The sequence below is a fragment of the Pediococcus parvulus genome (assembly GCF_964063155.1).
GTDB lineage: Bacteria > Bacillota > Bacilli > Lactobacillales > Lactobacillaceae > Pediococcus > Pediococcus parvulus.
In genome coordinates, this window is record NZ_OZ061292.1 from 807,402 (window position 1) to 922,744 (window position 115,343).

General features: G+C 38.4%; 109 protein-coding genes, 13 tRNA genes, 3 rRNA genes, 1 other RNA gene and 2 other annotated features (2 of these 128 cut by a window edge). Of the genes, 108 read left to right on the forward strand and 18 right to left on the reverse strand.

The genetic code is table 11. The features are described from left to right. The 10 genes from AB3217_RS03900 to AB3217_RS03945 all read left to right on the forward strand — a co-directional run. On the forward strand, positions 1-888 hold the 3' portion of the coding sequence (locus tag AB3217_RS03900) for an FtsW/RodA/SpoVE family cell cycle protein (protein ID WP_367365701.1). The gene continues 315 nt to the left of window position 1, outside the view; 888 of the gene's 1,203 nt are visible here — the last part of the coding sequence; the start codon falls outside the window, past its left edge; it ends in the stop codon at positions 886-888. Between the two features lie 363 nt (positions 889-1,251). Beyond that, entirely contained in the window at positions 1,252-2,289 is a 1,038-nt protein-coding gene (locus tag AB3217_RS03905) for a methionine ABC transporter ATP-binding protein (RefSeq protein ID WP_068808097.1), read from the forward strand. Then, positions 2,279-2,965 (forward strand): methionine ABC transporter permease, encoded by a 687-nt coding sequence (locus tag AB3217_RS03910; protein WP_057783842.1) that lies wholly within the window; start codon positions 2,279-2,281, stop codon positions 2,963-2,965. Before AB3217_RS03905 ends, AB3217_RS03910 begins: the two co-directional genes overlap by 11 nt. A 19-nt stretch (positions 2,966-2,984) precedes the next feature. Beyond that, a complete protein-coding gene (locus AB3217_RS03915; protein WP_068808094.1) occupies positions 2,985-3,818 on the forward strand; it encodes a MetQ/NlpA family ABC transporter substrate-binding protein in 834 nt (277 codons plus the stop codon). A gap of 116 nt (positions 3,819-3,934) precedes the next feature. Further along, a complete protein-coding gene (locus tag AB3217_RS03920; RefSeq protein WP_057783846.1) occupies positions 3,935-4,849 on the forward strand; it encodes an L-lactate dehydrogenase in 915 nt (304 codons plus the stop codon). Between the two features lie 146 nt (positions 4,850-4,995). Further along, entirely contained in the window at positions 4,996-5,778 is a 783-nt protein-coding gene (locus tag AB3217_RS03925; protein WP_057783848.1) for an ABC transporter ATP-binding protein, read from the forward strand. Further along, the gene (locus AB3217_RS03930; RefSeq protein WP_367365702.1) at positions 5,768-7,567 is read left to right on the forward strand and encodes an FtsX-like permease family protein; all 1,800 of its coding nucleotides are present in this window, start codon (positions 5,768-5,770) and stop codon (positions 7,565-7,567) included. The genes AB3217_RS03925 and AB3217_RS03930 overlap by 11 nt, the downstream gene beginning before the upstream one ends. A gap of 12 nt (positions 7,568-7,579) precedes the next feature. Then, positions 7,580-7,957, forward strand: a complete 378-nt coding sequence (locus tag AB3217_RS03935; RefSeq protein WP_057783852.1) for a GntR family transcriptional regulator — start codon at positions 7,580-7,582, stop codon at positions 7,955-7,957. Next, complete coding sequence (locus AB3217_RS03940; RefSeq protein WP_068808089.1) at positions 7,947-8,813, forward strand: ABC transporter ATP-binding protein; 867 nt, start codon at positions 7,947-7,949, stop codon at positions 8,811-8,813. Before AB3217_RS03935 ends, AB3217_RS03940 begins: the two co-directional genes overlap by 11 nt. Beyond that, the gene (locus tag AB3217_RS03945; RefSeq protein ID WP_057783856.1) at positions 8,810-9,589 is read left to right on the forward strand and encodes a hypothetical protein; all 780 of its coding nucleotides are present in this window, start codon (positions 8,810-8,812) and stop codon (positions 9,587-9,589) included. Before AB3217_RS03940 ends, AB3217_RS03945 begins: the two co-directional genes overlap by 4 nt. 50 nt (positions 9,590-9,639) lie before the next feature. Here AB3217_RS03945 and AB3217_RS03950 read toward each other — a convergent pair whose 3' ends face one another. Next, a complete protein-coding gene (locus AB3217_RS03950; protein WP_068808087.1) occupies positions 9,640-10,368 on the reverse strand; it encodes a DUF975 family protein in 729 nt (242 codons plus the stop codon). A gap of 148 nt (positions 10,369-10,516) precedes the next feature. Here AB3217_RS03950 and AB3217_RS03955 point away from each other — a divergent pair, with 148 nt between their 5' ends. The 3 genes from AB3217_RS03955 to AB3217_RS03965 all read left to right on the forward strand — a co-directional run bounded on the left by AB3217_RS03955 (position 10,517) and on the right by AB3217_RS03965 (position 13,736). Next, positions 10,517-11,488 (forward strand): DUF2785 domain-containing protein, encoded by a 972-nt coding sequence (locus AB3217_RS03955; protein WP_057783861.1) that lies wholly within the window; start codon positions 10,517-10,519, stop codon positions 11,486-11,488. 12 nt (positions 11,489-11,500) lie between these two features. Next, positions 11,501-12,538, forward strand: coding sequence for a zinc-binding alcohol dehydrogenase family protein (locus tag AB3217_RS03960; protein ID WP_198145847.1), 1,038 nt, complete (start codon positions 11,501-11,503; stop codon positions 12,536-12,538). A gap of 85 nt (positions 12,539-12,623) precedes the next feature. Further along, positions 12,624-13,736 carry a D-alanine--D-alanine ligase family protein gene (locus AB3217_RS03965; RefSeq protein WP_057783863.1) on the forward strand — a complete coding sequence of 371 codons (1,113 nt, stop codon included), beginning with the start codon at positions 12,624-12,626 and terminating at the stop codon, positions 13,734-13,736. Between the two features lie 155 nt (positions 13,737-13,891). Here AB3217_RS03965 and AB3217_RS03970 read toward each other — a convergent pair whose 3' ends face one another. Beyond that, complete coding sequence (locus AB3217_RS03970) at positions 13,892-15,133, reverse strand: ISL3 family transposase (protein WP_063697918.1); 1,242 nt, start codon at positions 15,131-15,133, stop codon at positions 13,892-13,894. A gap of 265 nt (positions 15,134-15,398) precedes the next feature. On the opposite strand from AB3217_RS03970, the gene AB3217_RS03975 reads away from it, so the two are divergent. Together AB3217_RS03975 and AB3217_RS03980 are read left to right on the forward strand one after the other, a co-directional pair. After that, positions 15,399-17,165, forward strand: a complete 1,767-nt coding sequence (locus tag AB3217_RS03975) for a glycerophosphodiester phosphodiesterase family protein (protein WP_367365703.1) — start codon at positions 15,399-15,401, stop codon at positions 17,163-17,165. Between the two features lie 40 nt (positions 17,166-17,205). Then, entirely contained in the window at positions 17,206-17,763 is a 558-nt protein-coding gene (locus AB3217_RS03980; protein WP_367364969.1) for a DNA-3-methyladenine glycosylase I, read from the forward strand. Between the two features lie 80 nt (positions 17,764-17,843). Here AB3217_RS03980 and AB3217_RS03985 read toward each other — a convergent pair whose 3' ends face one another. The 5 genes from AB3217_RS03985 to AB3217_RS04005 form a co-directional block, all read right to left on the reverse strand. Further along, positions 17,844-18,314, reverse strand: a complete 471-nt coding sequence (locus AB3217_RS03985; RefSeq protein WP_057784705.1) for a universal stress protein — start codon at positions 18,312-18,314, stop codon at positions 17,844-17,846. Positions 18,315-18,437: 123 nt separating this feature from the next. Beyond that, on the reverse strand, positions 18,438-18,722 hold the full coding sequence (locus tag AB3217_RS03990; RefSeq protein ID WP_057784706.1) for a hypothetical protein: 285 nt from the start codon (positions 18,720-18,722) through the stop codon (positions 18,438-18,440). A 105-nt stretch (positions 18,723-18,827) separates the two neighbouring features. After that, positions 18,828-19,015: non-coding RNA, 6S RNA (gene ssrS, locus AB3217_RS03995), on the reverse strand. A gap of 54 nt (positions 19,016-19,069) precedes the next feature. After that, entirely contained in the window at positions 19,070-20,344 is a 1,275-nt protein-coding gene (locus AB3217_RS04000) for a replication-associated recombination protein A (protein ID WP_057784707.1), read from the reverse strand. A gap of 10 nt (positions 20,345-20,354) precedes the next feature. Next, positions 20,355-20,816: a YueI family protein gene (locus tag AB3217_RS04005; RefSeq protein WP_367365704.1), complete on the reverse strand. Its 462-nt coding sequence runs from the start codon at positions 20,814-20,816 to the stop codon at positions 20,355-20,357. 87 nt (positions 20,817-20,903) lie between these two features. Here AB3217_RS04005 and AB3217_RS04010 point away from each other — a divergent pair, with 87 nt between their 5' ends. After that, positions 20,904-21,494 (forward strand): DUF1054 family protein, encoded by a 591-nt coding sequence (locus AB3217_RS04010; protein WP_057784709.1) that lies wholly within the window; start codon positions 20,904-20,906, stop codon positions 21,492-21,494. 52 nt (positions 21,495-21,546) lie between these two features. On the opposite strand, the gene rpsD is transcribed toward AB3217_RS04010, so the two are convergent. Both rpsD and AB3217_RS04020 read right to left on the reverse strand, forming a co-directional pair. Continuing rightward, on the reverse strand, positions 21,547-22,155 hold the full coding sequence (gene rpsD, locus AB3217_RS04015; RefSeq protein WP_367365705.1) for a 30S ribosomal protein S4: 609 nt from the start codon (positions 22,153-22,155) through the stop codon (positions 21,547-21,549). Positions 22,156-22,348: 193 nt separating this feature from the next. Beyond that, positions 22,349-22,819, reverse strand: a complete 471-nt coding sequence (locus AB3217_RS04020; RefSeq protein ID WP_057784711.1) for a GAF domain-containing protein — start codon at positions 22,817-22,819, stop codon at positions 22,349-22,351. A gap of 159 nt (positions 22,820-22,978) precedes the next feature. On the opposite strand from AB3217_RS04020, the gene ezrA reads away from it, so the two are divergent. The 44 genes from ezrA to AB3217_RS04240 all read left to right on the forward strand — a co-directional run bounded on the left by ezrA (position 22,979) and on the right by AB3217_RS04240 (position 74,332). After that, the gene (ezrA, locus tag AB3217_RS04025; protein ID WP_260266837.1) at positions 22,979-24,688 is read left to right on the forward strand and encodes a septation ring formation regulator EzrA; all 1,710 of its coding nucleotides are present in this window, start codon (positions 22,979-22,981) and stop codon (positions 24,686-24,688) included. 248 nt (positions 24,689-24,936) lie between these two features. Continuing rightward, the gene (locus AB3217_RS04030; RefSeq protein ID WP_068808076.1) at positions 24,937-26,082 is read left to right on the forward strand and encodes a cysteine desulfurase family protein; all 1,146 of its coding nucleotides are present in this window, start codon (positions 24,937-24,939) and stop codon (positions 26,080-26,082) included. A 17-nt stretch (positions 26,083-26,099) separates the two neighbouring features. Next, positions 26,100-27,317, forward strand: a complete 1,218-nt coding sequence (gene thiI, locus AB3217_RS04035) for a tRNA uracil 4-sulfurtransferase ThiI (protein ID WP_367365706.1) — start codon at positions 26,100-26,102, stop codon at positions 27,315-27,317. 94 nt (positions 27,318-27,411) lie between these two features. Beyond that, on the forward strand, positions 27,412-27,918 hold the full coding sequence (locus AB3217_RS04040; RefSeq protein WP_057784715.1) for a peroxiredoxin: 507 nt from the start codon (positions 27,412-27,414) through the stop codon (positions 27,916-27,918). A gap of 274 nt (positions 27,919-28,192) precedes the next feature. Continuing rightward, complete coding sequence (locus AB3217_RS04045; RefSeq protein ID WP_068808070.1) at positions 28,193-30,856, forward strand: valine--tRNA ligase; 2,664 nt, start codon at positions 28,193-28,195, stop codon at positions 30,854-30,856. An 80-nt stretch (positions 30,857-30,936) separates the two neighbouring features. After that, positions 30,937-32,259, forward strand: coding sequence for a folylpolyglutamate synthase/dihydrofolate synthase family protein (locus AB3217_RS04050; protein ID WP_057784717.1), 1,323 nt, complete (start codon positions 30,937-30,939; stop codon positions 32,257-32,259). A 40-nt stretch (positions 32,260-32,299) separates the two neighbouring features. Beyond that, positions 32,300-32,971 (forward strand): JAB domain-containing protein, encoded by a 672-nt coding sequence (locus AB3217_RS04055; RefSeq protein WP_057784718.1) that lies wholly within the window; start codon positions 32,300-32,302, stop codon positions 32,969-32,971. A 272-nt stretch (positions 32,972-33,243) separates the two neighbouring features. Beyond that, positions 33,244-34,089, forward strand: a complete 846-nt coding sequence (mreC, locus tag AB3217_RS04060) for a rod shape-determining protein MreC (protein ID WP_057784719.1) — start codon at positions 33,244-33,246, stop codon at positions 34,087-34,089. Between the two features lie 22 nt (positions 34,090-34,111). Next, positions 34,112-34,657 (forward strand): rod shape-determining protein MreD, encoded by a 546-nt coding sequence (gene mreD / locus AB3217_RS04065; RefSeq protein ID WP_057784720.1) that lies wholly within the window; start codon positions 34,112-34,114, stop codon positions 34,655-34,657. Between the two features lie 47 nt (positions 34,658-34,704). Beyond that, positions 34,705-34,933, forward strand: a binding site (T-box leader). Between the two features lie 162 nt (positions 34,934-35,095). Beyond that, a complete protein-coding gene (locus tag AB3217_RS04070; protein WP_057784721.1) occupies positions 35,096-35,746 on the forward strand; it encodes an amino acid ABC transporter permease in 651 nt (216 codons plus the stop codon). A gap of 11 nt (positions 35,747-35,757) precedes the next feature. Continuing rightward, positions 35,758-36,393 carry an amino acid ABC transporter ATP-binding protein gene (locus AB3217_RS04075; RefSeq protein WP_367365707.1) on the forward strand — a complete coding sequence of 212 codons (636 nt, stop codon included), beginning with the start codon at positions 35,758-35,760 and terminating at the stop codon, positions 36,391-36,393. Positions 36,394-36,411: 18 nt separating this feature from the next. Then, a complete protein-coding gene (locus tag AB3217_RS04080) occupies positions 36,412-37,263 on the forward strand; it encodes an amino acid ABC transporter substrate-binding protein (RefSeq protein ID WP_367365708.1) in 852 nt (283 codons plus the stop codon). Between the two features lie 108 nt (positions 37,264-37,371). Next, on the forward strand, positions 37,372-38,643 hold the full coding sequence (locus AB3217_RS04085; RefSeq protein WP_260266832.1) for an EF-P 5-aminopentanol modification-associated protein YfmF: 1,272 nt from the start codon (positions 37,372-37,374) through the stop codon (positions 38,641-38,643). Then, positions 38,636-39,940 (forward strand): EF-P 5-aminopentanol modification-associated protein YfmH, encoded by a 1,305-nt coding sequence (locus tag AB3217_RS04090; protein ID WP_367365709.1) that lies wholly within the window; start codon positions 38,636-38,638, stop codon positions 39,938-39,940. Before AB3217_RS04085 ends, AB3217_RS04090 begins: the two co-directional genes overlap by 8 nt. After that, positions 39,937-40,662, forward strand: coding sequence for an elongation factor P 5-aminopentanone reductase (locus AB3217_RS04095; protein ID WP_057783743.1), 726 nt, complete (start codon positions 39,937-39,939; stop codon positions 40,660-40,662). Before AB3217_RS04090 ends, AB3217_RS04095 begins: the two co-directional genes overlap by 4 nt. A 72-nt stretch (positions 40,663-40,734) precedes the next feature. After that, on the forward strand, positions 40,735-41,616 hold the full coding sequence (locus AB3217_RS04100; RefSeq protein WP_057783740.1) for a helix-turn-helix domain-containing protein: 882 nt from the start codon (positions 40,735-40,737) through the stop codon (positions 41,614-41,616). A 15-nt stretch (positions 41,617-41,631) separates the two neighbouring features. Further along, a complete protein-coding gene (gene pgsA, locus AB3217_RS04105) occupies positions 41,632-42,216 on the forward strand; it encodes a CDP-diacylglycerol--glycerol-3-phosphate 3-phosphatidyltransferase (RefSeq protein WP_057783738.1) in 585 nt (194 codons plus the stop codon). Positions 42,217-42,314: 98 nt separating this feature from the next. Continuing rightward, positions 42,315-43,541, forward strand: a complete 1,227-nt coding sequence (locus tag AB3217_RS04110; RefSeq protein ID WP_068808050.1) for a competence/damage-inducible protein A — start codon at positions 42,315-42,317, stop codon at positions 43,539-43,541. Between the two features lie 89 nt (positions 43,542-43,630). Further along, a complete protein-coding gene (gene recA / locus AB3217_RS04115) occupies positions 43,631-44,704 on the forward strand; it encodes a recombinase RecA (protein ID WP_057783733.1) in 1,074 nt (357 codons plus the stop codon). A gap of 349 nt (positions 44,705-45,053) precedes the next feature. Continuing rightward, positions 45,054-46,613 carry a ribonuclease Y gene (gene rny / locus AB3217_RS04120; RefSeq protein WP_057783731.1) on the forward strand — a complete coding sequence of 520 codons (1,560 nt, stop codon included), beginning with the start codon at positions 45,054-45,056 and terminating at the stop codon, positions 46,611-46,613. A 199-nt stretch (positions 46,614-46,812) separates the two neighbouring features. After that, complete coding sequence (mutS, locus tag AB3217_RS04125) at positions 46,813-49,452, forward strand: DNA mismatch repair protein MutS (protein ID WP_367365710.1); 2,640 nt, start codon at positions 46,813-46,815, stop codon at positions 49,450-49,452. Between the two features lie 14 nt (positions 49,453-49,466). Further along, entirely contained in the window at positions 49,467-51,422 is a 1,956-nt protein-coding gene (gene mutL, locus AB3217_RS04130; protein ID WP_367365711.1) for a DNA mismatch repair endonuclease MutL, read from the forward strand. A gap of 67 nt (positions 51,423-51,489) precedes the next feature. Beyond that, positions 51,490-52,083: a Holliday junction branch migration protein RuvA gene (ruvA, locus tag AB3217_RS04135; protein ID WP_057783725.1), complete on the forward strand. Its 594-nt coding sequence runs from the start codon at positions 51,490-51,492 to the stop codon at positions 52,081-52,083. 18 nt (positions 52,084-52,101) lie between these two features. Then, entirely contained in the window at positions 52,102-53,121 is a 1,020-nt protein-coding gene (gene ruvB, locus AB3217_RS04140) for a Holliday junction branch migration DNA helicase RuvB (protein WP_057783723.1), read from the forward strand. A gap of 11 nt (positions 53,122-53,132) precedes the next feature. Continuing rightward, positions 53,133-54,167, forward strand: a complete 1,035-nt coding sequence (queA, locus tag AB3217_RS04145; protein ID WP_057783721.1) for a tRNA preQ1(34) S-adenosylmethionine ribosyltransferase-isomerase QueA — start codon at positions 53,133-53,135, stop codon at positions 54,165-54,167. 21 nt (positions 54,168-54,188) lie between these two features. Next, positions 54,189-55,331: a tRNA guanosine(34) transglycosylase Tgt gene (tgt, locus tag AB3217_RS04150; RefSeq protein ID WP_057783719.1), complete on the forward strand. Its 1,143-nt coding sequence runs from the start codon at positions 54,189-54,191 to the stop codon at positions 55,329-55,331. A gap of 59 nt (positions 55,332-55,390) precedes the next feature. Then, positions 55,391-55,804 carry a preprotein translocase subunit YajC gene (yajC, locus tag AB3217_RS04155; RefSeq protein ID WP_068808250.1) on the forward strand — a complete coding sequence of 138 codons (414 nt, stop codon included), beginning with the start codon at positions 55,391-55,393 and terminating at the stop codon, positions 55,802-55,804. A 128-nt stretch (positions 55,805-55,932) separates the two neighbouring features. Next, complete coding sequence (zwf, locus tag AB3217_RS04160) at positions 55,933-57,423, forward strand: glucose-6-phosphate dehydrogenase (protein ID WP_367365712.1); 1,491 nt, start codon at positions 55,933-55,935, stop codon at positions 57,421-57,423. 203 nt (positions 57,424-57,626) lie between these two features. After that, entirely contained in the window at positions 57,627-58,751 is a 1,125-nt protein-coding gene (gene dinB, locus AB3217_RS04165) for a DNA polymerase IV (RefSeq protein WP_367365713.1), read from the forward strand. A 97-nt stretch (positions 58,752-58,848) separates the two neighbouring features. Further along, on the forward strand, positions 58,849-59,811 hold the full coding sequence (locus tag AB3217_RS04170) for a bifunctional oligoribonuclease/PAP phosphatase NrnA (protein ID WP_317762589.1): 963 nt from the start codon (positions 58,849-58,851) through the stop codon (positions 59,809-59,811). 3 nt (positions 59,812-59,814) lie between these two features. Then, complete coding sequence (locus tag AB3217_RS04175) at positions 59,815-61,191, forward strand: DEAD/DEAH box helicase (RefSeq protein WP_057783713.1); 1,377 nt, start codon at positions 59,815-59,817, stop codon at positions 61,189-61,191. 255 nt (positions 61,192-61,446) lie between these two features. Further along, complete coding sequence (gene alaS / locus AB3217_RS04180; protein WP_057783711.1) at positions 61,447-64,086, forward strand: alanine--tRNA ligase; 2,640 nt, start codon at positions 61,447-61,449, stop codon at positions 64,084-64,086. 118 nt (positions 64,087-64,204) lie between these two features. Next, positions 64,205-64,504 (forward strand): IreB family regulatory phosphoprotein, encoded by a 300-nt coding sequence (locus tag AB3217_RS04185; RefSeq protein ID WP_057783710.1) that lies wholly within the window; start codon positions 64,205-64,207, stop codon positions 64,502-64,504. Beyond that, a complete protein-coding gene (gene ruvX / locus AB3217_RS04190; protein WP_057783708.1) occupies positions 64,501-64,941 on the forward strand; it encodes a Holliday junction resolvase RuvX in 441 nt (146 codons plus the stop codon). The genes AB3217_RS04185 and ruvX overlap by 4 nt, the downstream gene beginning before the upstream one ends. A gap of 9 nt (positions 64,942-64,950) precedes the next feature. After that, positions 64,951-65,238 carry a DUF1292 domain-containing protein gene (locus AB3217_RS04195; protein ID WP_057783706.1) on the forward strand — a complete coding sequence of 96 codons (288 nt, stop codon included), beginning with the start codon at positions 64,951-64,953 and terminating at the stop codon, positions 65,236-65,238. A 154-nt stretch (positions 65,239-65,392) separates the two neighbouring features. Continuing rightward, on the forward strand, positions 65,393-67,750 hold the full coding sequence (locus tag AB3217_RS04200; RefSeq protein WP_367365714.1) for an endonuclease MutS2: 2,358 nt from the start codon (positions 65,393-65,395) through the stop codon (positions 67,748-67,750). 85 nt (positions 67,751-67,835) lie between these two features. Next, positions 67,836-68,147 carry a thioredoxin gene (gene trxA, locus AB3217_RS04205; protein ID WP_057783702.1) on the forward strand — a complete coding sequence of 104 codons (312 nt, stop codon included), beginning with the start codon at positions 67,836-67,838 and terminating at the stop codon, positions 68,145-68,147. Positions 68,148-68,361: 214 nt separating this feature from the next. Beyond that, positions 68,362-68,511, forward strand: a complete 150-nt coding sequence (locus AB3217_RS04210) for a teichoic acid D-Ala incorporation-associated protein DltX (RefSeq protein WP_260266827.1) — start codon at positions 68,362-68,364, stop codon at positions 68,509-68,511. A 17-nt stretch (positions 68,512-68,528) separates the two neighbouring features. Beyond that, positions 68,529-70,055, forward strand: coding sequence for a D-alanine--poly(phosphoribitol) ligase subunit DltA (gene dltA / locus AB3217_RS04215; RefSeq protein ID WP_367365715.1), 1,527 nt, complete (start codon positions 68,529-68,531; stop codon positions 70,053-70,055). Continuing rightward, positions 70,055-71,254: a D-alanyl-lipoteichoic acid biosynthesis protein DltB gene (gene dltB / locus AB3217_RS04220; protein ID WP_068808029.1), complete on the forward strand. Its 1,200-nt coding sequence runs from the start codon at positions 70,055-70,057 to the stop codon at positions 71,252-71,254. Before dltA ends, dltB begins: the two co-directional genes overlap by 1 nt. A gap of 26 nt (positions 71,255-71,280) precedes the next feature. Continuing rightward, on the forward strand, positions 71,281-71,517 hold the full coding sequence (dltC, locus tag AB3217_RS04225) for a D-alanine--poly(phosphoribitol) ligase subunit DltC (RefSeq protein WP_068808026.1): 237 nt from the start codon (positions 71,281-71,283) through the stop codon (positions 71,515-71,517). Further along, the gene (gene dltD / locus AB3217_RS04230) at positions 71,517-72,773 is read left to right on the forward strand and encodes a D-alanyl-lipoteichoic acid biosynthesis protein DltD (protein WP_367365716.1); all 1,257 of its coding nucleotides are present in this window, start codon (positions 71,517-71,519) and stop codon (positions 72,771-72,773) included. Before dltC ends, dltD begins: the two co-directional genes overlap by 1 nt. A gap of 138 nt (positions 72,774-72,911) precedes the next feature. Next, complete coding sequence (racE, locus tag AB3217_RS04235) at positions 72,912-73,733, forward strand: glutamate racemase (protein ID WP_367365717.1); 822 nt, start codon at positions 72,912-72,914, stop codon at positions 73,731-73,733. Next, positions 73,733-74,332, forward strand: a complete 600-nt coding sequence (locus tag AB3217_RS04240) for an XTP/dITP diphosphatase (RefSeq protein WP_068808020.1) — start codon at positions 73,733-73,735, stop codon at positions 74,330-74,332. The genes racE and AB3217_RS04240 overlap by 1 nt, the downstream gene beginning before the upstream one ends. Positions 74,333-74,403: 71 nt before the next feature. Here AB3217_RS04240 and AB3217_RS04245 read toward each other — a convergent pair whose 3' ends face one another. Further along, a complete protein-coding gene (locus tag AB3217_RS04245; protein ID WP_057783684.1) occupies positions 74,404-75,294 on the reverse strand; it encodes a mechanosensitive ion channel family protein in 891 nt (296 codons plus the stop codon). Positions 75,295-75,431: 137 nt separating this feature from the next. Here AB3217_RS04245 and AB3217_RS04250 point away from each other — a divergent pair, with 137 nt between their 5' ends. Then, positions 75,432-75,845: a DUF948 domain-containing protein gene (locus AB3217_RS04250; RefSeq protein WP_057783683.1), complete on the forward strand. Its 414-nt coding sequence runs from the start codon at positions 75,432-75,434 to the stop codon at positions 75,843-75,845. Positions 75,846-75,857: 12 nt separating this feature from the next. Then, on the forward strand, positions 75,858-76,256 hold the full coding sequence (locus AB3217_RS04255) for a hypothetical protein (protein WP_057783681.1): 399 nt from the start codon (positions 75,858-75,860) through the stop codon (positions 76,254-76,256). Between the two features lie 56 nt (positions 76,257-76,312). Here the strand turns inward: AB3217_RS04255 and AB3217_RS04260 are convergent, their stop codons facing one another. After that, positions 76,313-77,410: a Xaa-Pro peptidase family protein gene (locus tag AB3217_RS04260; protein ID WP_057783680.1), complete on the reverse strand. Its 1,098-nt coding sequence runs from the start codon at positions 77,408-77,410 to the stop codon at positions 76,313-76,315. Positions 77,411-77,607: 197 nt separating this feature from the next. Between AB3217_RS04260 and ccpA the strand changes: the two genes are divergently transcribed. Then, complete coding sequence (gene ccpA, locus AB3217_RS04265) at positions 77,608-78,624, forward strand: catabolite control protein A (RefSeq protein ID WP_367365718.1); 1,017 nt, start codon at positions 77,608-77,610, stop codon at positions 78,622-78,624. Between the two features lie 72 nt (positions 78,625-78,696). Here the strand turns inward: ccpA and gap are convergent, their stop codons facing one another. After that, positions 78,697-79,725, reverse strand: a complete 1,029-nt coding sequence (gene gap / locus AB3217_RS04270; RefSeq protein ID WP_367365719.1) for a type I glyceraldehyde-3-phosphate dehydrogenase — start codon at positions 79,723-79,725, stop codon at positions 78,697-78,699. A 168-nt stretch (positions 79,726-79,893) separates the two neighbouring features. Here gap and AB3217_RS04275 point away from each other — a divergent pair, with 168 nt between their 5' ends. From AB3217_RS04275 to AB3217_RS04340, 14 genes are all read left to right on the forward strand, one after another. After that, entirely contained in the window at positions 79,894-80,706 is an 813-nt protein-coding gene (locus tag AB3217_RS04275) for a helix-turn-helix transcriptional regulator (protein WP_068808011.1), read from the forward strand. A 112-nt stretch (positions 80,707-80,818) separates the two neighbouring features. Then, positions 80,819-81,301: an N-acetyltransferase family protein gene (locus AB3217_RS04280; RefSeq protein ID WP_367366117.1), complete on the forward strand. Its 483-nt coding sequence runs from the start codon at positions 80,819-80,821 to the stop codon at positions 81,299-81,301. Positions 81,302-81,381: 80 nt separating this feature from the next. Then, positions 81,382-81,634, forward strand: a binding site (T-box leader). Positions 81,635-81,686: 52 nt separating this feature from the next. Next, positions 81,687-82,871: a PLP-dependent aspartate aminotransferase family protein gene (locus tag AB3217_RS04285; protein ID WP_057784784.1), complete on the forward strand. Its 1,185-nt coding sequence runs from the start codon at positions 81,687-81,689 to the stop codon at positions 82,869-82,871. Between the two features lie 15 nt (positions 82,872-82,886). After that, a complete protein-coding gene (locus AB3217_RS04290) occupies positions 82,887-84,182 on the forward strand; it encodes an O-acetylhomoserine aminocarboxypropyltransferase/cysteine synthase family protein (protein WP_367365720.1) in 1,296 nt (431 codons plus the stop codon). Between the two features lie 248 nt (positions 84,183-84,430). Continuing rightward, the gene (locus AB3217_RS04295) at positions 84,431-85,162 is read left to right on the forward strand and encodes a YebC/PmpR family DNA-binding transcriptional regulator (protein WP_068807983.1); all 732 of its coding nucleotides are present in this window, start codon (positions 84,431-84,433) and stop codon (positions 85,160-85,162) included. Between the two features lie 110 nt (positions 85,163-85,272). Further along, a complete protein-coding gene (gene comGA / locus AB3217_RS04300) occupies positions 85,273-86,262 on the forward strand; it encodes a competence type IV pilus ATPase ComGA (RefSeq protein WP_057784787.1) in 990 nt (329 codons plus the stop codon). Beyond that, a complete protein-coding gene (gene comGB, locus AB3217_RS04305; protein ID WP_084254343.1) occupies positions 86,198-87,250 on the forward strand; it encodes a competence type IV pilus assembly protein ComGB in 1,053 nt (350 codons plus the stop codon). Before comGA ends, comGB begins: the two co-directional genes overlap by 65 nt. After that, on the forward strand, positions 87,247-87,555 hold the full coding sequence (gene comGC / locus AB3217_RS04310; protein WP_057784789.1) for a competence type IV pilus major pilin ComGC: 309 nt from the start codon (positions 87,247-87,249) through the stop codon (positions 87,553-87,555). The genes comGB and comGC overlap by 4 nt, the downstream gene beginning before the upstream one ends. Positions 87,556-87,561: 6 nt before the next feature. Further along, positions 87,562-87,999 (forward strand): competence type IV pilus minor pilin ComGD, encoded by a 438-nt coding sequence (gene comGD / locus AB3217_RS04315; protein WP_057784790.1) that lies wholly within the window; start codon positions 87,562-87,564, stop codon positions 87,997-87,999. Next, entirely contained in the window at positions 87,983-88,276 is a 294-nt protein-coding gene (locus AB3217_RS04320; RefSeq protein ID WP_057784791.1) for a hypothetical protein, read from the forward strand. The genes comGD and AB3217_RS04320 overlap by 17 nt, the downstream gene beginning before the upstream one ends. Further along, on the forward strand, positions 88,269-88,679 hold the full coding sequence (locus tag AB3217_RS04325) for a ComGF family competence protein (protein ID WP_057784792.1): 411 nt from the start codon (positions 88,269-88,271) through the stop codon (positions 88,677-88,679). Before AB3217_RS04320 ends, AB3217_RS04325 begins: the two co-directional genes overlap by 8 nt. Next, entirely contained in the window at positions 88,651-88,968 is a 318-nt protein-coding gene (locus tag AB3217_RS04330; protein ID WP_232310833.1) for a hypothetical protein, read from the forward strand. The genes AB3217_RS04325 and AB3217_RS04330 overlap by 29 nt, the downstream gene beginning before the upstream one ends. Positions 88,969-89,028: 60 nt before the next feature. Next, complete coding sequence (locus AB3217_RS04335; protein WP_057784794.1) at positions 89,029-90,039, forward strand: class I SAM-dependent methyltransferase; 1,011 nt, start codon at positions 89,029-89,031, stop codon at positions 90,037-90,039. A gap of 77 nt (positions 90,040-90,116) precedes the next feature. Next, the gene (locus tag AB3217_RS04340) at positions 90,117-91,493 is read left to right on the forward strand and encodes an amino acid permease (protein ID WP_057784795.1); all 1,377 of its coding nucleotides are present in this window, start codon (positions 90,117-90,119) and stop codon (positions 91,491-91,493) included. Between the two features lie 67 nt (positions 91,494-91,560). Here AB3217_RS04340 and AB3217_RS04345 read toward each other — a convergent pair whose 3' ends face one another. The 3 genes from AB3217_RS04345 to AB3217_RS04355 all read right to left on the reverse strand — a co-directional run bounded on the left by AB3217_RS04345 (position 91,561) and on the right by AB3217_RS04355 (position 93,454). Beyond that, positions 91,561-92,454, reverse strand: coding sequence for an IS3 family transposase (locus AB3217_RS04345; RefSeq protein WP_087128590.1), 894 nt, complete (start codon positions 92,452-92,454; stop codon positions 91,561-91,563). Beyond that, positions 92,451-93,125 (reverse strand): helix-turn-helix domain-containing protein, encoded by a 675-nt coding sequence (locus AB3217_RS04350; RefSeq protein ID WP_100078201.1) that lies wholly within the window; start codon positions 93,123-93,125, stop codon positions 92,451-92,453. Before AB3217_RS04350 ends, AB3217_RS04345 begins: the two co-directional genes overlap by 4 nt. 251 nt (positions 93,126-93,376) lie before the next feature. Next, positions 93,377-93,454, reverse strand: coding sequence for a DUF3709 domain-containing protein (locus AB3217_RS04355; RefSeq protein ID WP_353744030.1), 78 nt, complete (start codon positions 93,452-93,454; stop codon positions 93,377-93,379). Here AB3217_RS04355 and AB3217_RS04360 point away from each other — a divergent pair. From AB3217_RS04360 to AB3217_RS04375, 4 genes are read left to right on the forward strand one after another with little or no spacing between them, the layout of a single operon-like run. Next, positions 93,419-94,027, forward strand: coding sequence for a metallophosphoesterase (locus AB3217_RS04360; RefSeq protein ID WP_068807994.1), 609 nt, complete (start codon positions 93,419-93,421; stop codon positions 94,025-94,027). The genes AB3217_RS04355 and AB3217_RS04360 overlap by 36 nt on opposite strands. 15 nt (positions 94,028-94,042) lie before the next feature. After that, positions 94,043-94,636, forward strand: a complete 594-nt coding sequence (locus AB3217_RS04365) for a YutD family protein (protein ID WP_367365721.1) — start codon at positions 94,043-94,045, stop codon at positions 94,634-94,636. A 10-nt stretch (positions 94,637-94,646) separates the two neighbouring features. Continuing rightward, a complete protein-coding gene (locus AB3217_RS04370) occupies positions 94,647-95,417 on the forward strand; it encodes a TIGR01457 family HAD-type hydrolase (RefSeq protein ID WP_057784798.1) in 771 nt (256 codons plus the stop codon). Between the two features lie 11 nt (positions 95,418-95,428). Further along, positions 95,429-96,046, forward strand: a complete 618-nt coding sequence (locus AB3217_RS04375; RefSeq protein ID WP_367366118.1) for a TIGR01906 family membrane protein — start codon at positions 95,429-95,431, stop codon at positions 96,044-96,046. Between the two features lie 38 nt (positions 96,047-96,084). Here AB3217_RS04375 and AB3217_RS04380 read toward each other — a convergent pair whose 3' ends face one another. Next, a complete protein-coding gene (locus AB3217_RS04380) occupies positions 96,085-96,726 on the reverse strand; it encodes a VTT domain-containing protein (protein ID WP_057784800.1) in 642 nt (213 codons plus the stop codon). Positions 96,727-96,843: 117 nt separating this feature from the next. Here AB3217_RS04380 and AB3217_RS04385 point away from each other — a divergent pair, with 117 nt between their 5' ends. The 19 genes from AB3217_RS04385 (at position 96,844) to AB3217_RS04475 (ending at position 106,716) form a co-directional block, all read left to right on the forward strand. Beyond that, positions 96,844-97,236 carry a S1 RNA-binding domain-containing protein gene (locus AB3217_RS04385; protein ID WP_057784801.1) on the forward strand — a complete coding sequence of 131 codons (393 nt, stop codon included), beginning with the start codon at positions 96,844-96,846 and terminating at the stop codon, positions 97,234-97,236. A 336-nt stretch (positions 97,237-97,572) separates the two neighbouring features. Continuing rightward, positions 97,573-99,150: ribosomal RNA gene (locus AB3217_RS04390) — 16S ribosomal RNA — on the forward strand. An 89-nt stretch (positions 99,151-99,239) separates the two neighbouring features. Further along, positions 99,240-99,314, forward strand: a tRNA-Ile gene (locus AB3217_RS04395). Positions 99,315-99,327: 13 nt separating this feature from the next. Beyond that, positions 99,328-99,400, forward strand: a tRNA-Ala gene (locus tag AB3217_RS04400). Positions 99,401-99,581: 181 nt separating this feature from the next. Then, positions 99,582-102,505 (forward strand): 23S ribosomal RNA (locus AB3217_RS04405). Positions 102,506-102,597: 92 nt separating this feature from the next. After that, positions 102,598-102,714, forward strand: a 5S ribosomal RNA gene (rrf, locus tag AB3217_RS04410). Together the 16S, 23S and 5S rRNA genes with 13 tRNA genes alongside form the textbook arrangement of a ribosomal RNA operon. 6 nt (positions 102,715-102,720) lie before the next feature. Then, a tRNA-Asn gene (locus AB3217_RS04415) sits at positions 102,721-102,793 on the forward strand. A 10-nt stretch (positions 102,794-102,803) separates the two neighbouring features. Then, positions 102,804-102,893: transfer RNA gene (locus AB3217_RS04420), tRNA-Ser, on the forward strand. 14 nt (positions 102,894-102,907) lie between these two features. Beyond that, a tRNA-Glu gene (locus AB3217_RS04425) sits at positions 102,908-102,980 on the forward strand. A gap of 5 nt (positions 102,981-102,985) precedes the next feature. After that, positions 102,986-103,058, forward strand: a tRNA-Val gene (locus AB3217_RS04430). Between the two features lie 10 nt (positions 103,059-103,068). Further along, a tRNA-Asp gene (locus tag AB3217_RS04435) sits at positions 103,069-103,143 on the forward strand. A gap of 38 nt (positions 103,144-103,181) precedes the next feature. Next, a tRNA-Phe gene (locus AB3217_RS04440) sits at positions 103,182-103,254 on the forward strand. 5 nt (positions 103,255-103,259) lie between these two features. Continuing rightward, positions 103,260-103,342, forward strand: a tRNA-Tyr gene (locus AB3217_RS04445). Between the two features lie 10 nt (positions 103,343-103,352). Continuing rightward, positions 103,353-103,426, forward strand: a tRNA-Trp gene (locus AB3217_RS04450). A 6-nt stretch (positions 103,427-103,432) separates the two neighbouring features. After that, positions 103,433-103,505, forward strand: a tRNA-His gene (locus tag AB3217_RS04455). 58 nt (positions 103,506-103,563) lie between these two features. Then, positions 103,564-103,649, forward strand: a tRNA-Leu gene (locus AB3217_RS04460). A gap of 119 nt (positions 103,650-103,768) precedes the next feature. Next, positions 103,769-103,839, forward strand: a tRNA-Cys gene (locus AB3217_RS04465). Positions 103,840-104,245: 406 nt separating this feature from the next. Beyond that, positions 104,246-104,674 (forward strand): CopY/TcrY family copper transport repressor, encoded by a 429-nt coding sequence (locus tag AB3217_RS04470; protein ID WP_057784609.1) that lies wholly within the window; start codon positions 104,246-104,248, stop codon positions 104,672-104,674. Continuing rightward, complete coding sequence (locus tag AB3217_RS04475; RefSeq protein ID WP_367365722.1) at positions 104,671-106,716, forward strand: heavy metal translocating P-type ATPase; 2,046 nt, start codon at positions 104,671-104,673, stop codon at positions 106,714-106,716. The genes AB3217_RS04470 and AB3217_RS04475 overlap by 4 nt, the downstream gene beginning before the upstream one ends. Positions 106,717-106,764: 48 nt before the next feature. Here the strand turns inward: AB3217_RS04475 and AB3217_RS04480 are convergent, their stop codons facing one another. Next, entirely contained in the window at positions 106,765-107,274 is a 510-nt protein-coding gene (locus AB3217_RS04480; protein WP_057784611.1) for a hypothetical protein, read from the reverse strand. Between the two features lie 148 nt (positions 107,275-107,422). Between AB3217_RS04480 and AB3217_RS04485 the strand changes: the two genes are divergently transcribed. The 5 genes from AB3217_RS04485 (at position 107,423) to pepF (ending at position 112,786) form a co-directional block, all read left to right on the forward strand. Continuing rightward, complete coding sequence (locus AB3217_RS04485; RefSeq protein WP_057784612.1) at positions 107,423-108,163, forward strand: MBL fold metallo-hydrolase; 741 nt, start codon at positions 107,423-107,425, stop codon at positions 108,161-108,163. A gap of 331 nt (positions 108,164-108,494) precedes the next feature. After that, a complete protein-coding gene (gene spxA / locus AB3217_RS04490; RefSeq protein ID WP_057784613.1) occupies positions 108,495-108,893 on the forward strand; it encodes a transcriptional regulator SpxA in 399 nt (132 codons plus the stop codon). Between the two features lie 124 nt (positions 108,894-109,017). After that, on the forward strand, positions 109,018-109,731 hold the full coding sequence (locus AB3217_RS04495; RefSeq protein WP_367365723.1) for an adaptor protein MecA: 714 nt from the start codon (positions 109,018-109,020) through the stop codon (positions 109,729-109,731). 101 nt (positions 109,732-109,832) lie between these two features. Beyond that, entirely contained in the window at positions 109,833-110,942 is a 1,110-nt protein-coding gene (locus tag AB3217_RS04500; RefSeq protein WP_260274558.1) for a competence protein CoiA, read from the forward strand. A 41-nt stretch (positions 110,943-110,983) separates the two neighbouring features. After that, positions 110,984-112,786: an oligoendopeptidase F gene (gene pepF, locus AB3217_RS04505; protein WP_367365724.1), complete on the forward strand. Its 1,803-nt coding sequence runs from the start codon at positions 110,984-110,986 to the stop codon at positions 112,784-112,786. Positions 112,787-112,867: 81 nt separating this feature from the next. Here the strand turns inward: pepF and AB3217_RS04510 are convergent, their stop codons facing one another. Then, positions 112,868-113,482 carry a DsbA family protein gene (locus AB3217_RS04510; protein WP_057784617.1) on the reverse strand — a complete coding sequence of 205 codons (615 nt, stop codon included), beginning with the start codon at positions 113,480-113,482 and terminating at the stop codon, positions 112,868-112,870. Positions 113,483-113,757: 275 nt separating this feature from the next. On the opposite strand from AB3217_RS04510, the gene AB3217_RS04515 reads away from it, so the two are divergent. The 3 genes in view from AB3217_RS04515 to AB3217_RS04525 are tightly spaced (at most 5 nt apart) and all read left to right on the forward strand, a layout consistent with a single transcriptional unit that may run on beyond the window. Beyond that, a complete protein-coding gene (locus AB3217_RS04515) occupies positions 113,758-114,408 on the forward strand; it encodes a GTP pyrophosphokinase family protein (protein WP_057784618.1) in 651 nt (216 codons plus the stop codon). A 5-nt stretch (positions 114,409-114,413) separates the two neighbouring features. Then, positions 114,414-115,220 carry an NAD kinase gene (locus AB3217_RS04520; RefSeq protein WP_057784619.1) on the forward strand — a complete coding sequence of 269 codons (807 nt, stop codon included), beginning with the start codon at positions 114,414-114,416 and terminating at the stop codon, positions 115,218-115,220. Next, a protein-coding gene (locus tag AB3217_RS04525) for an RluA family pseudouridine synthase (RefSeq protein ID WP_068805433.1) crosses the window boundary here: on the forward strand, positions 115,210-115,343 show its beginning. It continues 772 nt past the right edge of the window; 134 of the gene's 906 nt are visible here — the first part of the coding sequence; it begins with the start codon at positions 115,210-115,212; its stop codon lies off the right edge, out of view. The genes AB3217_RS04520 and AB3217_RS04525 overlap by 11 nt, the downstream gene beginning before the upstream one ends.

Here is a 115,343-nt window from a genome sequence, read left to right on the forward strand (position 1 = left end):
AGTACCGGGGCTAAGAGTTGGTTTGCCTTTCGTGGATTCACTTTTCAGCCTTCAGAAGTTATGAAGCCGGCCTATATTTTGATGATGGCTAAAGTTTTGACGGATTTTAATGCCCAGCATAAGCGCCATACCATGCGATCTGATTGGCGTTTAATTGGCGAAATGATTTTATGGACGTTGCCAATTCCTGTTTTACTACTTTTGCAGCACGACTTCGGAACCATGTTAGTATTTATCGCTATTTTTGCTGGATTAGTCATTGTTTCAGGCGTAACTTGGCGAATTTTAGTACCTGCATTTGTCACGGCAACGGTTTTGGCTAGCAGTACATTGATGTTGGTAGTGAGTGATTGGGGACGTAGTCTTTTGTCTCACGTCGGATTTGAAAGCTATCAGTTTAGCCGAATTGATACCTGGCTACACCCATCTTCTGATACGACAAATTCAGGTTATCAATTATGGCAGAGTATTAAAGCAATTGGGTCGGGACAACTATTCGGAAAAGGTTTCAATGTTTCGAATGTCTATGTGCCAGTCCGAGAGTCAGATATGATTTTCTCTGTGATCGGTGAAAACTTTGGTTTTATCGGCAGTGTGGTTTTAGTTCTGTTATACATGCTTTTGATGTATCAAATGATTCGTGTCACTTTTGATACGAAGAACGCTTTTTATGCTTATATTGCTACAGGGACAATCATGATGATTTTATTTCATGTTTTCGAAAATATCGGAATGAACATTGGTTTGTTGCCTTTAACTGGAATTCCGCTCCCATTTGTGAGTCAAGGGGGATCAGCCCTTATTGGAAATATGATAGGAATTGGGTTGATTATGTCTATGCGGTTTCACCACGATTCATACAGTACGCTTCAAAAAACAGATTTCTAATAAAAAACTCATATTTGTGGTTGACAGACACAATTTGAATGAGTATACTGCATTTAATAGCTAAACATTAAAACAAGATGAGTAAGTTGATTACTACTTTAAGAGAGTTCCTTTTGGTGAGATGGGACAGTAAGTGCAATCGAAGATGGTCTTGATAAAAGAGGTATTTGTGAGCGTTCTGCAAGCAAGTACTGGGTGCGCCCATTATAGCGTCCGAGTTGTTTGACTCGTTAAGGCTGACTTTGTGAAAAGTTAGTGAATTTGGGTGGTAACACGGAAGAGAAGTCTTTCGTCCTAGTTGATTTATTTCAACGGGATGAAAGACTTTTTTGTTTGGTTAAAAAGAAAGAGGAGGTTGATCGTTTGATAGAATTTAAGGATGTTTCGAAGACCTTCGCTACAGAAAAAGGTAACGTTACAGCAATTAAAGACGTGAACATGAAGATTGAAGACGGTGAAATATTTGGAATCGTTGGGTATTCTGGTGCTGGTAAGACGACTTTGATCAGAATGCTGAATGGTCTAGAAACTCCAACGACAGGTGTGGTTGAGGTGAATGGCACTAAGATCTCAGAGCTGGATCGCAATGCATTAAGAAAAAAGCGCCACAAAATTGGAATGATTTTTCAACATTTTAATCTATTGTGGTCTCGAACTGTTCGTAAGAATATTGAGTTTCCCCTTGAAATTGCCAAGATTTCAAAAGCCGATCGTCAAAAGAAGGCAGAAGAGTTAATCAAATTGGTTGGTTTGGAAGGTAAAGAAGATGCCTATCCCTCTGAATTATCCGGTGGTCAAAAACAACGAGTTGGTGTGGCGAGAGCCTTGGCAAACGATCCAGAAATTTTGCTTTCTGATGAGGCTACCAGTGCACTTGATCCACAAACTACCGATGAAGTATTGGACCTATTGATGGATATCAATAAGCGATTAGGAATTACGATTATTTTAATTACTCATGAAATGCATGTGATTCGAAAGATTTGCGAGCATGTTGCCGTTTTGGATGGTGGTAAGATCATTGAGTCTGGTCAAGTTTTGGACGTTTTTAAGCATCCACAACAACCAATTACAAAACGATTTGTTTACTCAGAGGCTGCTCCGTCGCCGGAAGATACCAATGTGGTTGTAGAACAGTTGCTAAAGGAATATCCAAATGGCAAAATTATTCAATTGACCTTTCATGGTAATCAAGCCAATTTACCAATTGTTTCGGAAATTATTCATAAATTTTCTAAGATCCGAATCAGCATTATTGAAGGAAATATCCATCAAACCCATGAGGGCGCAATTGGTTCACTTTTCTTACAGTTGATTGGTGATGAAGGGGATATTAACGGGGCTTTAGACTATCTGAAGACTATGCGTGTCGAAACGGAGGTGATCGAACATGGGAGGTAGTACAGGTTACTTTGAATTTAACACAGTTGACTGGAATCAAATGTGGAGCGCAACTTGGGAGACCATTTGGATGACCATCGTTTCGATTGTAGCCGTTGCGATCTTGGGATACTTTATTGGATTATTATTGTTTGAAACCAGTGGAAGTACTAATTTAGTTGTCCGCATTATTAACTGGATTGTTGCGCTTTTTGTCAATGTGTTTCGATCTATTCCATTTATCATTTTAATCGTTTTGTTGTTGCCATTTACTAAGAATGTCGTGGGAACGATCATTGGCCCAGTTGCGGCGTTACCATCCTTAATTATTTCCGCAGCTCCGTTTTATGGTCGAATGGTTGAATTAGCGTTTCATGAAATTGATCGGGGTGTGCTTGAGGCTTCAAATGCAATGGGAGCCAGTCAATGGCAGATTATTACGAAGGTTTTATTACCAGAAAGTTTGCCAGCGTTGATTTCGGGAATTACGGTTACAACGATTTCTTTGATTGGTTATACAGCTATGGCCGGTGCAATTGGTGCCGGTGGGCTGGGAAATTTGGCCTATCAAGAAGGATTTGAGAGTAGTAATAATACGGTGACTTTAGTTGCCACAGTCATTATTGTGATCATTGTTTTTGCTTTCCAATTTCTCGGGGATTTCGCAACCCGAAAAGTTGATAAACGAGTACTTTAATTTGAGGAGGAGTTTGAATATGAAGAAGAATAAAATTTTTGGCTTTTTAGCAGTCGCAGCAACAGCACTTTTATTGGTGTCTTGTGGTAAGAAATCAAGCACCAGTTCCAAAACAACAACCATTACAGTTGGGGCATCTGCAGTGCCACATGCTCAAATTTTAAAACATGTCCAACCTGAGTTGAAAAAAGAAGGGGTTAATTTAAAGATTAAAGTCTTTCAAGATTACGTTCTTCCTAATAAAGCTTTAGCTAACGGTGATATTGATGCGAACTACTTCCAACACATTCCATTTTTGAATCAATGGAATAAGAAAAACAAAGGTAATTTAATTGATGCCGGTGCCGTTCACTTGGAACCAATTTCTGTATTCTCTAAGAAGTATAAAAATCTCAAAAATTTACCAAAGAATGCGACTGTTTTGGTAAGTAATAATGCACCAGATTATGGTCGAATTTTGACGATCTTTAAGGATGCCGGTTTGATTACGATCAAAAAGGGTGTGGATATCACAAGTGCAACGTTTAATGATATTGCAAGTAATCCAAAACATATTCAATTTAAACATAGTTATGAGCCGAAACTGATGCCTCAATTGTACAAAAACGGCGAAGGTGACGCGGTTGTGATTAATGCTAACTATGCGGTTCAATCTGGTTTGAATCCAATTACACAATCTGTGGCAATTGAAAAATCTAATTCACCATACAAAAATATCATTGCAATTCGTCCAAGTGAGAAGAACAACAAAGCCATCAAGAAATTGGTTAAAGCTCTTCAATCAAAGAGTACGCAATCTTGGATCAAGAAACATTACAAGGGTGCTATTTTACCTGTAAAACCAGTTAAATAATCGAATTTTGATATGTAAATGGCCGTTGAAGTTCTGAATTTCAATGGCTTTTTATGTATTGACCATCTTTCAGAAAATGGGTAGGATTAAGTTAATAACGAGAAAAGGGTGTTAAAATGAGAAAATTTGGAATTATTGGTTTAGGGAACGTTGGCCGTACAGTTGCATATACTTTGGTTACAAAGGGAATTGCTGATTCACTAGTACTTATTGATAAAGATCAGAAAAAGTCACGTGCTGAGCAGTTAGACCTGCAGGATGCCCAAGCACGATTGAATACAACTACCCAAATCACAACTCAAAATTACGACAATTTGAAGGATGTTGATATTTTATATATCTCAGCTGGAGATATCGCAGTTTCAACTAACAGTGGCGATCGTTTTGCAGAGTTCAAGATCACTTCAGCGGTTGTCAAAGAAATCGCCCCTAAAATTGTGGCATCTGGATTTAAGGGTGTGATTATCGACATTATGAATCCTTGTGATGCGGTTACCAGTTATTTGCAGAAGTTGACTGGGTTTTCAAAGCAAAGAGTGTTTGGAACGGGAACTTTCTTGGATACCGCGCGGATGCAACGTGTTGTTGGTGAAAAATTAAATGTAAATCCCCGCAGCGTAGAAGGTTATGTTTTGGGTGAGCATGGAAATAGCCAATTTGTGGCATGGTCAAGTGTTCGTGTAAAAGGTGAAGCTATTCAGGATTTACCTGAAGCTAAAGACTTCGATTTTGATCAATTAGCTGATGCCGCTAAACAAGGTGCTTGGGAAGTTGCTTCCGGTAAAGGATTCACTTCAGCTGCAATTGCGACTTGTGGTGTCAGTTTGGGACAAGCAGTTTTGTCGGATGCTCGTTTAGTTTGTCCGGTGTCTGGTTATAGTGAAAAATATAGTACTTACGTTGGTTTACCAGCGATTGTGGGCAAGAACGGAATTGAGTCTGTGGTTGACTTACCTTTGACAGACGAAGAAACTGTAAAGTTCGCTAAGTCTGCGGAAATGATTCATGATCGGGTAGCCAAGTTAAACTAATCTTTGAATTTTAAAGCTTTTAAACATTTACAGCCAAACAGGTTGAAAGTGTTTAAAAGCTTTTTTGTACTTGACAGAAAAATACTTTCCAAGTATAGTTAGTTACATAAGTAATTAACCAATTTACCGATATGGAGGAAGCAACTGTGAAAGAACAAACGGTTATTGATGTTCAAAGCGTGACAAAAGTGTATGGAAAGAAAAATGAAAAACAGTACACTGCTTTACAAAACGTCAATTTTAATGTAAAAAAAGGTGAATTCGTAGGCATTATGGGGGCTTCGGGTTCAGGAAAAACGACATTGCTGAATATTTTAGCAACGATGGATCAACCAACGGCAGGTAACGTCTTTATTGCAGGTCAAGATGTGACACAGTTGAAAGGAAATGCCGTTTCGGATTTTCGGGCTAAAAAGATTGGCTTTATTTTTCAGGATTTTAATCTCTTGGAAAGTTTATCGAATGCAGAAAATATTGGATTACCATTGACTTTGCAGGGCGTTAAAAAGCGGAAAACTAACGAACTTGTCCATCAAATTGCTAGTCAGTTGGGGATCAATCAGCTACTTGATAAATATCCGGTAGAAATATCTGGTGGTCAAAAGCAACGGGTTGCGGCCGCGAGGGGATTAATCTCACGACCACAAATTTTATTTGCCGATGAACCAACCGGAGCTTTGGATTCCCAAAATGCCCGAGAACTTTTGGAAACTTTGAAACAAGTTAATGATGAAGAACAAGTTTCTATATTAATGGTAACCCATGATCCGTTTTCAGCTAGTTACTGTGAACGCATTTTGTTCATTAAGGATGGCCAAATTGGTGAACAACTTGAAGCTGGCAGTCAAACGCGAACTGAGTTTTACCAAACAATTTTGAATAAACTTGGCACCTTTAATGATCAGGGGGAAGATGTCGATGTTATTTAAATTAGCCTTTATAAGTGTTAAGGATCGTTGGCGGGACTATTTGGTGCTTTTTTCTGGATTGATTATTTCAAGCGCAATTTTTTATATGTTTGAAGCAATCGCCACTAATCAAGCCTTCATCAAGGGAAATATTTCACTTGGGTTAGCGACGTTTGTTTTTCAATTTGGTTCTGTGCTCCTTGGAATTATTACCCTCGTTTATATCGTGTATGCTAATTCATTCCTAATGAATATGAGAGAACATGATTATGGTTTGTTCATCATGTTAGGCGGGAAAAAATCACGACTTGGTTTCTTAATTTTTTTAGAAACGTTATTGATTGGGGCAATTTCCACAGTCTTGGGTGTTGTAGTCGGTGTTGGGCTTACAAAAGGATTATCTCAATCATTAATGCACGAGTTGGGCGTTGAAGTTGCCCATTTTACTGCCTGGAATACCATGGCTTTGCTTGTGACTTTTGCGTTCTTTATTGTGATCTTTTTTATGGCTTCGTTAATTAATCAGCACAAGTTGCTACATCGACCGGTGTTAAAATTGCTCCATGCTGATACGGTGGCAGATAAACCAATCAAGTTAACGGCCTGGCGTTACGCTGAAGGTGGATTAGGTTTAGTTTTAATAGCCGGTGGTTACTGGGCAATGGCGGCTATTGAGACTTTGCAACTTCTCTCAATTCCAATTGCACTGGTCACAATCGTATTGGGCACGTATTTTTTGTATCATGCACTTTTTCAAATTTTGATTACGGGATTGAAACGCTCACGCTTGGCAGGTAAGGGCTTAAATAGCTTTACATTAGGCCAGTTAAACTTTCGCATTCGAGATTATACCAGAATTCTAGCCGTCGTAAGTATCCTTTTTGCCTTAGCCTTAGGAGCAATTACGGTTGGAATGGGCTATCATCGTTTAATCCCAAGTATGGCAAGCGGTAGTTCAGCTTATGACTTGGTTGTTTATAAGCAAACTGCGAAAACTAAACAATTAATTCAAAAATTAGATTTAATAAAGCAAGTGACTTATAAGCGAAAAATTGTTGGCACAACTGCCTATTTTGACCAAATGGAGTTTCAAGAAACACCTTTTCAAGTGAGTCGCGTTAAGGCTGATGCCGTTGTCTTCAAACTAGCTACTAGTGAGCAACTGAGGTCTAGTTCACGGGTGCAAGAGCAATTTTTGAGTCTGCAAGCAAATTACACTTTAAGACAGATCAGAGTTGTGTCTCACCGTAATTTTCTGAAAATTCAGGGTAAGCCATCACAATTAACTTTACTGAAGACAACCGGATTAGCTAAAAATGCAGGTGTTTTGAAACAAATTGCAGAAAATCAAACCAATCAATTTCCTGGCCACATGTCGATTCAACAGTTAGGCGGGGCTTATCCACTGTACCAAGTGGCCAATGTCATGTTTGGTGGATTAGAATTTGTGGGCTTCTTCTTAGGATTGGAGTTTTTGACAATGTTGGCAAGCTGTTTAATGTTTAAAATTTTATCGGGTGTCCAACCGGATAGACAGCGCTATTATATGTTAAACCGATTAGGAACGCGACAAAATTTAATTCGGCGTTCAATTCGCCGTGAATTAGGCGCACTGTTTTTGTTGCCAGGGATATTAGGAATTATTCACGTCCTGTTTGGCTTGAAGATGTTTGTTCCGTTGATGGGTGATCCGTATGTTCATTTACAGACCCCCTTTGTGATTTTCTTACTGTTGTATTTGGGGTATTATTTAATTACATTGTTTATTTATGAAAAATTAGTGGTTCCAAGTATAAACATGCAGTCTTGAGGTGGTGATCATATGCAATTTGATTTTAGTGGGCAAGAACCCATTTATTTACAGGTAGCTAATCAAATTGAAGAAGGAATTTTTACAGGTGCTTTTAAAGAAGAAACGCAGGTCCCCTCAACAACCGAAATGTCTCGTGAATTTCATATTAACCCCGCGACAGTTTTGAAGGGCATGAATATCCTTGTCACTGAAAAATTGGTGGAAAAACGGCGTGGTTTAGGAATGTTTGTGAAAAAAGGGGCCTATCAGTTAATACTGGAAAAACGGCAAAATGACTTTTTTGAGGATTATGTAAAAAAAATTGTGGCAGAAGCTAAAAATTTAAAGTTATCAGAAACGGAATTGATTCAACTTATCAAAAGGGGGTTTCAAACAAATGGGGATTAAGGTTACGGAAGTTGCCAAAAAATTTGGTCGGAAGCAAATTTTGCAAAATATCAGTCTGGAGATTGAGCCAAATCGAATATACGGTCTGCTGGGCAGAAACGGTGCTGGCAAAAGTACATTATTAAATATTATTACCGACCGCATTTTTGCAAATGGTGGTTCGGTGACCATTGATGGTATTCCAACACACGAGCATGATGAATTGTTAGGCAATATCTATTTGATGAGTGAGGTTAATCTTTATCCAAAAAGGGCCCGTTTACAAGATTTATTTAAATCTTCAAAAAATATGTATGGCGGTTTCAATGAGGCATACGCAAAACACTTGTGTGAGGCATTTGAGTTAAATCCGAAACAAAGATTTGGTCAACTTTCAACAGGTTATCGCACGATCTTTAAATTAATTATTGCCCTTTGTTTACCTGTTGATTACGTTTTTTTAGATGAACCTATTCTTGGTCTTGACGCTAATCATCGTGAGTTGTTTTATAAAGAACTTTTGGATACATATAGTAGTCATCCCCGAACTTTTGTGATTTCTACTCATATAATTGAAGAGATTGCTAATATGATTGAGCATGTTTTTGTGATAGAAAACGGCAAAATCTTAGTTGATGATGATGTGGACCATATGTTGTCACAGGCATATGTGATCACTGGCCCTGGAGAAACCGTTGATCAGTACACAGTGGGATTAAACGTGATTGGAACGGAATCACTTGGAAATCTCAAAGGTAACTATGTGTTTGGCAACCTGAATGATGATCGAGAGATTCCGGATACAATTCAAATTTCACGAATGGATCTGCAAAAACTCTTCATTCATTTAACAAGTGGCGAGGGGGGATCTAAATGAAAACTAAAATGATTTTTAAGAATAAATTTGGATACTATTTAAAGGGTCTGGGGTACACTTATATTCTAACCTTTTTGTTTATTTTCCTGTTACCGATTGTTTTTGCGTTGCTATTCACGGGAAGCCTTGATGGTATTTCAATTCATAATTTATTGAAAAATAATTTATTACCATTTATTTCGATTCTGTTTTTAGTAATCTCATCATATCGAGTTTATGGACCATTTAAGTTTTATATCCAAAATGGTATTTCTCGTCGAACAGTTTGGAAAGCAACCATTTGGGTGACCGCGCTGCTTAGTTTATTGATGAGCGTAATCAATTATTGTTATTATTATGCGGTGATTTTACCAAACGTTGGAAATGTTGATAATACTTTTTATAACCAACTTTTTGGTCAGTTCCTGGGTTTTCATAGTTTTTGGAATATTCCAGCTCAAATTCTTTATGAATGGTTATTACTTTGGAGTTTTGCTGTTTTGGGTATGTTTTTTGGAAGTTTATCGGCACTCCTGAAGAAGCGAACCCGGCGCATGTTGTGGATTGCCATCCCCATTGGGCTTGTCGTGTTAGTTCGTTTTTTAATGCAGTTCCATACTGGCATGAATTTAGATTGGACGATGAATTTTATCAAATTTGTGGTCGGTTATACAGAAACAACTAACGAAGGGGAATGGAATCCATTCCACCCGGTTGGATTTATGGCGATTATGATTATTTTGGGTACGATCATTAATTACTGGATTCAACAACATATTGTCTTAAAAAATCAGTAAAAAATGAGATCGCAACAAGAACACAGTTTTTGTTGCGATCTCATTTTTGTTTATTGAATAGCAACGAGATGTTTATAAAATGCGGCATAGATCGCTTGAGAATATGGAACGTACCAGATAAATCCAATTCCGAAACTAAATAAGCAAAGAACATACCAGCCAATCATGCTTAATTTTAATAAGAAAAATTCAAATTTATGCCCCTGCATTAATTGGCGACTCATTGTGACACAGTCATTGTATTCAATGCGACCCGCATTGCCAGCGGCTAATTGATCTTTGTAAATCAGGTATGATTGGGAGTAGGCATAGTACTTAATAATTCCAGGAACAATGAGTAATAAAGTCCAAAAAAACAAATAAATGAACTGGAGTACAAAGATTGCCAAAGTTGGAATGAAATAGCGTTTGGTAAAAACTTGAAAAGCACTTTTCACAGGTGAAAACTCGCGATTAGGTTCGCGTAACCAGTCTAGGAATGTGTAACTAACCCCAACACTGATAAATGTAACTATGGCAGTTCGTAAAAAGCTCCAAACATTGGATGAACCGGAATTTGGTGACTCCTCATTAGCATAGCTTGTAACTTCATTATTGAGAAGGTGAGGATTCTTAATGAGCAAGTACAGTCCAAACAAAATACCTAGGGAAATGATAAATCCCACAATTGCTCTAAGGACAATTGGAACTACTGCGGTCATGGAAGCTTGACCCCAATGACCCTTAAAAACTTGTTTGACTTCTTTTTTTAATTCGCGACGGATTTGGTGATATGACATGACAGACTCCTCCTCTTTTTTTCTATTTTACCATGAACCTATGAATTGACAATGTGATGAAGTAATTTAAGATGAGGAGACTGGTTATTAGTACCTTAGGTTTGGAGACGTGGTAAAATTAAACTATTAATTACGAGGAGAAAAAGTTATGAAAGAAGTTGAAGAAGTACGCAGTAGACTACAAAATTTACGGATTAAATTACAAGGTGGTCAGATTTATCAGTCGTTACTTCCGGAAATTGATAAGATTATTATGTCGACAGATGTGTCGGCGCCAACAGAAGTTCACTTGCCTGATGATGACGATGGTATTCGGGACCTTATTCAGTCGCTTCGTGATCAGTTGAATGAGCACGAACTGGAAGAAGTTTCCGATAAGGATTTAATGCAGTTATTTCAACATATTGGCTCGCCTGATTTGATGATTCGTGATAAAGGCGTATATTTTCTATTTAGTGATATTTTGCAGCAACAAATCACCTCGAAAAAACAATTAAAAATGATTTTTGATCATTTGATTCAGGATGAAAGTTTGTTTGATCACATTCTGGAACCTCAAAATGACGGTGTGTTTAAGAGATCATTTAGTTTAATGTTTTTATCAACCTTGTTGTATATAGATCGGGCTGGATCACACTTTATAGATGATGAGAGTAAAAATACCCTTGTTGATCAATTGGTTACTTACATAGCCTTAGAAACAGATACACGGGGTTATTCTGGTAAGAAGGGCTGGGCACATGCCTATACGCATATTGGCAATGTTTTGGATGAATTAGCAGTTGATAATAGCTTGGTTAGAGCGGATAAATTACTTATGTTAGCTGTTTTATTAGCTCGGTACAAACGGCTTTCAACACCACTAATTTTTGGTGAGCCAGAGCGCATAGGTGGCTACATTGCGGATTTAACTAATCAAAACAAACTTTACACCGACTTTTTGTTGTTAGCACTAAAAAATTGGCGTCATGAGTTAGTGTCGATTCAAACGACAGAAGATGAACAGATGTGGACGCGCCTGTACAACCGCCAGCGATTATTGCAAGCATTAGTCTTAAATCCAGAAATGCCAAAAGAAGTTAGTTCATATTTAAATGAGGAAAATGATTTTCGTTTTTAAGGAGATATTTTAATGAGTGAACAAATAAATGCAATCGGTTTTTACAAAGGTTTACCAATTGAAGATTCAAACAGTTTAATTAATTTAAAAATTGATCGTCCTAAGGCAAATGATTTTGATCTTTTGATTGAAGTTAAGTCCGTTTCCGTAAATCCGGTCGATACTAAGATTCGTCAAGGCCATCCTGAAACAAGTGTTCCAACTGTGCTTGGATTTGATGCCTATGGAACTGTTGTTGAATTGGGGCAGAAAGTGACTAACTTTAAAGTGGGGGATCATGTTTTTTATGCAGGAACCAATAATCGTTCTGGGAGTGACCAAGCTTTGCAGTTAGTGGATGCGCGAATTGTGGCCCATGCACCGCAAAATATTAGTGTGGAAGAAGCGGCAGCCATGCCTTTGACTAGTTTAACGGCTTGGGAATCTCTTTTTGAACGAATGCCATTAATTCCAAAAAAGGATGCTAATTTGGGAAAGCAGATTTTGATTATTAATGGTGCTGGGGGCGTTGGTTCAGTGGCAATTCAGCTGGCAAAGTGGGCAGGTTTAAAAGTTTTAACAACGGCCTCACGACCAGAGACGATTGAATGGGTTAAAAAAATGGGTGCGGATGTCGTTTTGGATTATCACAAATCGTTAGCTGACCAACTTAAAGCAGTTGGCATTCAGTCTGTAGGGTTTGCCTTGATTTTTCACTCAACTGATAATTATTTGCCAATTTTGGCAAAACTCGTGGCACCAGAAGGATTTATCACTTCCATTGTGGAAAATGAACGTCCTTTACCAATGGGACTTTTAAAATCTAAGAGTATTACTTTTGCTTGGGAGTTTATGTTTACAAAAAGTATTTATCAGACTGCAGATATGGCAACACAAGGAACAATCCTCGAAAAGATTGCCACACTTTTGGATGAAAAAGAGATTCGATCAACTTTAACTGTGACGCTTCCGGGAATTAACGCAGCGACTCTAAGACATGCTCATGAACTTGTTGAAACTAATAAAATGATTGGTAAAGTCGTGTTAACTGGCGATTTTGATGCCAAATAGTTTGGATATTAAAGTTTTTTTCTCTGCAAATTCATGGTACAATTTAGGTTCAATACAAAATCTAAGTGATAGGATGAGATTTTAAATGAGTACGGAAAAAAAGATTCACGTTGGTTTGCTATTTGGTGGTAATTCATCTGAACATGATGTTTCAAAGCGTTCTGCACATAATATTTTCGATGCAATGGATAAAGAGCGTTACGAAGTCAGTCTGTTCATGGTTACAAAAGATGGCTATTTGTTGAGTGATGCTTCATCAAGAAGAATTTTTGATGGCGAATCAGAAGATAAAGTTGTGGCAGATGCCATGAAATCGGTTGATAAGGGTAATCCATTGTCACCAATTTTGAACTTGAGTGAACAAAAAGATATCGATGTTTATTTCCCAATTATTCACGGTAATTTGGGTGAAGATGGGACGATTCAAGGCTTGCTACGGCTACTACAAAAGCCTTATGTCGGCAGTGGTATTCTTGCTTCAGCTGTTTCGTTTGACAAGGATACAACTAAACAGTTATTAACACATAATGGGATTCGTAACACAAAGTATGTGGTTGTGACACCCGAAAATCGTGGCGACTATTCCTATGATGTTTGTCGCGAATTACTAGGTGAGCTGATGTTCTTAAAACCCGCTAATCAAGGATCATCAGTGGGTATTCATAAAGCGACAAATGCTCAAGAGTTTGAAACTGGGCTGGATGATGCCTTTCGATATGATTTTAAAGTGTTGGTTGAACAATCAATTGAACAACCAGAAGAAGTGGAAGTTTCTATTTTAGGTAATCAAAGTCCCAAGGCTTCTAAAGTAGGACGAATTATCGTACCGAAATCTGATACATTCTATGATTATAATAATAAGTTTGTCGATGCCAGTGGGGTTCAATTTGAACTACCAGCTAGCATTTCTAGTGAGCTTTCTGATGAAGTTCAACAAATGGCACTGGATGCTTTCCGAGTACTTGGTTGCTGTGGCTTAGCTAGAATTGACTTTTTGGTTGATCATAACAAAGTTCCCTACCTAAGCGAAATTAATACGCTGCCTGGTTTTACAAACATTAGTTTGTATCCCCAACTTTGGGAAGTGTCTGGGATCAGCTATGAAAGGTTAATTGATCAACTCATTGATTTGGCATTTGAGGAATTTAATCGACGTTCTAAAATTCATTATGATTTCACACCGCTTGATGCAGAGTAACAATTTAAAGAAGTCAGAGAAAACTTTTTCTCTGGCTTTTTTAGTTAATGAAAATTGATAGCTAAAACGCAAAGGAAAAGACAAATGGGTCTCTGTCAAATCGTATTGGTGGAGATTTTGAACGGCACATTCACTTCGGTGAATGTGCTTTTTGTTTACTCATGAATTAAACTAATCCGGATAAAGAAGTTGTCAATATTTCGAAAACCAAAACAGTTACGCTTTAATGCCTTGATTTTACGATTAAGTCCTTCAATTGGACCGTTGGAAAATGGATAACGACAACTGTTTAGAAGGGCTGAACCATTTTTGATAAACGTGTTGATCGTTATGTCCATTTGATTACTAGTGGGTTGGTAGTTAGTAAGTAAGGATTGGAACGCATTAGCATCCTTTTGGTGTATGGCACTTAAGATACCTTGATAGGTTTGATACACAGATCTAAATCTGGGAAAAGCGTCTAGAGCTAAATCAATGGCGTTTTGTTGCGTCATATACTCGTTAATTCCGCGTAAATAAACAGCCTTAGAATCATTAACTTTTATTTCATCAAGATGAAATAAACGCCATTGAGATTTTAAAATATGATAAATTCGTGAATGCTTATCTTGGATAGTACGAATGGTCTGCGTGCGTTCATTATCTAAGGCACGCCCAGCCAGTTGAATAATATGGAAACGATCGATAATCGTGGCCGCATTGGGAAATAAGCGATGAATGAAGCTGCCATATTCAGCATTCATGTCAATCGTCACTGATTGAACTTGGGCACGTTCTTGAACCGAAAAACGAGCTTCAAAGTAGTCAATGATATCTTTACTTAGCCGATCTTTTAAAGTAACAATTCGGCGATGACTAACGGCATCGCAACAATTAAAGGACATCCAGTGATTACAGGAACGAAATTCATCAAAGCAAAGATTCTCTGGGAGATGTTTAACACGATAGGCTAAGTGAATATTGGCATTTAGGATTCGTTGAACACTGCTTGGCGAAATTCCACAAAGTTTAGCAATTTCTTTACTCGTCAACATATCGCGTGCCAAAACGATCACTTGATGTTTGATATTATGTGTGAAAGTTTCGTTACGATTAACCAACTTAGTTTTAGCACCACAGGTTTTTGAACAATCTTTACATTGGTATCTTTGACGTTTTAAATGCATTTCGTAACGACCACCGGATAAGGTTCCTAAACGCAGGTGACTCATGTGAGTTCCGTTTTTAATTAAGCTTTTATGGCCACAATGTGGGCACTTTAAAAGTTGATAAGACAAAGTTGCATGGACGACATGAATACGTTGGTTTGTGGAACACCGTTCTTTAGAAATACCAGTGACAATTAAGTTTGGGTCTGTTATTTCGAATAAGCATAAGATAGAATTAGTTAGGGACATCTGAATTTCCTCTTTTCGATTTGTTTTGGCGATTAAATCGTAGCACAAAGAGGACAGATGTCCTTTTTTATTTTTCTGATTTTCAAAACAGACAAAAAACCGGTATTAGTTATTCACCAATACCAGAAAGTGTAGACCCAGACAAATTCTTCACTAACAAGATGAAGGAACGCGCGTTTTTCTTTTTCAGAGCATTTAGTTCATTTCTTGATAATGTTAAGATTAAAGCGAAAGCAATTTTCCAGCAACGGGGGTAGTGACTGTTATGAAACGCTTCATATTTCGCGATTTTTATCAACTTAAAAATTTAATTAATTACATGATTAAATCAGATGAAAATTTGTATTATGCCAGTTTGACGCTATTAGTTGGTGTTGTAACTAGCATCCTATTGGAGCATGCACTTTTTCTTTCAGAAAATCCGTTATTAATCCCATTAAAATTTATTTTTGCGGTTCTTATTATTTGGGGGATGTTTGTTGGCTTAATGGCAGCATCCCTAATGATTAGTGGGTTTCAGCAACATAAGCCGGTTAACTTCGATCATTTGAAGGATTTGTTACAAAAGTTGTTTGAAAGAAATTGGATTATTAGTATTGCATATTTCTTTTTTTATGTGGTAATTACGATTCCACTAGGTGGATTTGGATTTGCAACCGTCATTCTGGCTCATATTCCAACAAGCGTTTCAATTCAAAACTTTGTTTTTGCTAATCGCTGGACGGTCGCACCTGTTTTTATTCTTTTGTATCTTATTTTTTGTTACATAGCTCTGCGAATGCTTTTAGCACTTCCAGCAATGATTAGTTATCAATGTTCACTGACTGAAGGAATTCGACTGAGTTGGCGCCTAACAAAAGGGCAGACAGGCAGGATGCTTATCCAGATTTTGATCATTGTTGTTCGTGTTTCCGTACCGTTTCTGCTAATTGGGAGCCTTATTCTAGAAGGTATATTTGCCTGGAACAGCTGGATGCATTCAGACTTACCATCAACTATTTTGATGGTTTTAGCGATTACATTTATTGAACTGTTGTTTGTTGGTTGGTTTTTAGTTTTTATGACTGGTTTTTTGTCACGATTGGGTGAGTGGGTTAGAGTCGTAAACATGCCACTAGCGAAAACACCGGTATTCAAAACAAGAGGATTAAATTATCATCAATGGGATTTGAAACAAATCAAGAAAATTGGGATTGCTTTATTGGGTCTGTTATTTTTGAGCACACCCACGTATGCCTTTTTTTCAATTCGGATGAATGAGAATCATTCAACTGACGTGCTAGTTGTCTCACACCGTGGCGTAAGTGATCATAATGGTGTGCAAAATACGATTATGGCACTTAGAAAAACGGCTAAACTAAAACCCGATTATGTGGAAATGGATATTCGAGAAACTAAAGATCATCAGTTTGTGGTCATGCATGATAGTAATCTGTATCATTTGGCCAGAAAAAATAGGTCAGTTTCTGATCTAACCCTAAAAGAATTAACACATTTAACCATTCGAGAAAATGGCTATCAAACTAAAATTAGCAGTTTTTCCGATTACCTTAAAACTGCCCATCAGTTAAAACAGCCTTTGATTGTTGAGATCAAGGCAAGTAAAAATGACACAGCTAATCTGGTGACCCTATTTAATAAAAAGTATGGCCATAGCTTAGAAACACATCACGATATGGTTCATTCTTTGAATGCCACCTTTATGACCCAACTAAAAAAGCAACGGCCAAATTTAGTGACAGGGATTATTACGCCGTTTAACATTGCGCGAATGCCTAAAAATTCAACTGATTTTTATTCCCTTGAATTTCATACACTGAATCGCCAGTTCATTCAGCAGGCTTGGGCACAGCATAAAAAAGTCTATGCTTGGCCAGTGGACGGCATTGAACCGATGAAGCGAATGTTAGCGTTGCGAGTTGATGGGATGATTACAAATCATGTGCAGAGATTACAGAAAGTCATTCGCGAAAGAAATGCGGCGGATTTAAGTCGCTATGAAGTGATCAATAATTTAATTGAACTTTGGTAAAAATGCGAATCTTATTCTTGTTGCAGAAAGGAATGAGAATATGAATCGTTGTATGTGGGGAAATAAAAATGAATTGTTGAAACGGTATCATGATCTAGAGTGGGGCGTTCCAATTTTGGATACGCAAAGTTTATTTGAATGTTTTGCGTTGGAAATCTTTCAAGCGGGGTTGAATTGGGTAACTGTCCTGAAAAGAAGAGAAGCTTTTAGAAATGTCTTTGCGCAATTTGATCCACAAATATTAAGCCTGTTTACTGACTATGATATTAGCCAGATTTTGACAGATGCAACGATTATTCGTAATGAGCGAAAAATTAAAGCGGTAGTTCAAAACGCACAAGTTGTAGCCAATCTACCAATGAATTTTTCAGACTATATTTGGCAGTTTGTAGATTTTGAACCCATTAGGAATCCGCAAGTAGTTTTGGATGATTCACAATCGCGAATTTGTTTAACAAATAGAATTGCAAGTCAAATGAAAGCAGATGGCTTCATTTTTGTGGGTCCAAAAATGATTAATGCCTTTTTACAAGCAGCGGGTCTTATCAATGACCATGAAGTGAGTTGCTTTCGATATTATAATCTAGCTGTTCAATAGAAAGCATGTGGCAAAATAAAAGATGTCCGAAGAAAAATGGTTATTTTCTCGGGCATCTTTTATTTTAAAAAAACAAGTTCTTATTTAATCTTAACTGGTTGATTAGCAAGATCAGTGCGGACAACTAAAACATCACAAACTGCTGTTCTTGTAACGTACTCGGTCACTGAACCAATTAGGAGACGTTCAACGGCATTCAAACCAGTCGCTCCAATCATAATAAGATCGGTATGTAACTGTTTTGGCATGTCATTTGCGATCACAACTTTTGGTGCACCATATTCAATTGAATAATCAACGTTTTCCAAACCTTTATCTTTTGCTTCATCCACATATTTATCAAGGGTTGTTTTTGCAGTTTCAGTAACCTGCTCAACCATTGCTGTATCAAAGCTTGAGATGTTTTGAAATGCGCGGGTATCAACAACGTGTACCAAATGTAATTCGGAACCTTTATTTCGTCTAGCAACTGCAACAGCTTTTTCGAAAGCTAATTCAGCTTCTTTTGAGCCATCAACAGGAACCAAGATATGTTTATATTGTTGTGTCATATAAATCACCTCTCCAACTTTCTAACTCCATTTTACGTTAAATTACCCAAAATAAAAAGAAAAAAGAGCGTTTTCTTTTTGATTAAACGGCTACAATGGGAGACAATCGGCATTTGCAGGTAGTTATTTTGGTAAAAAACTTAATAGTCCAATTAGAATTGCAGTGGTAGATAGACAGCCCAAAAGAAGAATCAGACAAATTAGAATGATCACATGTGTCCAAGCGATGACAAAAGCAATAATAGCCATTAAAATGAGGGCAAGACCGCCAATTCGTAAAAGTTCTTGTAGAGCTGGATTCTCAGTTGGATTGAATAGGAGAAAAGGTTGCTGCTGGTGCCGATATAAGTAAGTTCCAATTACGGCAAGAATAATAGAAAAAAGAACCATAAGAGCTGAAATCAGCATAGTATTCCTCCTTGAAATTTATTTGATAAATCGATAGTAAAACGGCTAAATAAACAAAAAGGGATTAGCACGTAATGTCCTAATCCCATCAAAGCATAATGCTTTGGAAATACTTTGTGGTGCCGTTAATCGTTTCTCAGTGAAAGCCCGCAAGTATATTAGCGGTGGGACCAATTGGTTTGACTTTAAGTTTCCTAATTAAAGGCCTACATGCCACCAAACACCCTTAGTCCCTATACAAATTATTTGAACGGCAGTACATAAATGAAACAACGCGTACACCAAAGAAATTTCATACCTATCTTAGCATGGATATTATAAAATTTCAATTTCAGTCCCTCTGAAGATTAATCACGTTGAGCACGTAGCAAGCGTTTGTATTGTTCTGCTAAAGCAGTCTCAAATTTACCATTTTCTTTTGGTTCATAGTAGGTGGCATTCTTGATTCTGTCTGGCAGGTATTGCTGCTTTACCCAATCGTTGGGGTAATTATGCGCATATTTATAATTGTTTCCGTGACCAAGCTTAGCAGCGCCTTTATAGTGCGCGTCCTTTAAGTCAGCCGGGATGTCTCCATAGTTGCCAGATTCAACTTCGGTTAATGCCGCGTCCATTGCGGAAATGCCGGAATTTGATTTAGGCGATAAACAGAGTTCAATAACCGCATCGGCCAATGGAATTCGTGCTTCAGGAAACCCAAGTTTTTCGGCGGCCTGAATGGCAGAAACAGTTCTTGCACAGGCAGGCGGATTTGCCAGGCCGATGTCTTCATACGCAATAACCATTAATCGGCGCGATATACTTGGCAAATCACCAGCCTCTACTAAACGCGCCATATAATGGAGTGCTGCATTGACGTCGCTACCTCGAATCGATTTTTGAAAGGCTGAAATCACATCATAGTGAGCGTCCCCATTTTTATCTTGAGTGAGCGCCTTTTTTTGCAGACATTCTTCAATGATTTCTAAAGAAATATGAACTTCTTGATTTTTGTCTGGTTCAGTCGACATTACAGCGAGTTCCAAGCCATTTAAGGCACTACGCAGATCGCCGTTTGTGGAATGAATCAAAAAATCCATTGCTGGTTTAGCCACTTTAACATTCATTGAACCCAGGCCATTTTCGGTGTCTGTTAAGGCGCGATTGATGGCAGAATGGATATCTTCCGGTGCTAAGGGATGGACTTCAAAGATCTGGGTCCGACTTCGAATGGCTGGATTGATTGAAATATAAGGATTTTCGGTGGTGGCACCAATTAAAATAATTCGTCCACTTTCAAGGTGGGGGAGCAAGAAATCCTGTTTAGTTTTATCTAAACGGTGAATTTCATCAAGGAGTAAAATAACCGTACCACTCATTTTTGCTTCTTCAGCCACAATTTGAAGATCCTTTTTGGAATCAGTTGCAGCGTTTAATTTGCGGAAAGCATACTTCGTAGAGCCAGCAATGGCACTCGCAATACTGGTCTTTCCAGTACCCGGTGGACCATATAAAATCATGGACGATAGTAATTTAGCTTTGACCATTCGGGCAATAATTTTTCCTGGGCCAACTAGGTGTTGTTGACCAACAACTTCTTCAATTTTTTTAGGGCGCATACGATACGCCAATGGTTGTTGCATGATAAAACTCCTAATTTCGAAAACTATTTTTAAGTTTATCCAGAAGTGATTCTGATTTTTTTTCTTCTTTAATAGGTGCCTGACCTTGGAAACTGGCCACATCAATGTCAGCAACATTAATTGAATCTGGCGCTGCTAAAACAAGGGCCAAGTCCTGATCGTTGGTTGTATAAATGCTGTCAGTTTTAATTGTGAATTTTAAGGATTCCTGACTGGCTGCTTTTAAATAAGGACCAATCAAGTGTTGATCAATGTTACCATTGATCAACAGCTGATAATCAGGGTGTTTTTTTAATTGTGCCACAAATGGAACCTCGTATTGGTGCGTTTTTATTTGAGAAACAGTCATTGAAATAGCCACGCGTTCGCGAAAAGTACCAAGATACCTTCGTTGTTCATCTGGATTGAGTTTAGGGGTGCCATGAATGGCATTCTGTAACCGCGAGTCAACGTTATTGGAATTATTAGCCATTGCGCTCACAACCTTTCTAGATAGTATAATAAGTATAGCATTTTCCGCCAAGGGTATCCTGTTTGGCGACTAAGGAGGTAACTATTTATGTTTAGAGAGCACATATTTTCTGTATTTAATGAACCTGATGTTGAGGAAAGATTAAAGTTAGTTCGTACTCAAATTGATCCTTTTTTTGAGGAAGCTATTCAAGAAGTGCTGCCAATATTAAATGGAAACGGTGAAACTTACCGAGCGTTTATTGCAAAACATGCGCGCCGTCATTCTAATCCACCACCAAATACGTGGGTCGCATTTGCTCAAAACAAGCGGGGCTATAAAATGGTGCCTCATTATGAAATTGGGGTTTGGGATGACCGGTTGTTTGTGTGGTTGGCCTTTGAAACAAATATGCAGGAGCGCCAATCCGCGATTGATAAACTCAAGTCAAAACAAGCTGGTTTTTTAAATTTAGGTGCCCAGTTTAAGCTTTCAAACAATCACATGGCAAAATCGTTTATTTCATTGACGAAAGGAAATTTTGAGAAGAGCGTCAAGGAGTACAGATTTCAGAAAAAGGCGGAGGTTCTAATTGGTCGTGTTTTACAAAAGGATAATAGGAACTTAGATAGCAAAGCGGCAGTACTAGAAATGATCGAGCAAACGATTAGCGTGTTATCCAAAATTTGGGACAACTAAAAAAGCGATTGGAATTTCTTCCAAACGCTTTTTTTGAACAAACAATAAAAAATTAAAGTCTGTTGTAGTATTCAACGATTAGTGATTCGTCGATATCAGCCTCTAATTCGTCACGTTCTGGGAGACGAGTTAAGGAACCTTCCAACTTATCAGCATCAAATTGAACAAATTGAGGACGACCAACGACAGCTTCAACAGCTTCGCCAATGATCTTCAAATCTTTTGATTTTTCACGAACACTGACAACCTGGCCAACTTCTACTTCATAAGAAGGGATGCCGACACGTTTGCCATCCACGGTAATGTGACCATGGTTAACAAGTTGACGTGCTTGACGACGAGTGGTTGCTAAACCTAAACGGTAAACAACATTATCTAAACGACGTTCGAGTAAGATCATGAAGTTAACACCATGCTTACCTTCATTGATTTTACCAGCGCGTTTGAATAAGTTTGAGAATTGACGCTCTGTCAAACCGTACATCATACGCAACTTTTGTTTTTCGCGGAGTTGTTGACCATATTCTGAAATGTTACGACGGTTGTTTTGACCGTGATCACCAGGTGCATATGGGCGACGAGCTAATTCTTTACCAGTACCGCTTAAAGAAATTCCTAAACGGCGAGAAATTTTCCAACTTGGACCTGTATAACGAGACATAAAGTAAATCCTCCAATAATTTTGTTGGAGTAAAATAATCCGATTGCGAGTTTAGTATTCGTGCAGACTGTTTTGCAATCCTCACCTTTGCAGCCGCAAGGTTACTAATTGAACCAATTAAAAGGCACCAGTCTGTTGACGAGCTTACCACTCGCCGCTGCATTATTTTACACAATGAACAGTTTACAACAAGTTAAGCAACAGTGTCAATGTGCTGCAAGAAAACAGCGGCAAAGTCCTCAAGTTCTTGTTGATTTTCTTCAGTAAACCGATCAAGTAAAGGCGAGTCAATATCTAAAACACCAATTTTATGCTCATTTTTAATGAGAGGAAGCACAATTTCTGAATTGCTGGCAGTATCGCAAGCAATGTGGCCAGCAAACTCATGCACGTTAGCAATTCGCTGAACTTTTTTTGCTTTAAAAGCTGTGCCACAAACGCCGGTACCATTGGCAATATGCATGCAAGCGACGTTACCTTGAAAAGGCCCAAGAACGAGTTCATCACCTTTTTGATCATAGAGATAAAAACCGGCCCAGTTCACATCAGCGTAACTTGATTTTAAAAGTGCTGAAGCATTAGCCATATTTGCAATTAAATTAGTTTCGCCAGTTAAAAGGGCATCTAATTGTTGATTCATTAGTGAAAGTGTTTTCTGTGTCATAAAAATTCCTCCAAATTGGACTAGAAATATAAAAATCACATAGTGAAACTCTAAAATCCTATGCTATAATTTAAGTTGAGTCTTATTTTATATTGAAAAAAACAAGAAAGCAACAAAATTCATTTAATGAAAATGACGTAGACAAAGGATGGGGTTCTCATGTTGGGTGTATTAATTGGTATAATCGTGGTGGCAATTCTTATTTATGTAGGGATCGTGCTGTATCAGCGATATTTATTGAAGCAAATTACAGATCTTCAAAATAAGAAATCTGATTTGATGGATCTGCCCGTCGCCAGCGAGCTTGATGAGGTTGGTAACTTAAATTTGGCAGGTTCTTCTTTGGAAGAATACCAAAATCTTCAAGATGATTATCGGAACGTCAAAAACAACAAATTTCCTGAAATTGACGAACTTGCAGAAACCGGTCAGCAGAACGTGAATGACATGAAAATTTTTGATGCCCGTTCTGATGTTTCTGGTATTAAAGACGCTGTCCAGGTGATTCAATCGGAATCTGATCGCATTCAAGCAGCACTAGATCAAATTAAGCAGGAAAGCGAAGACCAACAAAACGAAGTTAAAGTTCTGCGTCACAAGTATCAAGACCTACGTAAGACCCTGTTAGCTAAGAACATGACTTATGGTCCTAGCATTGATATGTTAAACGACAGTTTAGAGCGACTGGAGAATGCTTTCGAGAATTTTGCTAAAACTGTGGAAAGCGGCGATCATAAGAAAGCCGAAGGACAGTTACAACAGTTACAGACCAGTACAAAAGGTTTGGAAGAACAGCTTGAGGCAATCCCAGAACTTTACATCCAATTAAATGAAGATTTTCCTGGTCAATTAGATGAAATTAAAAATGGCTATACGCAATTGATCAATCATAATTATGCATTTGCGGACGATGAAATTCCTAATGACATTGAAGATATTGGTTCAAAAATTAACGAAAATTTGGATACTTTGAGTAATCTAAGACTTGACGCTGTAAAGGGCAATAACGAGACAATTGCAAACCGCATAGATAATCTTTATGATTTAATGCAAACTGAAATTGATGCTCGAACCGATGTTGATGGTGGTTTTCAAACAATTGCCGAATACATTGAACACGCCGAAAAGCAAAGTCATACTTTGCTGATTGAAATCGACCGATTAGGGCAAAGTTATGTTTTGAATGGTAACGAAGATAGTCAAGCTCATGACTTAGAAGCAAAACTTCAAGATATTCGTAGTGAACATGATCAAGATGCAGAAGCAATTACAAATCAACCTGTTGTTTATTCAGAAATCTTGCAACGGATGCATGAAGAAAATGATCAACTTGATGATATTGAATCTCAACAAACTGCAATTAACGAAAGTATTCAAAAGTTGATTGAAGAAGAAAAAGATTCTCGTCGAACATTACACCAATTTGATTTGGAAATTCATGAGATCAAACGCCACATTGAAAACTTAAACTTACCAGGAATCCCTGCAAGTTATATGGATTACTTCTTTGTTGTGAGTGATGAAATTGAAAAGCTTTCTTCCAATATGAATCAAGTCAAAATCGATATGAAACAAATTGATCAACAATTGGGTATGATTGATAAAGATATGCAGTCTCTTGCCAAGAAAACAACTGAACTTACCGATAATGCCGCGTTAAGTGAAGAAATCATTCAGTATACCAACCGTTATCGTCACAGTAATGAGACGGTTGATAATGCCAGCAAACGGGCACAAAAGTTGTTTGATGAAGACCATGATTATGCACAAAGTTTAAGTGTTATTAGTCGGGCATTGGAAAGTGTTGAGCCAGGAATGGTGGATCAGTTAACTGAGAGTTATCAAAAGCAAAAAAGTACGCAGTATTAATCTTTAATTTTTTAAGTTAAAGCAACGAAAACTGATAGTTTAGTTTTCGTTGCTTTTTAATTTTGAAAGATCAATTTGTTATGGAAAAGACTGATTTTGTAATTCGGATTACAATTCTTTGTTTTTATTGATGATTTTGAGTATCATAGGTGGAGTTTGTTAATAACCTTGTTGACTATTCATAAGGTTGTTATAATTAGTAAGGAATTTTCAAGTGAAGTCCTAAGGATAGTAGGAGAATTAATAGAATGATTTATTTTGATAATAGTGCCACAACTAAAGTTGCCCCGGAGGTTTTAAAAACCTACCAAACGGTTAGTGAAAAAATTTGGGGAAATCCGTCTAGTTTGCATGCAATGGGTGAAACTGCGTTTAATTTATTGGAGCAGTCACGAAAACAGATTGCCGATTTGTTGAATGTCAAACCCCACGAAATTTTTTTCACCAGTGGTGGAACTGAAGGCGATAATTGGGTTGTTAAAGGAACAGCAATTGAGAAACGGACCTTTGGTAAACATTTAATTACAACCGCGGTTGAACATCCTGCAATTACAAATAGTATGGAACAGTTGCGACGCTTGGGTTACGATATCACTTACTTGCCCGTCGATAAAGAGGGACGGATTTCGATCAAAGATTTAGAAGCTGCTATTCGTCCGGACACAATTTTAGTATCAATTATGGCCGTAAATAATGAAATTGGAACACTGCAACCGATTAAAGAGGCGGCAGATGTTCTTAAAAAATATCCAAAGATTCATTTTCATATAGATGCGGTTCAAGGAATTGGTAAAGGTATCCAGTCCGCAATTTTTAATGATCGGGTTGATTTTGTTACTTTCTCTGGGCACAAGTTTCATGCACCACGTGGAATCGGGTTTATTTATGCTCGGGAAGGTCGCCGCATTGCACCTCTAATGACTGGTGGCGGTCAAGAAAAGAACCAACGCAGCGGTACTGAAAATTTACCTGCAATTGCAGGGATGGCGAAAGCATTACGTCTTCTTCTAAAAGACGAGCCAGCAAATGTTAAACAGCAACAAACGGTCAAAGAAACAATTTTTGATCATGTTAGCAAGTTTAAAAATGTCACCATGTTTACCCAACGCAATGATGGGTTTGCCCCCCATATTCTGTGTTTTGCGATTAAAGGGGTCCGCGGTGAAACAGTTGTCCATGCGTTTGAGCGCTACAATATTTTTATTTCCACTACGAGTGCCTGTTCCTCCAAGAAACAAGTTGAATCAAGTACGCTGGCCGCAATGAAAACACCAGATGATATTGCAACAAGTGCAATTCGAGTGAGTTTAGACGCTGACAATACAGTTGCCGAAGCAGAAGAGTTTAACAAAGTGTTTGATAAACTCTATGCGGAATTTTCTAAATTAAATTAAGACAAGGAGTTACTGATATGCAGTATACGGAAATTATGGTCCGCTATGGGGAACTTTCCACAAAAGGGAAGAACCAGCGAGACTTCGTTAATCGATTAGGTGGAAACATTCGTAAAAGTCTTCATGCATTTCCAAAACTTGAAGTGCATCCAAAGCGAGACCGCACTCATGTCACTTTAAATGGGGAAGATTCTGATGCCGTTATTGAACGGTTAAAACAAGTTTTTGGTATTCAAAATTTCTCGCCATCGCTTAAGGTTGACCGGACCCTTGATGCGATTCATCAAGGTGTTTTAGAGATGATGACTGAACAATTGAAACCTGGGATGACCTTCAAGATCAATACGCGCCGGTCAGATCATAACTTTGAAATGGATACCAACGAGCTCAACGAAGAGTTGGGTGGATTTGTCCTTGATAATTTTCCTAAGGCAGTTGTCAAAATGCGAAAACCTGATTTGATTTTACGAGTTGAGGTTCGCAACAATGGCGTCTTTCTTTCAAGCGAAACTATTCAGGGTGCTGGTGGGTTACCAGTCGGCACAGCTGGTAAAGGTATGATGATGTTATCTGGTGGGATTGACTCACCAGTTGCGAGCTATTTAGGAATGAAGCGTGGCGTTGATATGGAGATGGTACATTTCTTTAGTCCACCATACACCAGTGAACAAGCGTTAGCGAAGGCTAAAGAACTTACTTCTAAGTTGGCTTCTTTTGGTGGGAGTTTACAGTTTATTCAAGTGCCGTTTACAAAAATTCAAGAAGAAATCAAAGAAAAGGTTCCTGAAGGATACTTGATGACAGTGCAACGCCGGATGATGTTAAGAATTGCCGTTGCACTTGCCAAAAAACGAGGCGGGAAGGCTATTTTTAATGGCGAGTCACTGGGCCAAGTTGCTTCTCAGACCATGGAAAGCATGGAAGCTATTAATGACGTAACTAACATGCCGATTTTGCGACCTGTAATTTCTTTAGATAAAACAGAGATTATCAAGCAAGCCGAGCAAATTGGGACATATGATCTTTCTATTTTACCTTTTGAGGACTGTTGTACTATTTTTGCACCACCAGCTCCAAAAACTCGTCCGGACACAGAGCGAACCCGTTATTATGAAAAACGAATTGATGTCGAGGGCCTAATGCAAGAAGCTTTGGATGGCATTGAAATTTCCGAAATTAAACCTGATCAAAATTTCTTGAATCAAAATGAGGATGTTTTTGCAGAATTGCTATAATTCATCAATTTTTCATTTGATTGTTGGCTTAGAATGGGTTATCTTTAGGTTAATCTTTTGATAGGTAAGTTACTGAATTTGAGGAGTGATGAATGTGGATGTTTTAAATAATGGCGAAAAGGTTTCCCTTTCTGGTAATCCCCCTGAAGTGGGTGAGCAATTACCAAAGTTCAAGTTGTTTAATGCTGAGAACCAGAAAATTAAGACCAGAGATTTAATTGGGAAACCAACATTAATCAGTACTGTTCCAGATTTAAATACCCGGGTCTGCAAGATTGAAACCAAAAAGTTTAATCAGCAAGCAGACCATTATCCATCCGTTCGTTTTGTGACTGTTTCTAACAATACAATTTCTGAACAGAAGGCATGGTGTGCGGCAGAGGGTGTTTCAAATCTTGAAGTTCTTTCTGACGAAGAGTTATCAATGGGATATGAAATGAATTTATACATTCCAAATGATGGCTTCTTAGCACGCACAATCTTCATTATTGATGCTGAGGGTAAAATTGTGTATCGCCAAATTGTGCCAGAAATTCATGATGAACCAAATTATATTGAAGCATTGGATGCTATTAAAAAATACGCAACTGAAGTTGACTAATCACTGAATGTTGGCTAAAATGCTTATATAGGCTATGAACAAGAAAAAAACATCTTAAAAAAGAGAGAAAATAAATGCTGAAAGTTTTCGCAAGATGTTTAGTAGATTGTGAGCCGTTGTTCTGAACTAACAGTAAGAATGACCGGAAATTTTTAATTCCGTTAAAAAAGAAGTAAGTGGGGTTAAAAACCCAAATTAGGTGGTACCGCGAAGCATATTCGTCCTTTTGAAGGATGGATATGCTTTTTTGTTTTATATAGAAAGGAATACTCATATGACAGAAAAAAAGGAAATGTCAACAAAATACGATCCTCATGCAGTTGAGCAGGGTCGTTATCAACAATGGTTAGATCAAGGCCTTTTTAAACCAAGTGGCGATAAAAAAGCAAAACCTTATTCAATCGTTATTCCACCGCCAAATGTAACTGGAAAATTACATTTAGGGCATGCTTGGGATACGACATTGCAAGACATGTTAATTCGTCAAAAACGCATGCAAGGTTATGATACCCTATGGTTACCAGGAATGGATCATGCCGGAATTGCCACTCAGGCGAAAGTTGAAGCTAAGTTACGTGAAAAAGGAATCTCACGTTATGATTTAGGCCGTGAAAAATTTGTTAAACAAGTTTGGGAATGGAAAGATGAATATGCCGATGTTATTCATAAACAGTGGGCTAAATTGGGATTGTCATTAGACTATGCTCGAGAACGTTTCACGTTGGATGATGGTCTTTCAAAAGCGGTAAAAAAGGTCTTTGTGACCTTATATAACAAAGGCTTAATTTATCGTGGTGAATACATTATCAATTGGGATCCACAAGCTCAAACAGCACTTTCCGATATTGAAGTGATTCATAAGGATGACAAAGGTGCCTTTTACCATGTCAAGTATCCATTCGTTAATGAAGAAGACACTTTCAATGGTAATCATTACATTGAGATTGCCACAACGCGTCCAGAAACCATGATGGGTGATACTGCAGTTGCGGTTAATCCAAGTGACGAACGCTACAAAGAATTAGTTGGTAAAGAGCTTGTGTTGCCACTACAAGGGCGTCATATTCCCATTATTGCAGATCAGTATGTTGATCCTGAGTTTGGAACTGGGATGGTCAAAATCACGCCAGCACATGATCCTAATGATTTTAATGTTGGTAATCGGCATAATCTGGCCAGAATCAATACGATGAATAAAGATGCCACGATGAATGAAAATGCCGGTAAGTACGAAGGAATGGACCGGTTTGTTGCCCGTAAAGCCATGGTTAAGGATTTACAGGATCAAGGTTATTTGATCTCAATTGATCCAATCGTGCATAGTGTTGGCCATTCAGAACGAACAGGTGTCCAAGTTGAAGCTCGTTTGTCCACCCAATGGTTTGTTAAAATGAAAGATTTGGCAAACTTAGCCCTTGAAAATCAGAAATCAGATCAAAAGGTTAATTTTATTCCTGAACGATTTGAGCATACCTTTACACAGTGGATGGAAAATGCACATGATTGGGTAATCTCGCGTCAATTATGGTGGGGACATCAAATTCCAGCTTGGTACAATAAACAAACTGGAGAAACCTATGTTGGTGAAACTGCACCGAAGGATATTGAAAATTGGGAACAGGATCCCGATGTTTTGGATACTTGGTTCTCCAGTGCCTTATGGCCGTTTTCAACGATGGGCTGGCCAGATGAAGATGCACCTGACTTTAAACGCTATTTCCCGACCAGTACATTGGTAACTGGTTATGATATCATCTTCTTCTGGGTTTCACGAATGATTTTCCAGAGCCTTGAGTTTACCGGGAAACCACCATTTAAGGATGTTTTGCTTCATGGCCTGATTCGTGACGAGCAAGGACGTAAGATGAGTAAGTCCTTGGGTAACGGAATTGATCCAATGGATGTCATTAATAAATATGGAGCTGATGCGTTGCGATGGTTCTTATCACAAGGTTCAACTGCAGGTCAAGATATTCGTTTCAGCTATGACAAAATGGATGCTGCTTGGAACTTTATTAATAAGATTTGGAATGCTAGCCGTTATGTAATCATGAACCTTGGTGAAATGACACAACCAGTGCTTCCAGATCAAAGCAAATGGAATCTGACTGACAAGTGGATTTTAAGTCGATTAAACGAAACTGTGAAACAGGTTACCCACTTCTTTGATACTTATGATTTTGGAGAAGCTGGTCGTGCCCTTTACACCTTCATTTGGGATGACTTCTGTGACTGGTATATTGAAATGAGTAAGGAAATCCTGACAGGTGATGATGAAGAAGCCAAGGCCAATACGCGCAATATTTTGGCTTATGTTTTGGATCAGACCTTACGTCTTCTTCAACCGATCATGCCATTTGTCACTGAAGAACTCTGGCAAGCAATGCCCCACGAGGGTGCTTCCATTGTGACCGCAGCCTACCCAGTGGAACATGCACAACTAGCTGATAGGCAGGCTGAAAATGATATGGCACACTTGATTGATTTAATTAAGGCAGTTCGTAACATTCGGGCGGACGCTAATGCACCAATGTCAAGTTCTGTAGACCTTCTTGTGAAGACCGATAATGCAGACCTAAAGACGCTTTTTGAAACCAATCATGAGTATATTGAACGTTTCTGTCATCCAGCTAAATTTGAGATAGGTGCTGATCTTGAAATTCCCAAGTTAGCAATGTCAGCAGTTATTACAGATGCCGAAGTTTATATTCCATTAGCGGAATTAGTTGATCTAAACGACGAAGCTGATCGCCTCCAAAAGGAAGTTGATAAGTATACTGGTGAAGTTAATCGTTCGATTAAGAAGCTTGGCAACGAACGATTTGTGGCCAATGCTCCTGCTGAAGTGGTTGATAGTGAGCGTCAAAAGCAGACCGATTATGAGGCTAAATTGACAGCAACAAAACAACGACTTGAATCACTAAAAAATGCACAGTAACTAAACAAATTTTTATGAAAAGAGACTAAACTAAAACGAGATGTTTGTTTAGTCTTTTTTCGATTTGAGGAGATGGTATTTTGACTGAAGTAAAGACCTATGAGCAAGCAGTTGCCTTTATTCATGGTCGCACCAAATTTAAAAAAATTCCCACGTTGGCTCGGATGACCAAGTTTATGGCGGCATTGGATAATCCCCAAAATAAGATTCAGGCTATCCACATCGCAGGAACGAACGGAAAAGGCTCAACCCTGACTTTTTTAAGGAGTATGTTACAAGAAACGGGTTACAAAGTCGGATCATTTACTTCACCATTTTTAACACGTTTTAACGAACGCATTAGTGTAAACGGTGAGCCTATTTCGGATGCAGAAATTCTGAGGCTGGTTCAGAAAGTATTACCAGTCATTGACGAACTAGATAAGACTTTACCTGAAGGCGGGCCAACCGAATTTGAAATCATTACTGCTATGATGTATAGCTATTTTGCTGAAGGACATGCTGACGTTGTGTTAGTTGAAGTGGGTATTGGTGGCTTATTCGATTCCACAAATGTGGTTTTGCCTGCAGTCTCGGTAATTGTGAATATTGGTTTTGATCACATGAAATTATTGGGTAATACCCTAGGTAAAATCGCGACACAAAAAGCAGGAATTATTAAGGAAAATGTGCCGACCGTTATTGGGCAATTAGGTGATGAGGCATTAGAAGTTATTATTAAAACTGCTCGCCAGCATCATAGTAGCTATTTTTGTTTTGATGAGACATATAAAGTTAATAATCGTCGTTATCAGGATTTATGGACGCAAAAATTTGACTTTGCGACGACTGATTATCATTTTAAAGATTTAAAAATTTCAATGCTAGGTAATTACCAAATCAATAATGCCAGTACCGCGTTGCAAGCTTATCTGATATTTTTAAAGCAACAAAATGTACCAGTTCTTGAGAAGAATATCAGAAGTGGGCTAGTAAAAGCTTTTTGGGCTGGTAGATTTGAAAAGGTAAATGAACAACCACTTGTGGTGTTGGATGGTGCACATAACGAACCAGCATTTGAAGAAATCACAAAGTTACTTGGGACTCATTTTAAACAGTACGATATTTATGTTGTGATTGCGATTCTTGAAGATAAGCAATATCACAAAATGATTCAGACATTGGGTGCTTTGAACAACGTGCATATTATCGCAACCACTTTTGCTGGACCTGGCAAACGCCAAGCTGCCAATTTAACAGAATTAACAACTAGTGTTGAAACGGCCAATCCAATTCAAACTGAAGAAAACTGGCAGCTAGCCATTGCTAAGGCCAGTCGCATCATGTCTAGTGACGATTTACTCCTAATTACGGGATCTTTATATTTTATTTCAGATGTTCGTAAGTTATTCGTAGAATCGTAATAGTTGTGCGTATTTTTGTTATTAGGAGAGTGAAAAGCTAATGAAAAATGATATGCAGACGACACAAATAGAAGTTGCGCGGAAACCTTTTGATGAAATGGCTCAGTATACGAATGAGGAACTTTTACAAGTTTTTTTGACTGATAAGTTACCAATCAATGAGCAACGTCAAGTACTAGCAGATTTTTGGAAATTGATTCCAGATTTATCTTTGTTTTCACTGTTATATAATCCAGAAAAAAAGCAAATATTTGCTGATTATCCTGAACTAAATCGTCAATTTTTGGCGTGTGTAGAATTAGGTCGCCGTATTGAGTTAGCACCACAAAAAATTATTGGTGAAATTTTTGGGAGTCGTCAAATTGGAGAACGGCTGATTCACATGCAAAGACGATACCGGCAGGAGAGACTAACGTTGCTTTGTTTAAACACAAAAAATAAAATTGTGTTTGAAAAAATGATTTTTAAAGGCAGTTTGAATTCTGCAACCGTGCATCCACGGGAAATCTTTTTTGAAGCATTGCGGGTGGGTGCTAATAAAATTATGGTGACTCACAATCATCCAAGCGGGGATGTCAGTCCCTCTCAGCAGGATATTCAGTTTACCAAACGGTTAAAAGATTGTGGTATTTTGATGGGTATTGAGGTGTTAGATCATATTATTACAGGAAGCATGACATACTATAGTTTTGCGGAGCAGCATCTCATTTGATTAAACTAAAGGTTGAAAGTATCAAAATTACTTCAATAACTAGTATTAAATGACTTGGTTCAAAATCAGCAATTCACTTGCCGTCTTGAACGTTTTCGTATTAAGTAACAAGATAAGTTTTTGTAGTTTCAACCTTTAGTGATTAAATATTAAGGTGCGTTTAATGGTGGCCAACAAGCATGTAATGGCATTTTTTTCTGTGGTATAATACAAACTGTGTCTGAGCAAGAATAGATATTGTTGTGATATAAAAAATTTCCGGAGGGTCTACCATGCAAAAGTTTTTTTCAAATCGAAAGTTAGTGATTGCTGTAATCTGTGTGATTATCGCAGTTGGATTAGTGACCCTATCGGTAACGACCCGGAAAAAGTCTACCACCCCAGTCATACAAAAGGTTGGTAATGATGCTGTTGGTGTGGTTGATCGCGTAGTGGCTTATCCGATGAATGCAATTCGAAATACTTCACAAGCGTTGAATTCAATTATCAATACGTATCAAGAAAATGAACGCTTAAAGAGCAAAGTCGATAATTTGGAATCTGTTCGTGCACGGGATCAGGCCCTAAAACAAGAAAATAAACAGTTAAAACAACAAGTTAGTTTAAAAAAGAGCATGACCGATTATAATTTAGTCACCGCAACCGTAATTTCTCGTGCACCTTCTTCTTGGCAAAACATTGTGGTTATCAATAAAGGAACTGCTTCAGGTATCAAAAAAAATGAGTCGGTAGTTGCTGGTCAAGGGCTTATCGGACGTGTCATTGAAGCTAGTTATACCACAAGTAAGGTCGAATTAATTAGTGATAGTAGTGATTCCGCCAATCGGTTCGCCATTCAAGTACAGGATGAAAATGGGACAACAATTAATGGGATTGTCACTAGTTTTGATCGTAGTAACAATGAAATTGTAATGGGACAGGTAACATCTAAGTCAAAAATCACGAAGGGGTCATTAGTGACAACTTCTGGGCTTGGTGGTGTCACGCCTAAGGGGCTGTATGTAGGAAAAGTTGTAGCTACTAAAGAAGACTCCAGTGGCTTAGCTACAGAAGTGTACATCAAGCCAGCAGCGGATATGAGCAGTATTAATGTGGTTTCAGTTGCTGCACTTAAATAGTCAGTTTGGGAGGATGTTATAAATGTTACAAAGTGCTAAATTAAAATTTATTTTCCCAATTGGCTTTTTCCTCGCATTGTTTTTAGACGGTTCAATCAATTTAATTTTTTCAGGTTCGTTATTTGCATATCCCTATTCAATGGTGAGCAATCTGACAATCTTATGGATGATTTTGGCCATTTTTTTCGAAGGTGAGACGAAATTGCCAATTGCTACTTGGGCAGCTGGCGTTGGCCTTGTGTTTGACTGGTTTTACACCGGTGTTTTCGGGGTCAATATGTTTATTCTGCCAGTAATTGTGATTATTACACAGTGGGTCAAAGTTTTCTTTAAACCGACGTTTTTATCAATCTTACTAACGTTTTTCTTAGCCTTAACGCTATATGAAAGTGCGTTTTATATCGTTTTTGAAATCGTACATTATACAAGCATTACGTCACCAGAATTTGTTGCCTATAATCTGGCACCAACATTAGCCTTAAATTTATGTTTCTTTGTCATTTTATATTTGCCGATCAAAAGTCTTTTCCGGCATACGCGGGGAGCAAACTTTAGAAGTATTGATTAAAAAGTACTTGACGTTGATTAGAAAATGAACTATATTCAATACAATATTTAAAAACAATGAACGGAAGAGTAGAACTAGGAATCAGTTCAGAGAGCTTTAAATGGTGAGATTAAGGCATGTACCTAGTTCGAAACACATCTGCGAGTTTACTTCTTGAGAAAACTAGAGAAGTACGGGTGATCGTTATCTCATAGAGTTGTAACTTATAACTTGTTGAGCTGATAATTGTGAGATTATCAGAAACATGAGGTGGAACCACGTTGATGCGTCCTCTTGGGTATTTTTACCCAAGGGGATTTTTTTGTTATAAGCACAACTCACTGAGGTAATTGTTGTGAAGCAATTACAAACAGGGGTGGAACCGCGCTTACTCGTCCTCTTGAATTATTTTTTATAGTTCAAGAGGACTTTTTTTATAAATTATTGGAGGGGATCACAATGTTGTCATTAAATTATATATCGCAAATTTTGCCATCTTTATTGGCTGGTACCACGATGACGTTAAAAATATTTTGTTGGACGTTGATTGGCGCGTTGCCACTAGGAATGATTTTTGGTTTAGGCTTGGTATCTAAAATTAAATTGGTAAAATATATTTTAAATTTTTTTGTTTGGCTGATGCGAGGAACGCCACTGTTATTGCAATTAATCTTCGTTTTTTATGGTTTGCCAATTGTAGGAATTGTCTTTCAAAGGTACGACGCGGCATTGTTTGCCTTTATTCTTAATTACTCCGCATATTTTGCCGAAATATTTCGTGGGGGGCTTCAATCGGTTGATCGTGGACAATACGAAGCCGCGAAGGTCCTACGGTTATCTTATTGGCAAACCATCCGCAAAATTCTGATCCCACAAGTAGCCAAAATTGTGTTGCCATCGATTGGAAATGAAGTTATCAACTTAGTTAAGGATTCTTCATTAGTTTATGTTATCGGAATTGGTGACCTCCTTCGGGCCGGAAATGTGGCTTCTGCGCGTGACGTTACCTTAATTCCGTTACTCTTAGTAGGTGTTATCTATTTACTTTTGACGGCGGTTTGTACTTATGTATTACGGCAAGTTGAAAAGCACTACGCATATTGGCGTTAGGGGGTAGAACAATGTTAAAAATTAATAATTTAACAAAAAAATTTAATGACAGAACTATTATTGATAACCTTTCATTTGAAGTTGAAGACAGCGAAATCTTAACAATTGTTGGCCCCTCTGGAGCTGGTAAAACAACTTTACTTCGTTGTATCAGCGGATTGGAACCAGTTGATAAAGGTGAATTTTATTTAAACAATAAAAAATTTAGTCCATACGAAGATACGGGTAGCGAAAGTGTGATTGGTGTTGTTTTTCAGGATTATCAATTATTTCCCAATTTGACTGTACTAGACAACGTTACGTTGGCTCCGCAAATGGTACTAAAGCAAAGTGGTGCAATTGCCAAACAGAAGGCACTGGAACGCCTATCGCGTTTGCAACTGAATGGAAAAGAAAATTTATATCCGTATCAACTTTCCGGGGGTCAAAAACAGCGATTTGCTATTGCAAGGGCGCTTGCTATGCAGCCAAAAATTCTTTGTTATGACGAACCAACATCAGCCCTTGATCCGGAACTACGGGGAGAAGTAAGTAATATCATTAAAGGATTAAAGCAAGACGGCATGACCCAGATCGTGGTTACGCATGATATGGATTTTGCAAATGAAGTTGCCGATAAACAGCTTCACGTTGTGCCAGTTAAGTAAATTGGGGAGGTACAAGCAATGAAAAAAAAGTTAAAAATAATATGTTTGACATTAGCAATTTGTTTGTTAATTCTTCCCAGCTTAAGTGGCTGTGAAAATGAAACGAAGCGGGCAAATACGACCGATTATTGGTCAACAATTAAAAAACGGGGAAAAGTTATTGTGGGATTGGACGATAGTTTTGTACCCATGGGATTTCGTAAGAAAAATGGACAATTAACAGGTTATGATATTGACCTTGCCAAAGCGGTATTTAAGTTATACGGCATCAAAGTAGATTTTCAAAGCATTGATTGGTCAATGAATACTACTGAATTACGAAATAGAACCATTGACCTAATTTGGAACGGTTTTACGATAACGCCAGAACGAGAAAAAGTAGTTAGTTTTAGTCACACTTACTTAGCTAATGAGCAAGTTTTGGTAAGTAAAAAATCACAAAATGTAACGAGCTTTAAAAAAATGACTGGAAAAACGTTGGGCGTGCAAAGTGGTTCGTCTGGGGCTCAGGACGTAGATCGTCAACCCAATTTGTTAAAAAATCAAATTAAAGATAAAACACCTGTTTTATATGACTCATTTAATGATGTTTTCATTGATTTGAACGCAAATCGAATTCAAGGGTTATTGATTGATAGTGTGTACGCTGGCTATTATATTAAACATGAAAGCGATCCTCAGTCTTATCGTGAAATCCAAGGCAAATTCCCTAAAGAGCAATTTGCAGTAGGAATGCGAAAGGGCGATAAAACATTACAAAAGAAAATTAATCATGGATTGTATGTGTTATATAAGAATGGAACTTTGAAAAAAATTAATGAAAAATGGTTTGGTAATACAGCAAAGGTTGTTGCTCAGCCAAAAAGTTAACTTTTCTAAAATAATATTGATTTGCATTGAAAAGATAGAAACGCTATTCTAATGTGGATTGGTATTATTTTTTATGTATCAAAATACGTTAAATGATGAGGTTATTTCGTGCAAATTCAAATTAAACCAGGAGTCACTTTAACAGTGATTCCTGTTTCACAGTTCAAAAATACGCAAGTTTCCGTTCATTTTTTAGAAAACGCATCAAAAAAAGAAACAAGCTATCGGTCATTATTAGCCAATATTTTAGAAACAAGTTCGCAAAAATATAGAAATCAAATTTTAGTTTCACAAAAATTGTCGCAGTTATATGGCGCAGGTTTTGGCACCAGTTTGATGCGTAAACAAAATGTGCATGATCTTATGTTTTCACTCGCGTTACCCAATGATCACTATTTGGCTAGCTCCGAACATGTGCTGGATCAAGGACTGGCCTTTTTACAAGAGATGATTTTTAATCCACTGACAGAAAATCGTCAGTTTCATGGGCAAACTTACCAACGTCAGCAAAGAAATTTAGTGGCTTACATTGATGCTTTAAAAGATGATAAGCAATCATATGCGGCATTGCAACTGCAACAATTATATTTTGGGGCGGAGGATATTCAGAGTGTGCCAACATTTGGAGATGCAAAACAAATTGCTGAAATTCCAAATCAGGCTCTTTTTGAGTATTATCAAAAAGTATTAGCCCAGGATCGAGTAGAAATTTTTGTGGTTGGCGATGTGGTTGCCACTCAAGTTCAAGAAATCATTCAAAAGTGGCCTTTAAGTGAACGTACCAATAATCATACTGACATTACACGGTTAAATTTAGCAAGAAAAGAAATTCAGCAAAAAACTGAAGAACAAATGATTGTACAATCAAAATTAGATTTGGCGTATCAATTTCCAACGAATTTTCGGGATGAAACTTACTATGCTGGGATTGTTTTCAACGCTCTTTTTGGCGGGTCACCGCTGTCCAAATTATTTTTAAATGTGCGTGAAAAGGCTAGTTTGGCCTACTATGCAACAAGCAATGTGGATGTTTTTAATGGTCTAATGGTGGTGCAAACTGGGATTAATGCACAAGATAAGGATCGTGTCTTAACCATTATCGATCAGCAATTAAAGGACATTCAAAATAATGATTTTTCAGATGATCATCTCGCCCAGATTAAAACGGGATTAATCTCAAATTATATTGGGTCCTTAGATGCTGAAAGATCATACACGAGCCGCGCACTGACTAATCGATTAGTTGGTAGCCAGACAACGACTAACGAATGGGTTAAAGCAATTCAAAATGTTTCACGTTTGGAAATCGTTACGGTGGCCAATCAAGTTCAGTTACAAGCCATTTATTTCTTGAGTTCGGGGGCCAAAAAACATGCATAAGCGACTATATCAACAATTTAACGAAACATTATATTCAGAAACTTTAACAAACGGGTTACAAGTTAATATTTTGCCAAAAAAAGATTTCTACAAAACTTATGCTACTTTTTCAACCAATTTTGGTTCAATCGATCGGACTTTTATTCCGCAAGGACAAAGAGAGTATGTGGCTCAGCCGGCCGGGATTGCCCATTTCTTAGAACATAAAATGTTTGATAAGAAAGGATATGATGCTTTTGATTTGTTTGGTGAATACGGTGCAGATTCTAATGCTTTTACCAGTTTTACTAAGACCAGCTATTTATTTTCTGCCACCCAAAATATTCACGAAAATATAGATATTCTTCTTGATTTTGTTCAAGAACCTTATTTCACAGAGGCATCTGTTGAAAAAGAAAAAGGCATTATTGGACAAGAAATTCAAATGTATAATGATGATCCTGATTGGAAACTCTATATGGGTATTTTAGGAAATTTATATCCCCATCATCCCGTGCATTTGGATATTGCGGGCACTGTTAATTCAATTGCCCAAATTACTGCCGATGACTTGTATGCGGCCTACAATACTTTTTATAATCCAGCCAATATGGACCTCTTTGTGGTTGGTAATGTTGACCCGGATAAGACGCTAGGCTGGATTAAAGAAAATCAAAATAAAAAGAATTTCGAAAAGTTTACTGAACCCCAAGTAAAATTACCTAATCAAGAAGCCGATTTTGACGATATAATAAAACATCAGGTTGTGAGCATGGATATTAATCGGCCAAAAAGTATTGTGGGACTAAAAGGGTTAGATGATGTTCCGGTGGGACGAGCAGGATTAGCCTATCGTTTGAAAGCTAATTTATTGCTCTACTTATTGTTTGGTGAATCTTCTGAGCAATATCTGAAACTGTATGATCAGGGTGTGATTGATGATACGTTTTCATATGACTTTGATATGGAACGGTCTTTCCATTATGCAAGCTTTAGTGGTGATACTGATCAACCAGAAAAGTTCCAGGAGGCGATTAAAGCCGTTTTGAGCCATACCGAACAGATACTACCTCAACTGGGATCTCAATTTCAACTGGCCAAAAAAGAAATGATGGGTCGCTTACTACAGAGGATGGATTCGGTAGAAGCAATTGCCAACAGTTATGAGGCCCAATTTGATCAAGCAACTGTATTTGATCAGGCGGCAATTTATGAAACGATGACTTTAGATGATTTGCTGTTGCTTTCCCATAACTTTCTTGACTTAAAAGGCTTTAGCACCTTTCAAATTCAACCATCGAAAGGGACTCAATTATGAAGCATGCATTAATTCTTGGCGCATCAGGTGATATTGGTAGTGCGATTGCTAAACAATTGGCTGCAAAGGGGTGGTCACTATATTTACACTACAATCAAAATAAAGTCGTTGTTCAGCAACTAATTCACCAGTTTATTAAGGCATACCCTCATCAAGAATTTTTTGGCGTTGCGTTTGATATGCAGACAAAAGAAAACTTGCCTGTTTTTTTGCAATCTATTTTTGAACTAGATGCTTTGATTTTTGCACAGGGCACCACCGACTATCATCTATTAACTGAAACTTCGGTGGAAGACCTTCAGAAAATGTGGATGATGCAAGTTGCGTTACCTATTGAAATGATAAAAGCTTTCCAATCTAAATTAGCCCATTCAAATAACGGCAGAATTATTTTTATCGGTTCCGTTTATGGTGGCTTCGGAAGCGCAATGGAAGTTGCATACAGCACGGTGAAGGGAGCTCAAACAGCTTTTGCTAATGCCTATGCAAAAGAAGTTGGAACTCTGGGTATCACAGTTAATGTTGTGGCTCCGGGTGCTGTAGATACCCAAATGAATCGTGTTTTTTCTAAAGAGGATCATCAAAAGATTGCAGCTGAGATTCCTGTTGGCAGATTTGCTAAAGCTGATGAAATTGCTTATTGGGCAGTTCAGTTGGCAGACGACCAGGCTGGCTATATGACGGGTCAAACAATTTATGTTGATGGTGGCTGGTTAAAATAATTTGTGATACCGGAAAACGATTCTTAATATGCTATACTAGTAGCGGACTAATTTAATAGTGGGTGAAAAGCGATGAGTGAAAGACAAAATAAGGAGATTGGTAAGCAACTCCAAGATGCACGATTAGATCAAGGCTTAACGATCGATTATATTCAAGAAAAAACAAAAATTCAAAAGCGATATTTAATGGCAATTGAAGCGGGACAAATGAATGATTTGCCCGGTGACTACTATGTAAAATCGTTTGTGAGTCAATATGCGGCGGTGGTTGGTCTAGATGCTCATAAGCTATTAGCAGGTGGTTTGCAAGCATCTAAAGAAGCTGAAACACGTGCCAAAAGCTTTGCAACCGGTCCGTTACCTTCTAGAACAACGCAACATAAACAAGTGGAAAAAGAAAGTGAATTTTCTAGACGATATGGTAAGTACATGGCATATGTGCCAACCGTTGTGGTCGTTGTGATTGTGGTTGTTGTTCTTGGCACTATTTGGGGAATGAGCCACGCAAATAATTCTAGTCAGCCCCATTTAAATAGCAGTAGAGTTAGTGTGACGAATGAGGCAAGTAGTACAAAGAAGAAAAAAGATTCCAGTTCAAGCGAATCTTCAAGCTCCTCTTCCAAGGCTGAATCACAAAAGATTAGTCAAGTTGGCAGTTCAACTACAGAATACACCCTTAAAAATGCGCCTAAAAGTGGTTCCAAGTTAACCTTCAAGGCAGGCACAAGTAATGCTTGGATTTCAGTATCAAGTGATGGGACACAGAGCTGGTCTTCCACCTTACAAACAGGAACTTCACATACTGAAAAGATTGCTAAAGGAGTATCAAAAGTGACTATCACAATGGGAAATGCACCTCAAACAACGATTACTGTAAATGGTAAGAGTTTTGATTTTAACCCTCAAAAAGATACGACCCAAACAAAGACAATCACTTTAACTATTGATGACTAATTAGGAGGGAAATCCTTGAACTTACCAAATAAATTAACGGTATTCCGCATTATTTTGATTCCAATTTTTATTATTATTATGGTCATTCCTTATACGTGGGGAACGGTGACCTGGTTAGGCACCTCGATTGCTGTCACTAAAGTTTTGGCAGCAATTATCTTTGCTATCGCTTCCCTTACGGATTTGGCGGATGGAAAAATTGCCCGTCATAATCATTTAGTGACCAATTTTGGTAAATTTGCTGATCCACTGGCCGATAAAATGTTAGTTATGTCGGCTTTCATTATTTTGGTTTCATTAGGCAAGGCCCCAGCTTGGGTCATTGCAATTATTGTTTGTCGTGAACTGGCAGTTACAGGATTACGGTTACTAATTGTGGAGAACAATGGTCAGGTTATGGCGGCGGCAATGCCTGGAAAAATAAAGACAACATCACAGATGCTAGCCATTATTTTATTAATTTTAAACAATGTATTGTTTGCAGCTATCCATATTCCAATGGCTGCCATCATGTTATATATTTGCCTGTTCTTTACAATTTATTCAGGAATTGATTATTTTGTTCAAAATAGGGATGTTTTTGCAGATGGATTTAAGTAGGAAAGCGAAGTGAGTTTGGTTCTTATACTAACCAAGCTCTTTTTTAATTTAAAAAAATATTTTGAAAGAAAAGCGTATTTGAAAGTGGGAGGTAAACTTTGAAAGCAGAATTAATTGCAGTTGGAACAGAAATTTTACTTGGTGAAATTACGGACACAAATACACCATTTATAGCACGTGAGTTGGCGAATCTTGGCATTGATGTGTATTTTCAATCCACAGTTGGCGATAATCCTGAACGGTTAAAAGAAACGCTAAAACTGGCTGCCAGACGAAGTGATTTAATTATTCTGTCAGGTGGCTTGGGACCTACAGAAGATGATCTTACCAAACAAACAGTTGCTAAGTTTTTGAATCGTGAACTGATTTTTGACAAATCTGCGATGACAAAAATTGAACAGTACTTTGCTGAAACAAAACGAACAATGACAGAAAACAATCGTTTACAGGCGATGTATCTCAAGGGGGCACTACCATTAAGTAATCGAACCGGTTTTGCGGTCGGTATTTTTGATCAAGAAAAAACGGGACCAGACTTTTTATTGTTGCCAGGTCCACCAAGTGAGTTAGAGCCCATGGTATCGGAACAAGTCATCCCGCTCCTTAAAGAAACATACCTTAGTGACCATGTTCTCCGATCACGAATGTTGCGATTCTTTGGTATCGGTGAATCTCAGTTAACAACTCAGTTAGCAAATCTAATCGCAACTCAATCCAATCCCACAATTGCCCCCTATGCAAAGCAAAATGAAGTGACTTTACGTTTAACTGCTTGGTCTAAAACGAATTCTGAGGCTCAGCAGGGGCTTGATGAATGTGAGAAACAGATTCAAGCACAGGTTGGTGAGTATTTTTATGGATATGGGGAGCATAACTCTTTAGCCCAAGTTTTGGCAACCAAATTAAGTTCAATGAACCAAAATATTGCGATCGTTGAAGGCTACACTGGTGGTTTATTTTTATCAACTCTTAATGCGGTCAAGGCCGATCACAACATAGTGAGTGGTGGAATTGTACTTGGTACTAACGAACGTCAAATCCAACAATTTGTTGATATAAAAGGCGATTTTAAATCACGAGTGGTCACGGAACAATTGGCTACTCAAGTCAAGCATGAAACTGGCAGTGATCTTGGCATCGCAATTTCGCAGCCACATATCGAATCGACATCAACTGATGACCACAAGGGTAACGTTTGGATAGTGATTGTTGATCGCACCAACACGATAACAACAAAAAGGTATGAATTTTCAACAATTCGTCCGTTCGTTAAACAAAGAGTTGTGATGAGCGCTTTGCAAGCCATTAATAAAATTTTAAAATAATACGAACTTTTGTTCGTTTTTGCTTGCTTTTTTAGAAAATAATCAGTATCATTATGACTGTTAGATATTCCCGTTAAGGAGGAAACAATTTGGCTGATGAACAACGAAAAGCAGCTTTAAATGCTGCATTAAAAAAAATTGAGAAAAATTTTGGAAAAGGTTCCATTATGCGAATGGGTGATGCTGCCCAAACTCAAATTTCAACGATTTCTACTGGATCCTTAGCACTAGATGATGCATTGGGTGTTGGTGGTTATCCGCGTGGACGAATCGTAGAAGTTTATGGGCCTGAAAGCTCTGGTAAAACTACGGTTGCGCTTCACGCTGTTGCTCAAGTTCAAAAAGAAGGCGGCACAGCAGCTTATATTGATGCAGAAAATGCATTAGACCCTGTCTATGCAGAACACCTAGGGGTTAACATTGATGATTTATTGCTATCTCAACCAGATACTGGTGAAGAAGGTTTGGAAATTACAGATGCATTAGTTTCTAGTGGTGCAGTTGATTTAGTGGTTGTTGACTCAGTTGCGGCTTTGGTTCCTCGTGCCGAAATTGAAGGCGAGATGGGGGATGCCCACGTTGGATTGCAGGCGCGTTTGATGTCACAAGCATTACGTAAACTATCCGGATCAATTAATAAAACCAAAACGATTGCAATTTTTATTAATCAAATTCGGGAAAAAGTTGGAGTTATGTTTGGTAATCCTGAAACAACACCTGGTGGTCGTGCATTGAAGTTTTATGCAACTATTCGATTAGAAGTACGACGGGCGGAACAGATTAAGGATGGTACCGATATTATTGGGAACCGTGTTCGAATTAAAGTAGTCAAGAACAAGGTAGCACCACCATTTAAACGTGCAGAAGTTGATATTATGTATGGACATGGTATTTCTCAGACTGGTGAAATTATTGATATGGCTGTCGAGAAAGACATTGTTAATAAGAGTGGTTCTTGGTATTCATACGGTGATGAACGCATTGGTCAGGGCCGTGAGAATGCAAAGCAATATTTGGAAGACAATCCAGAAAAACGCGAAGAAATTTACAAGAAGGTTCGTGCAGCCTACAATATGGATCCAGAAGCAGAGGCTGTAAAGGATAAGGATAAAGAAAAAAAGGATCCTTCCGAGTTGGATTTGGAAGTTTCAGATAAAAAATAGAGATGATGGCTGGAAAGATAACTTTTCCGGCTATTTTTCTGTCCACTGTTATGACACAGAAAAAGATAAGGAGAAATTAGTTTTAAAAAATGCGGTTAATGAATGGTCTAGCACTAAAAGTGTGCGTTATTCTAAATTGTGTGTGGAATTTAAACATTTTTTTTGCCTTTTCAACTTAAAAATTTCTTAAATTTCAATAAACTCTCTAGCAATATGAAAATATAAATTTTGAGATAGCTTGATTAAACAGTATTGAGAATGCTAAACTAGGTATTGTGTGAATAATCAAAATAACATCATAAAAATCGGTTAGAAATTAACCAACTATTGATGATTCGGAGGTGGAAACATGCCTGTTTTCAATATAATCCTCGCAATCATCGCTATTGTTGTTGGCTATATCATTGGGTATTACGCGCATAAACTCATTCAGGAGAAAAATGTACGTGATGCTAAAGATACAGCTAGTGGTATTTTAGAAAATGCTAAGAAACAAGCGGCAACCGAAAAAAGGGAAGCTCTTTTAGAGGCTAAAGACGAAAGTCATCGCTACCGAACTCAAGTAGAAAACGAGCTTAAGCAAAGAAGAGCTGAGGCTCAAAAGCAAGAAGAACGTTTGCTACAACGAGAAGAAGCATTGGACCACAAAGATAATGCTTTCGAAAAACGTGAAGATAGTTTAGAACGCAAAGAAGAAAAGTTAAGTTCTGAACAAAAACGGATTGACGAACAACAACAAGAGGCATCCTCATTAGTTACAAAACGAACGGAAGAATTAGAACGAGTTGCGGCTATGTCGCAAGAAGACGCACAGACTTTGATTTTGAACGAGGTTCGGGATGGTTTGGCAGATGAACGCGCTAAAATGATTCGCGAAAGTGAAGAAAAAGCACAAGTTGATGCCAATAAAGTTGCTAAGGATTTAATTGCCCAAGCAATTGAACGAAGTGCTGCAGATGTGGCTACGGAGTCAACAGTGACCGTTGTGAACTTACCGAGTGACGACATGAAGGGTCGAATTATTGGCCGTGAAGGAAGAAATATTCGAACCTTGGAAACACTGACTGGTATTGATTTAATTATCGATGATACACCAGAGGCAGTTGTTCTAAGTGGATTTGATCCAATTCGTCGTGAAATTGCCAAAATGGCATTAGAGCGATTGATACAAGACGGTCGAATCCATCCGGCTCGCATTGAAGAAATGGTTGAAAAGGCTCGCAAGGACATGGATGATAAGATCCGTGAAGTTGGTGAGCAAACTATTTTTGATCTTGGAATTCATTCCATGAATCCTGAATTGATTAAATTAGTCGGTAGATTGAAGTTCAGAACAAGTTATGGGCAGAATGTTTTGGATCATTCCGTTGAGGTTGCTAAATTAACTGGTATATTAGCGGCTGAATTAGGTGAGGATGTTACGTTAGCTAAACGCGCAGGATTATTACACGATATTGGTAAAGCGGTTGATCATGAGGTTGAGGGTTCTCATGTGGCAATCGGTGTTGAATTTGCAAAGAAGTATAAAGAGAGCCCAGTAGTTATCAACGCAATTGCTTCTCATCATGGTGATGTGGGAGCAGAATACGTAACTTCAGTATTGGTTGCAGCTGCAGATTCTATTTCCGCAGCACGACCAGGTGCACGAAGTGATTCTCTTGAGAATTATATTCATCGACTTGAAAAATTGGAAAATCTGGCTAATAGTTTTAAAGGGGTCAAGAAGAGTTATGCAATTCAAGCAGGTCGAGAGATTCGCGTGATTGTAAAGCCTTCTAAGGTTTCTGACTTACAAGCAACTACTTTGACACATGATATTCGCAGTGCCATTGAAAAACAGCTAGAATATTCAGGAAAAGTTAAGGTCACCGTAATTCGAGAAGTACGCGCAGTGAACTATGCAAAATAAATTTAATTTTAAAAAGTTTGGAACGCAAAAGTTTCCAGACTTTTTTGTTTTCGTTTTCAAAAATTAATCACCTGAACTTGCGAGAATGAGAAAAGTCCGTTTTGAAGAGTAGGAACTCTAAAATTAAAATGTTAAAATGGAACATAAAGTTTTCTAATTTAAATGTGAAATGATCGTGAAGTAGAAAGTAGGAGAGAGTTTGCCACAAAAAACTAGTGATACGCCAATGATGCAACAATATATGGCGATTAAAAAAGATTATCCGGATGCCTTTCTGTTTTACAGGATTGGCGATTTTTATGAACTCTTCTATGATGATGCGATTAAAGGGGCCCAAATTTTGGAACTCACGCTGACTTCGAGAAGTCATAATGCTACTGATCCCATTCCGATGTGTGGAATGCCACACCATGCTGTTCAAAATTACGTGGATATTTTAATTGAAAAGGGCTATAAGGTTGCTATTTGCGAGCAGATGGAAGATCCTCGTTTAGCAAAAGGTATGGTCAAGCGAGAAGTGATTCAATTGATCACACCTGGAACAGTTACGGACTCCAATGTGAACGAAGCCAAATCCAATAACTATTTGACCGCTCTGACCACTGATGATACCAAACTGTTTGGTTTTGCTTATACTGATTTATCGACGGGTGAATTAAAAACAAGTCATTTGGATTCCCTCGAAGCAGTTATAAATGAAGTGGTAAATCTGCAATCTAAAGAAATTGTGGTAGACCAGTCAATTGATGAACGTATTCAAGATTCATTTAAAAAACTGAATATTATGGTATCGCATCAAAATAAAATTGAAGTTAAAGCTGAACTTAGTTATTTGACGCAAAGTCTGACTGAAAAGCTTGAGAAAAGTACCGTTGAAACGTTGCTCACGTATATTACAGTGACGCAGAAGCGGAGTCTGGCGCATTTACAAAAGGCGGTCGCCTATGAGCCTTCTTATTATTTGAGAATGGATCACTATTCTAAATATAATTTGGAATTGACCCGTTCAATTCGTTCCGGTAAAAAACAAGGTACGCTTTTATGGCTACTGGATGAAACACGAACGGCGATGGGAGGTAGGCTTTTAAAGCAGTGGCTTGATCGACCTTTGATTCAAAAAAAGCAAATTGAGGATCGTCAAATCAAAGTGGCTGAATTGTTAGACCATTATTTTGAAAGAAGCAACCTTCAAGATGAATTGGTTAAGGTCTATGATTTAGAGCGACTTGCTGGTCGGGTGGCGTTTGGCAGTGTTAATGGTCGGGATTTAATTCAGTTGAAGACGTCGTTGCGACAAATCCCTAAAATTCAACATGTATTATCCGACTTAGATGACAAAGTATTTGGAGAAATGCTTGCTAAATTAGATCCAGTGGATGACATTGCCGATTTGATTGAACGCTCAATTGTGGACGAACCGCCCATTTCAGTTACTGAAGGCAACGTCATTAAAGATGGTTATAACGCGCAATTGGACAAGTATCGAGATGCCATGACCAATGGTAAAAAGTGGATGGCTGAATTAGAAGCTTCCGAACGAAAAGCCACAGGAATCCGAAATCTGAAAGTCGGGTATAACAAGGTATTCGGCTATTATATTGAAATCACAAAGACTAATTTAGGTAACGTTCCAGAGGGGCGCTATGAACGCAAACAGACTTTAACAAATGCCGAACGGTTTATCACCCCAGCGCTAAAAGAAAAAGAAAGTCTAATTCTAGAAGCAGAAGACAAATCAACAACGCTTGAATATGAATTGTTTACCAAAATTCGTGAACAAATTAAACAAGTGATTGACCGGCTACAAAAATTGGCCAAACAGGTTGCCACATTGGATGTGCTCCAGAGTTTTGCGGTGGTTAGTGAAAACTATCACTTTATTAAACCAACCTTAACCAAAAAACATAGTATTGATATTGTTGGCGGTCGGCATCCTGTTGTTGAAAAAGTAATGGGTCGGCAAAGTTATGTGCCTAATGATGTTAAAATGGCAGACAATGTTGATATTTTATTGATTACAGGACCAAATATGTCCGGGAAAAGTACGTATATGCGTCAATTAGCTTTGACAGTTGTTTTAGCACAAATGGGATGTTTTGTTCCAGCAGAAACAGCGACGTTACCAATTTTCGATCAAATCTTTACGCGAATCGGGGCTGCTGATGACTTAATTGCGGGTCAAAGTACCTTTATGGTGGAAATGCAAGAGGCTAATCGAGCCATCCAAAACGCAACTCCACAGAGTTTGATTTTGTTTGATGAAATTGGCCGTGGAACAGCGACCTATGATGGAATGGCGTTGGCACAGGCTATTATTGAATTTGTGCATAATCATGTGCATGCTAAAACACTTTTTTCAACGCATTATCATGAACTAACCGTTTTGGATCAGACTTTAACCAAGCTCAAAAATGTCCATGTTGGCGCTGTTGAAAAGGACGGGGACTTAGTTTTTTTGCATAAAATGGAAGACGGTCCTGCCGACAAGTCTTACGGAATCCATGTGGCTAAACTGGCAGGGATGCCTGAGGAATTGTTAGGACGCGCCGATAAGATTTTGAAACGCTTAGAGATTAAAAATAAAGATACGGATCAAACACTTGTTAATGCAGAAATTAAGTCAAAAAAAGTAGAAGAACCTGCAGAAGATGTTCAAGAAAAGCAGAATCATAAGACTAGTGAAGTCGATGAACAGTTAGCATTATTTCAAACGGAACCAGCTGATCCGCAAGGTGAGGAAGTTCTCGCCCAAATTCGAAATTCTAATTTGATGTCTATGACACCAATGGATGTAATGAACCAGTTATATAAATGGCAAAAGAAATTAGGTAACAAATAGAAAGCTGAGATAAAATGGCAAAAATTCATGAACTTTCTGATGTTCTTGCTGATCAAATCGCCGCTGGAGAGGTAGTTGAACGTCCTGCTTCAGTAGTTAAAGAATTAGTTGAAAATGCAATTGATGCAAACAGTACCCAGATCGATATACTTGTAGAGCAAGCTGGATTAAAATCAATTGAAATTGTGGATAATGGGGATGGCATTGCATCTGATGACGTGTCGATGGCGTTTGAACGACATGCTACCAGTAAAATTAGTACCCGTGAGGATCTATTCAAAGTGCGTTCACTCGGATTTCGGGGCGAAGCCTTACCTAGTATCGCTTCAGTTGCTGATGTCATTTTACAGACGTCAACCGGGCACGATACTGGTACCCAGATTCATATTAAAGGTGGCAAGCTCGTTGATAAGACATTGTCGGCATTGAGGAAAGGAACTGATATTAGTGTTCAGGACTTGTTTTTCAATACACCGGCGCGCTTGAAGTATATGAAGTCTCCTCAAACTGAGCTTGCAAACATTACTGATATCGTGAATCGTTTAGCGTTAAGTTATCCACAAATCGCTTTTACCTTAAACCATGATGGTCGAGAATTATTACGGACATCAGGGCGGGGTAATTTACAGCAAGTCATTGCCGGAATTTATGGTGTCCAAAATGCCCGCAAAATGGTGAAATTTAGTGCGGAAGATGTGGACTTTGAGATTTCAGGGTATACAAGTTTGCCTGAGTTTACACGGGCCTCTCGGCAATATATATCCGTGCTGATTAACGGGCGCTATGTGAAAAATTTTCAGGTAAATAAAGCAATAATTGAGGGTTACGGATCTAAATTGATGGTTGGCAGGTATCCAGTTGCTGTGTTAAACATTAAAATGGATCCATTGTTGGTTGATGTGAATGTGCATCCAGCAAAACAAGAAGTACGGATTAGTGAAGAAAAGCAGCTCCAAAAACTAATCTCCAAAACGATCTATGGTGTGCTTGCAAAGGAAAATTTGATTCCTTCAGCAGTTCAAAATTTAAAAACCAAACAAAAAATTAACACGGATCAGTTGCAGTTTAATTTGAACGAAGCATCGGTAAGCTATATAGACAATTCTAAACCTGCTTTAAATTCTGATAATTTAAAACAAGCTCAATCGAGTTCAAGTGACAAATTATTTACTGCGCTTCCTGAAAATGGAAAAAAACCAATTGTGATAAAACACGAGACGGAATTGCATACACCATCTTTGCAACAGTTTCAAAAAAAATATGGCGAAGAACCACAACCATTGCCATTCGGACAGCCTAAAAATGCAGATAAAAGCGACCCAACGATGGGAATGGATAAAACACAAAAAGAAGCTAAGCGGTTTCCGGCACTTCGATACGTGGGACAAATGCACGGCACATTTTTATTTGCTGAATCTGAGGACGGACTTTATATTTTGGATCAGCATGCTGCCCAGGAACGTATCAATTATGAATACTATCGTCAACAAATTGGAGAAGTTTCGGACGATGCGCAAAACTTACTGGTGCCGATTGTTTTAGATTATTCCACAAGTGACATGTTGAGAATTCAACAAAAAGAAGATGTGCTTGCTAGTTGTGGCATCCATTTGGAATCATTTGGGCCAAATAGTTTTGTTGTCCATCAACATCCAACGTGGTTTAAAGAAGGACAGGAAGAAGATACTATCCGAGAAATGATTGATTATGTTCTTAATGACAGTCGGATGACAGTTGCCAAGTTTCGTGAGAAAACAGCTATCATGATGAGCTGTAAACGAGCAATTAAAGCAAATCACCATTTAGATGATCAACAAGCTCGCCAATTATTGAAAGATTTATCAAAGGCTGAAAATCCATTTAATTGCCCGCACGGTCGCCCAGTTTTAGTACATTTTTCCAATGAAGATATGAAAAAAATGTTTAAACGCATTCAAGATCCACATCAACCATTAGAAGAACAAGAATAAAGTTGATTTATGGTACAATGATTAAAAAGCAAACATATGTTTAGTTTGGATAATGGGGAGAATTTGAATGTATGAATATTTGATTGGCTATGTGACTGAAGTGACACCTGAATTTGTGGTTTTGGAAGTTCAAGGCGTTGGATATAAACTTTTTGTTGGCAACCCTTATCGTTATGAAGTTAGTCACGAAAAACAAGTGAAAATCTATGTGCATGAAGCCGTTTCGGATACAGGAATTAGCCTTTATGGTTTATTTGACGCAGAAGATAAAGAACTTTTTGAAAAATTATTGTTAGTGAAGGGCATTGGTCCTAAAAGTGCCTTAGCGATTTTGGCAAATGAAGATCATTCTGGATTAGTTGCTGCAATTAATAATGATGATGTGGCCTATCTTAAGAAGTTTCCTAAGATCGGACCTAAAGCAGCACAACAAATTATTTTAGATTTAAAGGGCAAGATGACATTAAATTCAGTCGATCCTGTGCAAACTGTAGCTAAGCCTATTGGTAATCATCAATTGGCAGATGCGTTAGATGCGTTGACGGCTTTAGGATATGCAACAAGAGATATTGCAAAAATTAAACCTGATTTAGAAGCAGATCCAGCGATGACAACGGATCAATATTTAAGTAGTGGACTTAAGTTACTGATGAAAAAATAATGGAGGAAGGTGAATTGGATGAGTGATGCAGATGACGACCGTCTTGTTTCTGGAGAAAATGAGAATTCAGAAGAAGCCTCAATTGAAAAATCGTTACGTCCAGCAACTTTAGATCAGTATATTGGTCAAGACCGAATCAAACATGAATTATCAGTTTACATCCAGGCCACTAAACAACGTGAAGAGTCGCTTGACCATGTGTTGCTATATGGACCACCCGGTTTAGGGAAAACGACACTTGCTATGGTCATCGCCAACGAAATGGCTGTACACATTCGAACGACAAGTGGTCCGGCAATTGAAAAACCCGGAGATCTAGTGGCATTACTGAACGAATTACAGCCTGGTGATATTTTATTTATTGATGAAATCCATCGGTTACCCAAGATTGTTGAAGAAATGCTGTATTCTGCAATGGAAGATTTTTTTGTCGATATTGTGGTGGGCCAGGGTCCAACGGCTCATCCAATTCATTTTCCATTGCCACCGTTTACGTTAATTGGGGCAACTACGCGTGCTGGGTTGTTGTCGGCACCTTTGCGTGATCGGTTTGGTATTGTTGCTCACATGAATTACTACACAGTAGAGGATTTAACTGAAATTGTGAAACGCTCTGCTGACATTTTTAACACTAAAATTACGGACCAAGGTTCACATGAAATTGCGAGTCGTTCACGAGGGACGCCAAGAATTGCGAATCGCCTTTTGAAACGAGTGCGAGATTTTATGGAAGTTTCTGATAAAACGGCAATTGATGAGCAAATTGTCACGAAATCGTTGCAGTTTTTGCGAGTAGACGAAGAAGGCCTTGATGAAATTGACAATAAGATATTAAAAACAATGATTGACTTTTATCATGGCGGTCCAGTTGGCCTTGGCACCATTGCAGCAAACATTGGTGAAGAAGCGGATACAATTGCCGAAATGTATGAACCTTATCTTATGCAAATTGGTTATTTGAATCGGACGCCGCGTGGTCGTGTAGTGACAGAAAAGGGTTATGCACACTTGGGAATAGCTCAAAATAAAACTAATTAAGGAGAATCACCATGACATTAACAGTTGATGATTTTGATTATAATTTACCACACGAATTAATTGCCCAAACGCCAATTAAGGAGCGGGATGAGTCGCGCTTATTAGTGTTAGACCACAAAACAGGTATCTTAGAAGATAAACATTTTTATGATATTTTAGATCAACTACATGCTGGGGATGCTGTTGTCATGAATGATTCGCGGGTGATGCCTGCACGAATTTATGGTATAAAGCCAGAGACAGGTGCCCACATGGAAGTGTTGCTTCTACACAATGATGTAGGAGACCAGTGGGAAACTTTGGTTAAACCGGCTAAACGCGCTAAAGTTGGTACAATTATTGAATTTGGTGATGGGTTGCTGAAGGCAACGGTAGTAAAAGAGCTGGAACATGGTGGCCGTGAAATTGAATTTCATTATGATGGTATTTTTATGGAGATTTTGGAAAAGCTTGGAGAAACACCATTGCCACCTTATATTAAGGAAAAACTAGATGATCCAGAGCGTTATCAAACCGTTTATGCACGTGAAAGTGGTAGTGCCGCAGCACCAACTGCTGGCTTACATTGGACCAAAGAATTACTCAAAAAAGTTGAGGATAAAGGGGTTAAATTAGTTTATTTAACCTTACACGTTGGGTTGGGAACTTTTCGTCCGGTTGATGAAGCTAACATTGAAGATCACAAAATGCATAGTGAATTTTATCGGTTGAGTGAAGAGTCAGCTGCAACTTTAAATGAAGTCCGTAAAAATGGAGGTCGAATTGTTGCGACAGGGACAACTTCGATTCGAACTTTAGAAACAATTGGAACCAAATTTAATGGCGAGATTAAAGCAGATAGTGGCTGGACAGACATTTTTATAAAACCTGGGTACAAGTGGCAAGTTGTGGATGCCTTCATCACAAATTTTCATTTGCCAAAATCTACATTAGTTATGTTAGTGGCGGCCTTTACAGGTCGTGACATGATTTTAAATGCTTATCAACACGCCATTGAAGAAAAATATCGGTTCTTTAGTTTCGGGGATGCGATGTTTATCAAATAAAGAGAAGAATGGAGAATTTCTGTGGAACCTGCAATTAAGTATCATTTGATAAAAACTGAGAAACATACTGGCGCGCGGTTAGGCGAAATTGAGACCCCCCATGGGACTTTTCCGACGCCGATTTTTATGCCAGTCGGCACACAGGCGACAGTTAAGGCCATGTCTCCAGAAGAATTGGAAGACATCGGTGCTGATATTATTCTTTCTAATACCTACCATCTTTGGGTGCGTCCTGGTGAAGATATTGTCAAAGAAGCTGGTGGCCTGCATAAGTTTATGAATTGGAAAAAAGGAATTTTAACAGATTCTGGTGGTTTCCAAGTGTTTTCATTAGCTAAACTGCGTGATATCTCTGAAGAAGGGGTGCATTTTCGGAATGAAATTAGTGGCGCAAAAATGTTTTTAAGTCCCGAAAAAGCGATTCAAATCGAGAATGATTTGGGACCAGACATTATGATGAGTTTTGATGAATGTCCGCCATTTTTTGAAAGTTACGAGTATGTTAAACATTCAGTTGAAAGAACGAGTCGGTGGGCAGAACGGGGCTTGAAAGCTCACCAGAATCCGGATTGGCAAGCGTTGTTTGGAATTGTGCAGGGAGCTGGATTTAAGGCTTTGCGTGAACAAAGTGCCAAAGATCTCGTTAGTTTAGATTTCCCTGGTTATTCAATTGGTGGATTGTCAGTTGGAGAATCAAAAGATGAAATGAACCGAGTTTTAGAGTTCACGACGCCAATGCTTCCAGAAAACAAACCACGTTACCTCATGGGCGTCGGTTCACCGGATTCACTGATTGATGGTGTAATGCGGGGGATTGATATGTTTGATTGTGTTTTGCCAACGCGAATTGCGCGAAACGGAACCTGCATGACATCGCACGGGCGCTTGGTTGTGAAGAACGCGAAGTATGCGCGTGACTTTACACCAATTGATGATAATTGCCAATGTTATACTTGTCGCAATTTTACTAGAGCATATGTCCGTCATTTGATGAAAACAGAAGAAACATTTGGCTTGCGATTAACTAGTATTCATAATACGTATTTTTTAGTTCATCTGATGAAACAAGTCCGTCAGGCTATTCAGGATGATAATTTATTGGAATTTAAAGAAGCGTTTTTTGAAGAATATGGGTATAATCAAGCGCATCCAAAGAATTTCTAAAATTACTGGAACTAAAGGGTATTTTTTGATACAGTTAGGATAAAGAAAATGAGGTGTTTATATTGTTATTAGGAGCAAATTCAGGTTTTAGTGGTATGGGAAGCATTATTTTCATTGTTTTAATTTTTGGATTAATGTATTTCATGATGATTCGGCCACAAAAGAAGCAACAACAAAAGCATCAAGAAATGATGAGTAAACTTCAAGTTGGCGATAAAGTTGTGACAATTGGTCGTTTACATGGTGTTGTGGATAAGGTTGATACTGATGCTAAAACGGTGACATTAGATTGTGACGGTATTTACTTAGTATTTGATCGTACTGCAATTATGCGTGTCGACCATGTTGAAGCTGTTCAACCAGCAGCAACTGCAGATACAGATGTTGCTTCAGCAACAGATGACAAAACTGCTGATGTTGAAGAGCCAAAGGAACCAACTGATGATTCAGTTAAAGATGACTCAGATAAATAATTAGATATTTTATAAAAATTTGAAACTTTTTTAGTTTCAAATTTTTTTTGGAGTTTTATAAGTTGTGTATTTTGTACAAAAGTTTCATAATTAAAAAGAATAGATATTGTGAAAGTGGGGCAAATAGAATGACACAGCAAGCGTTATTTATTATTTTTGGAGGAACAGGCGATTTAGCGTATCGAAAATTGTATCCTTCATTATTTCGTTTGTATGAAAAAGGGTATTTAAAAGACAATTTCGCTGTTATTGGAACGGCTCGACGGCCATGGACGGATGATCACTACCATGAAGTTGTGATGAATGCTGTCGCAGATGATGGTCATGAGTCAGATCGGACGAACAGTGAATTGGCCCGAAAATTTGCCAGTCATTTTTATTATCAATCACACAATGTGAATGATACAGAGCATTATGTGGCTTTGAGAAATTTGGCCGATAAGTTAGATGAAAAATATGATTTACAAGGAAATAGAATTTATTATTTGGCAATGGCACCTCGGTTCTTTGGGACAATTGCTGCACATCTTAAGTCCGAAAAGCTAATAACTGATCATGGTTATAATCGCCTAATCATTGAAAAGCCCTTTGGCCGAGATCTTAAAACGGCAAAAGAGCTTAATGACGATATTTCAGCGGCGTTTTCTGAGGATCAGATTTACCGAATTGATCACTATTTAGGAAAAGAAGCCATTCAAAGTATTGCTGCGCTTCGTTTTGGTAATCAAATCGTTTCATCACTTTGGAATAAAGAACATATCGATAATATTCAAATTACTTTAGCTGAATTCTTAGGAGTTGAAGAACGGGCTGGCTATTATGAAACGGCCGGAGCGTTACGGGATATGGTGCAAAATCATATTTTGCAAATTATTTCTTTGTTAACGATGGAAAAACCAAGTAAATACACAGCTTCTGAATTACGTGATCGAAAAGTAGAGGCACTTCAAAATATCAAGGTTTATTCGAAAGAAGAGGCTTTGCAAAACTTTGTCCGAGGGCAATATGGTGAGGATGCGGATCACACACAATCAGATTATCGCCATGAAGAGGGTACTGATGAACAGTCACAAATCGAAACCTTTGTTTCCGGGAAACTAGAAACAGAAAATAAGACTTTAGCTGGTGTACCAATTTATGTTCGAACTGGGAAACGGCTCGCACGTAAATCGACACAAATCAATGTGGTATTTAAAAATGTGGATACCAATATTTTTGACTCAACAGATGCGGATAGCAATTTGCTAGATCAAAACGTTTTGACGCTGTATATTGAACCGGATCAAGGGTATCGGCTTGATTTGAATGTCAAAGATGGTGGGCAAACGTATGGTATTATGCCAATTCATCTTGACTATCATAAAACAGCAGCTGAAAAGGCTAAGATTCCAGAGGCTTATGAGAAACTGATCCATGATGCACTTGATGGCAATCGGACCAACTTTGCGCACTGGCATGAAGTTGCACAGGCTTGGCGAATTGTGGATGTCATCCGTGAAGCATGGGATAGTGAAAAAGCAGATTTTCCAAATTATGTAAGTGGGTCAATGGGACCTCAAGCTTCGCAAGATTTGTTGAAACGTGATCACAGAAATTGGATTTTTGATGCGACAAACTAATCTTAGATTGTTTATATTTTCTGAATATTATTTCTAAAACCTGAAGAAAAGGCAGGTGCTTCCGCTTAGCTACGATTAACAAACGATCCAAAGTACGGATCGTTCGGTAGTTTAGCTATGCGAAGCAGCTGCCTTTTTTGTACTCTCTTTTTATAACTTGATTTCAAACGTACGTTCGGATAAACTGAATTTGGGTGATAGAAATGGATACAAATATTGACAGGGTTCCAATCCATGTGGATACCTCTAGAAAAATCATTCATGTAGATATGGATGCTTTTTATGCTTCGATTGAGGAACGAGAAAATTCCAAATTACGAAAAAAACCACTCGTGATTGCACGAGATCCACGACAGACTGGTGGAAAGGGCGTTGTGGCCACGGCTAACTACCTTGCTCGCCAATCAGGCGTCCATTCGGCAATGAGTGCACAGAAGGCGTTAGAGCTCTGCCCTGAGGCTGTATTTAAAACACCAGATTTCACTTTATATCGTGCAGTTTCCGATCAAATTCATGAAATCTTTGGAGAATATACAGAAAAAATTGAACCAGTTGCGTTTGATGAAGCTTATTTGGATGTGACGGATAATAAAAAGCAAATTGAAAGTGCAGTAGAAGTGGCGCATCAAATTCAAAGCGAAATTTACGCAAAAACCCATTTAACCTGTTCTACTGGAATTTCTTACAATAAATTTTTAGCGAAATTAGCTTCAGAATATCAAAAACCAATTGGAGTTGCAGTGGTATTATCAGAAGATGTCCGTGAATTTTTGGATAAACTGCCAATTGAAAAGTTTCGTGGCGTTGGGAAGAAGACAGTTCCCAAGATGCATGATATTCAGATTTTTAAAGGGCGCGATCTTTATAAAAAAAGTGAAATGGAGTTAATTCATCATTTTGGTCGTTTTGGAGATGTTTTGTATCATCATGTGCGGGGGGCTGATGATCGACCTGTTGAGTATCAACGAGAGCGGAAATCAATTGGAAAAGAAAGCACCTATAACCCCAATTTAGTATCTGATTCGGAAGTGGAAGAGGCTTTGAAAGATTTGGCCCAAAAGGTTGCTGAAACTCTGAAACAAAAGCAAAAGCATGGCAAAACTTTAGTCTTAAAAGTACGTTTTTCTGATTTCGAGACCATTACGAAGCGCCAAACACTTACTGAGTTTTTAGATAATAGCCAAGAAACCTATCTTTTCTATGCGCAACAACTATTTGATGAGTTCGGAGAAAGTCAACGGGGAGTCCGTCTTTTGGGAATTACGCTTACAAATTTAGCAAGTATTAATTTCGAAAACATGTCGCTTCCTTTATTTAGGCAAGATTAGATTCTTGTTTTGTATTTGATTGAAAAACCTAGTATACTGGGATGAAGTGAAAACTCGCGATCCTTTTAAAATTAGTTTGAAACAGAAAGAAGAAATTATGACACTGCAGCAAGAAATCTTTGAACAAATTAAAAAACACCAACGAATTATTATTCATCGCCACCAACGGCCAGATCCTGATGCAATTGGTTCTCAAATTGGTTTGGCAGAAATTATTCATGCCTCTTTCCCGATGAAAACTGTTTTGTCAGTCGGCAAACAAATTAGTGGTTTGTCTTGGATTGGTGAAATGGATGTTGCTGATGATGATGATTACGATGATGCCCTAGTCATTGTGACCGATACCGCTAATCCGCCCCGGGTGGACGATAATCGTTACACAAATGGACAAGAGTTAATCAAAATTGATCATCATCCAAATGATGATCCATATGGTGATTTAATCTGGGTAGTGCCAAACGCTTCTAGTAGTGCTGAGATGGTTTATGATTTTTATCATCAATTTAAAAAGGAACTCACATTAACACCAAAGGCAGCCAGAGCGCTGTATGCTGGAATTGTTGCTGATACTGGTCGATTCTTATATTCAGCGACAACACCGCATACATTGCGGGTTGCAGCTTCATTAATGGCAACTGGTTTTGATGTGACCGCAGTTAACCAAAAATTGGATAGTATTGCGTTACCAGTTGCAAAACTATCAGCTTATGTGTATGAAAATTTAGAAATTACCGATGCGGGAGCAGCCACTGTTTGTTTAACCGCTGAAGTGTTAGATAAGTTTGATTTAAAGGATGCAGGAACTGCTGGTGTTGTGCCGATTCCTGGAAAAATTGATTCCGTTGTTTGCTGGGCAATCTTTGTGATTCAACGCGATGGAACTTATCGAGTTCGCCTACGGTCAAAGGGACCAACAATTAATGAACTTGCTAAAAAACATGATGGTGGCGGTCATGCTTTGGCAAGTGGGGCAAAAGCAAAAGATTTGGATGAAGTCGCAGTCATAAAAAAAGAATTGGCTGAGATTGCCACTGCCTATCAGAAGAGCAAGAAGGAGTAATTAATGAAAAACGGTTTTACAGAGTTTAATTTGCAACCATTTTTGATCACTGCACTAAAAGAAATTAATTTTATTCAGCCAACCCCGGTTCAAGAAAAATTAATTCCGGTGATTGAGGCTGGGAAAAGTGTGATTGGCCAATCGCAAACGGGTAGTGGAAAAACACATACCTTTTTACTACCGATTTTGAATAACATTGACCCGAATAAGCAGCAAGTTCAAGTCGTCATTACGACACCAAGCCGTGAGCTGGCCTACCAGATTCATACAGCGGCGCGCCAATTAGTTCAGTTCTCAGATAATGAAATTGAAATTGGTAATTATGTGGGTGGAACTGATAAAAAACGGCAAATCGAAAAATTGAAGCGACGTCAACCACAAGTTGTGATTGGAACCCCAGGACGTGTTTGGGACTTGATTAGTAGCCAAGCTTTGGACGTCCATCTGGCGGCTCAGTTTGTTGTGGATGAAGCTGATATGACGCTTGATATGGGTTTCTTAAATGAAGTGGACAAGATTGCGGCAAGTTTGCCAAAAAAACTACAAATGATGGTTTTTTCCGCAACAATTCCGCATTCGTTAAACATCTTTTTGAAAAAATATATGGTGAATCCTGTTATCGAAGAGATTCCTGTGCAGAGTATTATTAGCCCGACTATTGAAAATTGGTTGATTTCAACCAAAAGTAAGGGTAAAAATAGTGTGATTCATCGATTATTGACCATTGGCGAACCTTATTTAGTTTTGATTTTTTGTAATACTAAAGAACGGGTTGATGAGCTAACTTATTACCTGAAGAATCAGGGCCTAAAAGTTGCCAAGGTTCATGGTGGGGTCCCGCCTCGTGAACGGAAACGGGTTATGAAAGAAATTCATAACCTTGACTTTCAATTTGTCGTTGCTACCGATTTAGCAGCACGAGGGATTGATATTGAGGGTGTTTCGATGGTCATTAACGACGGTATTCCAGATGATTTAGATTTCTTTATTCATCGTGTTGGTCGAACTGGCCGGAATGGCATGTCTGGAATTGCCATCACCTTATATGAACCTGGCGAAGAAGCTAAAGTTTCTGAAATCGAAAAATTGGGTGTTAAGTTCCAGCCTAAAGCTATTAAAAATGGTGAGGTTGTGGATTCTTATGATCGGAATCGCCGAACTACGCGGGTAAAGGATCATCATAAGTTGGATCCAACTATGGTAGGAATGGTTAAGAAGAGTAAGCGTAAAGTTAAGCCAGGATATAAACGTCGAATTAAGAAGGCTATTGAGATTCAAGATCAGCGTGATCGAAGAGTGGCCAAGCATCAAGAATTTCTTAGAACTAAGCGGCAAAAGATCAAGCAGAATCGGGCAAAACGAAATCCCGGTGAGCATTGACAATCAGCTATTTTCTGCAATATAATGGTTTTTGGCTAAGGACATATTAAAGCTAATAAATTTTCAGAAACGTTTTGGTTAATGAGAAAAACGAATTTATGGTTTTAAGGCTACCTTACAAATGATAAGTATTTCGCGACTCTGCGTTAAAGAGTTTAAGAGGTAAACGATTAAGATCGTTGCAAGTAAAGTGGTACCGCGCTAAGGCGTCTTTACTAGCAACGGTCTTTTTATGCGATTAGAAAGGGAAAAGTTATGGAAAACAAATCAAGTAGTGAAATTAGACAGATGTTTTTGGACTTCTTTCAGTCAAAAGGTCATATCATTGAACCCAGTGCATCTTTAGTACCGCACGATGATCCAACTTTATTGTGGATTAATTCTGGAGTTGCCACAATGAAAAAGTATTTTGATGGTAGTGTCGTTCCAGAGGTTCCCCGGTTAACGAGTTCGCAGAAAAGTATCAGAACTAATGATATTGAAAACGTGGGTCATACTGCGCGGCACCACACCTTGTTTGAAATGTTAGGGAATTTCTCAGTGGGTGATTATTTTAAAGAAGAAGCGATTACCTGGGCTTGGGAACTACTAACAAGTCCTAAGTGGTTCGCAATGGATCCTGAAAAGTTATTTATTACTGTTTATCCAAAAGATACTGATGCGAAGAAGTATTGGGAATCTGTTGGGGTTCCAGCAGATCATATTATTGCCGTTGAAGATAATTTTTGGGATATTGGCGAGGGCCCTAGTGGTCCAGATTCTGAAATCTTTTATGATCGTGGTGAATCCTTCAATAATTTAGCCGATGATGATCCTGAAAATTATCCTGGTGGCGAAAATGAGCGCTATCTAGAGATTTGGAACATTGTCTTTTCACAGTTTAACCACAAGCCTGATGGTTCATATGAACCTCTTCCCCATAAAAACATTGATACGGGAATGGGGCTTGAACGGGTGGTTTCTATTTTCCAAAACGCACCGACTAACTTTGAAACCGATCTATTTTTACCATTAATTCGAAAAACAGAAACTTTCAGCGGTAAAACATACAATGATGATAAAGAACAGGATGTAGCATTTAAAGTTATTGCCGATCACGCTCGTGCCATTACATTTGCAATCGGGGATGGGGCGCTACCTTCAAACGAAGGGCGGGGTTATGTTATTCGACGCTTGATTCGAAGAGCTGTGATGTACGGACAAAAGTTAGGTATTGAAAAGAGTTTCTTGTATAAATTAGTTCCGGTCGTCGGCGAGATTATGAAATCTTATTACCCAGAAGTTCTTGAACAAAAAGACTACATTGCCAAAGTTGTGGAATCTGAGGAAAGTCGATTCAATGAGACTCTAAATGATGGGGTTCATCTTTTAGATCAGATCATTGCTAAAACAAAGGCAGCCAATGAAACTAAAATTTCAGGTGCTAATGCGTTTAAGTTGTTTGATACCTATGGCTTCCCATTGGACTTAACCATGGAATATGCTCACGATGAGGGCTTAGAGGTCGATCAAGATGGTTTCAAGACAGAAATGCAACAACAAAAGCAACGAGCTCGTGCCGCTCGTGGTAACCGGGTATCAATGGGTGTTCAATCTGATCTTTTGACCAATATTAAAACGCCAAGTCGTTATGTTGGTTATTCAGAATTGAATGTTGAACACAGTGTTTTAAAAGATATTATTCAAAACGAAAAGATTGTCAGTGCCGCTGAAAAGGGTGAAGCTCAACTTATTTTTGATATTACACCATTTTATGCGGAAATGGGTGGTCAAGTGGCCGATAAGGGAACCATTACGGATGAGCATGGCAATGTGGTTGCTGAAGTTAAAGATGTGCAACATGCACCCAATGGCCAAAATCTCCATACAGTTAAAGTGTTGCGGCCATTAGAAACTGAAAAAACTTATGCTTTAAAGGTCGATCCTCATTTTCACAGTAAGGTTGAAAAAAATCATACGGCTACTCATTTGTTGGATCAAGCTTTAAGAGATGTATTTGGCTCGCATACAAAGCAAGCGGGCTCATTAGTTGAACCAGATTACCTTCGATTTGATTTTACCCATTTTGGTCAGGTGACATCAGCTGATTTGCAAAAAGTTGAAGGTATTGTTAATCAAAAGATTTTTGCCGAGATTCCAGTTAAAACTGTTGAAACTGATATTGAATCTGCTAAAAAGCTCGGTGCCATCGCCTTATTTAGTGAAAAGTATGGTAAAAAGGTTCGTGTGGTTAGTGTTGGTGATTACTCAGTTGAATTTTGTGGTGGCGATCATGTGAAGAACACCAATGAATTAGGTCTGTTTAAGATCGTTTCTGAATCCGGCGTGGGTGCCGGTGTCCGCCGAATAGAGGCCGTTACCTCTGCTGAGGCTTACGAGTATTTGGTTAGCCATGACAAGCTTCTACGAGAAACTGCTCAAAAGGTTAAGGCAATTCAAGTCAAAGATACGCCAAACAAGGTGGCTCAACTTCAGGATAGTTTGAAAGCAATGACACAAAAAGTTGAAAATCTTGAAACAAAAATGGCTAAACAAGCAGCAGCAAATGTGTTTGACAATGTTAAACAAGCCGGTCAGTATTCAGTAATTGCTGATGTCATCAAAGTTTCTGGAATGGCACAGCTTCGTGATTTAGCGGATGATTGGAAGCAACGTGCAATTTCAGATGTTTTGATTTTGGGAACAACTGTTGGTGAAAAGGCTAACTTGTTGGTTGCTGTTTCTGATGAAAAAGTTAAGGCTGGGTTAAAAGCCGGTGATCTGATTAAAGCCATTGCCAAACAAATCAATGGTGGTGGTGGCGGTCGTCCCAACTTAGCACAGGCCGGTGGTAGTAATCCTGCTGGACTCAAACAGGCCTTGGTGGATGGCATTGACTGGCTAGCAGAAAAATAAGGAATGTTGCGAGTTGACTAAAGCAGTGTTACGAGTTGATTACATTAGACTTCTATGTTTGTACTTTTTTAAGTGATCGGGTAGAATTATCTTGATGACAGTACAGGAGGTGCTTTCGATGAGTAAATTGGATAAGACAATGTTTTTTGATTTTAGCAATGATGCTCCTAAGGATCTACATGAAACCTTAAAGACGGTTTATGATGCTTTGGAGGAGAAGGGATATAATCCGATTGACCAAATTGTCGGATACTTACTCTCGGGAGACCCAGCCTATATTCCTAGATTAAACGATGCTCGTAACTTGATTCGCAAGCATGAGCGTGATGAGATTATCGAAGAGTTGGTTCGTAACTATCTTTCGAAAGATAATAATAATTTGGACAAATCTGGACAATCGGCAGGTCATATTAAATGAGATTAATGGGTTTAGATGTTGGTTCCAGAACAGTTGGGGTGGCAGTCAGTGATGAATTAGGCTGGACGGCCCAAGGTGTTGAAATTGTCAAAATTAATGAAGATCAAAAAGAGTTTGGTTTAGATCGAATTAGTGAATTGGTTAAGCAATACGATGTGACTGGCTTTGTGGTTGGTTTGCCAAAGAATATGAATAATACTTCTGGTCCTCGGGTAGATGCCGCCAAGGCTTACGGTCAACTTATGATTGAAACCTTTGATTTACCTGTAGATTATCAGGACGAAAGATTAACTACAGTAGAAGCACAGAGAATGTTAATTGAACAGGCTGATACATCGCGAAAAAAGCGAAAAAAAGTTATTGATAAATTGGCGGCTAGCTTGATTCTAGAAAACTATTTGGATCGACATGGCAAACTACTAAATAATTTAAAGTGAGGTTTCCTAATGAGCGAAGAGGAACAACAAATTACACTCGTTGACGAACACGGAAATGAAGAGCTTTACAACGTTTTATTTACATTTGATTCTGAAGATTATGGTAAGTCATATATGTTTTTGTATCCTTCTGATGCAGAAAATGATGAGCAGGTTGATATTCAGGCTTACTCATATACACCGGATGCTGATGGTAATGCGGATGCAGGACAATTAACTGAAATTGAATCAGACGATGAATGGAAGATGGTCGAGGAAGTGTTGAACACTTTCTTAGGCGATAACGACGAAGAATAGATTTCCATTTAAGCGTAGTAAAAACGATCAAATCTGAGTTGAGAATATTCAGATTTGATCGTTTTTGTTTGATCAAACATAACCGAGGACTGTTTAATATCCAAGCTTGATAAAATGCGCTAAAATACGGATAAATAACTAAAAGGATAATAAAATGAATAAGAAGATTTTTGAAACATTAGAGTATGAAAAAGTAAAAGATAAACTAAAGCCGTACCTAGCTTCACAAAGTGGTCGGCAAGAACTAGATAATTTAGGACCAATGGTAGACGGTGACCAAATTCAATTGGCACTGACAGAAACCTTAGATGGTGCAGATGCTTATCGATTGAAGGGTGGCATTCCAATCGCTAAGCTTGATAATATTGGTCCACAAATGAAACGACTTGAAATTGGCGCTACGTTAAGCGGATTGGAATTATCTCAAATTACTAAAATGCTCCGCACGACACAGGACATCATTAGTTTTTTCCAAAAAGTACGTGAAGAAAAAATTGATTTTAGGACCTTGTATGAAACTGTCGCTAAATTACAAGCTTTGCCAGAGATTTCCAAGCGATTAATTAAGTCGATTGAGGGAGACGGCCATATTACCAATGAAGCCTCAGACAAGTTATTTGGCATTCGAAGCCGGATTTCCACCACAGAGAGTTCTATTCGAGCAAAGATGGATGGTTATACCCGTGGAAAAGATTCTAAATATTTAAGTGATTCAATTATTACGATGCGGGATGGCCGTTATGTGATTCCAGTTATGGCACAGTATCGCAGTCATTTTGGTGGTGTGGTTCATGATCAAAGTGCTTCTGGGCAAACAATGTATATTGAACCGGCGGCAGTAATGGATCTAAATAATCAGTTGCGCCAAAATCAAGTGGAAGAAAAAACTGAAGAAGAAAGAATTTTAACGGAACTTTCTGAACTGTTGGCGCCTTACCGAGAAGAACTGTTGAATAATGCGGCAGTTTTAGGTCATTTAGATTTTATTAATGCGAAAGCACGATACGCTGCAGAGATTAAGGGAACAGAACCTTCAATTTCGCTAGAAAATCATGTGCATTTTCGCCAGGCACGACATCCGTTAATTGATCCTAAGAAAATGGTTGCCAATGATATTAATTTGGGTGACGACTATAAAGCCTTGATTATCACCGGGCCTAATACTGGTGGGAAGACAATCACTTTGAAAACGTTTGGGTTACTACAATTAATGGCCCAATCAGGGTTATTTATTCCCGTTGCAGAGAATAGTCAGATGGGAATTTTCGATGAAATTTTTGCTGATATTGGTGATGAACAATCTATTGAACAGAACTTAAGTACTTTCTCATCACATATGGATAATATTGTGAAAATTTTAGCCCAGATTGATGATCGGAGTTTGGTCCTGTTTGATGAGCTTGGTGGCGGGACGGATCCTAAAGAAGGGGCCGCATTGGCGATTGCAATTTTAGATCGAGTTGGCAGTGCCGGTAGCTACGTGATGGCTACGACTCACTATCCAGAATTGAAGGCTTATGGTTATAATCGGCCAGAGACGATGAATGCTAGCATGGAATTTGATACGGAGTCTCTAAAACCGACATATAAACTATTGGTTGGAATTCCAGGAAGCAGTAATGCGTTTGATATTGCCACGCGCTTGGGGATTGAACCAGGTGTGATTATGCAGGCGCGGTCGTTAATGGACCAGGATAGTCAAGACTTAAGTGCTATGATTAAAGACCTATCTGAACGTCAAAAGGAAGCAGCCGATCGGGCAGATAAGCTGAAGGTCGAAGTGGATGAAGCCGAAAAATTGCATAAAGATTTAACGAATGAGTATCAAAAATTAGTGAATTCCAAAGATCAGTATTTGGAAAAAGCTAAACAACAGGCTAATGAATTAGTTGATAATGCGGAAGAAAAAGCAGATAAAATTATCAAAAGACTTCGAAAAATGGAGATGCAAGGTGGCGCTGGAATTAAAGAAAATCAGTTAATTGATTCTAAGAGTGGTTTAAATGCTTTGCATCAAGCACCAAGTTTGAAGAAAAACAGGGTACTACAACGGGTTAAAGCTAAACAAGAGTTAAAAGTAAACGATGATGTCATGGTTACGAGCTATGGTCAACGAGGTTCATTGTTACGGCAGATGGATAAAAAGCATTGGGAAGTCCAAATGGGAATCCTAAAGATGAAAGTACCAACTGACGAGCTGGAGAAGGTTGCTCCTGATAAAAATGAATCTGCTGGGAGACGAACTACAATTAGACGGACCAGTTCGGCAGTCAAAACAACTTTAGATTTGCGCGGTAAACGTTATGAAGAAGCAATGACTGAGGTAGATCGATATATTGACTCTGCTTTATTGGCGGGTTATCCAATGGTGACAATTGTTCATGGAAAAGGGACAGGTGCGCTTCGAAAGGGGATTACACAGTATCTTCAAGGTAATCGGCAAGTTAAACATTTTGAATATGCAGCACCGAATGCTGGAGGAAACGGCGCCACGGTCGTTCATTTCAAATAACTGATTTTTTGTAAGCAAAATTTTTGGTGTTTAATCTAATCTTTGATAAACTATTGATAGTAAATTAGAAAGAGGGCTAATTGAGATGGTAGAAGCAATTACAGATGATAACTTTAATGACAAAACCAGCGAAGGTGTCACATTAACTGATTTTTGGGCAACATGGTGTGGTCCTTGTCGGATGCAGTCTCCTGTTGTTGAACAACTCGAGGGTGAAATGAATGATCAAGTTACATTCACCAAAATGGATGTGGATGCTAATCCAAAGACAGCACAAAACTTTGGCATTATGAGTATTCCAACTTTAATGGTCAAAAAAGATGGCGCCGTTGTTGATACGTTGGTTGGTTACCACTCAAAAGAACAAATCCAAAAGGTTTTAGCACAGTACGCATAATTGAAGTATGAGAGAAAAAAAGATCAAAACGACTTTTTCAGGAGTCGTTTTGATCTTTTTTTTTAAGCCTTTTTTAAGCGAAGTAAAGAATTAGTTAACAGTTGCGTTAATAGATTGTTACAGGAGGATTAAGTGATTATACTGAAACATATTTACAGGTCCAGTAATTCATGAGATACTGTGAAAGGAAAAACGTGTATTCAGGGGGGATAACGTGAAAAACTTTTTTAAAACATTATGGCAGCGGGAATGGGTGAAATTTCTTGGGCAGATGTTTTTTTATTTTGTCGTTTTTTTAATTCTTGTTTACCTATATGGTTACAGTGGTATTCAGGGGGGCACATTTATCTACAATGAGTTTTAAGTTACGGGGGGATTAACATGAAAATTACCAATGTGATTCAAGCAATTGATCAGGTAGCTCAAACAGCACCGGATCGCGTCGCTTATGATTATTTGGGAGAAACGCATACATACCAAGAGCTGAAGAGTTATTCGGATGCGTTGGCAAATCAAATCGCTCAAATGAAATTAGAACCACAGGCACCAATCATGGTTTATGGCGAACAGACTTTTGAAATGATTGCTAGTTTTTTAGGATGTGTTAAAAGTGGGCATGCCTATATTCCAATTGACGAACACTCACCAAATGATCGGTTGACTATGATTCAAGAAATTGCGAAGCCAGCAGCTTGTATTGCAATTGAACAGCTGCCAATTGAAATTAATAAAATTCCGGTAATTAGATCAGAAAAACTAGCTCAAATATTTAGAAGAACCGAATTAAAAGAAACTTGGACGCCTGTTGTCGGTAATCAAAACTTTTACATTATTTTTACATCTGGGACGACAGGAAAACCAAAAGGGGTCCAAATTAGTCATCAAAATCTGCTTAGTTTTGTAAACTGGATGTTAAGTGATTTCAACTTACAAAATAAACCTGCTTTTTTGGCTCAAGCGCCTTACTCATTTGATTTGTCGGTGATGAGTTTATATCCAACACTTGTCAGTGGCGGTACTCTTAAAGTATTACCTAAGAAGATCACAGATGATTTTAAACGGCTTTTCAGTTATTTACCAAAAATGAAGTTGAATGTATGGGTATCCACGCCATCATTTGTAGATATTTGTTTATTGGAACCTTCGTTTGATGCCAAACGTTTACCTGATTTAAGCCACTTTTTGTTTTGCGGTGAGGAACTTACGCATAAAACAGCCGCACAGTTAAATCAACGTTTCCCAGAGGCTCGCGTCTTTAATACGTATGGGCCCACAGAAACAACCGTGGCAGTTACAGCAGTCCAAATTACGCCAAAGATTTTGACCAATTATGACCGGTTACCAATTGGTCAAGCCAAGGTAGATACGAAAATTGAAATTATGAGTTCCAATGGAAAAGTTTTACCAAACGGTGAAGAAGGGGAAATTGTGATTTCTGGTCCGGGAGTTTCTAAGGGATATTTGAATAATCCGCGTAAAACAGTTAATGCCTTTCACTGTGAAGGAAATTTGAACACCTATCATTCTGGTGATCTGGGAAAAAAGGATAAGTCAGGAATGATTCGTTATCTGGGACGCTTAGATTTTCAAATCAAACTCCATGGCTATCGGATCGAACTAGAGGAAGTCAACCATTTCTTGAACGCACAAAAGTTAATCAAACAAGCAGTGGCAGTTCCAAAATATGATTTAAATCATAAAGTTTCACAACTGGTGGCCTATGTGACTCTTCAGAAAAAAAGCCTTGAAGAAACAAACATGGCCCTGACCATGGCAATTAAAAAGGATCTTCAAAAAACGATGATGCCTTACATGGTGCCAAATCGATTTGTTTTCAAAGACAAATTACCGCTGACGGCGAACGGTAAAGTTGACATCAAATCCATTATGAGTGAGGTTAATTCTTAATGTTATCATTTACACCATATGAAAACCCCATGTATTTTGGTATTTTAGGTCTTGCGCTGTTGCCGATTGTGATTGGAATTTTATGCGGAAAAAGATTTCACTGGTATGAGACACTGATTTCTGTTTTCTTTTTGGTTCTGACTTTTGGTGGTCCAAAAATTACACAGGGATTGGCCTTAATTACGTATTTAGTTTATGAAGTGTTGTTAGTATGGGTATATACCAGTTATCGCAAGAAAAACAATCAAACGGGGATATTTGTGGCGACTGTTATTTTGGCAATCATCCCGCTTGTGATTGTCAAATTAACTCCGGCAATTCAAGAAGGCAAACAAGCCATTATTGGTTTCTTAGGAATAAGTTATTTAACTTTTAAAGCAGTTCAGACAATTATGGAGTCTCGTGATGGTGTTTTGAAAGACTTTAGTCCCTGGTTTTTCTTACAATTCTTGGTTTTCTTTCCAACAATCTCATCAGGTCCCATTGATCGTTACCGGAGATTTAAGCGGGATTATGATCATGTGCCAAAACAAGAGAAATATTTCCAGTTACTACAAAAAGGGTTACACAATATATTTATGGGATTTGTATACAAATATATGTTGGCTTATGTTTTTGGCACAATGTGGTTGCCAAAATTGGAGCACTACGCTCTGATGGCGCATGGCTTATCCTGGTCACTAGTTGGTGTCATGTATGTATACAGCATGTATCTTTTCTTTGATTTTGCGGGTTATAGTTTATTTGCAATTGGAACCAGCTATTTTATGGGAATTGAAACACCAATTAATTTTAATGCACCATTCAAATCGCATAATATCAAGGAATTTTGGAATCGATGGCACATGACCCTATCTTTCTGGTTCCGAGATTACATTTATATGCGTTTGGTTTTCTTTTTCATGAAACACAAAGTTTTTAAAAGCCCTAAAACAACGGCTAATGTCACCTATATTATCAATATGACGATTATGGGTTTCTGGCATGGGGTGACGTGGTATTACATTACTTATGGCATTTTACACGGGGTCGCGCTCGTTGTGAACGATTGGTGGCTTAGATATAAGAAGGGTCATCCGGGGAAAATACCGCATAATAAATTTACGGAAGTTTTTGCAACTTTCGTCACATTTAATTTTGTATGTTTTACATTTTTACTGTTTTCAGGTTTTTTGAATACAATGTTGATAGCGAAGTAAATTAGTTTTAAAGGGGAGTAAATAAAATGGATACAAAAGAAACAGTTTTAAACGTTTTACAAGATTTAACAGGCACAGATTTGAGCGGGGATTTAGATAATAATTTGTTTGATTCGGGATTGCTAGATTCAATGGGTACCGTTCAGTTACTTTTACAATTACAAAGTGAGCTAGGAATTGAAGTACCAGTGTCTGAGTTTGAGCGTAGTGAATGGGATACGCCCAATAAAATTATTGCGAATGCTGAGGAAATGCAGAACTAGTGGCAAAAAAACTTTTTCTGATATTTGGTCCGGTTCTTTTGGCTGCATTATTGTTGATTGCACTATTGTTTTCCCCATTTAAACTGAATCATATGTCAACTAAAACTGAAGATAAAGCGGCAGTTGCTTTGTCTCCAAATGTGCTTAAAGGCCAAATAATTAAAGAATCAGCCCTATCACACAAACAATTTGTGCCATTCTTTGGATCCTCAGAATTTTCCAGATTCGACATGGCGCATCCGTCTGTATTGGCTACAAAGTATCAACGAAGGTACACTCCGTTTTTGATGGGTGGGCCTGGAACTCAGTCACTTACTCATTATTTTCAGATGCAATTAGTTACGTCACAATTAAAGAATCGTAAGGCCGTTTTTGTGATTTCACCACAGTGGTTTGTCAAAAAGGGCGCCCGCAAAGATGCTTTCGGATTTTACTATTCACCGATGCAATCGGCAACTTGGCTCTTGAGCCGAAAAGCTAGCAGTGCCGAAGATCGCTATGCTGCCAAACGATTGCTGAATATGCCCTCTGGAAAAGCCAATCACACCATTATGATGGCGCTAAAGCGTATTGCTGATGGCAAACAAATTACGAAACACGAACGAACTTATTTAGTTTATGAGATGAGATTGTTGCAACATGAAGATCAACTTTTTTCTGATTTGAAAATGAAAAATAATCAGGGTAAAATTGATCGGATTGCAAAGCAGTTACCTGATCATTATCAATTAAAAGATTTAGATCAGTTAGCTGTTGCGCAAGGAAAGCAGAATACGACAAATAATCGATTTGGCATCGATAATCAGTTTTATGTTCGGCGATTACACGACAAGGCAAAGAAATTTAAGAATTTTGAACAAAATTGGAGTTATGTGCAATCGCCTGAGTTTAGCGATTTCGAACTAGTTTTGAATCAATTCGCTTCTTTAAACATGAATGTTGAGTTTATTATTCCACCCGTTAATCAAAAGTGGAGTGCATACACTGGGTTATCGCAAACAATGCTCAAGGAATTTGATCGAAAAATTCGATATCAACTGCAATCACAAGGGTTCAACAATATTTGTGATTTAAGTGATAAAGGAAATGTGCCGTATTTTATGCAAGATACCATCCATTTAGGTTGGCGTGGTTGGTTGGCTGCTGACCAGTCAATTGATCCGTTCTTGACAAAAAAGCAAAAAGCACCTCATTACCAAATGAATAGTAAGTTCTATTCAACGGCATGGCAACATCAAATAAGTATAAAAAAATAATTGTTTTTATGGCAGGAGACTATTAGAAAAGCAAGGCAACTAATCTAGTTGCTTTGCTTTTTTAGATGAGGAAACTTGCTTTTCAGTTTTTAAAAAGAGATAATATAGTTTCAGATTACGTGAAGAGGATGAAAAGAAATGGATAATCGTGCAATCGGATTTATGGATTCTGGTGTGGGTGGTTTGACTGTTGTGCGTGAAGCACTTCGACAGTTGCCTCTTGAATCTGTCTACTTTATTGGGGATCAGGCTAGGCTCCCATATGGCCCGCGTTCAAGCCATGAAGTACGGCATTTTTCTGAGCAAATGGCTGCATTTTTGATGAAAAAGAATATCAAAATGTTAGTTATTGCTTGTAATACGGCAACTTCAGCGGCTCTAGAAGACTTGAAAGAAAAGTTTCCCATTCCAGTTATTGGAGTAATTTCACCGGGAAGTCGGGCCGCCTTAAAAGTATCGCGCAATCGTCGTATTGGTGTCATTGGGACAGAAGGCACGATTAAAAGTGGGGCATATGAACGATCAATTTTATCTAAGGATAATTCGGTTGAAGTTTTCAGTTTAGCTTGTCCTAAATTTGTACCTTTAGTTGAAAGTAACGAATATGATTCATCAATTGCCAAAAAAGTTGTGGCAGAAACTTTACAGTATTTCGACAATAAGGATGTGGATACCCTTGTTTTGGGATGTACACACTATCCACTACTGAGGCCTATTATCCAAGATGTGATGGGTCCTCAGGTTCGACTGATTGATTCGGGTGCTGAAACAATTGGCACCGTATCTGCATTATTGGATTATTTTGATATCGCAAAAGATTCAGCAGGTGATCAGATTGAAGATCACTACTATACAACGGCATCGCCAAAAAGTTTCAATCAGATTGCTAGTCAGTGGTTGGAGATTAATGTTAAAGCTGATAAAACAGAAATTGACCGGTTAAGTTTGGAGGACAAGTAATGGCTCAGAAAGAACAAATTATTATTGCAACTAATAATGCTGGGAAACTGTGTGAGTTTCAAAAATTATTTGCTCCAAAACATATTAAGGTCACTTCGTTAAAGGACTATCCACAACTCGGAAAAATTGCGGAAACTGGGATGACTTTTGAAGAAAATGCGACTTTAAAGGCTTCTGCAGTTTCTAAACAGACCAATATACCAGTTTTGGCAGATGATTCTGGATTAGAAGTGGACGCTTTGAATGGCCGTCCAGGAATCTTTTCCGCACGTTATGCGGGCGATCACGACGACGCGGCAAATAATGCTAAATTGTTAAGTGAGTTAGCTGGGATTCCGTTAGAAAAAAGGACGGCAACTTTTCATACGACATTAGTGTTGATGAAACCTGATGAAAGTAAGTTAGTGGTTAATGGGGAACTTAGAGGCCAAATCTTGGCTGTTCCGCGTGGCAATAATGGATTTGGATATGATCCGTTATTTTTGGTACCAGAAAAACAAAAATCTTTGGCCGAAATGACCTCAGAAGAGAAAAACGAAATTAGCCATCGGGGACGAGCTAGTCAAAAACTCCTCAAAGTTTTTGATGAATGGTGGTAAACGAGGAGCAAAATAAATAAGAGTCGGGGAAAAGTTCGTTTTCTCGGGCTCTTATTCAGTTACAAACTTTATTATTTTTTAGTTTGTAATAGTTGGTTATTAATAATCCTTAGTTTGTTCTCAGTCAAGATTGTTAGATAATTTTGGAGAAAAGTTCTTTGAATTTGATCAACAGTGCCGTTTTCGACATACATTTTAACGCGTAAACCGATGTTGCCATTTACATCTTGGATCGGACTAGTTACAGTAGGATCAGTGGTGACTTCATTTAGTTTGTTGGCCAATTCAGAAGTTGTTTTTGTGACAAGATCTTTGGCAGAGGCTAAATCGGTCAAACTTTCAAAGGCCAAAAAAATGGAAACCACTTGATCATTGCGAGAATGGTTGGCAATGGCCGTGATGGACCGGTTGGGGATGTAGTTTGTTGTCCCATCGTCAGAAAGGACTTGAGTGGACCGCAAACCTATTTCAGTTACTTTTCCATTGATATTTTGAATGGTAACTTGATCACCAACATCTAATTGGCCATCAAGAAGAATGAATAGGCCGTTCACAATGTCACTTACCAATCCTTGTGCACCAAGACCAACAGCGATACTGATGATTCCTGCTCCAGCAACTAGTGTACCTACCGGAACACCAATAATTGAAAGTAGGGCGTAGAGATAAAAGAATAAAACGACATAATGGAAAATGTTAACTACCAATGCCAGTAAGGTTACAGCTCGACTTGGAATGGCGTCGTTTAAATGGTGATACTTATGCAAACCGTTGGTCAACAGCCGTTTACCAATAAAGTTGACCAGCCAAAAGAAAATAGAAATTAGGATAATTTCAAGAATGTGGTTGATTAACGATTCGGCAAGTTTTTGCCAATTAAACGCCGTAAAGTAGTTTTGAAAAGCCTTAATTAGGGAACTGGGCGAATTAGTAACGCCAATTAGAAAGTGAATGATGCTCATCTCCTTGTATATTGATTTTAACAGACTAGGTTTTCTTTGTAATCAGTTTCATAAAAAATATTTTACTTCTTTTTTAATTGCAGTGCTTAATCTCTAATGATATGCTTAAGACAATTAAGTTAACAGGAGGATAAATTATGACAGGTGGCGGAATCGCAGCAATCATTGCAGCAGTAGCTTTACTGATTTTAGTACTATTTATCGGGCTTGTATTGGTACGAGGATCAAAAACTTTGGTGGAAATTAATCGAAGTCTTGCCGTAGTAACTAAGGATGTTGATTTACTTTCTAAAGAAGCTGAAGATATTATGGCAAACGCCAACGATTTATTGGAAGATGTAAATGGCAAAGTAGCCACTATTGATCCAGTATTTCAAGCGATGGCTGATTTAGGCCAGAGTACTTCAGACTTAAATGAAGCAACCCGTAATTTGACTACCAAACTTACAAGTCCAGGTAAAAAAGCAGGAACTGTTTCGACTGCGTTGAAGGCTGGTAAGGGTGCAGTTCATATGTATCGTGAACATAAAAATAAACAAACGAAAGACTAGGAGGATTTTATAATGGCAAAAGGTAAATTTTTATTAGGCGCGTTAATTGGTGGCGCGGCCGCTGTGTATGGCACATTAAAATTAACAGGCACAACCAAAGAAGAATTAATTCAAGCAGCACAAAATAAAGTCAATCGATTTAGAGAACAAAATGATTTAGAGGGTGCTGATTGGGAAGACGAGTTGAAAGACCGTGTTTTTGATTCAGCGGTTGAACTGAAAAATAAGGTTCTTGAAGGAAAAGACGAGTTTTTAGGTGCTGCTCAGGACAGTTTTCAAGCATCTACTGATGAATTAAAAGATGAATTAGATGAAGAAAATGACGTCTTTGTTGATGGCACAGATAGTTACGATGAACCAACTGAAGTTTTTATGCCACATACACATGATGAAAAACCAAAAGTTGACTAACTTCGGATAATCAAAAAGGCCTCCTGCAAATTGCAGGAGACCTTATTTTTTTACAATTAGCCAACATAAGTGAGTTCTTTTGAAGTATGGGTAAATGGTTCACAACCATTTTTGGTAATGTGTACACAATCCTCAATACGAACACCAGCAACACCGGGAATATAAATACCGGGTTCAATTGAAAAACACATTCCTTCTTCAAGAGACATCTTATTGCCCTCCATGATTGAAGGAAATTCGTGTTCACCCATTCCCATTCCATGACCAAGGCGATGAATAAAGTAATCTCCATAGCCGGCTTTTGTGATGATGTCACGGGCAATCTTATCTAAATCTTCTGCAATCATACCAGGTTTAGCCTGAGATTGAGCAGTTAACTGAGCATCTAAACAAACTTTATAAATATCCAAAGCCTTATCACTTGGTTGACCGACAGCAACTGTTCTTGAGGAGTCGCTGATGTAGCCTTGGTGAATGGTACCTAAATCAAATAGAACAAGTTCGTTATTTTTAATTTTATTCATGCCTGTTGCACCGTGAGGTTCGGCTGCATGAGCGCCAGCCTGGATGAGGGTATCAAAACTCATTTGCATGACGCCTTTTTTCTTAAGCACGTATTCTAATTCTGCGGCAATTTCAGCTTCGGTTCGTCCGGCTTGGACGGCTTCAAAGCCAATTTTGAAAGCCAGGTCTGCTTCGCGACCAGCGGCATCAAGTTTTTCAATTTCATCGGCCGTCTTAATTAACCGTAATTTTTGAATAAAAGGAGTTAAGTCTTTTTCGAAATTAGCAAATAAAAACTGATTTTTAATGGCGTTATAATGATCGATGGTTAAATTGTTTTTTTCAATTGCCCACTGAACAGGGTGGTTGACACGTTTCTTAATTTGAGTGGCAATCATCTCAAACGGCTGTTCATGGTCTAAATAGCCATAAACTGGAAACTCCCATCCTGTATCGTGAATTGCTTCAACTTCTAGTGCGGGAGCAAATAAAAAGGGATCTTTGTTTGCAAAAACAAATAATCCAAGAATTCGTTCGACTGGGTCACTGGCAAAACCAGTAAGGTATTCGATTGATTTGGGGTCACTAATATAAGCTACGTCAACTTCATTCTTGCTGACCCATTTACGGACTTTATCCAACTGTGTCATGTAATCGTCTTCTTTCTTTTTAGTTGTGAACATTATATCATATCGGTTTAGTCTTGAAATATAACTAAAAAAGAGGTATATTTTTCATGAAAGCGTTTTCCACACTTGCACAGTTAAGCGTTTTTTGATACCGTTAACAATGCAGTGAAAATTTATGAAAACGTATAGTAACGCATAAAAGGAGACCTGAGTTAAAAATGGAAAAACAAACTGTAACGATTTATGATGTTGCGCGTGAAGCAGGAGTTTCAATGGCGACTGTATCGCGAGTAGTGAATGGCAACCAAAATGTAAAGCCTGCTACAAGACAGCGGGTTAATGATGTGATTGACAAATTGGATTATCGACCAAATGCCGTTGCTCGAGGACTAGCAAGCAAAAAATCAACCACAATTGGTGTTATCATCCCCGATGTAACGAATGCCTATTTTGCTTCTTTAGCACGTGGAATTGATGATGTGGCTTCTATGTATAAATATAATATTATCATGGAAAACTCCGATGAAAATGATCAAAAGGAAATGGCAGTACTAAATACATTGCTTGCTAAACAAGTAGATGGCATTATTTTCATGGGTAATCGGGTTACTGACAAACTTCGGGAAGAATTTTCTCATTCAAGAACACCGATTGTTTTTGCAGGATCTGTTGATGATGAAGAAAGTGTACCTTCTGTAAGTATTGATTACATCGAATCAACTGCTGAAGCAATATCAAAATTGATTAAAGAAGGTAACAAAAAAGTCGCGTTTATCAGTGGTTCGTTAAGTGAACCAATTAATGGAAAATATCGTTTGGCAGGATACAAGCAAGCTTTGAAAGAAGCTGGCATTAAGTTTGATGAGAAATTAATTTTTGAAACTGACTATAGTTATGAATCAGGAATTAAATTAGCTAGCCAACTTAAGGACACAGATATTACAGCTGCTTTTGCTGGTGATGACCGTTTGGCAGCAGGGGTTTTAAATGGTTTAACTGACCAGGGGGTTAAAGTGCCAGATCAATTTGCGTTGATCACAAGTAACGATACTCAAGTTGCGCAGTTAGTTCGTCCACAATTAACTTCTATTACTCAACCGCTTTATGATATTGGTGCAGTTTCAATGCGGTTATTGACAAAGTTGATGAACAAAGAAGAAATTGAAGAACCAACCATTACGTTACCTTATGGCTTGGATAGTCGCGAAACGACAAAAAATAATTTTGAATTTTGAACATTTCTAAACAAAATAGGCTAATCAATGGTATGTACATTTGATTAGCCTATTTTAACTGTTTTGAAAAAATTAGTTGTCAAACTGTGCAAGTTTTAACAAAGTGCGAACCATTTGGCAGGTAAATCCATATTCATTGTCATACCAAGCAACGGTTTTGACCAGCTGTGAATTGCCTGCAGAAACAACTTCGGTTTGAGTGGGATCAAATATTGAACCAAATGTTGTGTTAATTACATCACTGGATACAATTTGATCTTTATTCCAACCAAAGGTCTCATTATTTTTTGTATAGGGCTTGATGCGTTCATTAATTTCATCAACTGTTAAGTGAGAGATTTTAAGGATAGTCACAAGTTCGGTTAACGAACCATCGGTCACTGGAACTCGTTGGGCGTGTCCTTGAAGTCTGCCATTAAGATGGGGCAAAACTAATCCGATTGCCATAGCAGCTCCCGAAGAATGTGGAATTGTGTTTTTGGCGGCTGCCCGTGCTGCTCGTAGATTGCCACCGCGAACAGGACCATCTAACAACATTTGAGTTGAGGTATAGGCATGGACCGTTGTCATCGTGCCAGCGACTACGCCAAATTCTTTATCTAGCGCATCGGCCATGGGTGCTAAACAGTTGGTGGTACAAGAACCAGCAGAAATAATTTGATCATTAGAGTTTAAAATGTTGTCATTTGTACGATAAACAATTGTTTTTATGTCTGTACCAGCAGGCGCAGAAATTAAAACCCGTTTAACTCCTGCGCGTAAATGCGCTTGAGCTTTTTTTAAACTTGTATAAAACCCTGTGCACTCTAAAACAAAATCCACATCATCATTTTTCACCCAAGGAATTTTGGCCGCATCAGTTTGTGAATAGACATGATAGGACTTGCCGTCCACAATCAGCGCGTCCTGTGTGGCATTGACTTCGGCCTGCAAGGTGCCATGTGTAGAGTCGTATTTGAGCAAATGAGCTAACATTTGAGGGCTCGTTAAATCATTGATTGCGACGACTTCTATGGTACTATCATCTTGTAGTTCTAGAATCCTTCTGAAAGCTAATCTTCCAATTCTGCCAAATCCATTGATTCCAATTTTAACTGTCATAAAATGACCTCCTAAGAATGTTATAATATTTTGAACATTTTTATCATAACGGGATATTTAAAACAGAGGAAGAGCTCAATTATCCTAGGATTGATGATCCCAGTTTGGCAGATTTTTTAAAATTGCGTATAACGGTTGGTACTTAGTAAGTGAAAGGAAAAGATACAAATGAATGAAAAACCTTTGGGACATTTTTTTCGATATAAACGAAGTACAGCTAATTTGAAAGATTATGGAATTGTTCAAGATACGCATCGACGGGCAAGTGGACTTACTCGCGAAGAGGTGGCCGAAAGAGCAAATTTAAGTACGGATTGGTACGTAAGAATTGAACAAGGAAGAACGGGCGTAAATCCATCAGTTGAAGTTTTAGAGGCATTGTGTGAAGTTTTGCGATTAAATGACGCTGAAATTAACTATGTATTTAATTTGGTTGAAAAAAAGTTACCTCCCGAATTGAACCATATCCCGGATATTAGCGGTGATTTTGTAAGGTTATTAAATTTTCAAAATCCGTATCCAGCATTTATTATGGATCGCAACTTTATCATTCAAAAAACGAATCGTGCATTTGTGGAACTATATGGAAAGCTGGATAGCAAGTCAAAAATTCAACGAAATCTTCTTTGGCAGACATTTAAGAATCCTGTTTTGCGAGATTTGTTTAGTGATTGGAATGAATATGCAGCTAAAAGAGTTGCTCAATTTCGACAACTCTATAGTGAAAATCCCAATTCATCATATTTGTATAAAATCTACGAAATGATTAGGGATGAACCTGGATTCTCTCAACCTTGGGAGCAGCTCGATGTACTAGACATGCAAACGTTACGTCTGTTACTTAAAAAGCCGCGAGTGGGCGAGTTATACCTTACCGAAACAACTTTAATTTCGTCTACAAAAACTCATTTTCTGGTTATTCAGAGTGCAGCGGATCAAGTCACCGAAGAAAAACTGAGACAGTTGTGCCAAAATGGCTAGTTTTATTAGATTGTTACAATAATTAAGTTTGAATGAACCTTGTTCACATATTGACAAGCAAAAATATTGGGTTATGCTTATTTTTAATTCTATTTAGATTGAAGTGACCAAGATGCTAAAGATTCGTAAAATTCAACCAAGTGATAATCAAGCAATAAAAAAAATTATTCAAGATTGTTTACGTGATGTGCAACTTAATATACCTGGAACCGCCTATTTTGATCCGCAACTAGATTCACTGGCCGAATACTATGAAAAACTACCTCATGGCATCTATTGGGTAGTCATTGATGATACCAATAAAGAAGTTGTCGGAGGCTGTGGTGTGGGTCCGGTACCCGGTCAGCCAGGAGTTTGTGAATTGCAAAAACTATATTTAAAACCAGAGGCTCGTGGGCATGGGCTCGCCAAAATCCTTTTACAAAAATCAATTACGTTTGCGCAGGAAAGCTACCAAAAAATGTATGTAGTTACAGATACAAAATTGGCAGTGGCAAATATTTTATATCAACATGCGGGATTTACAAAGCTGGCTAAACCGTTAGCCGGGGATGAACATCTAGCCTGTGATACTCAGTATATAAAAAGCATTTAAATTGCTTAAATAAGAATTTAATGAGAAAAGGTTAAAAAAAGATTGACTTTTGAAAAGATAGCGTTAGGATAATACTTAATATTATAAAAACGAATAGATGAGTAAATCAGTTGATGTGTTTAGAGAGTCGTTGTGTGGTGGAAAACGATGGCAGAAGCCGATGGAAGATGGTCTAATTTCAAATTCGTTGGTCGAGCAAGATTGTAAGGCTAGCGCGGGAACTCCCGTTATTGAGTTAGGGTATAATTTCGATTGTACCTGATGAGGAGTAGTTCGTGAGAAATGCTCAAATAAAGGTGGTACCGCGGGAAAAAGCACATTTCCGTCCTTAATCTAGAAATAGATGAGGATGGATGTGTGCTTTTTTGATTGGAGGAATTTTAAAATGACAGGCTTTAATACAAATTTGGTTCACGGTGAAACAATTCAAGATAATCAGACAGGGGCTGTTAATATCCCAATTTATAATTCGTCGACCTATGCTTATCCAAGTGCGACTAGTAAGGTACGTTGGGATTATGAACGTTCCGGTAATCCGACTCGTGAATACTTGGAGAAACAGATGACACGGTTAGAGGAAGGAAAGAATGGTTTTGCATTTGCATCTGGGATGGCTGCGATTCATGCTGCTTTGGCCATTTTTAAACCGGGAGATCACATTTTAGTTGGCAATCAAATTTATGGTGGTACGTATCGAATTTTAAATCAGTATTTTAAAGAGCGCGGAATTAGTTTTTCAGTTGTGGACACCACCAAATTAGAAACGATTGAACCCGCCATTCAAACTAATACAAAAGCCATATACTTTGAGCCGATTACCAATCCACTTTTGCATGTATCTAGTGTAAAATCGGTGGCAAAAATTGCAAAACAGCATCACTTATTGACGATCGTTGACAACACCTTTTTAACACCTTATTTACAAAAACCGTTAACTTTAGGTGCTGATATTGTTGTGCATTCCGCAACCAAATATTTAGGTGGACATTCAGATGTGATTGCTGGTCTTGTAGTGACAAATAGTGAAACGTTAGGCAAGCAAATTTACTTTATCCAAAATGCGCTTGGCGGCGTTCTTTCGCCAGAAAGTGCCAATCTCATTCGACGAGGCATTCAAACATTATCAGTCCGAATGGATCGACAACAACAAAATGCGTTTGAGATTATTAATTTTCTTGAAAAACGTCCAGAAGTGACAAAAATTTATTATCCCGGTATTAAAGGTACAAAAGATTATTTAATTGCTTCGGATGAATTAAATGGATTTGGTGGTGTTTTGTCCTTCGAGCTTGGTGAAAACGTGGATGCAATTGCGTTTGTCAACCATCTTCGGTTAATCCGATTAGCAGTTAGTTTAGGAGCAGTTGAAAGTTTGGCAGAATTACCGTACGAAATGAGTCACGCGGAGTTACCACCAGCAGAACGATTGAAGGCGGGAATCAGTCCCCAGCTCATTAGACTCGCGGTCGGCATCGAAGACAGTCAAGATTTAATCGCAGATTTACAACAAGCCATCGAGGTGGCTGTTAAGCCCAGTGGATTAAATCAAAGTAATGAAAGAAACGCATAGTAGGAGGATGAAATAATGACAGAAAATAAATTTGATACACTTAGGATTCACGCTGGATATGATCCTAAAGACCATCGTTTTGCATCGTCAGTGCCAATTTATCAAACAGCGGCGTTTGGCCTCGAAAATACAGCTATGGCTGATAAAATTGTAACTGGTAAACTCGCTGGTCGGTATGATTATTCGCGGGATGGCAATCCAACTGTTCGCGTGTTTGAAGAACGTATTGCAGCGTTAGATGGTGGGATAGATGCTGTGGCTGTTGGTTCAGGAATGGCAGCTATTTCATATACCATTTTAAACGTGGCCGAAAATGGGGGTCGCATTATTGCGCCACGTAATATATATGGTTCTAGTCTTGATGAATTTTGCACATTTTTCCCAAAATTTGGGATCAATTTTGATTTTGTGGATGATATCAATGATTTTCAAGCCGTTCAAAGTTTAATTGAGAAAGATACTAAAGCAATCTATGTTGAAAGTGTAGCTAACCCCAGTACGGAGATTGCTGATTTAGAAAAATTAGCCGAGATTGCACACGCGGCAAAAATTCCGTTGATTGTGGATAATACTTTTCCAACCCCCTATCTGTTGAGACCCTTTGAACATGGCGCTGACATCACAGTATACTCATCTACCAAAGGAATCAATGGTCACGGAAATGTGATTTCGGGTTTAGTGGTGGATCATGGTACGTTCGATTGGGATAGTCCCAAGTTCCCTCAATTTAGTGAAACGGAATTCACATTAGGGGATGAAGACTTGCATACGCAGGAAAGTTTTGTCAGCAAATTTGGCAAACAAGCCTTTATTTGTCGAATTCGGATGAAATATTTGCGATTGCTTGGAGCAGTATTAGAACCGGTTGATGCCTACTTAATCTTATTGGGCCTTGAAACGATCTCAGAACGTTTAGATCGGGAAGTGGCAAGTGCCACAAAAATTGCTCAGTTCTTAACGGAAAACGAACATGTCAAAAAAGTTTTTTATTCAGGTATTGAAAAAGGAAATCCGTTAGTCAAAAAATATTTTCCCAAGGGTGTTGGTGGCATCTTATCGTTTGAATTAAAAGGAAATTCAAAAAATGTCGCAACTTTAATTGATAATGTGCGTGTTTTTAGTTATTTACCAAACATTGGTGATTCACGATCATTAATTGTGAATCCTACGCGGACAACGCATCGAGAGGTGCCAGCGGAAATTCGTGAATCTCAGGGTCTAAATGACCAAGTTTTACGGTTATCAATTGGCCTTGAAGACGTTGATGATTTGATTGGTGATTTGAAACAGGCAATTAAAGTTGCCTTTTAATAGAAACAGAATGAAAGAATTCCAACTGCGAATTCTTTTTTGCTTTTACAGTGTTTTTAGATAGAAATGATAGCGTGTGCATGAAAATGACTGATGTTTAAAGGGGTTTGAAACAGCGGTATTTAAAATATAGATAGTCTCTTTAATGAGTCAATTTGAAACACTTGCCAAAAACACCGTTATTTACTATACTAGATAAGGTTTTACTAACAATAAAAATTCATTATATAGAAAAGAGGAGTTTGGAAATGTCAGGACATTCTAAATGGCACAATATTCAGGGTCGTAAAAACGCTCAGGATGCTAAACGTGGAAAGATCTTCCAAAGAATTTCACGTGAAATTTATATGGCAGTCAAAGCTGGGGGTCCTGACCCTTCTGGTAACCCTCAGTTACGTCTGATGATGGATAAGGCACGTGCCGCAAACATGCCTAAGGACAACATTAAACGTGCTGTCGATAAAGGTTCTGGTGTTGGTGGTGCAGCATACGAAGAAATCAATTATGAGGGATATGGCCCCGGTGGTACTGCAATTATCGTCGAAGCATTAACTGATAATAAGAACCGAACTGCAGCTGCTATTCGTTCAGCATTTACGCATCATGGCGGTGCATTAGGTGCAAGCGGTTCAGTATCATACATGTTTGATCGGAAGGGTTATATTGTCATTTCTCGGGAAGACGATGACACTGACGAAGATACTATGATGATGGATGCTTTGGATGCTGGTGCCGATGACATTCAGACTTCTGATGATGCTTTTGAAATCTATACAGATCCTAAGGCATTGGCCGAAGTTCGTGATGCATTGGAAAAAGCTGGTTATAAGTTGGCAACAGCTGAGTTAACCATGATTCCTGAAAATGAAACGCCAGTACCAGAAGATAAAATTAGCCAATATCAAGGTTTGATTGATGAATTGGAAGATAATGATGATGTTTCTGAAGTTTATGAAGCTGCAGAAATGCCAGAAGAGTAATTAAATAGACAAGTATTAAATCAAGTTCGTTAAGAACTTGATTTTTTTTGTGTTTAAATAAATATATTTCGTTTTTTTACGTATCTTATCTTTGTGGGGGAGGTAGGAAAATGAAATTAGAAGATTATGTAGAAAAATTTATGTCAACCTGTGTCAAAAATCGGGCGACTGACTTGTATCTTTTGCCTAAATTAGATGACTATCAGGTGATGTATAAAAAATTAAATCGGTGTCATTTAATACAAGAAGTGCCGCAACAAGTGGGTGAACAATTAATCGCATTTTTTAAGTTTCAAGCAGATATGGCCCTCAGTGAAAAACGACGACCACAGACAGGCGCTTATTATTGGCATCAAGAAGACGGCAAAGTGGTTCATCTAAGATTGTCAACGGTGGGTGATTTTCTCAACCGTGAATCATTAGTTATTCGGTTCATTTATCCAATTTCAGAGGCGCATATTCAACACTTAGATCCGCCACAGTGGCATGAATTGATTGAACTGACTAATAAAAGGGGACTTTTATTGTTTTCGGGTCCAATGGGATCGGGTAAGACGACTTCCATTTACCAACTTGCCAGATATTTGGCCAAAGAAAAAGTGGTGATGACCATTGAAGATCCGGTAGAAATTTTTGAGAAGGACTTTTTACAGTTGCAGGTTAATACAAGAGCCAAGATGAACTATGAGCAATTATTAAAAGTAGGGTTAAGACATCGTCCGGATATTTTCATTATTGGTGAAATTCGGGATAATCATACTGCTAATGTTGCCGTTAAAGCGGCTTTAAGTGGTCATTTAGTTTTAAGTACGGTCCATGCGCAAAATGTATTTGGGGTCATTAGGCGATTAAAACAGTTTGACGTTGATCCAGAGATGCTTCAACAAGCCTTGTGTGGCGTTGCTTATCAACGTTTAATCCCTACAAAAGATGATGAAGTCGCAGCACTGTTTGATATTATGCAGGGAAAGCAGCTCCAGACAGCTTTTCGGGAAATACCTGAAAATAAAATGACGGCAAATTGGGGGAATTGTCTTGCAAGAGAGTATCAAAAAAGTCGAATTTCTGAAGAAACCTTGGTTGAATATCAAGAAGGATAAGTTTTCCACTAAAGTTCAAGCTAGATTTTTTACCCTATTGTCAGATTTATTGGCGGTTGGATTTAGTTTGCGAGAATCCTTAAATTTTATCAAGATTGTAATTCCAACCAAAAAGCGACAAATATCAAAAATGGTTCAGTTACTTGAAAAGGGAGGGGCATTTTCGGATGCAATAAAGCCATTTTTAAAAGAGGATATTTACTATCAAATTTTGATTGCTGAAAAACATGGTGAATTGGCTGAGAGTTTGAAAACGTTAGGATCTTATTTAGACACAAAACATGATCATCAATCTAAGTTGTTGCAGCTGTTAGAATATCCGATTCTACTATTGCTGTTTTTAGGGATGTTGATGGTGGGCATGAAGATTTACATTTTTCCTGAACTAAACATGTGGAATACGGCGACACGGGTACATGTTATTAAAAATTCTACTGTGATCATTCTATTAATTATGGTGGGGATTATCACCTTGGTTTTCCTCATGGCCAAAAAGTTTTGGCAACAGCCAGTTGTGCAGAGGGTGGAAGTAATTTGTCGGATCCCAATTGTTGGAAAAGTTTATCAAAGTTATTGTCATTATTACCTTTCTCTCAATTTAGCAATGTTATTAAAAAGTGGGTTGGGTATAAAAAGTATTTGTAATATGTTAGAGAATTTCTCGAAGACATCTTTACTGCATCAAATTGGCAAGGCTTTGGAGAAACAGCTTTTAGAAGGTGAGCAAACTCGTTTATTTATTAATCGCTATCCGTTTATCCCACAAGAGTTAAACGTGATGCTCAACAAGGGAAATACGACCGAGGCTTTAGGAAAAGAATTAGTGATGTTTTCGAAAATTAAGTATCAAAAATTAACCAAACAAATTGAAAGATTGATTGGTTTAATTCAGCCCATGATGTTTCTTTTAATTGGGGTTGTGATTGTGTTTATGTATTTAAGCTTGTTATTACCGATGTACCACTCAATGGAGGGAGTATACAAATGAAAAAATTACGAAAAAATAAATCTGGTTTTACTTTGATTGAAATGACGGTAGTTCTTTTCATCATTTCTCTCTTAATATTAATTGTGTTACCAAATATTGCACAACAGAGAAGCAATGCAAAAACAATCCATGGAAATGCAATGGTGGAGGTTGTGCAAACTCAAATTGATTTGTATGAAAATGAGCATCAAAAATTACCAACTTCACTTGATGAACTGGAAGAAGGCGGTTATTTAACTGAAAAACAAGTAAGTCAGGCCGAAGAAAATCACATTTCCATTAAAGACAATAAAGCTGTGAAGTAGTGAAGAATGTGCAAAATAAAAAATGGGTTTACTTTGGTTGAAACTTTGGTGGTGTTAACGATTGTGACACTTTTACTTTCGATTGGTCATTTTACTTTAAAAAGAGTGATGGCTCAACAGCAAGAAAAACAATTCTGGGCAAAATTTGATGATGATTGGAAAAAATATGAACAATTTGCTAATTTCGAAGGGGTGGTCACGTATATTTCGTTTGATAAAACTCGAAGAAAAGTAAAATTTACGCCACTTAAAGCTTTTGAAAAAGAGAATAGTGAGATTGAATTACCTAAAACTTTAAGTCTGTTTACTAATCAAGAGGTAAAAATTGGTAGTAATGGGTATGTCAAGCCTCAGACGATTGGCTTTCAATCTGAAGCAAATAAATGCACGTATCGTTTGAGGATTCAATTAGGTTGGGGAGTCTATCATGTTAGCAAAGAATAAAAAAGGTTTTATTTTAAGTGAGGCGTTGGTTGCTTTGGGTCTGGTAAGCATTTCGTTAATATTAATCCACAGTTGTGTTCAAAATGAGCGAAAAACGGAGATGCGATTAAATAAACAAGTTACAATTAGTCGCAAACTGCTGGATGGAAGTCGGCGTTTGAAAGCAAACAAATCACAGTCGGTTTCTTTACCAGATAGCAAGTTTATATTTACGAAAAGCTCGATAACGTTAAGTGATCAAAATCAGGGTGTTTTAAGGAAAATAGAAATTGAATAAAAAATCTGGATTTACATTGATGGAAACACTCATATCGTTATTAATATTAACAATCATTTTCCACCTTATTTCTTTCAGCACTAAATTAATCAATATTCCAATTAAACAACAAAACAATTCAGCTGATTGGCAAATTCTGGTGAACGAATTGGAATCATCTAAACATCAATTTCGGTTGAAAAGTAGCAGCCATTCTTACGTAAACCTAACTAGTCTTGAAGAAAATAAAGTTTATAAGTTAGAAAAATATCAAGATCAATTGCGGTTTTCACCAGGTTATATGCCGTTGATTTCTCATGTAAATTCTGTGGATTTTGATTATCAAGAACCATTCTTGAAACTTCAAATTAAATTTGATGATGGAGAGGCAAAAAGTGATGATGTCTATATTCCAAAAGAATAAATCAGGTTATGTGTTATTGAGTGCCATCATTTTTTTGGCTATTTTGAGCGGTCTTGTTTTTCAAATTGAACAACATCAACAAGCAAATATTGCTTCTCAGGCAAAAGTAGTTGAAATGAATGATGCTCGTGTTCTTTGTAATATTTTAATTTTGCGACGAAAAGATGATTCTAAGTATAAAGGCCTAAAATCAGATATTGGCGATGTGGAAGTTTTGAATAAAAAATTTATTGTAACTTTAAAAAATCAACATTGTTACAAGTTCACTGCAAGTGATCAGCCGCTATAAATGCCCAATATCTTTATTTCGTGTTAAGATATTTGAGGAGTTTAAGTTTAGACGAGGTGAATGATTACGAATAATGAAGTAGAACAACTATTTAAAATAATTGATGAGAGTACGGAAACACTTGTAGCTGAGCTGGATACCTCCTACTTAGATGCTTTAATCGAGACGGGAAATAATCTAATTTCTGGTCAGGTTCAAGTAGAAGATGGGCGGCCAACAAAAGAGGTTAAGCGTAATTTGGAACATTTCTATGCCGAAGTGAATTTGAGCCAATTAGATAATGAGTCCATTCGGCAAGCATTACAGCTGGCCATTTTGAAAGCGGCTCAAAAAGATCATATTCAGGCAAATCATCAAATGACACCTGATACAATCGGGATGTTATTTGCCTATCTTTTGCAAGAACTGCAGGATGGCGAAGACGACATTCAGATTCTTGATCCTGCGGTCGGTACCGCTAATTTACTCACAACAGTAATGAATGATATTCATCATAATCATAAAGACCAACAAATTACTGGGATTGGAATTGATAATGATGACTCTATGTTAGCACTGGCTGGAATTAGTACGCAGTTACAACAGGTGGCAGTTAATCTTTATCATCAGGACGCATTAGATCAATTAGTTTTTAATGCAGCCAATTTTGCTGTGTCCGATTTACCGGTCGGCTATTATCCCATTGATCATCGTGTTAAAGACTATGAGACCCATAGTGACAGCGGTCATTCCTTTGTGCACCATTTATTGATTGAACAAGCAATGAATCATGTCGTGGATGGTGGTTTTGGACTGTTTTTGGTGCCTAGTAATATTTTTCAAACTGATCAGGCAGGCAAGTTATTGAATTATTTTAAAAACAAAATATTTTTACAAGGTTTTTTAAATTTGCCTAAAGACATGTTCACCAATGGTAATTTACAAAAATCAATTTTAATTTTACAAAATCAGGGTAATGGTGCAAAACAGGCCTCAAAGGTGATGCTTGGGGATTTTCCATCCTTTAAGGATCAAACAAGAATGAAAAAGTTCTTGGCTGAGATTAGACAGTGGCATCAACAAAATTTCTAATCAAAATTTTACTTAATTCCAAAAATACTATATGATTGAGTGTAATTCTATTACATTGAAGCATGTATGGAGGAAATATGAGTGAAAATGAAGATCAAAATTTATCGAGAGGTTTAAAAAGTAGGCACGTCCAATTAATTGCCATTGGGGGGACAATTGGAACCGGGCTGTTTTTAGGAGCCGGGCAATCCATCCATCTGGCCGGTCCATCAATTTTGCTTGCTTATGCAATCACAGGAGTGATCTGTTTTTGGTTGATGAGAGCCTTAGGAGAGTTGTTACTATCTGATTTGCATTCCACTTCGTTTGTTGACTTTGTGGCAAAATATTTGGGTAAACAGGTTGGATTTGTGACGGGCTGGACCTATTGGGTATGCTGGGTCACCATTGCGATGGCTGAAATCACAGCTGCAGGACTTTATATGCATTTTTGGTTTCCTAGTTTACCGCAGTGGATACCAGGATTTGTGATTTTGTTAGTTTTACTGGCTATGAACTTAATTACGGTTGAGCTTTTTGGAGAAACCGAATTCTGGTTCTCAATAATCAAAATAACAGCAATTTTAGTCCTTATCATAACAGGAATTGTGCTTGTATTAATTCATTATAAGACCTCAGTTGGGCATGCCTCATTAACGAATTTAGTGGCTTTTGGCGGAATTTTTCCAAAGGGGCTAAAGGGATTTGTTCTTTCTTTCCAGATGGTGGTTTTTGCTTTCGTTGGTGTCGAAATGGTAGGTATGACTGCTGCAGAGACTCAGGATCCTAATAATGTTATTCCAGAGGCAATTAATGATATTCCAATGAGAATCGGATTGTTTTATGTTGGTGCGTTGTTCTTTCTTATGGCAATTTTTCCATGGAAATATGTTTCACCAACATCAAGCCCGTTTGTGCAAGTCTTTCAAAATGTCGGAATTACAGGAGCAGCCGCAATTATTAATTTTGTGGTTCTCACAGCAGCTGCCTCCGCTTGCAATAGTGCTCTTTTCACAACAGGGAGAATGTTGTTTTCACTTAGTTACAACCGTAAGTCGAAACTTGCAAAGAAATTGGGGAAATTATCGCGGACACAAGTACCAGCTAATGCAATTTTGATGTCTGCTTTAGTCATTGCTTTAGCAGTAATTTTAAATATTTTTATGCCTGGCCAAGTTTTTACTTTTGTTTCAAGTGTGGCGACAACCTGTTTTTTGTTTATCTGGGGATCGATTGTCTTAACCCACTTAAAATATCGTCAACAGTTATCCAAGACAAGTCAAAAACCTGAAAAGTTTCGGATGCCTTGGTATCCATATAGTGATTATCTAGTTTTAGCTTTTCTTATTTTTGTTGGTTTTGTACTGGTGTTGAAACTAGATACGTTGATTGCTTTAATTGGGTCTGTCCTCTGGTTTGTAGTTTTGAATTTGATTTATCTAGTGCAGATGAAAAAGAATTCTGGAACAAAATAATTATTTTATGTAATGTACTAGGCCCTGTCAAGTTGACAAATGAAATAATATAAATTTTAACATGTATCTAAATGGCTTCATTCCAGTATTCATCTGGGGTGAGGCCATTTCTTTGTGCTGAACGGTTGTGGTGATTAAAGTAGATGATTCCTTCTTCAACTAAGCTCACAAGTTCTGGATAGGTTTTCGCCATTGGGTGACGATCCATCCAGCGTAGCTTAAATTCATTCCACCAACGCTCCATTGGTGCGTTATCATAGGGCGTGCCAGGCCGTGACATACTACGTCTGACCTGGAATTGATCCATAAATTGGTTAAACGATTTCGAGGTATATGCCGTGCCTCGGTCTGTATGCACCATTGGATGCACATCGCCTGCTTGAGTAAAAGCCCGTTGAAAAACTTGAATTTCTGCGGCACTTGTTTCCGTAATGCTGAGATTATAGGCCAAAAGTCGCCGACCATAAAGATCCAAAACGCCGCTCAGGCGCACCTTGTATTCACCGTTAATACCATATGACAACTCTGTTGAGTCAGAAAGCCAGACTTGATTGGGCGCTGTCACTTTAAATTTTCGATTCAATACGTTGTCCTGAATATACTGTTCCGATTGCTTTACACGGTTATGTTTTTTCTTGCGAATCTGACAATGAATATCTAGTTCACGCATTACTCGACGGACCTGCTTAAATGTAACTGGGAAGTTAATTTGTTCATCTTGGCGTAAATTTTCCAATAAATTACCAGCTCCAATTCCTTGATGATGAAAATCAAACCAGTATTGTGCTCGTTCTTTAAGTCGTTGATCCCGTAATTCCCAAACAGTTTCTTGGCGTTTGAGTCCTTTGTTGTATGCTTGTCGGCTGACGCCGATAATTACCAGTAGCTTTGTGATTGCTCCATGATGACCTTTACTGACGTCCTTAATTGCCTGGTAAGCCAGTTGATGCTGTTTTTTCACCCCTTGTACCGTAGTTCCTGAAATTTTTTTATGAAGGCCTCATAAAGTTCTTTGTCTTTTAATTGCGATTCTAACTCACGAATTCGTAAATTAGCCTTATCCAAATCTGTAAGTGCTGCTTGTTTTTTGTGATGACCACGATTATCTACGAGGAATTCATAGCCTCTTTCATGAGCCTTAAGCACCCAAGAACGTGCTTGTTGATAGGAAACCTGAAAATGAGTGGCAGCTTCGCTATAACTATGTTTATCTTTGGTTACATACTCTACAACTGCAATTCGTTCTTCAACAGTAGTTTTTCTACCCATAGTGAGGACCAACTTTCTAGATGGTGACATCGTCACCGTTTTGTCCTCATTATACCTGGAAATCCAGTTTACTAATTGACTTGTTGAACGTAAACCAAATTTAAGAGCCACTTCTGCAAGCGAATAGTCACCATTTGAATACGTGTGAATTGCCTCTAACTTTAATTTCTGTGAATAATGTTTATTCTGACGTGCTTCTTTTAATCCCTCAAAACCATCACGCTCATAACGTTTTAACCACGTTCTAAAAACATTACCATTAACATTATGTTCTCTCGAAAAGGCCTCACTAGACATTTTTGATTGCCTGAATTGCTCAAGCAAGGTTAACTTTTCAAGTTCTGTATACTTAGCTCTGGGCATACAAATATCCCTCCATAGTTATTAGATGAATTATATTATTTCATCTGACAACCATAAAGGGATTATTACATAAGAAGCTGTGGAAAAAATTCCGCAGTTTTTTAATTTGCAAATTTTAATATCTAAAAATAAAACGAGTTGTTTATCAAATTTCAAGGATGGCAATATGTGAATACATAAAAGTATTTACAGATCTTTAACCAAGTAGTCATGAAAATAAGAAAGAATTCTGTATAAAATGCGCTATGGTGTTATATACTAGATATCGAGAGAATTAAGAATGAGGGATGAAGTTGAAATTTTTCACGGCAGACACACACTTTTTTCATAAAGATTTATTAGGTAATAATGCTTTTGCACCACGACCATTTCCATCAGTTGAGGTGATGAATCAAACAATTATTGATAATTGGAATGCACGTGTAAAACCAACGGATACGGTTTATCACTTGGGGGATATTGCTTTATATTTTACTCATCCAGCTAGTTTATCAAACGAGGCAGTTTACAACGTGTTAAAAGCCTTAAATGGTAATCTGATCTTAATTAAGGGTAATCATGATAGTCGCGCTTTTTTTAAGTATTTAAAGAAACGTAATTTTGAAGTAAATGGGAAGCCCAAATTTGAATTTCATGATGTTGGTGTGGTGATTAAAATGAATCATCGTCAGTTGTATATGACACATTATCCAATGATGATGGGCATTGTGAAGCAAATTATTAATTTACATGGACATATTCATCACTACAGCGTGAATGTTAAAGAAAATTTGAATGTTGGTATAGACACTCCGGAAAAAGATTATTTAAACTATAAAATTCCGTTTGGAGCACCATTTTCAGAAGCTGACATTGAACAAATGATCAAAGGAAAAAGAGAAGATTTTGCAAAGCGAGGATAAAAAGGAGGCGTTTTAATGGCAACTACTCAAAATAAAGATACTGAGAATGTAGAATCGAAGCGACGCCCAGTAATCAACACAGTTGATCTACTGGATAATAAAAACATTTTAATTAATGGTCATCAATATCAGCTGATTAGCAATGATCGTGACGCATTTGATCGTGAACAATTGGCTGATCGGTTTAGTCCAGTTTTAAGCAAATATGACTTTATCGTTGGTGATATCGGTTATGAACAGTTGCGCTTGAAGGGATTTTACAGCAATCAAGATCGAAACGCTAAGGATAATGAAAAGCAAGGCGCGATTCAAGACTATTTGCTAGAATTTTGTAATTTTGGTTGTGCCTACTTTATTTTAAAGAACTTGAGTGTAAACAAGCCTGCTAAAAAACGTAGCTTAAAAACTAGGACTGTTAGCGAAAAAAAGAAGGAATCTCCTCATAAGGGCAAAAGAAACAATAAACGTGTTCGTAAGTTCAAAGAAAAACCGTTTATACAGGAGAAAACTACTAAGGAAAAGGCAGTTCCGGTTAATCAACGGAAGAATAAAATTACAGAAGTTCATAAACGTGGTAAACGTTCATTTACAATAAGAGAGACAAGATGAGGAAGATTAGATGATTTCAGATTATAAAGGATATTTAATTGATTTAGATGGTACCATTTATCGGGGCAGAGACCAAATTCCTGCTGCGGCCCGTTTTATTAAACGATTACAGGACACACACACGGATTTTTTGTTTGTGACTAACAACACGACACAGTTGCCTGATGAGGTTGCAAAAAACTTACGCGAAAATCACAATATTAATGTTACTGCTGATGAAGTCTATACAGCGGGGTTGGCAACAGCAGATTATTTAGATGGTATAGCTGGGGGTAAGCGCAAGGTTTATGTAATTGGTGAACTCGGTTTAAAGCAGGCATTATTAAATAGAAATTTTGAATTTGATGAGACGAATCCAGATTGGGTTGTTGTCGGCTTGGATTATGACGTGACTTACCATAAGTTTGAGTTAGCAACATTGGCCATAAAACGGGGTGCAACTTTTATTGGAACGAATGCAGATACCAACTTACCCAATGAGCGTGGTTTGGTGCCTGGAGCGGGTTCATTGATTGGCTTTGTTGAACGTTCTACACAACAGAGGGCTACATATATTGGGAAACCAGAAACAATTATCATGCAAAAAGCGGTTAAGAAGATTGGTCTTGACAAAGATGACGTTGTGATGGTTGGTGATAATTATATGACTGATATTTCTGCTGGAATTAATTTTGGTATTGACACTTTGTTGGTCTACACTGGGGTTTCAACTCGAGAATTTGTGGCAAAGCAAGAAATTCAGCCTACACACATAATTAATTCGTTTGATGAATGGAAGTAGTTACTATGCGAATGCGAAGGATTGGACAGTGGATCGGGTTTCATTTTTTTGGAATTTCTTTAGCCATTTTTTTGGTTATTAATTGTACTTTTCTATATTCGTGGTCGTTAAAATGGTATAACGTTCAAACTGCGGTAAGTTTATCTCACAAAGAGATCATGCATAATTATCATCAACTGATAGCCTATTTAAGTTTTCCATGGATTGAACACTTACACATGACCGATTTTCCAAGCTCAAGTACGGGATTACAACATTTTTCGGATGTTAAAAGTCTTTTTATGTTGAATGAAGGAGTTTTAATTCTTTCGGCGATTGTTTTTTTCTTTTTTATTCGTGAGCTTGTTAAAACCAAAACACTGTGGCAATTAATTCGGCCTTTGCAGGTCACGGCTGTTGTGCCATTGTTTATTGGTGCAATGATGAGCATCTCATTTGATCAATTTTTTGTCATTTTTCATGAGGTTTTGTTCCGCAATAGTGATTGGATATTTGATCCTCAAAAGGATCCGGTTATCAACGTCTTACCAGAGGAGTTTTTTTTACAGTGTTTTGTTTTATTCTTTGTGTTTGTAGAAATCTTTTACCTGTTTTTTATTTGGTTGGGGAAAAGACAGATAAAAAAATAAGCCTTATTCGTTTGGTGACGAATAAAGCTTATTTTTGTTTAGACAGCTTTTTTTCTGGTTTTTAGAAAGGAAACAAGAATTGGAATAAGAGAGATAAGGATGATACCAATAACAATTACGGAAAAATGCTGTTTAACAACAGGAAAGTTTCCAAAAAAGTATCCTGCGCCACAACATAAGCTTACCCAAGTTGATGATCCCAGAATATCAAAAATGATGAATTTTTGATATCTGAAGTTACTACCACCGGCAACAAAAGGAGCAAAAGTTCGAATAATTGGCATATATCGTGCGAAAGTTATAGAGATGCTACCATAGTGATCGAAGAATTCTTTAGATTCTGCCATTTTTTGCTTGTTTATAAATTTCCCAAATATGTGGTGCTCAGTGAGTGCATTACCGACTGCACGGCCGATAAAAAAATTCGTTGAATCACCAAGGACCGCTGCAAAAAAAAGTAAAAAAACGAATATCCAAATATTTAGATGATACATACTATTTGCTGAAAGTGCAGCGGCTGCAAACAATAGAGAATCTCCAGGTAAAAAAGGTAAAATTACAGCACCGGTTTCAACAAAAATAATGGCAAACAGGATAAGATAGGTCCAATCACCAAATGTATTTACAATAGAAATTAGGTGCGCATCAATGTGTAAAACAAAATCAATCAGAAAAGACACAGTATTCCTCCGTACTTTATATTATTAGTGTTTAAAGTTTTTAAAAGCACAAGTATTGTATCATACTTCTGGTTTCGCTAAAATGAATATTGACATAAAATTTTGGGAGGTGCGAATTTGCTTAAAACGGGTGATGTTATTGAAGGTACAATTACAGGGGTTCAGGCATACGGCCTTTTTGTTGAAAATAAAAAAATATCTTTTACAGGGTTGCTTCACATTTCTGAATGTAGTGACGAGTATATTGAAAGTCTTTCTTCAATTTATAAAGTAGGTCAGGTGGTTTCTTGCGTGATTGTGGATATAGATCCTGCAAATCAACATGTGAGTTTATCAATAAAGGCGTTGAATCAAAAAAATAATATGCATAATAAGCCGATTCCTGCAGTGGTACACGCTTATCACAAATTTTATTGGACAAGTAATGATGATGAAATTGGGTTTAGAAGTATTAGTGACAACCTACCTGAATGGAAGGCGGCCGCTAAGAGAACCTATGGGATTAGTTGAGATGATCTGTAAGTTTTGTGAGTTGATTTTTTAAAAGGACTTGACCAAGTAAAGTTTTCTTGGTATTATATTCAAGGTCGTTTTGAACGAGGAAAGTTAATTTTAAGTATTGAAAAAAGTTTGTTGACTTTTAGAATTTGAAATGATAAAGTTAAATAGTTGCGTTGAGGCGTTTAGCGCTTCCAACTGCGACATAGTAGACCTTTGAAAACTGAACAAAGTTTCGACGAAACAAAATGTGTAGGGTCTTCAAATGGAAATTTTGGAGCAAACAATTTGCGAAGTCAATTCGCTTTAAACAATGAAACAACAAATGAGCTTGTAAAAACTCAAGTATAATATGAGAGTTTGATCTTGGCTCAGGATGAACGCTGGCGGCGTGCCTAATACATGCAAGTCGAACGCACTTTCGTTGAATGAATTAGAGGTGCTTGCACCGAAGATGATTTTAGCTATAAAGTGAGTGGCGAACGGGTGAGTAACACGTGGGTAACCTGCCCAGAAGTGGGGGATAACACCTGGAAACAGATGCTAATACCGCATAACAAAGTAAACCGCATGGTTTACTTTTAAAAGATGGCTTCGGCTATCACTTCTGGATGGACCCGCGGCGTATTAGCTAGTTGGTGAGATAAAGGCTCACCAAGGCAGTGATACGTAGCCGACCTGAGAGGGTAATCGGCCACATTGGGACTGAGACACGGCCCAGACTCCTACGGGAGGCAGCAGTAGGGAATCTTCCACAATGGACGAAAGTCTGATGGAGCAACGCCGCGTGAGTGATGAAGGCTTTAGGGTCGTAAAACTCTGTTGTTGGAGAAGAACGTGTGTGAGAGTAACTGCTCATGCAGTGACGGTATCCAACCAGAAAGCCACGGCTAACTACGTGCCAGCAGCCGCGGTAATACGTAGGTGGCAAGCGTTATCCGGATTTATTGGGCGTAAAGCGAGCGCAGGCGGTCTTTTAAGTCTAATGTGAAAGCCTTCGGCTTAACCGAAGAAGTGCATTGGAAACTGGAAGACTTGAGTGCAGAAGAGGACAGTGGAACTCCATGTGTAGCGGTGAAATGCGTAGATATATGGAAGAACACCAGTGGCGAAGGCGGCTGTCTGGTCTGTAACTGACGCTGAGGCTCGAAAGCATGGGTAGCGAACAGGATTAGATACCCTGGTAGTCCATGCCGTAAACGATGAATGCTAAGTGTTGGAGGGTTTCCGCCCTTCAGTGCTGCAGCTAACGCATTAAGCATTCCGCCTGGGGAGTACGACCGCAAGGTTGAAACTCAAAAGAATTGACGGGGGCCCGCACAAGCGGTGGAGCATGTGGTTTAATTCGAAGCTACGCGAAGAACCTTACCAGGTCTTGACATCTTCTGCCAATCTAAGAGATTAGACGTTCCCTTCGGGGACAGAATGACAGGTGGTGCATGGTTGTCGTCAGCTCGTGTCGTGAGATGTTGGGTTAAGTCCCGCAACGAGCGCAACCCTTATTATTAGTTGCCAGCATTAAGTTGGGCACTCTAGTGAGACTGCCGGTGACAAACCGGAGGAAGGTGGGGACGACGTCAAATCATCATGCCCCTTATGACCTGGGCTACACACGTGCTACAATGGACGGTACAACGAGTTGCGAGACCGCGAGGTTTAGCTAATCTCTTAAAACCGTTCTCAGTTCGGACTGCAGGCTGCAACTCGCCTGCACGAAGTTGGAATCGCTAGTAATCGCGGATCAGCATGCCGCGGTGAATACGTTCCCGGGCCTTGTACACACCGCCCGTCACACCATGAGAGTTTGTAACACCCAAAGCCGGTGGAGTAACCTTCGGGAGCTAGCCGTCTAAGGTGGGACAGATGATTGGGGTGAAGTCGTAACAAGGTAGCCGTAGGAGAACCTGCGGCTGGATCACCTCCTTTCTAAGGATATTTAGAAACGGAAACCTACACATTGTCGAAACTTTGTTTAGTTTTGAGAGGTCTACTCTCAAATGTATATAAGCGCGAACGGGCCTATAGCTCAGCTGGTTTAGAGCGCACGCCTGATAAGCGTGAGGTCGATGGTTCAAGTCCATTTAGGCCCATAGATACATTTTTGGGGAATTAGCTCAGCTGGGAGAGCGCCTGCCTTGCACGCAGGAGGTCAGCGGTTCGATCCCGCTATTCTCCATTGACGGCTTAGCCGTCGAATTTGTTCTTTGAAAACTAAATAATATCGAAAAATTTTCTAATTTTAATTATTTATTATAATGTAATTAAACCGAGAACACCGCGTTTTATAGAGTTTTAAAACAAGATTAGTTCGAAAAATAATCGCTAAACTCAAAACCACTTTACCTTTGGTAAAGTTAGGTTAAGTTATAAAGGGCGCATGGTGAATGCCTTGGTACTAGGAGCCGATGAAGGACGGGACTAACACCGATATGCTTCGGGGAGCTGTAAGTAAGCTTTGATCCGGAGATTTCCGAATGGGGAAACCCAACAACACTAATCCGTTGTTACCACTACGTGAATTCATAGCGTGGCTGGAGGTAGACGCGGGGAACTGAAACATCTCAGTACCCGTAGGAAGAGAAAGAAATATCGATTCCCTAAGTAGCGGCGAGCGAACGGGGAACAGCCCAAACCAGGAAGCTTGCTTCCTGGGGTTGTAGGACTGAACATTTGAGTTACCAAAGATTTTCATAGCCGAACAGTCTGGGAAGACTGGCCAGAGCGGGTGATAGCCCCGTAGGCAAAATGAAGATCCCTCAGTTCAGGATCCTGAGTACGGCGGAACACGTGTAACTCCGTCGGAATCCGGGAGGACCATCTCCCAAGGCTAAATACTCCCTAGTGACCGATAGTGAACCAGTACCGTGAGGGAAAGGTGAAAAGCACCCCGGAAGGGGAGTGAAACAGTTCTTGAAACCATGTGCCTACAAGAAGTCAGAGCCCGTTAAGGGGTGATGGCGTGCCTTTTGTAGAATGAACCGGCGAGTTACGTTTACATGCCAGGTTAAGTTGAAGAAACGGAGCCGCAGCGAAAGCGAGTCTGAATAGGGCGACTGAGTATGTAGATGTAGACCCGAAACCAAGTGACCTACCCATGTCCAGGTTGAAGGTGCGGTAAAACGCACTGGAGGACCGAACTCGTGTACGTTGAAAAGTGCTGAGATGAGGTGTGGGTAGCGGTGAAATTCCAAACGAACTTGGAGATAGCTGGTTCTCTCCGAAATAGCTTTAGGGCTAGCCTCGGATTAAGGATCATGGAGGTAGAGCCACTGTTTGGACTAGGGGCCCGTCTTGGGTTACTGAATTCAGATAAACTCCGAATGCCATTGATTTATGTCCGGGAGTCAGACGGTGAGTGATAAGATCCATCGTCGAAAGGGGAACAGCCCAGACCACCAGTTAAGGTCCCTAAATATATGTTAAGTGGAAAAGGATGTGGAGTTGCATAGACAACTAGGATGTTGGCTCAGAAGCAGCCATCATTTAAAGAGTGCGTAATAGCTCACTAGTCGAGTGATTCTGCGCCGAAAATGTACCGGGGCTTAAACATATTACCGAGACTGTGGATGCCACCGCAAGGTGGCGTGATAGGAGAGCGTTCTAAGGGCAATGAAGGCAGACCGTGAGGACTGTTGGAGCGCTTAGAAGTGAGAATGCCGGTATGAGTAGCGAAAGACAGGTGAGAATCCTGTCCACCGAATGACTAAGGTTTCCTGGGGAAGGCTCGTCCACCCAGGGTTAGTCGGGACCTAAGTCGAGGCCGAGAGGCGTAGACGATGGATAACAGGTTGAGATTCCTGTACTAGTTAAACTTGTTTGAACAATGGAGGGACGCAGGAGGCTAAGGAATGCGCACGGTTGGATATGTGCGCCCAAGCAGCGAGTCTTGTTGAGAGTTAAATGCTTTCAACTTTAAGGACAAGCTGTGATGGGGAGTGAAATTTAAAGTAACGAAGTTCCTGATGTCACACTGCCGAGAAAAGCTTCTAGTTAGAGTTTAACTACCCGTACCGCAAACCGACACAGGTAGTCGAGGAGAGTATCCTCAGGTGAGCGAGAGAACTCTCGTTAAGGAACTCGGCAAAATGACCCCGTAACTTCGGGAGAAGGGGTGCTGATCGAAAGATCAGCCGCAGTGAATAGGCCCAGGCGACTGTTTATCAAAAACACAGGTTTCTGCAAAATCGTAAGATGACGTATAGGGGCTGACGCCTGCCCGGTGCTGGAAGGTTAAGTGAATGAGTTAGCTTCGGCGAAGCTTTGAAATGAAGCCCCAGTAAACGGCGGCCGTAACTATAACGGTCCTAAGGTAGCGAAATTCCTTGTCGGGTAAGTTCCGACCCGCACGAAAGGCGTAACGATCTGGGCACTGTCTCAACGAGAGACTCGGTGAAATTATAATACCCGTGAAGATGCGGGTTACCCGCGACAGGACGGAAAGACCCCATGGAGCTTTACTGTAGCTTGATATTGAGTGTTTGTACAGCTTGTACAGGATAGGTAGGAGCCATAGAAACCGGAACGCTAGTTTCGGTGGAGGCGTTGGTGGGATACTACCCTCGCTGTATGAACCCTCTAACTCGCGCCACTAAGCGTGGCGGAAGACAGTGTCAGGTGGGCAGTTTGACTGGGGCGGTCGCCTCCTAAAGAGTAACGGAGGCGCCCAAAGGTTCTCTCAGAATGGTTGGAAATCATTCAATGAGTGTAAAGGCAGAAGAGAGCTTGACTGCGAGACAGACAGGTCGAGCAGGGACGAAAGTCGGGCTTAGTGATCCGGTGGTACCGTATGGAAGGGCCATCGCTCAACGGATAAAAGCTACCCTGGGGATAACAGGCTTATCTCCCCCAAGAGTTCACATCGACGGGGAGGTTTGGCACCTCGATGTCGGCTCATCGCATCCTGGGGCTGTAGTCGGTCCCAAGGGTTGGGCTGTTCGCCCATTAAAGCGGTACGCGAGCTGGGTTCAGAACGTCGTGAGACAGTTCGGTCCCTATCCGTCGCGGGCGTAGGAAATTTGAGAGGATCTGTCCTTAGTACGAGAGGACCGGGATGGACATACCGCTGGTGTACCAGTTGTTCCGCCAGGAGCATCGCTGGGTAGCTACGTATGGATGAGATAAACGCTGAAAGCATCTAAGTGTGAAACTCGCCTCAAGATGAGATTTCCCATTCCATTTATGGAAGTAAGACCCCTGAGAGATGATCAGGTAGATAGGTTGGGAGTGGAAGTGTAGTGATACATGGAGCGGACCAATACTAATCGGTCGAGGACTTAACCACAAAGTGGTGTTCTTGAAGAGAAGGATTCGATATTATTTAGTTTTGAGAGAATAAATTTCTTTCACACGAGCCACGAAGGTGGATCGGAGAAGTGTGGTGGCGATAGCGAGAAGGATACACCTGTTCCCATGTCGAACACAGAAGTTAAGCTTCTTAGCGCCGAGAGTAGTTGGGGGATCGCTCCCTGCGAGGGTAGGACGTTGCCATGCGAATATTCCGGCATAGCTCAGTTGGTAGAGCCCCTGACTGTTAATCAGGTTGTCGACGGTTCGAGTCCGCCTGCCGGAGTTAATGATATGGAGAGTTGTCCGAGCTGGCCGAAGGAGCATGACTGGAAATCATGTAGACGGATTTATCCGTCTCAAGGGTTCGAATCCCTTACTCTCCGTTGTAATTAAGTATGACCCGTTGGTCAAGTGGTTTAAGACACTGCCCTTTCACGGCAGTAACATGGGTTCGAATCCCGTACGGGTCATTTATGGAGGGTTAGCTCAGTTGGGAGAGCGTCTGCCTTACAAGCAGAGGGTCACAGGTTCGAGCCCTGTACCCTCCATTGAAATTATGGTTCCATGGTCTAGTTGGTTTAGGACGCCTGCCTGTCACGCAGGAGATCACGAGTTCGAGTCTCGTTGGAACCGTTAAAATAAAATATTTTTATTTTATATCATTTGTTTATGGCGCAGTAGCTCAGTCGGTAGAGCAACGGATTGAAGCTCCGTGTGTCGGCAGTTCGATTCTGTCCTGCGCCATATATGGAAGGGTAGCGAAGTCTGGCTAAACGCGGCGGACTGTAAATCCGCTCCTTCGGGTTCGGTGGTTCGAATCCACTCCCTTCCATTTTAATGATAGGGATATAGTTTAATGGTAGAACTACGGTCTCCAAAACCGTCGATGTGGGTTCAACTCCTACTATCCCTGCCATTGATGGCGGTAGTGGCGAAGTGGTTAACGCACCGGATTGTGGCTCCGGCACGCGTGGGTTCGATTCCCACCTACCGCCCTAAGGATTTCATTTGTTATCCTTGAGGTTTTGTATAATTAACATAACCAGATTAGATGCCGCTGTGGCGGAATTGGCAGACGCGCTGGACTCAAAATCCAGTTCCCTTTACCGGGAGTGTGGGTTCGACCCCCACCGGCGGCATTATAATGCAAATTCTTAATTTGCAATTTGTAGTGAACAAGGCGCGATATATCAGCATTATTTGATGCCTTTAGGCAGAATGTTGGGTATTGCGTTTTTAGTTTGGTACGAGTTTATATGGCGGTATAGCCAAGTGGTAAGGCAGAGGTCTGCAAAACCTTCATCACCGGTTCAAATCCGGTTACCGCCTTCAAATTAGTGAGCATGAATAAAAGAGGAATTCAGCCTTTAAAGTTGAATTCCTCTTTTTGAATTGTAATTTTTTATTTTTTATTTAACTTTATAATTTTACGAATACTCATGATAATATCGGTAAAATCATAGGCTGCAAAAATTGTAATAATCCATCGATAACCATTCGATGAATCTGTTGTTAGCAAAAAATACATAAAGAATATGCCAAATAGGAGATCCAAAATCATATTAATCAGCATTGCTCGTGTAACCTTAATTTTCATAAAAAGACCTTTCTCAATTCATACGTTAACTCAATCATATCACAAAATAATTTTTTAATGCAGCTTCTCCTTGACAATTTACGTTTACAAATGTAATCTAATAAATGAAGATTACGTTTGTAAACGGGAGGAATTGAAATGACAGAGGAATTGCCGATTACCACTTCTGAGTGGGAAGTTATGCGTATCATCTGGACACTAGGTGAAGCTACTAGTACGGAAGTAATTCAATTATTAGTAAAGAAGCGTGATTGGAAGGCATCAACAGTTAAAACTTTGATTGGTCGCTTAATGCAAAAACAAATGTTAACTGCCAAAAAAGAGGGGCATTCAAACATTTATCAATGCACAATTTCTGAGCGGGTTGCAATGCAAAGAGAAGCCACGCGCCTGTTTCAAAATATGTGTGCAATGAAAAACGGCGAAGTGTTGGCACAACTTGTTAGTGAGATTCAGTTAAGTAAGACGGATATAGAAAAATTGCAAGCAGTGTTAGCGGATAAAATTAAAGATGCACCAGACGAGGTTGCATGTAACTGTCTGCCAAAGGAGGAAACTAGAGAATGAATCATTCAAAAATGAAAATGGAAATGAACAATGGTGAAATGGACATGGATATGGATCAAGATATGATGAATCATGGTGGTCATATGATGCATATGGGAAACTTAAAGCAAAAATTCTGGATATCTTTAATTTTGACAATTCCCATTATTCTAATGAGTCCAATGATGGGGATGAACTTGCCATTTCAATTTACGTTTAACGGATCTGATTGGATTGTTGCAATTTTAGCTACGGTACTGTTTTTCTATGGTGGGAAACCATTTTTTAGCGGCGCAAAAGGAGAATTACAAGCCCGTCAACCTGCCATGATGATGTTGATTGCGATGGGGATTTCAGTTTCTTATATTTATAGCATCTATGCGTTTGTTGCTAACGACATTCTTAAAATTCAACCCCAAAAAGAAAGCTTTTTCTGGGAACTATCAACGCTGATTGTGATTATGTTACTTGGACACTGGATTGAAATGAATGCAGTCATGCATGCTGGAAGTGCCGTTGATGCATTAGGAAAGCTCTTACCAGATGAGGCACATCTTGTATTAGATGACAGAGTTCAAGAAATTAAGAGCTCTGAAATAAAGGAAACCCAAATCATACAAGTACGCGCCGGTGAAAAAATTCCGGCCGATGGAGTCTTAGTTTCGGGTGAATCTAGTGTAAACGAAGCTATGGTTACTGGTGAAGCTCAGCAAGTCACAAAAAAAGTTGGTAACAATGTGATTGGTGGTTCAATTAATGGGGATGGCACGTTTGAATTTAGAGTGACTGGAACAGGGAAAACGGGTTATTTAGCGCAGGTCCAAAAGCTAGTTTCAAATGCCCAAGAAAACAAATCAAAGGTTGAAAATATGGCTGATCGGGTGGCTGGATGGTTATTCTATGCTGCCTTGGCTATTGGTATTATTGCATTTATAACATGGACAACAATTAGTGGTCTTTCAATGGGACTTTCCATTGCAGTAACAGTGTTGATTATTGCTTGCCCACATGCTTTAGGTCTTGCTATTCCACTCGTAACTGCACGTAGTACCGCATTGGCGGCCAATCATGGTCTTCTAATTCGTAATCGTGATGCGATGGAGTCTATTAAAAAAATTAACTATGTTTTAATGGATAAAACAGGAACTTTGACGGAAGGACAATTCAAAGTTCATCATGTGGAAAGTTACCAATCAAATTTAAGTAATGATGAAGTTTTACGGCTAATGGCGGCATTGGAAGCAGATTCGAGTCATCCAATGGCTATTGGAATTTTAAACGAGGCTAAACATAAAAAAATTTCGTTACCAAGTGTCAAAAAAACAAGTCAAATTACAGGTGCTGGGTTAAAGGGAACAATTGATGGAAAAGAATATAAACTGGTTTCAGCAACTTATTTAACTGAGCAAAACATTGACTTTAACGAACAAGGGTTTGAAAAATGGGCTAAGGAAGGCAATTCGGTTGCTTACCTCATTCAAAATCGAGAAATAATTGGGATGATTGCTGAAGGAGATCAGATTAAGGCGACTGCCAAACACGCAATTCAGGCGTTTAAGGACATGCAAATTCAACCGGTTATGTTGACTGGTGATAACGAACAAGTGGCTTCAGTGGTGGCTCACGAGCTTGGTATTTCAAACTATCGTGCTCAACTACATCCTGAAGATAAGCAAAAAATCATTACTGAATACCAGAAAAAGAGAAATTACGTTATGATGGTTGGCGATGGGGTCAACGATGCACCAAGTTTAGCCAAGGCTGATATTGGTATTGCAATTGGCTCTGGAACGGATGTTGCAATTGATTCAGCCGATATTATTCTAGTCAAAAGTGATCCAATGGATATTGTCAGTTTCATTAAACTAGCCAAGAATACACACAGTAAAATGATGCAAAATCTTTGGTGGGGGGCTGGATATAACCTGATCGCTATTCCATTAGCAGCAGGGGTCTTAGCTTCACTAGGATTTATGTTGGATCCAATGGTTGGGGCTGCAATCATGTCCATGAGTACAATTATCGTGGCAATTAATGCAATGACTTTAAAAGTTCAAAATTAAAAACTGCGTAAATTAAGGATGAAAGTCCTGAAGTTTACGCAGTTTTTGTTAAGATTCCAAACTATGAAGTTGATAGGCAGTGTAATTAGAGTCGTGATAATTATATGCACCACTATCACTGTATATTTTGAACGGTTCATAACTTTCAGAACGCCGCCAAATTGAGTAGTCAGAGTCCAATTGCCAAATAGTTAAAAGTACTCGCTCATTCGGCCTTTTTTGAGGTTGCAGGACAAATAAATCGTTTAGGCCCAGTGGTAGACGTTCAGGTGTTGCAAGTTGTGAAATTTTGGCATCCAAGACCTTAATTTCTTCTTTAGAAAGCGTCATAAAGGAAAAACGATAGAATCCGTTCCAACTGAAATTACCGGTGTGAAATTTCACCCGATAAATTAACGGGTTGGCAAAAACAGAAGGATCGCCTGAAACATCTAGTAACTGTAAGTCATTGTGGATTGAAGTGCTGGAAAGTGTAATAAATTGTCGGTCCGGATTGTTTTTTTCAATTTGTTTTAAAACTGGCCAACTGCCAAATGTTGATGAAATTTTATCGACCATAGTAATCCCTCCAATATGTTTACGTCTTTATTATACCTTGTTCCACCCAAATTATGAAAAGGTTTTCTCTTTCAAACAGAATATGTTAGATTAGAGAGGAGGGTATCCCGGAATGGAATGCTAAGCTTAAGCGAAGGAGACTATGAAAATGAAATTAACAGTATTAGGTTATTATGGTGGTTTTCCATGGAATGGTGACGGAACTAGTGCTTACTTAGTGCAATCAAACGGTTTTAATTTACTTTTAGACTGTGGGAGTGGGGCTTTATTAACTTTGGAAAAAGTGTTAGATCCCTTGCAGTTAGACGCGGTTTTGCTCTCGCATTATCATCATGATCATACCGCAGATGTTGGTGTTTTACAGTACTTTTGGCAATTAAAAACGGGATCCAAAAAGGTTCCCATTTTGCCAATTTACGGACATACGCAAGATCCCTTAAATTTTGGTGCATTGACTTGGCCAGGGGCAACAATTGGAAAAAGTTACAGTGCAGATCAAGCTTTGAATATAGGTCCCTTTAAGATCACATTTTTACAAACCCATCATCCGGTGGCAGCGTTTGCAGTACGGATAGAAGAAGTTGCAACTCACAAAGTACTTGTCTTTACTTCTGACACCGCCTATTTTCCAGAGTTAGCAGACTTTGCAGAAAAAGCCGATTTATTAATGACTGATACAAACTTTTATGCGGATAAAGAAGGTAAGAAGTGGCATATGACTTCAACTGAATCTGGTGAAGTTGCTAAGAATGCAAATGTGAAAAATCTTTTGTTAACCCATTTACCACAATCGGGTAATTTGGATAATTTGGTGACAGAGGCCAAAAGAAAAGTGGGAACAGATGTTCAAGTGATGCGTGCTTCAAAACTCTTTGAATACACGGTTTAGCACCACAAATTTAAAATTGGTATAGGTGATAAAAAGGCAGAAAATTATCATGATTTTAACATTTTATCATTATTAAATATTATTGAAATCAATTAGAAAATAATTAAGAAGAGTTCGTGAACAAATTAACTATATGCGTGTTTTTGCTATATTACTCTGACTAGTTGAACAAAAATAATCATTATGTTAATTAACAGTTTACAAAAAGTAAGAACTTTTTCGAAAAAACTATAGCTTTAATTTTAGAATCAGGTTATAATAGTCATTGTAAAGAAATTGAACTTGCTTAATATTTAGCACAATTTGGTTCGATTGCTAAGGAGGAAAAAATATGGTTACTTTATATACTTCACCGAGTTGCACATCTTGCAGAAAAGCGCGGGCTTGGTTAAAAGAAAACAACATTCCTTTTAAGGAACGTAATATTTTTTCCGAACCATTGACAATGGATGAGATTAAATCAATCCTGAGAATGACTGAAAATGGAACGGAAGAAATCATTTCAAAACGTTCTAAAGTATTTCAAAAACTTAATATTAATCTTGATGAATTACCATTACAAAAACTATTTGATTTAATTCAAAAAAATCCAGGTCTGCTTCGTCGACCAATTATTTTGGATGAAAAGCGGCTTCAGGTAGGCTATAACGAAGATGAAATTCGTCGTTTCTTACCTCGTGATGTTCGGGCTTATGAACTTCGTGAAGCACAACGTTTAGCGGATTTGTAAAATAAAAGACAGGTTAATTGCAAAAAGTTAGATTTGTGGGATAATATCCATGAATCTAATTTTTTATTGGGTCCTGTTGTGACGCACAACAGATAAATGTAACGAGAGGTTGGGGGTGCGAACGATGGAAATGGAACGAATAAATGATGATACGATTCGAGTCTTAATCGGTAACGATGATTTGACTGAACGTGGAATTACGGTCCTTGATTTATTAGGAAGTCACAAACAAATAGAAGATTTTTTCTATAGTATTTTACAAGAGGTAGATACGGATCATCAATTTCAAGAAAATGATGCCGTTACTTTCCAAGTATTACCTAACCGAAATGGATTAGAGCTCTTTATCAGTAAAAACGCTGATATGAAGGGGAATTCAAAAGTAAGTTCTGATAATAATACGTTTAATATAAGTAATGAAGATGATGTTTCAGAGTTCTTAAAGCATCAGTTGATTCAGCATGATAGTGATGATAACAGAAAACAAGCACAGACTGAGGATTCTAGTCCGGCTGATTTGGACCCATATCTGAATGACCCAGATACACATACGCAAGAGTTTGTTTTGAAGTTACCAAGTTTTGAAAGTATGCCGGAAATTGCGCGCGTGCTCCGTTTGGATAGTGCGGCATCTAATTTATTTAAATATAAAGGTGATTACTATTTGGATCTAATTTTCTTTGTCGATGAATCAAGTCCGGAAACCGTAAAGAACGAGTTAGCAATTGCCTATGAATATGCTGATGCTTCAGATGTTACTGCTGATGTTTTGCATGAACATGGTCAAGAGATAATGAGTCAAAGCGCTTTGGAATTGACCAGACACTATTTCAAATAATCAAATAGAATGATGCTAACTTAAAAGTTGGTGTCATTTTTTTTATTTTGAAGGAAAATTAGGCCTTTTTTGACGTATCTTCTTTTTAGAGGGGGATGCTGATGTTTGTTGCAAACGATCAAGATAAAAGTGTTTTGGCAGCCGATGCCCATCATAAAATAACGTATACCTGTCCAGGATGTGGTCAATCTGTCATTTTAAGACAAGGACAAATGCGGCTTTCTCACTTTGCTCATCATGCAGGTGCCGATTGTCATCTATTTAGTGAAGGGGAGACAAAGGCTCATTTAGCCGGGAAAACACGAATCTTTAATTGGTGCCGTCAAAATCACCTAGCAGTTAAGCTAGAGGCTTATTTACCAAGACTGAAACAACGACCTGATATTTTGGTCTACTGGCACCATCACTGGACTGCAATCGAGTTTCAATGCAGTCCAATTTCGTTTGAAAAGTTAGTAGAACGAACACAAGGCTATCGATCACATGGATACAAGGTTTGGTGGATCCTAGGGCCAACCTATTTAGCACACAAATTGACGTTAGAAAAAGTTTCAAAATTTGCGTATTTTCAAAAAAGCCTTTCGTTATTTGTTTCGTTCTACGATCCGCAAAATGATCAATTTTTGATTCGCCATCATCTTACTCAAGATTTATTTGGAAAACTAAAATGGCAAGATTATGTTTTTAATCCCTCTAAAAAAGCATTTACTGAGTTATTCCATCAAGGTGGAAAGCAGAAACCAAATTTTAAACAAGATAGCTACCGTGAAGCAGTTCTTTTACAACATCAGTTGTTGGGGAGATATTCAGATGCACGGTTAAAACGAGTTCAGTTTATTTGTTATACACATCATTTGAATTTAGCAGGTTGCCCTTGGATCGTTCATGATCAAAATTTTATATTACCAACTGGGAAAAAGATTCCATTGGAAGTGAAAATTGAATTCTTATTAAAACTTCAGCTCTGGCAAAAACAGTTTGTTTCGTATTCTTTGTTAGCAACCTGGTATCGGGAGGTGACTGAAGGGAATCCATTCCAACTTGCTAATGTGACGCGGCCGCAACTCAATATTGAATTAAACTTCCAACAATTTTTGCAAAACTTACTTTCCGACCACGTTTTAAAAACGGTTCAAAAACAATATCAAATTATGGTGCTGCCACGCTGGTACACTGACATTACTCAAAAACTTCGTCATTTTCCGGATTAATGTGCTAAAGTAGGTTTAATTTAAACTAGGAGGAAATTTGAATGGCAGAGATAAAACAGTTACCGAAACGTAGTGATGTGCCAGTTGAGTTAACGTGGGATTTAACCACAATTTTTAAGGACGATCGAGCCGTGAAAACGGCAATGACACAATTGAAAGTAGGGGTACAAGCTGTACTAACCCAACAAGGAAAGCTACAAGATAGTGCCCAAAATTTACTAAAAGTGATTCAAGACGAACTAAATGTTCAAAACCAATTGGAACATTTATTTGTTTATGCAGAGTTAAAAAATGATCAAGATACTGGGGACAACACAAATCAGGGCTTAAAAGACCAAATCACGGGACTAGTAGCAAAAGTTTCTGCTCAATTAGCTTGGATTGAACCTGAAATTTTGGCAATTCCAAATCAAAAACTGACTGAGTTTCAAAATAATGAATCAGAGTTAAAACCATATGAACATTTCTTAGCTGTTTTGCGGTTAAAGAAGGATCATGTGTTATCCGCAAAAGAAGAAGCCATATTAGCAGGTGCGAGCTCCATTTTTGATTCCTCTGAAAAAGTGTTTGGAATTTTGGATAATTCGGATTTGAAATTTCCATTTGTGAAAAATTCGGCTGGTCAAACGGTACAGCTTTCACAAGGGATGTATTCAACTTTGCTTCAATCAACAAACCAAGTAGTTCGAAAGCAAGCTTTTGAGCAGTTATACGCTGTCTATGAGCAATTTAGAAATACATTTGCCGCAACCTTATCAGGTGAAGTTAAGGTGCATAATTTTAATGCACAAATTCGCGGTTTTAAAGATGCCCGGCAGGCTGCCATGAGTGAAAATGCCATCCCAGACGCCGTGTATACTAACCTAGTCACTGAAGTGAATTCACATCTAGATTTGTTGCATCGGTATGTTGGTTTGAGAAAGAAAATTCTTAATTTAAAAGAAATGCATATGTACGATCTGTATACGCCGATTACTGGGAAATCGCCATTAAGCTACACTTATCAAAAGGCCCAAACTGAAGCTAAAGAAGCTTTGCAGATCATGGGTGATGATTATGTGAGTCATGTTGATGAAGCCTTCAAAAATCGCTGGATTGATGTAGTTGAAAATCAAGGAAAGCGCAGCGGGGCATATTCTTCAGGTGTCTATGGTACAAATCCGTTCATGTTGTTAAATTGGCAAGATGATTTAGAAAATTTGTTTACTTTGGTTCATGAAATGGGTCATAGTATGCATACGTATTACACTACCCACAATCAGCCTTATCAATATGGCGATTATGCAATTTTTGTGGCTGAGATAGCCTCCACTACAAACGAGAACATTTTGACATCATATTTATTGGATAAGTATGATGATCCACAAATTAAACTCTATGTTTTGAACCATTATTTAGATGACTTCAAGGGGACTGTTTATCGTCAGACTCAATTTGCTGAGTTTGAACAATTTATTCATGAAGCGGATGCAAAGGGAGAGCCATTAACGGCCGAAATGATGTCAAATTACTATGGTGATCTAAATCATCGTTATTATGGGGATGCAGTGATTAACGATGATCAAATTAAATCTGAATGGACACGAATCCCGCATTTTTATTATAATTTTTATGTTTATCAGTATGCAACAGGGTTTGCAGCGGCTTCCTCACTGGCAAACGGGATCACAACACATCAGGCTCATGCGCGGGAAAATTATTTAAACTATTTAAAATCTGGTAGTTCTGATTTTCCACTGAATGTTATGAAAAAAGCTGGCGTAGATATGACTCGAAAGGCCTATTTAGAAGACGCCTTTGCGGTTTTTGAGAAGCGTTTAAACGAGTTTGAAAGTTTGTTATAAAAATAAAGAGTTTTCCAACAATAGCGATTTTATAGCCGTAATTGTTGGAAGACTCTTTATTTAATAAGTACCTGATATAAGTTATAGAACATGGGGAAATGCGATGGATGCATGGGAAAAACTAATGGAATCCGCCAGGGGACATTCGGTATCTTGACAAATTTGTTGTAGGATACTGTCATTGAAGTCCTCAACCAAAATCCCACAATCATCACCATCGTCATTGAAAATAACGGCGGAAGGAGAAACTAAAACATTCATTTCTGAAGCCGTTTGTTGATCAGCTTTGAAAGAATCCTGTGCTAATTGTGAACGCCGGTCGGCTTCAAACATCTCCATGTCAAGGTTGGCAATTTGACCAATTTTTGTACCCAAATTTTTAGAGTAGCAAATATTTTTTGTGGTGATTTCTTTTTGAATTAATTTTAAGAAATTACGTCCATGACGCTTACATTGGAATAAAGCTGCCTTATAATCAAGGATTACATGATACATATCCTCGGATAATTCGTTGTAAGACTGATAACTTGTGTTAGCTTCACTGTGAAGATAGTTTTGCACAATTTGCATATTTAACATGGGAATAATCTGGAAACTAACCTTTTGATCCACGTTATGAACAAAGTCCATCATAACTTTTTCAGATTGCATACACTGTTCACCCCATGGTGTCACGAACAAATAGACGTCAAGCATTGAGTTTTCCTCCATCAAAACTAATTTCAGTTTTTAATTTTTTGTTTAAGTATTTATAAAAGACAACAATATAAACTTTACCAAATTTTGAAAAAATATCAAACAAATTGTTTTCAGTAATCTAAATTCAGCTGTATCTTAGCGCATTTTAACTGGAAAGGTAAAGAAATCTGCCCTTAATAATAGATTAGAAATGAAGAACAGCGTTTGAGCAGATTAACAATGACTTTTATGCTAAAATTAATAGTAGTGTTTTAAAAAGTGAGGCAAGATACGTGATTGATAATTGGGAACAGTTCTTATTACCATATAAACAAACCGTTGATGAACTGAAAATTAAATTACGCGGTATTCGCAAACAATTTCAAAATGATGACCAACAAAGTCCCATTGAATTTGTAACAGGACGTGTTAAGCCAGTTTCTAGTATTAAAGAAAAAATGGTGCGCCGTCAGGTTAGAGAAGATCGATTAGAACAGGATATGCAGGATATTGCCGGTGTTCGTGTCATGTGTCAATTTGTGGAAGATATCTATCAAGTGGTGGATTTACTTCGAAAAAGGACTGACATGACCATTATTGAAGAACGCGATTATATCAATAACGAAAAACCAAGTGGTTATCGCTCATACCATATTGTGGTGGAATATCCAGTTCAATTGATTTCTGGGGAAAAGAAAATTTTAGCAGAAATTCAAATCAGAACTTTAGCCATGAATTTTTGGGCAACAATTGAACATTCTTTGAATTATAAATATCAAGGAGAGTTTCCCAAGGAATTGAGTGATCGTTTACAAAGAGCATCAGAAGCAGCATTTTCGTTAGACGAAGAAATGTCTGAAATTAGAGAAGAGATTCAGGAAGCACAGAAACTATTCTCTCGTGAACGTTCAGACCATAATATGTATGGATCACATAAGGACTGATAAAAATGAAAGTAGCTGTTTATAGTAAACAAGCAAATAATGCACAAGATGTAGCAGATAAACTAATTGAAAAATTAAAAAAAAACCATATTCCTATTGATCGTGAACGACCAGATATTGTGGTTACTGTAGGCGGTGACGGGACGTTGTTATCCGCATTTCAGTACTATCAAACTCAGTTGGAAAATGTTCGCTTTATTGGTGTTCATACTGGGCATTTAGGCTTTTATACTGATTGGCGTGACTACGAGCTTGATGACCTAATTTCGGCGATTAAAGCTGATAACGGGGAATGTGTGGGTTATCCAATCCTAGATATTGATGTCACTATGGTTGGTGAAACAATACCAATTCGTTATCATGCGGTCAATGAGTCTACAATCAAAAAAGTTTCGTCAACGCTAGTAGCAGATGTTTACTTTAAAGATCGTTTTTTTGAACGCTTTCGAGGTGACGGCCTTTGTATTTCAACACCAACTGGATCAACGGCCTATAATAGGTCAGTGGGCGGTGCAGTTGTTCATCCGCAACTAGAAGTGCTTCAAATGGCTGAAATTGCATCCATCAATAATCGCGTTTTTAGAACTTTAGGCGCTTCTATTATTTTAGCACCTGACGAATGGATTACATTACGTCCGGCACATGGTGGGGACTTTAACTTCACAGCTGATCAAGTTAATATATTTGATGCACCAATTGAACAAATCAAATACCGAATTGGAGAACAAAAAATTAATTTCGCCAAATACCGGCATACTGATTTTTGGGGTCGCGTTCGAAACGCTTTTATTGGAGATGGCAATGAAGTTTAATTGGCAAGTAAACGTAGAAAGTCCGGAGAAGATCCGAACTTTTTTATATCAAAAAGGCATTTCACGGACTTTGTTAAAAGGAATTAAATTTCATGGCGGCAGTATCGAACTGAATCATAAACC

Bases quoted from the DNA above. Each gene is read 5' to 3' on its own strand.
- AB3217_RS03910 (WP_057783842.1), top strand. From the start codon at position 2,279: ATGGGAGGTAGTACAGGTTACTTTGAATTTAACACAGTTGACTGGAAT.
- AB3217_RS03915 (WP_068808094.1), top strand. From the start codon at position 2,985: ATGAAGAAGAATAAAATTTTTGGCTTTTTAGCAGTCGCAGCAACAGCA.
- AB3217_RS03920 (WP_057783846.1), top strand. From the start codon at position 3,935: ATGAGAAAATTTGGAATTATTGGTTTAGGGAACGTTGGCCGTACAGTT.
- AB3217_RS03930 (WP_367365702.1), top strand. From the start codon at position 5,768: ATGTTATTTAAATTAGCCTTTATAAGTGTTAAGGATCGTTGGCGGGAC.
- AB3217_RS03935 (WP_057783852.1), top strand. From the start codon at position 7,580: ATGCAATTTGATTTTAGTGGGCAAGAACCCATTTATTTACAGGTAGCT.
- AB3217_RS03940 (WP_068808089.1), top strand. From the start codon at position 7,947: ATGGGGATTAAGGTTACGGAAGTTGCCAAAAAATTTGGTCGGAAGCAA.
- AB3217_RS03945 (WP_057783856.1), top strand. From the start codon at position 8,810: ATGAAAACTAAAATGATTTTTAAGAATAAATTTGGATACTATTTAAAG.
- AB3217_RS03950 (WP_068808087.1), bottom strand. From the start codon at position 10,368: ATGTCATATCACCAAATCCGTCGCGAATTAAAAAAAGAAGTCAAACAA.
- AB3217_RS03955 (WP_057783861.1), top strand. From the start codon at position 10,517: ATGAAAGAAGTTGAAGAAGTACGCAGTAGACTACAAAATTTACGGATT.
- AB3217_RS03960 (WP_198145847.1), top strand. From the start codon at position 11,501: ATGAGTGAACAAATAAATGCAATCGGTTTTTACAAAGGTTTACCAATT.
- AB3217_RS03965 (WP_057783863.1), top strand. From the start codon at position 12,624: ATGAGTACGGAAAAAAAGATTCACGTTGGTTTGCTATTTGGTGGTAAT.
- AB3217_RS03970 (WP_063697918.1), bottom strand. From the start codon at position 15,133: ATGTCCCTAACTAATTCTATCTTATGCTTATTCGAAATAACAGACCCA.
- AB3217_RS03975 (WP_367365703.1), top strand. From the start codon at position 15,399: ATGAAACGCTTCATATTTCGCGATTTTTATCAACTTAAAAATTTAATT.
- AB3217_RS03980 (WP_367364969.1), top strand. From the start codon at position 17,206: ATGAATCGTTGTATGTGGGGAAATAAAAATGAATTGTTGAAACGGTAT.
- AB3217_RS03985 (WP_057784705.1), bottom strand. From the start codon at position 18,314: ATGACACAACAATATAAACATATCTTGGTTCCTGTTGATGGCTCAAAA.
- AB3217_RS03990 (WP_057784706.1), bottom strand. From the start codon at position 18,722: ATGCTGATTTCAGCTCTTATGGTTCTTTTTTCTATTATTCTTGCCGTA.
- AB3217_RS04000 (WP_057784707.1), bottom strand. From the start codon at position 20,344: ATGCAACAACCATTGGCGTATCGTATGCGCCCTAAAAAAATTGAAGAA.
- AB3217_RS04005 (WP_367365704.1), bottom strand. From the start codon at position 20,816: ATGGCTAATAATTCCAATAACGTTGACTCGCGGTTACAGAATGCCATT.
- AB3217_RS04010 (WP_057784709.1), top strand. From the start codon at position 20,904: ATGTTTAGAGAGCACATATTTTCTGTATTTAATGAACCTGATGTTGAG.
- rpsD (WP_367365705.1), bottom strand. From the start codon at position 22,155: ATGTCTCGTTATACAGGTCCAAGTTGGAAAATTTCTCGCCGTTTAGGA.
- AB3217_RS04020 (WP_057784711.1), bottom strand. From the start codon at position 22,819: ATGACACAGAAAACACTTTCACTAATGAATCAACAATTAGATGCCCTT.
- ezrA (WP_260266837.1), top strand. From the start codon at position 22,979: ATGTTGGGTGTATTAATTGGTATAATCGTGGTGGCAATTCTTATTTAT.
- AB3217_RS04030 (WP_068808076.1), top strand. From the start codon at position 24,937: ATGATTTATTTTGATAATAGTGCCACAACTAAAGTTGCCCCGGAGGTT.
- thiI (WP_367365706.1), top strand. From the start codon at position 26,100: ATGCAGTATACGGAAATTATGGTCCGCTATGGGGAACTTTCCACAAAA.
- AB3217_RS04045 (WP_068808070.1), top strand. From the start codon at position 28,193: ATGACAGAAAAAAAGGAAATGTCAACAAAATACGATCCTCATGCAGTT.
- AB3217_RS04055 (WP_057784718.1), top strand. From the start codon at position 32,300: ATGAAAAATGATATGCAGACGACACAAATAGAAGTTGCGCGGAAACCT.
- mreC (WP_057784719.1), top strand. From the start codon at position 33,244: ATGCAAAAGTTTTTTTCAAATCGAAAGTTAGTGATTGCTGTAATCTGT.
- mreD (WP_057784720.1), top strand. From the start codon at position 34,112: ATGTTACAAAGTGCTAAATTAAAATTTATTTTCCCAATTGGCTTTTTC.
- AB3217_RS04070 (WP_057784721.1), top strand. From the start codon at position 35,096: ATGTTGTCATTAAATTATATATCGCAAATTTTGCCATCTTTATTGGCT.
- AB3217_RS04075 (WP_367365707.1), top strand. From the start codon at position 35,758: ATGTTAAAAATTAATAATTTAACAAAAAAATTTAATGACAGAACTATT.
- AB3217_RS04080 (WP_367365708.1), top strand. From the start codon at position 36,412: ATGAAAAAAAAGTTAAAAATAATATGTTTGACATTAGCAATTTGTTTG.
- AB3217_RS04090 (WP_367365709.1), top strand. From the start codon at position 38,636: ATGCATAAGCGACTATATCAACAATTTAACGAAACATTATATTCAGAA.
- AB3217_RS04095 (WP_057783743.1), top strand. From the start codon at position 39,937: ATGAAGCATGCATTAATTCTTGGCGCATCAGGTGATATTGGTAGTGCG.
- AB3217_RS04100 (WP_057783740.1), top strand. From the start codon at position 40,735: ATGAGTGAAAGACAAAATAAGGAGATTGGTAAGCAACTCCAAGATGCA.
- rny (WP_057783731.1), top strand. From the start codon at position 45,054: ATGCCTGTTTTCAATATAATCCTCGCAATCATCGCTATTGTTGTTGGC.
- mutL (WP_367365711.1), top strand. From the start codon at position 49,467: ATGGCAAAAATTCATGAACTTTCTGATGTTCTTGCTGATCAAATCGCC.
- ruvA (WP_057783725.1), top strand. From the start codon at position 51,490: ATGTATGAATATTTGATTGGCTATGTGACTGAAGTGACACCTGAATTT.
- ruvB (WP_057783723.1), top strand. From the start codon at position 52,102: ATGAGTGATGCAGATGACGACCGTCTTGTTTCTGGAGAAAATGAGAAT.
- queA (WP_057783721.1), top strand. From the start codon at position 53,133: ATGACATTAACAGTTGATGATTTTGATTATAATTTACCACACGAATTA.
- zwf (WP_367365712.1), top strand. From the start codon at position 55,933: ATGACACAGCAAGCGTTATTTATTATTTTTGGAGGAACAGGCGATTTA.
- dinB (WP_367365713.1), top strand. From the start codon at position 57,627: ATGGATACAAATATTGACAGGGTTCCAATCCATGTGGATACCTCTAGA.
- AB3217_RS04170 (WP_317762589.1), top strand. From the start codon at position 58,849: ATGACACTGCAGCAAGAAATCTTTGAACAAATTAAAAAACACCAACGA.
- AB3217_RS04175 (WP_057783713.1), top strand. From the start codon at position 59,815: ATGAAAAACGGTTTTACAGAGTTTAATTTGCAACCATTTTTGATCACT.
- alaS (WP_057783711.1), top strand. From the start codon at position 61,447: ATGGAAAACAAATCAAGTAGTGAAATTAGACAGATGTTTTTGGACTTC.
- AB3217_RS04185 (WP_057783710.1), top strand. From the start codon at position 64,205: ATGAGTAAATTGGATAAGACAATGTTTTTTGATTTTAGCAATGATGCT.
- ruvX (WP_057783708.1), top strand. From the start codon at position 64,501: ATGAGATTAATGGGTTTAGATGTTGGTTCCAGAACAGTTGGGGTGGCA.
- AB3217_RS04195 (WP_057783706.1), top strand. From the start codon at position 64,951: ATGAGCGAAGAGGAACAACAAATTACACTCGTTGACGAACACGGAAAT.
- AB3217_RS04200 (WP_367365714.1), top strand. From the start codon at position 65,393: ATGAATAAGAAGATTTTTGAAACATTAGAGTATGAAAAAGTAAAAGAT.
- trxA (WP_057783702.1), top strand. From the start codon at position 67,836: ATGGTAGAAGCAATTACAGATGATAACTTTAATGACAAAACCAGCGAA.
- dltA (WP_367365715.1), top strand. From the start codon at position 68,529: ATGAAAATTACCAATGTGATTCAAGCAATTGATCAGGTAGCTCAAACA.
- dltB (WP_068808029.1), top strand. From the start codon at position 70,055: ATGTTATCATTTACACCATATGAAAACCCCATGTATTTTGGTATTTTA.
- dltC (WP_068808026.1), top strand. From the start codon at position 71,281: ATGGATACAAAAGAAACAGTTTTAAACGTTTTACAAGATTTAACAGGC.
- racE (WP_367365717.1), top strand. From the start codon at position 72,912: ATGGATAATCGTGCAATCGGATTTATGGATTCTGGTGTGGGTGGTTTG.
- AB3217_RS04240 (WP_068808020.1), top strand. From the start codon at position 73,733: ATGGCTCAGAAAGAACAAATTATTATTGCAACTAATAATGCTGGGAAA.
- AB3217_RS04245 (WP_057783684.1), bottom strand. From the start codon at position 75,294: ATGAGCATCATTCACTTTCTAATTGGCGTTACTAATTCGCCCAGTTCC.
- AB3217_RS04250 (WP_057783683.1), top strand. From the start codon at position 75,432: ATGACAGGTGGCGGAATCGCAGCAATCATTGCAGCAGTAGCTTTACTG.
- AB3217_RS04255 (WP_057783681.1), top strand. From the start codon at position 75,858: ATGGCAAAAGGTAAATTTTTATTAGGCGCGTTAATTGGTGGCGCGGCC.
- AB3217_RS04260 (WP_057783680.1), bottom strand. From the start codon at position 77,410: ATGACACAGTTGGATAAAGTCCGTAAATGGGTCAGCAAGAATGAAGTT.
- ccpA (WP_367365718.1), top strand. From the start codon at position 77,608: ATGGAAAAACAAACTGTAACGATTTATGATGTTGCGCGTGAAGCAGGA.
- gap (WP_367365719.1), bottom strand. From the start codon at position 79,725: ATGACAGTTAAAATTGGAATCAATGGATTTGGCAGAATTGGAAGATTA.
- AB3217_RS04275 (WP_068808011.1), top strand. From the start codon at position 79,894: ATGAATGAAAAACCTTTGGGACATTTTTTTCGATATAAACGAAGTACA.
- AB3217_RS04280 (WP_367366117.1), top strand. From the start codon at position 80,819: ATGCTAAAGATTCGTAAAATTCAACCAAGTGATAATCAAGCAATAAAA.
- AB3217_RS04285 (WP_057784784.1), top strand. From the start codon at position 81,687: ATGACAGGCTTTAATACAAATTTGGTTCACGGTGAAACAATTCAAGAT.
- AB3217_RS04290 (WP_367365720.1), top strand. From the start codon at position 82,887: ATGACAGAAAATAAATTTGATACACTTAGGATTCACGCTGGATATGAT.
- AB3217_RS04295 (WP_068807983.1), top strand. From the start codon at position 84,431: ATGTCAGGACATTCTAAATGGCACAATATTCAGGGTCGTAAAAACGCT.
- comGA (WP_057784787.1), top strand. From the start codon at position 85,273: ATGAAATTAGAAGATTATGTAGAAAAATTTATGTCAACCTGTGTCAAA.
- comGC (WP_057784789.1), top strand. From the start codon at position 87,247: ATGAAAAAATTACGAAAAAATAAATCTGGTTTTACTTTGATTGAAATG.
- comGD (WP_057784790.1), top strand. From the start codon at position 87,562: ATGTGCAAAATAAAAAATGGGTTTACTTTGGTTGAAACTTTGGTGGTG.
- AB3217_RS04320 (WP_057784791.1), top strand. From the start codon at position 87,983: ATGTTAGCAAAGAATAAAAAAGGTTTTATTTTAAGTGAGGCGTTGGTT.
- AB3217_RS04335 (WP_057784794.1), top strand. From the start codon at position 89,029: ATGATTACGAATAATGAAGTAGAACAACTATTTAAAATAATTGATGAG.
- AB3217_RS04340 (WP_057784795.1), top strand. From the start codon at position 90,117: ATGAGTGAAAATGAAGATCAAAATTTATCGAGAGGTTTAAAAAGTAGG.
- AB3217_RS04350 (WP_100078201.1), bottom strand. From the start codon at position 93,125: ATGCCCAGAGCTAAGTATACAGAACTTGAAAAGTTAACCTTGCTTGAG.
- AB3217_RS04355 (WP_353744030.1), bottom strand. From the start codon at position 93,454: ATGAAAAAAGTGTGTGTCTGCCGTGAAAAATTTCAACTTCATCCCTCA.
- AB3217_RS04365 (WP_367365721.1), top strand. From the start codon at position 94,043: ATGGCAACTACTCAAAATAAAGATACTGAGAATGTAGAATCGAAGCGA.
- AB3217_RS04370 (WP_057784798.1), top strand. From the start codon at position 94,647: ATGATTTCAGATTATAAAGGATATTTAATTGATTTAGATGGTACCATT.
- AB3217_RS04375 (WP_367366118.1), top strand. From the start codon at position 95,429: ATGCGAAGGATTGGACAGTGGATCGGGTTTCATTTTTTTGGAATTTCT.
- AB3217_RS04470 (WP_057784609.1), top strand. From the start codon at position 104,246: ATGACAGAGGAATTGCCGATTACCACTTCTGAGTGGGAAGTTATGCGT.
- AB3217_RS04475 (WP_367365722.1), top strand. From the start codon at position 104,671: ATGAATCATTCAAAAATGAAAATGGAAATGAACAATGGTGAAATGGAC.
- AB3217_RS04480 (WP_057784611.1), bottom strand. From the start codon at position 107,274: ATGGTCGATAAAATTTCATCAACATTTGGCAGTTGGCCAGTTTTAAAA.
- AB3217_RS04485 (WP_057784612.1), top strand. From the start codon at position 107,423: ATGAAATTAACAGTATTAGGTTATTATGGTGGTTTTCCATGGAATGGT.
- spxA (WP_057784613.1), top strand. From the start codon at position 108,495: ATGGTTACTTTATATACTTCACCGAGTTGCACATCTTGCAGAAAAGCG.
- AB3217_RS04495 (WP_367365723.1), top strand. From the start codon at position 109,018: ATGGAAATGGAACGAATAAATGATGATACGATTCGAGTCTTAATCGGT.
- AB3217_RS04500 (WP_260274558.1), top strand. From the start codon at position 109,833: ATGTTTGTTGCAAACGATCAAGATAAAAGTGTTTTGGCAGCCGATGCC.
- pepF (WP_367365724.1), top strand. From the start codon at position 110,984: ATGGCAGAGATAAAACAGTTACCGAAACGTAGTGATGTGCCAGTTGAG.
- AB3217_RS04510 (WP_057784617.1), bottom strand. From the start codon at position 113,482: ATGCTTGACGTCTATTTGTTCGTGACACCATGGGGTGAACAGTGTATG.
- AB3217_RS04520 (WP_057784619.1), top strand. From the start codon at position 114,414: ATGAAAGTAGCTGTTTATAGTAAACAAGCAAATAATGCACAAGATGTA.